The following is a 115,343-nucleotide window of genomic DNA, read 5'->3' as shown; positions in this document are numbered from 1 at the left end:
ATCGGGTATCTTAGCGACGGTCAGCGGGTTCCTGAGGATCTTCGCGTTGCTGATGCGAGTTACTTAGTAAAACAAGCGTTCACGCTGGCTGCCGGACGTCAACGCAAAACTTCAGCAAATTCGTTGGCAGAAAACAGTCGGAAACGGCATATGAGGCTATAAATAGGTAGTATGGAACTGGACCAAGCAACAGGGTTGAGAAATATGAATCGCCGAAAGATGGTGAAAGTCATTGCTGTTACTGGCGGCAAAGGTGGCGTCGGCAAAACTAACGTTTCAATCAATCTGGCCGTGTCACTCGCGGCTCAAGGCCAGCGTGTTGTCGTGCTCGATGCTGACTTAGGGTTGGCGAACGTTGATGTCTTGCTCGGTCTGCGAGTTCACAAGAATATTTCCCACGTATTATCCGGTGAGTGTGATCTTGAAGAAATCATGCTCCAAGGCCCGCAAGGGATCTCAATCGTTCCCGCTTCCTCGGGAATGCGCAGCATGGTTGAATTAACGCCAACGGAACATGCTGGTTTGGTTCGTGCCTTCAGCGAATTGCAGGACGATTATGATGTCCTGATCGTCGATACCGCAGCCGGTATTTCCGACATGGTGCTGAGTTTCTCTCGAGCCTCGCAAGACGTGGTGGTGGTGGTTTGCGATGAACCCACCTCAATTACCGATGCCTATGCACTGATCAAAATATTGAATCGTGAGCATGGCCTATTCAAATTTAAAATTGTTGCCAACATGGTTCGCAGTCTCCGTGAAGGGCAAGAATTGTTCGCCAAACTGACAAAAGTCACCGACCGATTTCTTGATGTTGCACTGGAACTGGTGGCGATTGTGCCATTCGATGAAAATGTGCGTCGCTCTGTCCGCAAGCAAAAAGTTGTGGTGGAAGAGTTTCCAAAGTCCGCCGCTTCAATCGCATACAAAACACTTGCTTCGAAAGTGACAACTTGGCCGATTCCGTCTCAGCCACAAGGGCATTTAACCTTCTTTGTTGAGCAGCTGTTGAACGACGCCGTGAGAGAGCAGGAAGACTCACTCAGTGAATAAAGCTGCCCTGTATCAGGAGCAACAGCGGGACGACTTGGTTCGGCAGCACGCCGATTTAGTGAAGCGAATCGCACATCACTTAAAAGGTAGGCTGCCGGCAAGCGTTCAAGTTGACGATTTAATTCAAGCAGGCATGATTGGCTTGCTAGAAGCGCTTAAAAATTACGATCAAAGCAAAGGAGCTGCGTTTGAAACGTACGCTGGTATTCGCATTCGCGGCGCCATGCTGGATGAGTTAAGACGCGGTGATTGGTCGCCGCGCTCTGTTCATCAACAGAATCGCCGCGTAGCCGATGCGATCAAGGCGGTAGAGCAAGAAACGGGACGAGATGCACATGACGCCGAGGTGGCTGCCAGACTAGAAATGAGTCTGACTGATTATCATCAGTTGCTGGCGAGCCTAAATAGTGGCCGGATCATCGGTATTGAGGATCTGGGGGTATCAGAAGATGCCTTAAGTCCTGAGATTCAACAGAATGAATCAACTCCGTTTCAAGAACTTAGCGAACAGCAATTTCAACGATCTTTGGTCGAGGCGATCAAAACCCTGCCAGAGAGAGAAGCATTAGTGTTGTCATTGTATTACGATGACGAATTAAATTTGAGAGAAATCGGCGATGTGTTGAGTGTCAGTGAGTCTCGGGTTTGCCAAATTCACTCACAAGCAATGCATCGTTTGAAAGCCAGACTTCAGTCTTGGCAAGATTAACCGATACTATTTATAAAATGCGCCTGTAGGAGGGCTAGCTTTGAATACAGACATGAAGATCCTGATTGTGGACGACTTTTCTACAATGAGGCGAATCATTAAAAACCTTCTGCGCGACCTTGGTTTTACTAACACCCAAGAAGCCGACGATGGCAGCACCGCTCTGCCCATGTTGAAAAACGGTGACTTCGATTTTGTTGTCACTGACTGGAACATGCCGGGCATGCAAGGTATCGACTTGCTCAGAAATATTCGTGCTGACGATCAGCTCAAGCACTTACCTGTGTTGATGGTGACTGCAGAAGCAAAACGCGAACAGATTGTGGCGGCAGCTCAGGCTGGCGTGAATGGCTATATTGTTAAACCATTTACCGCAGCCACGTTAAAAGAGAAGCTCGATAAAATTTTTGAGCGCATTGCCTGATATTTCGATGCCGCGGAGTCGGACCCATAATGACTACAACGATAGAGCCGAAGATTTCGCTTGAACAAGCACGCGAGTTGGTCGCCCTTCTCGAACAAGGAGAAAACGGGCAGGCCAACCAAATCGTCGATCAAGCGGTTGACCGCAGTTTTCAGGAAGTCGGATCATTACTGCAACTTGACAGTGATTTGTTTGAACAAATTGGCAAGATGACACGCCAGTTACACACCGCCTTAAACGAGTTTCAACTGGACGATCGGATCACCGAACTGGCCCATACGGACATGCCCGATGCCCAATCTCGGCTAAACTACGTCATTGAAATGACGGAAAAAGCAGCCAACAAAACGATGGACGCCGTTGAATTCAGCCTGCCTGTTGCTGACAAGCTCAACGAATCGTTCTCCAATTTGGCTCCTCGTTGGCAAAACGTCATCGACGGGCGAGTCGCGCTTGAAGATTTCAAAGGCTTGTGCCAAGACACGCACACCTTTTTGACAGAAGCGCATGACGATACGCGGCAGCTTAATGGCAAATTAACCGATGTTCTGATGGCGCAAGACTTTCAGGATTTGACTGGCCAAGTGATTAGCCGAGTGATTAACCTAGTTCGCGAAGTCGAAGACAATTTAATCAGCCTGTTGAAAGTCTTTGGTGATCAGCAAGGTGGCGCTTCGAACGCTCCAGAGGCGAAGAAAGTAACGACAGCAGCGCCAGCGATCGAAGCGGAAGGCCCAGTTATCGATGCGCAAGAGCGCACTGATGTAGTCAGTGGTCAAGACGAAGTTGATGATTTGCTGTCTAGCCTTGGATTCTAGTGGGAGATTGATGTATGTCGTTCGATTTAGATGAAGATATCCTACAGGACTTTTTGGTCGAAGCTGCCGAAATCTTAGAGCAGCTGCAAGAGCAACTCGTCGATCTTGAAAACAACCCCGAAGACAGTGATTTATTAAACGCTATCTTCCGCGGCTTCCATACCGTTAAAGGCGGTGCTGGTTTCTTATCGCTGACCGAACTAGTTGATGCTTGTCACGGCGCCGAAAACGTCTTTGATATTCTTCGCAATGGCCAACGTCAGGTGACCCCTGAACTGATGGATGTCATTTTGCAAGCGCTCGACACCATCAACGAAATGTTTGCTCAAGTACAAGCTCGAGAGCCATTAAGCGCAGCTGATCCTGCTTTGCTCGAAGCGCTTCACAAATTAAGTGATCCTGAAAGCGAATCGGCTCCAGAGCAACCTGAGGTTGTCGTTGAAGCGCCCCCAGTGGCTGAACCCGAGTTAGTGGTTGAGCAAGCTGCGCCAGTCAGTCCTCCGGCAGCTGGAGGTGACTCGCCAACGGAAATTGGCCCCGTCGATGACATCACTGATGACGAATTTGAAGCCTTGTTGGATAACCTGCACGGCTCCGGAGGTACACCAACACCGGTATCGCCTGCGCCAGCTGAGACGCCTGCAGTCGAGTCGGCAGCAAGCAGCGGTGATGATATATCCGATGACGAATTCGAAGCGTTGCTAGACGAGCTGCACGGTAAAGGAAGTTTTGGTGCAGTGGCTGCTACCCAGCCTGCGGCTGATAGCGCGCCATCAGAAACCAGCGACTCGGCCACCGATGAAACTATTTCTGATGATGAATTTGAAGCCCTGTTGGATGAATTGCACGGCAAAGGCGGCTCGCCAACAACTCACGAGGCGCCCGCGGCAGCTCCCGTAACGCCGCCTCCACCACCTCCTGCGGCCAAGCCGGAACCTGTTGCCAAGCCGGAGCCCGCTGCGGCCAAACCACAACCGAAACCAGAATCAAAACCAGCGGCACCGGCTCCAGCTGCGCCTGCCGCGAAAGAGCCGCCGAAAGAAAAAGCACCAATCAAGCCTCCTCAGAGCGAAACTACCGTTCGTGTTGATACCTCACGCCTCGACCAAATCATGAATATGGTTGGTGAGCTGGTGTTGGTTCGTAACCGACTATTGAGCCTGAGCTTGACCCATAATGATGAGGAAATGGGCAAAGCCATTGCTAACCTCGATGTGGTCACCGCCGACCTTCAAGGTGCGGTGATGCAAACTCGAATGCAGCCGATCAAAAAAGTGTTTGGTCGTTTCCCTCGGGTTGTTCGAGATTTGGCGCGGAGTCTGAAAAAAGACATCAAGCTTGAGCTTGAAGGTGAAGACACGGATTTAGACAAGAACTTGGTGGAAGCATTAGCCGATCCACTGGTTCACTTGGTACGAAACTCGGTTGACCACGGTATTGAAATGCCCGATGTACGGGAAGCGGCAGGTAAACCGCGCACGGGTCAGGTGAAATTGTCTGCGAGTCAGGAAGGCGACCATATCCTGCTTACCATTGAAGACGATGGTGCCGGTATGGATGCCGAAAAGCTCAAAGAAATCGCCATTTCTCGAGGCGTACTCGATGTCGATTCGGCTGCTCGCTTGAGTGATGAAGATGCTTACAATCTTATTTTTGCCCCGGGCTTTTCAACCAAAACCGAGATCTCTGATATCTCTGGACGTGGCGTTGGTATGGACGTGGTCAAAACCAAGATCACCCAGCTCAACGGCTCGGTTCATATCAGTTCTGAGCGTGGTGTCGGCACCCGCTTGGAAATTAAAGTACCGCTGACACTTGCCATCATGCCGACCTTGATGGTTGTTGTCGGCTCGCAAACTTTCGCCTTGCCACTCGCTTCGGTGAACGAAATTTTCCACTTGGATTTGAGCAAAACTAACGTTGTTGACGGCCAAGTCACGGTCGTTGTTCGCGAACGAGCGATTCCGTTGTTCTATCTTGAGCAATGGTTGGTCCGGGGGGCGCAAGTCGATACTCGCAACCGTGAAAGCAAAGGCCATGTGGTCATTGTTCAGGTTGGTACCCAACAAATTGGTTTTGTGGTTGACGCCTTAATCGGACAAGAAGAAGTGGTAATTAAACCGCTGGGTACTATGTTACAAGGAACGCCTGGCATGGCTGGCGCCACCATCACCAGTGATGGTGGTATTGCTCTAATCTTAGATGTGCCTAGCCTATTAAAGTTCTACGCTCGCAAAGCGTAAGCGCAGAGAGAACCGAATGCAGTTGAAAGTATTGGTCGTCGATGACTCTAGCTTTTTCCGCCGCCGCGTCAGTGAAATCATTGACGCTGATCCAGGCCTGAAAGTCATTGACGCCGCAGTTAACGGTAAGGAAGCCGTTGAGAAAGTCCGCACATTGAAACCCGATGTGGTGACCATGGACATCGAAATGCCGGTGATGAATGGTATTGATGCTGTTAAGTCGATCATGGCAGCAAACCCTGTTCCCATTTTGATGTTTTCTTCGCTCACCCATGAAGGCGCCAAAGCCACGCTCGAAGCCCTTGAAGCTGGCGCACTCGACTTTCTTCCAAAGAAATTTGAAGACATCGCACGGGATCGCAAAGAAGCGTCCAATCTACTGGTTCAACGCATCAAAGAAATTGCTCGGCGACGGTTTGGCTTGCGACCACAAGCAAGGCCAAGCAACCCTGCACCAAGACCTGCCGCCGCAGCAAGTCCTGCCCTGAGTAAAACTCAGCAATCGATGCGAAGTGCAACCAGTGCGCTGGAAAAGGCCAATGCCGAGCGTCGGCAGAGAGCCGCAGCTGCTGCGCAACCTGAAGTTGCCAGACCGCGTCCGGCAGGGCGGGCTCGGGCAAGTGGTAAGTCGTACAAGTTACTTGCAATTGGCACATCGACCGGTGGCCCAGTTGCTTTGCAAACGGTATTGACTCAATTGCCAGCCAACTATCCGCTACCGATTTTGTTAATTCAGCATATGCCGGCGGCATTTACCGGTGCTTTTGCACAGCGTCTCAATAGCTTGTGCAAAATTAACGTTAAAGAAGCAGAGAATGGTGACGCTATAAAACCAGGATGTGCTTATTTAGCGCCGGGCGGTAAGCAGATGATGATCGAGGGTAGCGCCAGCAATGGCCGCATCAAGATTATCGATGGCGGCGAGCGAATGAACTACAAACCATGCGTTGATGTGACGTTTGGCGCTGCCGCTAAAGTTTATGGCGGCGATGTACTCGCCGTTGTGCTAACCGGTATGGGAGCTGACGGCCGCGATGGTTCGCGGATGTTAAAAACCCACGGCGCAAAAATATGGGCACAAGATGAGGCAAGCTGCGTGGTATACGGCATGCCGCAAGCCGTCGCAAGTGCGGGAATAGCAGAAGACAGTATTGCACTAGGCGACATCGCGGAACGAATCGTCATAGAAACGGCAAATGGATAAATCAACACTTCTGGGTTTGATTATTGGTTTTGGCGCCATTTTATTGGGCCAAGCTTGGGAAGGCGGCAGTCTACTCGCGTTATTGAGTGTTCCCGCTTTCGTGATCGTTGTCGGCGGCACCATCGGTGCCGTGCTATTACAGACGCCGCTGGTGGTCGTTCGTCGCTCAATTGCTCAGCTGTCCTGGTTGTTCACTCCACCCAAACTTGAACTCGAACAAAGCATTCAGAAAATTCTTTCTTGGTCCCACGCCAGTCGTCATGAAGGTTTATTGGGGCTGGAAAATCAGATCCTCGACGAGCCCGACCCATTTGTTCAAAAAGGCTTAACACTCTTGGTTGATGGCGCTGAAGCGTCAAAAATTCGTGAAATGCTCGACATCGAAATGGTGATGCAGCGCGAAGTCCAACTTGATGCTGCCAAGACTTATGAGGCCATGGGAGGCTATTCGCCAACAATCGGCATTATAGGTGCGGTACTGGGCTTGATTCAGGCGATGAACTATTTGAGTGAGCCGGATCTGCTCGGCGTAGGCATTGCGACTGCGTTTGTTGCCACTATTTATGGCGTCGGTTTTGCCAATTTACTGTACCTGCCCATTGCCAACAAAATGCGCTACCACATCTACAGTATCGTCAATTATCAGGAATTGATGGTTGAAGGCTTAGTTGCAGTCGCTCACGGAGAAAATCCAAGGAACATCGAGCTGCGTTTGCGTGCTTTTCTGGAGCAATAATCGTGTACCAGTACAAGCGTCGAAACCGCCAGCGCGACGACCAACACCTCGATCGTTGGCTCATTTCATACGCCGATTACATGACACTGATGTTCGCACTGTTTGTGGTCTTGTATGCCATGGCGTTGGCCCGCGAAGGCTCTCTTGAGCAATTAACCCGACGGCTCGGCGACCTATTCCATGCTCAGCACACCGTCATTGCCGAGCCGAATCCAAGCGATGGCATTATGCAACAGGCCAGCGACGACATGCTTTACGGTCACGGTCTTAAACCCGAAGGTGGGCCCGATCTGGTTGATGGTCGCAGTGAGCTGGTTAACTTCAATAAAAAACACCAAGGCAGCAGCCTGTCGAACCTCGAGCACGAATTTAATGAAGCCCTGCTCGAGCTGGTTAATTCGGGCTTTGCTGATATTCAGCGCGACGAAGATTGGTTAGTACTCACTCTTAGTAGTAGTCTTCTATTTGCCAGTGGCAGCGCTGCACCATCGGCAAACTTGCGCGCCATTATCCCTTCGGTGGCGAAAGTCCTATCGTCGTCTGACAACTATATTCGAGTGCGTGGCTATACCGACTCATCGCCAATCGACAATGAAATCTTCAGCTCCAACTGGGAGCTTTCTTCGGCCCGTGCCGCCGAAGTGCTCGAACAAATGGTACTGCAAGGCGTGCGGCCGGATTTGCTGGCGGTAGAAGCGTTTGGTGCTAATTTTCCGTTGAGCTCAAATGATACCGCCGAGGGCCGAGCGGAGAATCGGCGTGTTGATATTGCCGTGTCCAAGTGGGGTAAGCCGCAAGACGACGAGCAGACTGCTGACGCCGATGAATCGGCAGGCAATGACGGACCAGTTGAGCCTTTGCCTGACTATGATGAAGTGCAGGTGATTGAACTACCAAGCGGTGGGATTCGCATTACCACACGACGCGAGCCACCGGAGCAAGGCGAGCAACAGCCATGATGGTTTGGACGGTAGCCAATCAAAAAGGTGGTGTTGGTAAAACAACCACTGCGGTGTCGCTTGCTGGCTTGCTTGCTGATCGCGGCTACAACGTGCTGCTGGTTGACATGGATCCCCACTGTTCGCTGGGCTACTACCTTGGCTTGGATGTTGAGGAGTTGGAGCATACCGGTTACGACGTGTTCGTTCATGGCCGTGCGGCAACCGCAGAACAAGTGCGCCAGAGCATTCATCCATCGGGAATTGATGGCATTGATATCATGCCGGCGAACATGGCGATGGCGACACTCGACCGTAAGTTTGGCCATACCGAAGGCATGGGACTTATTTTGCGCCATGCGCTGAACCGGGTGAAGTCTGACTATGATGTTGTCTTGGTTGATTGCCCACCGGTGCTTGGCGTATTGATGGTCAATGCGCTGGCAACTAGCGATCGGGTTCTTGTGCCGGTGCAAACTGAATTTCTTGCGCTCAAAGGCTTAGAGCGAATGATTATGTCGCTGGAGTTGATGAAGTCCTCACCGAGCCAGTCAATCAACTACATGATTGTGCCGACCATGTTCGATAAGCGCACTAAGGCCGCCAGCCAGGCCATGGAAAGTTTGATTGAGCAATATGGCGACACGGTGTGGGGTAGTGTTATTCCAGTCGATACGCGCTTTCGGGATGCGTCTTTGCAGCATTTACCACCATCGATGTTTTCTGCTCATTCGCGCGGCGTCGTGGCGTATCGTGAATTGCTCGATGATTTGATAGATCAGCAGGTTGCTGCTCGTAATGGAAGTATGTAAATGAAGTCGAGTGATAAGGCACTGCAAGAGTTTTTTACCGCCTTGCTTGAAGAAAAACAGTCGGTGGAGCCGCAAATTGACTCAGCACCGCTGCAAAAATTGTTGGACGATGTTGGCGTTGCACCGACCAAACCGGCCGAAACTCCTGAGCCGGCGGTAATCACTGCCGTACCAGAGGTGGTGGTGACACCGGAGCCGGTGGTTGTTGAAACCACCGAGCAAGTGGTTGCAAGCGAAGTCTCGACGGAACAAGCTGCCGAGCTGTCGCCTGATAATGTGCTGAGCCAAATGCCGCCAGAGCCAACTGGCGAGTTTCAGGCGTTGTATTTTGAGGTTGCTGGAATGACGTTAGCAGTGCCGTTAGAGCAGCTTGGCGGCATTCATAATCTGGACGAAGAACAGGTCAGTTCATTGTTTGGAAAACCGGATTGGTTTAAAGGCTTGATGCCTCATCGTGAGCGAAAGTTAAACGTTGTCGACACCGCTTTGTGGGTGATGCCAGAAAAATATGATGAGAAACTGGCAGAACAGCTCAATTATCAATATCTTGTTATGTTAAAGGATAGTAATTGGGGCCTCGCCTGCGAGAAACTAATCACCACCAGCCAATTGATGCCCGCAGAGGTCAATTGGCGAGCAACCATGGGCAAGCGGCCTTGGCTTCGCGGCATGGTAAAAGAACACATGTGTGCTTTGCTAAATGTAGACGCATTAGTAGAGCTACTTGAAACTGGTCTGAATAGCCAGCAAGCAAATAACCCGGAGTAACAACATGGCTGACGATAGAACTACTGCCTCCAATACCGAAACTGATGATCAGGTCCTGCAGTGGGTTACTTTCCGACTCGACAATGAAACCTATGGTATCAATGTGATGCAGGTGCAAGAAGTATTGCGTTATACCGAGATTGCGCCGGTTCCTGGTGCGCCGGACTATGTCATGGGCATTATCAACTTGCGTGGTAATGTGGTCACCGTGATCGACACCCGTTCTCGTTTTGGTTTGCAATCAGCAGATGTCACTGAAAATTCCCGTATCGTGATTATCGAGGCGGAAAAACAAGTGATTGGTATTCTGGTCGATAGCGTAGCCGAAGTGGTTTATCTGCGTAGCTCAGAGATTGATAGTGCACCAAATGTCGGTACTGAAGACAGCGCTAAATTCATTCAGGGCGTGTCGAATCGGGATGATGAGCTGCTTATCTTGGTTGATCTCAATAAATTGCTTAATGATGAAGAGTGGGATGAACTCTCAACCCTCTAATAATCTATGCTGACTGAATCGCTACTTCCATGGCTGGCCATTGTGCTGGCCATTTTGTCCTTTGCTGGCATTTTTATGATGTTGAGTGTGTTGCGCAAACAGCAACATCAGCACTCTCAGCTTCAGCAGCAGCTCGTGCAGTTGCAACAGCAAATGCAGCAATCTGCAGAGCCAGATACATTCGGCCTAGATAATGATATTCAGGAAGTTCGGGCTGGCGCGCTGGCGCTTGGCCGCCGGATTCAGGCCATCGAAGCGCGACTCGATGAGTTGGCGGAGCAACAACCAAATCCAGACGACTTGGAGCCGGAACGGCGGTTGTATAGCCGAGCAGTGCGAATGGTCGAACTGGGCGCCGACTTAGACGAGATCATGCGGGAATGCGAATTACCAAGAGCAGAAGCAGAGTTGCTATTTAGTTTGCACCAACAAAAGGCCTCCAGATAATACTTATCCCGATGATTTTTATGGTTTCTCAATTCACCATTGGTTACCAATTCTAGCCACTTGCTGGGTGATTTTTTCAGCGAAGCGGTGTTATCATCGTTAACAGCCATAATTATTGGATCAGAAATATAACAAATGCTTGAAGCGCGCCGATTGAGCTTGGCCCGCCAATCCAGACAATTATTTAGTGACGTTAGCTTTTCCTTAGAGCCGGGACATGCGCTACTACTGCAGGGACGAAATGGTGCCGGTAAAACCAGCATGCTGCGAATCCTTGCTGGGCTTGCACGTCCCGATGAGGGCCAGATTTGTTGGAACGGCACCGCCATTTCTCAGTCCGATAATTACCTCCAGTCGCTGCTTTATCTCGGCCACCACGCAGCAGTAAATACCGAACTCAGCCCAACCGAGAATCTACGCTACTTATCAGCATTGCACGATGACGATAGTGCATCGATCGACGATATTCTCTGCGCCGTCGGATTAGCCGGATATGAAGATGTGCCGGCCGGTCAGTTATCCGCCGGCCAGCAACGCCGAATTGCCTTGAGCCGTTTGTGGTTATCCAATTCGCCGTTGTGGATTTTGGATGAGCCATTGACCGCTCTTGATGTAAAGGCCGTCGCGGGCCTTGAAAGACGTTTTAAGCAGCATTTGGATGATGGCGGAATGTTGATTGTTACGACGCATCAGCCAGCGATATTACCCGAGTCAGTGACTCAACGGTTAGAGCTGGCAGCGCTTGATCCGGAGGCCGATTCATGAGCCCTTGGCTGGAAACGATGCGCCGCGAAACCTTGCTGGTGATGCGCAAGAAATCTGATGTGCTCAATCCGCTGGTGTTTTACTTGCTGGTCATCAGCTTGTTTCCACTGGGCGTTGGGCCGGCACCGGAAACATTAGCGCGGATCGCTCCGGGCGTTATTTGGGTCGCCATTTTGTTAAGCGTGATGCTCTCGCTAGAGCGGCTGTTTCGCGATGACTATCGCGATGGTTCGTTAGAGCAGATGCTGTTATCGCCCCACGCTGGCGCCGGTTTGGTGTTAGCAAAGATTGCCAGCCATTGGTTAATGATCTGCGTTCCGATGTTGGTACTCTCTCCGTTGGCGGCATTGTTGATGGGAGTTAGCCTCAAAGCGTTAGTTGCGATGATGCTGAGTTTATTGGTGGCAACTCCTGCGCTGAGCATGATTGGCGCGGTTGGCGCAGCATTGACCGTTGGGGTAGGCCGCAGTGGTGTATTGCTCAGTTTGTTGATCCTTCCGTTATTTATTCCTGTATTGATATTTGCAACGGCTGCAATTGATGCCGCCGCAATGTCGTTACCTTACCTTGGGCAATTGGCGTTGCTGGCTGCGTTTTCCGTCGCTGCCATTACACTGGCGCCATTTGCGGTTATCGCAGCGTTAAAAATAGGTGTGCAATAACTTATGTTTAAGTGGCTTCATCCCTACGCAAAATCTGAAAACCTTTATCGTTTAAGCGGCAAGTTTTTATTCTGGTTCGGTTGGCTCGGATTCATCGGCGCGACGGTCGGCACTATCTGGGGATTGGCATTCACGCCTGCGGATTATCAGCAAGGCGATAGTTTTCGCATTATTTACCTGCATGTGCCAACGGCGATGATGTCGATGAGTGGCTATTTAGGTATGGCCATTGCTGCATTTATCGGCACCGTTTGGCAGCAACGCCATGCGGATATGACGGTCATCGCGATCGCTCCGGTGGGCGCCGTGTACACCTTTTTGGCGTTATTTACCGGCGCCGTTTGGGGGAAGCCAACTTGGGGCACGTATTGGGTTTGGGATGCGCGCTTGACCTCTGAGTTGATTCTGCTGTTCTTATACCTTGGTGTCATCGCCTTGTATTACGCCTATGAAGACCGTCGCAGTGGCGCACGCGCCGCCGCTATTCTGGCAATGGTTGGGGTAATTAATGTGCCGATTATTCATTACTCGGTTGTCTGGTGGAATTCGCTGCACCAAGGGGCGACGGTTACCGTTTTTGAAAAGCCGAAGATGGATACCAGCATGTTGTGGCCACTGCTCATCAACATTGTTGCTTTTGGCCTGTTGCTAGGGGCCTTTACCCTGATGAGGCTGCGCAATGATCTGCTGATGAAAGAAGGCCATCGGCCTTGGGTGAAACAAGTTCTGGAGGGCAAAAGCTAATGGCCTTTGATAGTTTTGCTGCGTTTTTGCAGATGGGCAAACATGGCTTTTATGTCTGGTTGTCATATGGCGTGGGGCTTGGCTCCTTGATTCTGTTATGGTGGCACTGTTGCTACAGTCGGCGCAAAATAGTCGCTGGCATTAAAGAATTTGAAGCTCGGCGTCAGCGCCGTAAAACCTCAAAAACCACGGAGCGTGTGCTATGAACCCTCGTCGCAAAAAGCGTTTAGCGGCAACCCTTGCGGTATTACTCGGCCTTGGCGTAGCCGTTGGTTTTGTGTTGTTCTCAATGACCCAAAATATTGACTTGTTCTACACCCCGTCTGAAATCATCAACGGCAAAAACGAAACTGGGGTAAAACCGCAGATTGGTCAGCGTTTGCGCATTGGCGGTATGGTGTTACCAGGCAGTGTTAAGCGTGATGAAAATTCATTGAAAGTTCGGTTTGATCTGTTTGATCAAGGCCCATTAGTGACAATTGAGTACGACGGTATTTTGCCGGATCTGTTCCGTGAAGGTCAGGGGATTGTCGCCAACGGGGTGCTGACTGGCCCCTCCACGATTAAAGCGCATGAGGTACTGGCTAAGCACGATGAAGAATACATGCCTCCTGATGTTGCTGAAGCGGTTGGCAAAGTGCATCCAAACGGCGTTGGTAACAAAGCAGAAGGGCAAAATGGAGGCGCTTACTGATGATCGCTGAGTGGGGCCATATCGCCCAGATATTAGCTTTAATCGTCGGCGTATTGCTGGCCATTATTCCCATGGTTGGCAGCTACCGCGGCTGGCTCAACTGGATGCAAATGGCCCGCCCATTAGCACAGTTACAGTTCTTGCTGGTGAGCATTGCATTTGTTGCGCTCTGTTACGCCTTCGTGCAAGACGATTTCACCCTGAGCTACGTTGCCCAGAACTCCAACTCCAAACTGCCTTGGTACTATAAAGTTTCGGCGGTATGGGGAGCCCATGAAGGCTCATTGCTGCTGTGGATCCTCATGCTGTGTGGTTGGCAGGCCGCGGTGTCGGTATTCAGTCGAGCGCTACCGCTAGTGGCGATTGCTCGAGTTGTGGCCGTGATGGGGATGATTTCTGTTGGTTTTTTGGCGTTTATCCAGTTTACGTCCAATCCGTTTGAAACCTTGCTACCGTTCTATCCGGTCGATGGTCGAGATCTCAATCCGCTATTGCAGGACGTCGGTCTGATCATGCACCCGCCGATGCTATACATGGGTTACGTTGGTTTCGCTGTAGCATTTGCGTTTGCGATTGCAGCATTGCTATCGGGACAGCTTGATGCGGCTTGGGCGCGCTGGTCTCGCCCTTGGACCTTAGCGGCTTGGATCAGCCTGACGATTGGTATTGCGCTGGGCAGTTGGTGGGCGTATTACGAGCTAGGCTGGGGCGGCTGGTGGTTCTGGGATCCGGTTGAAAATGCGTCGTTTATGCCGTGGCTTGCTGGTACTGCGTTGATTCATTCATTGGCGGTATGTGAAAAACGCGGCGTGTTTAAACTATGGACGGTGTTGTTGGCGCTATCGGCATTTTCGCTCAGCTTGCTGGGTACCTTCCTAGTCCGCTCTGGTGTCCTTGTTTCTGTGCATGCGTTTGCCAGTGATCCAAGCCGAGGCTTGTTCATTCTGGCCTTCTTGTTCCTCGTTATCGGCGGTTCACTGACCCTATTTGCTTGGAAAGGCGCTGCCATAAGAAGTCGTGGCCAATATGACTTAATGAGCCGCGAAACCTTGTTGCTGGGGAATAACCTGTTGTTGGTGACCGCCACGCTGGTGGTATTGGTTGGCACCATCTGGCCGCTAATCCACAAAGAAATTGGCTGGGGCACAATTTCCGTTGGCCCACCATTTTTTAATCTGATTTTTTCAATTCTAATTGTGCCTTTTGTCTTTGTCCTAGGAATCGGGCCGTTGGCGCGTTGGCGTCGACAGCCGATGGCACAGCTGCGACAGAAAATTCTGTTTGCCCTTGGCTTGAGCATCAGCGCTGGATTGGTCCTCAATGGTGTGTTCGGCGATGTTGAGCATTTCCATGCGGCGCTTGGTGTCGTGATGGGTTTGTGGGTGTTGATTTGTACCATTCAGGAAATTCTCGCTAATCAGCGCGGCAATGATTCCTTAATGACGGCGCTTGGCAAATTATCGCGCAGTCATTGGGGCATGGTATTTGGCCACCTTGGTTTCGCCATCAGTATTATCGGTATTGCCCTGACCAGCACCTACACCACGGAAACCGATGTCCGCATGCAACCGGGCGATACCCAGCCTTTGGCTGGCTATACGGTGCGGTTTGATCGGGTTGGGCCATTGCAAGGGCCAAACTATCGCGGCACTGGCGGTGATTTTTCGGTGTGGGATGGCGACAAGCACGTTGCTCAGTTACACGCTGAAAAGCGGCAATATCTGGCGTCTGGTTCGGTCATGACCGAAGCGGCGATTGATGCTGGGTTGTTCCGTGATTTGTTCGTTGCGCTAGGGGAGCCCTTAGGTGGCGATGCATGGGCAGTGCGGCTGCATTATAAACCATTTGTCCGCTGGATTTGGCTCGGCGCATTGGTGATGTCTTTTGGTGGCGCATTATCGATTTGTGACAGGCGCTATCGCTTGGCTCGCCGTCGTCAGCAAAGTCAATTAAAGGCGCAGGAAGTGGCTGGATGAACAAACGTATATTTCTATTGTTGCCGCTGTTGGCATTTGTCGCCGTTGGGGTGTTTTTCTACTCGGCGCTGTTTTCCGATCCGAGAGAGCTTGAGTCGGCATTGGTTGGTAAACCGGTGCCGGATTTTCAATTGCCGGATCTACTAAACCCACAACAACAGACCGATGTGAGTAGTTTTGGCGAGGGGCCTTACCTGCTCAATGTTTGGGCAACATGGTGCCCAACTTGTAGAGCTGAGCATGAGTTTTTAAACACGCTCGCCGCTCAAGGGGTGAAAATTGTCGGCCTTAATTACAAAGATGAGCCAACTAAAGCGCGCCGATGGTTAGCTCAGCTGGGCGATCCTTACGTTTTGAATGTACTTGATTATGAGGGCACGTTTGCGATTGATTTGGGGGTTTACGGCGCGCCGGAAACCTTTATTGTCGACCGTCAGGGTGTTATTCAGTACCGCCATGTTGGCGACGTCAATGTCCGCGTTTGGCAGGAAAAACTCGCTGATTTGTATCGTCAGGCTGGAGAATAGCGATGTCCACTCTCTATCGATTCTGTGTCGCATTAATTGCAGTTATTTGGGCTGTATCGGCTCAAGCCGCGATTGATGCTTATCCATTTGAGGATGCGGCTAAAGAAGCTCAGTTTCGTGAGCTTATTAACGAGATTCGTTGCCCTAAGTGCCAAAACCAAACCATCTCTGATTCTGATGCCGGCTTGGCCAAAGATCTGAAAGATAAGACCTATGAAATGGTTCAGCAAGGCGCAAGCAAACAACAAGTCATTGATTACATGGTGCAGCGCTACGGTGATTTTGTGCATTATCAGCCGCCCATTAAGCAATCGACTTGGGTGCTCTGGTTTGGCCCGTTTGCGTTTTTGTTGATCGCAGTTGTTGGCGTGATGATTATGATTGCTAAAAAGCGTGCGCCAAAAGCCGCCGCTGGCCAGCTCACCGATGCTGAAAAGGCCCGTTTGCAAGAATTAATGAAGAAGGATGATTCAAACTCATGACCTTGTTTTGGATAGGTGCGGTACTCATCTCGGCGATCGTGGCATTGCCTTTCATTTTCGTTGCAAGCCGACGCTCAGCTGCCTCTGGCGTTTCTCAGTTAGAGCTGAACCGCCATGTTTTCGAGCAGCGCCAGTTGGAAATTAAGCAACAGTTTGAACGCGGTGAAATAACCGAGGACGAGTTTCAGCAGCTGAATTTAGAGTTACAAACCAATCTGCTTGATGATACTGAGCAAATGACCAGCAACGCCAATGGCAATGGTGCGGTATGGCCAATGTGGGGGCTATTTGGACTTGGCGTCATTGCTGCTGTGATCATGTATGTGCTGATGGGAAATCAGAACAAGGTCGAGCAATGGCAACAAAGCTTGGAGCAAATGCCAGCATTGGCCGAGCGCTTAATGCAACCTGGCGATAACCCGCTGAGTAACGAAGAGCTAGAGTTATTCGCCTTGGCTTTGCGCACCAATCTTAATGAGAAAGGTGACGACGCCATGGGATGGTTGCTGTTTGGCCGCATCCAGCTCTCTTTTGGTCGACTTAATGAGGCGACAGAAGCCTTTGTCAATGCTCTGCACCTACAGCCAGATAACAAAGCTGCCAACCTAAGTTACGCCAAGGCGCTAGCAATGTCGGGTGAGCCAGCCAAAATTAATTATGCCAAGAGTATTTATCAGCGTTTATTGGCAACATCACCGAGCGACTTGGATGTACTTTCAGAACAAGCGTTCACGCTGTTTGAGGCCGGTGAGCGCAGTGCCGCATTTGCTGCTTGGCAGCGGATGTTAGAAATTATTCCGGCAGACAGCCCTCGCCACAAGCAGATTGCCCAGACCCTGACTATGTTGAAATCGCAACAGCATGGTATGAACCCTCATGCTCAGCCTGCAGCCGAGCCGGTTAGCGAGCAAGCGGCTGTTGCTGCGGAGACAACGGATGAGGCCACAGATCTGGTGATTGATGTCACTGTCTCAGCCGAGCAGGGAATTGATATTCCAGCCGATAGTTTTTTAGTGGTTTATGCGCGCGCCGTCCAAGGACCACCAATGCCAATGGCGGTCAAACGTATGCCAATGCCAAGTTTGCCGCTGACGCTGCAGTTGACCTCAGCCGATGCCATGATGGAGAACTATGCGCTAGGTGCGGTGGAGCCATTTGAAGTGGTCGCTCGAGTCGTCAAAGGGGCCAATGTTGCCACTGCCGATGCGCTATTTGAGGCGGTCGGTAGCCAATTGCATAAGCAAGATCTGCCGACTCAGGTAAACTTGACGCTGCAAGGGCAGTAATCGAACCATCAAAGGAATACATGATGATGACAAGGCTAGGGTGGGGTAGTGCGCTAGTCGCGTTGTTCGCGACTTTCAGTGCAAGCGCTGGCTATGAGAATGCACAGGTTCAAGAACGTGAAGAGGCTCGCCGAGAAGCCTATTACGCCAATCGGATCTATGATCCACGCGATCCGCTTGAAGACATGAACCGGGCGTTTTATCACCTCAATTTTAATATTATTGATCCCTATATTTTTCGGCCGTTGACCGTGGCTTATGTTGAGTATGTGCCTGAGTTAGCGCGCGAGGGTATTAATAACTTCGTGTTGAACTTCGAAGAGCCCTCATCGGCGGTGAACAACCTGCTACAGGGCAAAGGCGGCGACTCTGCCAAGAATGTCGGCCGTTTTGCAGTTAATTCGACCATCGGTATTTTCGGTATTATTGACGTTGCCCAGTACATGGGAATGGAGCGCAAGCTCGACGAATTTGGTGAAGTGTTGGGCTACTATGGCGTCAGTGACGGTGCCTATTTGATGCTACCGGTGATGGGACCGTCGTCTGTTCGGGAAGAAGTCGGTGATTATGTTGATAATTCCTACTGGCCTTTGTCGAAGATTGGTTTTTGGCCTAAGCTTTTGATGAATACCTTTAAGGGCTTGTACGCAAGAGCGCAGTTGTTAGAACAGGAAAGTTTTCTGGAAACGAGCCTTGACCCTTATGCAGTGGTAAAAGAAGGCTATTTCCAACGTGTTCGTTACCAAGTGTACGATGGCAAACTGCCGGACGTTGAGCCTGAAGATGATGCATTTTTAGAAGACTATCTCGACGAAATCGATTCGATGTAGCCTTCGCCTCAACACTCGGAGAAAGGTTTGAGCGATAGTACAATCAACCTCGGTCGGATATTGGTGGTCGACTCAGACCCAGCATATCGTCTTCAGTGTTTTGAAATCTTTTCAGCCTATGGCTATGAAGTTGAGTTAGCGGAATCGGTCGCCGAAGGCTTGGATTGTTTTTACGATCGTCGGCCGCTGGCCATCTTTTGTGAGCTTGACCTCGCCGATACCAAGGGCGTGGAATTACTCAAGACGATTCGCCAGTCGGACAAAACCACGCCTTTTGTTGTCCTTGCGCAAGAGGCGAACATGGCCGGCGCCCTGTCAGCATTGCGCTACGGCGCGCAAGACTTTATTACCAAACCACTTCCTGACCCTTCGATTCTATTGCATACCTTGCAGGGCTTGCTGATCAATGATGAGCAACAGCAGCAAGATGAACTGGAAATCGCAATCAGCGAGCTACGCTATAACCGCGATGAATTGCGGCGAGACCAAGCCATGGCCAGCTTGTTCCAAGCGAGTTTGTTGCCGCAGCAGCAGTTTGATATTGGCCGCTTCAGAATTTCGTGGCGAATGCCGTTAAAGCCCACTCCCAATCGCTACTTTCTGGATGTGTTTGCACTCTCAGAGCGGCATACATCGTTTTACATTGCCGACTTTGGTGATGATCCGGTCGAAGCCGCATTTGCCAGTGGTGCCCTGAAAGTGGTCTTTAATGAGGCGTTGAGGGAGTTTAATCATCAATCAGCGAATATGCTGCAACACCCTGAGCAAGTGATGTCTTGGGCGCGCTATTATTTAAACTCGCTGAACCTTAAAGAAACGCCATCGCTAGTGTATGGCTTATTGGATGCCAAAAATGGTCGCATGAAGTGGGCTAGTGCCGCCTTTGATAAAGGGCCATACGTTTGGTTTGACGCGGCAACGCAAGCTTTGGCTGATCCTGGCCCTTCATTACATAATTCAATTGCCCAGCCGCCGGTATATAACTGCAATGAGTTTGCTGTCGATGAACAGCGACCTTTGGTGTTTAGTCATCTTCCTGAGCAGCAGTTACTGGCAATTGCCCAGCAGCCCACAAGTGTTAAGTTGCCGGTGCCTGTTAGTGATATGTTGGCCCAGCCTTTGGCCAACAAAGTGGCGGGCGATGTGTTTAGCCTAGTTGTTGGACGGCACTCGTAACTATTCGGCTCTAATCACCATCGGTGTTTGCTTGGCTTTTTTCGTATGCGCTGATGGCTGCTTGCCAATGGCGCGAAGCGAATAAAATATGAATGGGGCGAGCGAGCAGACTAAAAGCAAGCAACACCACAATGACGCCGGCTAACGCCAAAAACGGACCGAGCTGGGCGAGCAAGAAAAATGGTGGAACGAACAACAGCAGCTTGATGATGTTGAGACTGGCTTTTTGCGGTGGAGTGAGACGCTTTAACGCCAAGTTCAGAATGGCAACGCGCTCTAATGGGCGATACTTTTCAAGTTGTTTGACTCGGTTAAGCGATAGCGGCATGACGACCTCTCTGGCCAATGTAATAGTTGAATGAGGCGATAACGTTAAAAAAGGCTGCAAGTGCAGCCCTTTTGCTATCTAAAGAAGTACAAGTCAGGCAATTACTGATGTTGGCCTGCTGTTTCCAGCTCTTCTTCAAGCTTATCGTGGCTTGAGCCTTCGGCACCGTGCATCCAATAAACCAACTTGTTGGCAAACAAGAACAAGATGATGCCTGAAATAGTTGCGGTAATGGCAATGCCAGCGAAAATTGACAGAGCGTTATCTACCATGTTGGCTTCATCACCGTGGCCAATGAATGAGCCAACGAAACCTGCGACATAGTTTGCCAACCCGGTGAAGCCAAACCACACACCCATCAATACCGATGCTAAGCGTAGTGGTGCCAATTTAGTGACCATCGACAAGCCAATAGGTGACAAGCAAAGTTCACCCATGGTGTGGAAGAAGTAAGCGCCAACCAGCCACATCATGCTGGTTTTGACGTTGATGTCGCCCCCTTGCTGAAGAGTCGCGCCAATCATAAAGACGAAGCCGATAGCCAACAGCACTAAGCCGAGGCCAAACTTGACCGGAGACGTTGGCTCTTTATCACCCATACGAGTCCAAATCATCGCGATGATTGGGGCACAGATGACGATGAAGAATGGGTTCAGTGATTGGAACCAAGTGGTCGGTACTTCGAATGAGCCTACCATGCGATCAGTGAAGCGATCGGCATAAATGTTCATCAAACCACCGGCCTGCTCAAAGCCTGCCCAGAAGATAATGGTGAAAACACCAAGAATGAAAATGACCTTAATACGATCAAATTCTTCTTTTGTCAGCGGTGCTTTACGTTCTTCAGTTTGCTGCTGCTTTGACAGCGTGGCAGCTGGAACCGTACCAATATCACCAAGCAGTTTGCGAGCGAAGGTCAACTGAATAATCAGTGACAGCACCATACCCGCACCGGCGCAGGCAAAGCCTGCTTGCCAGCTACCGCCAGCCGCAGCAACAACGCTACCGACAACGATGCCAGACAGGAAGGCGCCGACGTTGATACCCATATAGAAGATGGTAAATGCACCGTCGCGGCGATGATCACCCTCCTCATATAAGTCGCCAACCATGGTTGAAATGTTTGGCTTGAACATACCGTTACCGGCAATTAGCAAGGCGAGGCCAACATAGAATACAGTCACTTCTGCGCCTGGAACCCAAGCATGTGGCGCTGCCAGTGTGAACTGGCCGGCTGCCATAAGTGTACCGCCAATTAAAATCGCTTTGCGCTGGCCTAAAAAGTTGTCGGCCAACCAGCCTCCAATTAGCGGCGTGATGTAAACCAAGCCGGTAAAAGTTGCATAGAGCTTAAGCGCATCGCCTTCTGACCAGCCCAATCCGTGACTTTTGTCAGCAAGATATAAAACAAGAATGGCCCGCATGGCGTAGTAGCTGAATCGCTCCCACAATTCGGTGCCAAACAACAAAAACAAGCCGGCAGGATGGCCGAACATGGTCTTGTTGGTAGGTAATTGACTCATGTTAATAGATTCCCAGTTTTCGGTAGTAGTAAAACAGTTGTTGTAGTTATATGACGTGCGTAAGGCACATTATCGCGAGCATGGTTATACAGAAAGCCGGTTTTTATTGCAAACGCAGTAGCATTGACAACTGGTTGTTTTGGCCAAGAGCGGCGGCTTCTAGGGAGAACACTCCAAATTTTAATAATTCTAATATTGTCGATTCGAGTTGACATAGGCCGAGTAGAGGACCATTATTTGCGGCAATCCTCACAAATTTTAATGTTACTCTAGTTCTAGCGGTTCATTTGGACTGCGATGTTTAACTACTGGTTGTGGTTATAGAGGAGAGTAATGCTTCATTGTGTTTTGTAGGCAATTTAACTTTCAAGCTAGATTTGCTTGTGGTAGAAGGGATTTTCTATGTTGTTGATTTGTGAGCAATTCATAGTGGCGCTCTAGGAAATTGGTATGCAAGTGACTGTGTTCTTGTTGCTGGAAATTCTGGCCTTTACGGCCTTATCGACTTTCGTCATTATTGAATTTGTAACCCCTCTTGCTGTCAAGCTGGGTTTGGTTGATCGACCCAACCAAACTCGTAAACACCATATTGGTGACGTCCCTCTTGCTGGTGGTATCGCGGTATTTATTAGTACTGTCCTTGGTTGTTTGTTTTGGTTTGGGGAATCTATCCAAGACCTTAAGTTTTATTTTCTAGCTTCTTCATTTGTCGTATTTGTTGGCATTCTCGATGATAAGTACGAGTTAAGTGTGCGAGCTAGGCTTGTTGGCCAAGCGATCGTGTCTTTTTTGATCGTTATAGGTGCGCAAACCCATCTGTCTTACCTCGGCGACTTGTTTGGTTTAGGAGGGGTTTTCTTAGACCCTTACAGTGCATTTTTCATGACTGTGTTTGCTGTGTTGGCTGTGATTAATGCCTTTAACATGCTCGATGGAATGGATGGCTTATTGGGGACGGTGAGCATTGTTCCTTTGATGTCCGCTGGATTCTTGATGCTGGAGAGTGGAAGTTACATGCTAGCCATGTTGGCATTCACTCTTTCAAGCGCAATAGTGCCGTTTTTGGTTTACAACATCGGCATTCCTGGCAATAAGCTGACTAAAATTTTTCTAGGTGATGCTGGCAGTATGTTTTTGGGTTTAAGTGTTGTCTTCTTGATGATAGCAGGCTCACAAGGTGCAGAGACCTCTTTTAGCCCCGTCACTGCCTTATGGCTAACGGCCATCCCTCTAATGGATTTAGCTACAGTTACGGCGCGCCGAATTTATAAGCGGAGCCCTATTTTCAGTGCAGACAAAGAGCATTTGCATCACGTGCTGATGCGAGCTGGATTCAGTCGTAAGCAAATCCTTATTGTGGTGCTTTGTTCTTCGCTAGCTTTTGCTATTTTCGGTGTGTTCGGTGAGCAAACTGGTTTGCCTGAACCGTTAATGTTCGCAGCATTTTTGATGTGCTTTGGCTGTTACGCTTTGTTAATTCACGGCCGTATTCGCCAACAAAAATTTCTTGCCTACATCGCACGTTATCTCAACCGGCGCAGACAAACTGAGTTTGGTTAGCGGGCCTTGTCTGAACGCTATCTAACGCGTTATAGTCCATCAACTAAGGCTGCCTTTGCTCTTTGTAAGGCGGCCTTAGTGTTTATTTGTTCCCTATTCCAACGGATTGATTCAAACTGGCCTGTACATGACTAACTTTGTTAAATCGCTTGTGGCTGCAGTTGTATGTTTTAGCTTGCTCGCTTGTGCTTCTCCTCCGCCGGATGTTTCTGCTTCGGTCCCTTTGCTCTCAACGGACATTCAATTTGACGCTAATTATTTGGATGGCTCTAGTAGTCGCAAGTTAGCCAATGCTGTTAGTGGCTCCATTATTGAAGTCGAAGAACGGAAGTTGACTGTTCTCGGGGCGTATGTGTCAGCGCTAGGGTTAAATTGTTTGCGAGTAGTGATATCGTCAAGTTCCCATAAACCTTACACAACAGCTGCCTGTGAGAGTGAAAAGGGATGGTTTATTACGCCAAGCCTCATGCCTGTTGAGACTAACTAAAGCGTTGCGGGATATCATCATGTATAAGTTACTTCTTAAATTATTTTCGAGCGCTATCGTTACATCTGCTTTATTTGCTGGCTTCACCAGTGCTCAAATTTTGACACAAGCGCAGATCGCAGCCAAGCAACAATCCCCTTATACGCCAGGGGCCGCCCTGAGAGGTTCCACGTTTACCAGTGAACAGCAGACCCAAGGTGCGAGCGAACCGGTTTTGACAAATCAAGCGTTGTCTAACGGTCAATACATGTTATCTCATCGAGATGGGGTGCTGCTCCCCGGCGAGCAGCGAGTTGACTTACTTTTACCTCCCTCTGAGTTAGGCGCTCCTGCTCCGTTTGGGGCTAATTTATTTGCGGGAGGATATGAAAGCGAGCGAATCGACGGACTGAATGATGATTATCTCATTGCTCCTGGTGACAAAATTAATATTTGGCTCTGGGGTGCGGTCAATTTTTCTCAAATCGTTACAGTGGATAATCAAGGAAATATTTTTATTCCTAATATTGGCCCCGTCGCCGTCGCTAATACAAAAGCGAGTCAAGTCAACGGGCTGGTGACTCAGCAGATTAAACAGATATATCAGAAAAACGTTCAAGTTTACGTTAATTTGTTAACGGCTACGCCCGTTAGCGTTTATATCGCAGGACCTGTTATCAGACCTGGACAATATGCCGGAATGGCTTCAGATAGCGTTTTGTACTTTCTCAAAAGAGCTGGGGGAATTGATGCCGACAGAGGGAGTTACAGGCATATTAAAGTGTTGAGAGAAGGCCAAATTGAGACTTCGTTTGACTTGTATGACTTCCTCAGAAAAGGTGCATTGCCTGATTTTACCTTCAAAGACAAAGATGTCATTTTAGTGGAGCCACAAGGAGCAACTGTAACGGTTGCAGAAGGGGCTAGAAACCCATTCAGGTTTGAGTTTTCTTCCCAGCAAGCGACAGGAGAGGACTTGGCAGAATTTGCTCGGCCGCTTGCTAAGATTTCGCACGTCGGAGTCATCGGCACTCGAAGTGATGGGCCATTTTCGATTTATATGCCTTTCCAGGAGTTTGCCAACTTCGTGCTTCGAGATGGAGACCGATTAGTATTTAATGATGATTGGGACCCAGAAATCTACGATGTTCAAGTCTCGGGAAGCCATTTAGGGCCCTCTTATTTTACCGTACGAAAGCAAACTCGTTTGTACGATCTATTAAATCAAATAGAAATCGATCCGCTTCTTTCAGATGCGAGTAACGTCTATATATTGCGTGAAAGCGTAGCTAAGCGGCAGAAAGAAATGATTGACCAGTCTCTTGATAGGCTGGAAAGAAGTGTGTACACAGCTCCGGTTCAATCGACAGGAGAAGGCACAATAAGGGCTCAAGAAGCAGGTTTGGTATCCGATTTCGTTCAACGTGCTAAGCAAATTCAGCCGTTGGGCAAAGTAATAGTTTCTGACGGTGGCAAGATAGCTAATATTTTGCTTGAACAAGGTGATGAAATTGTCATTCCACAGAAATCGGATTTAATTCACATTGGGGGGGAAGTGTTAATGCCCCAATCCGTAGTGTTCAACAGTCAAGCGAATGTAGAGGATTACGTTGCTTGGGCTGGAGGGTTTACCGAAAGGGCCAATTACGAGCGAATTCTTATTGTTCACGCCAACGGTTTATCGACCTTCGTTGGAGCAACCAATCAGCATTGGATCACAAGTGAAGCCGGTATCAGCCTAAAACCAGGGGATCAAATCCTAGTGCTGCCTAAAGTCGATGCGAAAGCTTTACAGGCTGTTAAAGACATTACTCAAATAATCTATCAAATTGCCGTAGCAGCAAATGTAGTTTTGGACTAGCACGTGGTTCAGGTTCGACGAAGAAGCAGGCTAAAGATCTGGAGCGATGTCATATTTGCTCTGTTTATCCGGGAAATACGTAGCAAATTCAGTGATAAGTTCGGGGTCAGTTGGGCTGTGCTCGAGCCCCTGACTTTTATACTTATCATGTCTTACGGCCGCAGCCTCATCGCTGGCGGAAAAGACACACACAGTATGCCAACGTTCGTATTCATGATGTATGGTATGTTGCTACTGCAGCTTTTTCTATCAACTTTTTCTAGCAGTGCGTCCGCAGTTAAACGCAATAAACCACTTTACGCTTTTAGACAAGTTCAACCCATCAGTGCCGTATTAGCTGCTTTGTTAATGGAAGTTTTAACGAAGGTACTGATGTTTGGTTTTATTTTGTTTTTTATGTTTTTTGCGCAAATTGAAATTAGAATCGATGATGCGTTGTCGTTAGTAATGCTAACGTCTTTGTTAGCTATATTTGCTTTTTCGTTTGGCTTGCTGTTTGGCTTAGCGGAATTATATGTGCCTGAAATGTTGAAAGTTAGACAAATTCTAACTCGTCCTTTGTTTTTTGTATCAGGTGTATTTTTCAGCCTTCAAGATATGCCACAGCAGTATTGGCATTACTTAAACTGGAATCCGATCCTTCACGCTATTGAACTGGCGAGGCAAGCTGCGTACAGCTCGTTTGGGGCTCAAGGAGTCAGCGCATCTTTTCTAATAATGTCGACGTTGGCTGCATGCATTTTATCGCTCTCTGTTTATCATGCGTTCTGGAAAGGCGCGATAAGTAGATGATTAGCTTACAAGGGATCACGAAATATTACCCTTCGAAACTGGGGAATCAGGTTGTTTTTGACGATTTGTGGTTCGACATACCAGATGATCACAATATTGGCCTGTTGGGGGCCAATGGAGCAGGTAAATCCACTTTATTTCGTATTCTCGCGGGTAGCGAATATGCCAACAAAGGATCGATCAAAACAGATTTAAATCTATCATGGCCTGTCGCTTTAGCAACAGGAATTCATCCTCTAATGACCGGTAGAGAAAACACTCGATTTATCGGCAGGGTGAATGGGATTTCAGATTTAAATGATTTTGAGAGAAAAGTTCAGGAGTTTTCTGAATTGGGTAATCGTTACGATTTGCCTGTTCAAACCTACTCTAGTGGCATGCGTGCTCGATTAGCTTTTGCATGCTGCATATCTATTGAATTTGATGTGTATCTGATCGACGAAGCATTGTCTGTTGGTGATGCCAAGTTTAAAAAGAAAGCGCGTGAAGCCATGATCGACAAAAGCAAAGTCGCAAACCTTATTATGGTGAGTCACGACCTAGAAGAAATTAGATTTTTCTGTGACAGCGCTATTGTCATCGCTGATGGCAGGCTTGAGTTTTTTAATGATTTAGAACACGCCATATCGGTATATAAAGGTGGGGCCAAATGAGCCTAGATGATGTCGCAGCGATCGACGCCAAGTTTCAGCAGTTAAGGTCGCAATTAACAACAGAGCAGTGGGTTGATAGCAGCTATCTAGTTGACAGAGCAAACGAGCTTCGTATTCAAGATATCGCTTTAGCATTTCGAATTGCTCAGCGTGCTAGAAATCTAGCTCCTGAAAATCAAGAAATTCAAGAAGTATTCGCAGAATTAAGAAGAGAGTTTAATTCAGCTTATCCCAGCGCAGCGAGAACCAAGAGCCGTACGTCGTCTGTCAGACGGGCATCGGGAAAGATCAAAGGTCTATTGACTAAGGCGCCAGAGAAAACGGTAGAAAAGTGGCAGGCGATTCCTGATCGTTTCCGAACACCGTTATTTCTAACGGTCGTTTTACCTCTGTTTGTCTTTTCTTTTTATCAGTTGATTTGGGCTTCTAGTCGTTATGAAAGTCAATCCCAAGTCATTGTTAAACAACCCGATGCCGCATCTTTGGTAGATCCCGCCATGGCATTTTTGACTGGCATGGGAGTCTCCTCTTCTGGAACCGATTCTTTACTCGTGGAGAAGTTTGTCTATTCGACAGATCTATTGAACTATCTCGATGAGCAGTTGGCTTTAAGGTCTCATTATAGCGACTCATCGATTGATTTTTTTAGCCGTTTACATAGTTGGAACAGCAAAGAAGATTTTTTGAACTATTACAAGAAACACGTCAGTGTCGAAGTGGATAGCCTATCTTCCATTATTACCATACGGACCCAAGCGTTTTCACCTGAATATTCGAATGCTCTCAATGAGATGATCGTCAAAAGGGCTGAATGGTACATCAATAGTGTTGGCCACTTTATGGCGAAGGAACAGATGGCATTTATGCAAAAGGAGCATGAAGTCGTTGAGGAAAAGCTGCATAAAGCACAATCACGATTGTTAAATTTTCAGGAACAATACAACCTGTTAGACCCAACAGCGGAAGGCATGGCTAGGCAAGAAATTACATATAGTATTGAAGGCCAATTATCTATTAAGCAGGCTGAGCTAAAGGCTCTACAGCTAGTTATGTCTGACTCTGCGCCAGAAGTTCTAGCTGCTCAAAGAGAAATCAATGCGCTCCAAGAGCAATTAAAGATTGAGCGTAATCGGCTATCTCCCAATAAAAAAATAGATGTCGTTACATCAGGAGATGAGCGAGTAACGCAATTGTCGGTTGGGGAAATTCTGGCTAGCTATAGTGATTTAAAGGTGGCGATGGAGCTGGCTTTGCAAGCTTATACTTCTTCATTGGTTTCGTTGGAAAAATCGCGAATCGAAGCTTATCGTCAATTACAATATTTAGTCACGGTCGAAAGCTCAACAACCCCAGATGACGCGAAGTATCCAAGGGTTACATACAACATCGCTCTATTTGCTGTCGTTTTATTAATGTTGTTTGGTATTGGCAGCATCATACGTGCAACAATAAAGGAGCTTGGCTAAAAGCTTCTTTATGTTAGGAACTAAAATCAAATAAGGTTATAAAATGCATCGCAAAGGAATAGTGCTAGCAGGAGGCTCTGGTACACGGCTTTATCCGCTGACTAGGGTGATCAGTAAACAGCTGATGCCCATTTATGATAAGCCAATGATTTTTTATCCAGTCTCTACGCTAATGCTTGCAGGCATTCGCGATATCTTACTCATATCGACGCCTGAAGAGCTACCTCGTTTTGAAGCTCTGCTGGGTGATGGCAGCAATTGGGGAGTCAACTTTAGTTACGTTGCTCAACCCTCTCCGGATGGTCTAGCTCAGGCTTTCTTGTTAGGAGAGCAGTTCATTGGAAATGCTCCGAGTTGCTTGGTGCTTGGAGACAATATCTTCTATGGACATGACCTTTCTAGCAGCCTTAAGCGAGCATCACAGCAAACTGAAGGCGCTACGGTGTTTGGGTATCACGTAAATGACCCTGAGCGTTACGGTGTCGTCGAGTTTGATGACCGTGGCCAGGCAATTTCTATTGAAGAAAAACCGACTGAGCCTAAGTCTAATTATGCCGTCACTGGATTGTATTTTTACGATAACCAAGTTGTAGATATAGCCAAGTCAGTTAGGCCTTCTGAGCGTGGCGAGCTTGAGATTACCGATGTCAATATGCACTACCTTCTCAACGACAAGCTAAATGTTGAAGTGATGGGAAGGGGCTCTGCATGGTTAGATACGGGAACTCACGACTCTTTGCTGGATGCAGCTAACTTTATCGCGGCCATTGAGAAAAGGCAGGGGTTGAAAGTGTGCTGCCCCGAAGAAATCGCCTATCGCGCGGGCTACATTAGTGCAGACCAAGTGGAGAAATTAGCACAGCCACTGATGAAAAATGGCTATGGTCGTTATTTAATGGAGATGTTGAATAGTCGAGTATTCAGTTAATACGTATGAAAATTATTGAAACTGCGATAGCAGATGTAAAGCTTATTGAACCAACCGTGTTTGGCGATGAACGCGGTTTTTTTATGGAAACTTTTCGACAATCACTCTTCGAATCTGAATGTTGTGAAAGAACATTTGTACAAGACAATCATTCGCGATCGGCTCAGGGAATTTTGCGAGGATTGCATTACCAAACAAAGCAAACGCAAGGAAAGCTCGTTCGTGTCACTCAAGGTGAAGTCTTTGATGTGGCAGTTGATATGCGTGCTGATTCTGCAACCTTTGGACAATGGGTAGGTTACTATTTGTCGGCACAAAACAAACGTCAGCTATGGGTTCCGGAGGGATTTGCTCACGGTTTTTATGTGACCAGTGAGACTGCCGAGTTTGTATACAAATGTACCGACTATTATGCTCCACAATTTGATGTCTCAATGAAATGGGATGACCCAAAGATCGGAATTGAGTGGCCGTTGCTCCAAGGACAGGCGCCAATTCTGTCTGAAAAAGACAGCTCTGGTATCAGCTTTGAGTTGGCACCAAAATTTTGAGATTTGCACATGAAGAGAATTAAAGTATTAGTTACTGGCAAGGGAGGGCAACTGGCTTGGGAGCTAGCGCGCACTCAGCCAGAGCACATGGAGTTGGTCGAGCTCGGTATCGAACAACTGGACATCACTAATGCTCAGGCTGTGGAAGAAGCCTTGAAATTACACCGCCCTCAATATGTCATTAATGCTGCGGCTTACACTGCTGTCGACAAGGCCGAATCTGATGCTGAACAGGCTTATTTAGTGAATGAAACTGGGGCAGAAAACCTTTCTCATGCATGTTTGAAAGTTGATGCTCGATTGCTTCATGTGTCAACAGATTTTGTCTTTGCCGGTGACAAAGTTCGGCCTTATCAGCCAGAGGATGAGCCGAGACCCATTAATGTGTATGGCGCTTCTAAACTGGCGGGTGATGAAGCTGTTTCTAAGATAATGAAGGGACACGCACTGATTGTACGAACTGCTTGGGTCTATTCCGCTAACGGCAGCAATTTTGTTAAGACGATGCTGCATTTAATGTCTGAAAGGCCGCAACTTGGTGTTATCTACGATCAAATAGGTACTCCCACTTGGGCTCGAGGTTTGGCTCTTTGGCTTTGGCAAGTTATTGACCAAAAATGGAATTTTGACTCTACCCCCATTTTCCATTGGACTGATGCTGGAGTGGCATCTTGGTATGATTTCGCTATTGCTATTCAAGAGCTGGCAATCGAGAAAGGCTTGCTCAAAATGCCTGTCCCTATTGCCCCTATTGCAACATCGGCATATCCTACGCCCGCGGCTCGCCCCGCATTTAGTGTGATTGATAAAACGTCGGCGGAGTCATTTGCAGAGTTATCGACAGTACATTGGCGTCAACAGCTAAGCAGAATGTTAGACGAGTTAGCGGAACTATAGGAATCTATGAAAGTACAACGATCGTTATTAGTAACCGGTGGAGCAGGGTTTATTGGTGTTAATTTTGTCCACTACTGGCTAAAGCAGCACAGTGAAGACAATGTTGTTGTGCTTGATGCACTGACTTATGCTGGAAACAAGGCAAGTCTCAAATCGATTAGTGATAGCCCTAACTTCAAATTCGTTCATGGTGATATTTGCGATACAGAGTTGGTTGAAAAGCTAATCAAGGAATATGCGATAACGACCTTGGTGCATTTCGCTGCGGAATCTCACGTTGATCGCTCAATCACAGGCCCAGATGCGTTCATCGAAACTAATATCATAGGTACTTATAGTTTGCTCAAAGCCTGTAAGAAAGTCTGGGTTGATGAGCCAAAACAGCAGGGAATTGAGCCGCTTGCACATCGATTTCACCATGTATCAACGGATGAAGTCTATGGTTCACTAGCTCCAAACGATCCACCATTTAAAGAAAGCAACCCTTATGAGCCGAACTCTCCGTATTCGGCAAGTAAAGCAGCTTCTGATCATTTAGTTCGAGCTTACTATCATACTTATGGCTTGCAGGTGACTACGTCAAACTGCTCCAATAACTATGGCCCATATCACTTTCCTGAAAAGCTTATTCCATTGATTATCACCAACATCCTCAATGATAAGCCGCTACCCATTTATGGTGACGGGCAACAAATTCGTGATTGGCTGTATGTGGAAGATCATGCTCGTGGTATCGAACTGGTATTGGATAAGGGAGTTGTTGGCGAGAACTACAATATCGGTGGCCATAATGAGTGGGCAAACATCGATATCGTGAAGCATGTGTGCGGCTTGATGAATCAAGCATTCGCAGATAACAGTGAATTAAGTTCGATATATCCACTTGCCAAATCCGTAGCCGAAGGCAAAGCAGAAAGCCTCATCACCTTTGTCACAGACAGAGCTGGGCACGACCGACGTTATGCAATTGATGCCCACAAAACCAATAAAGAATTAGGGTACCAGCCAGAAGAATCATTTGAGAGTGGCATTGAAAAGACCGTTCTTTGGTACTTGTCTAACCCTAGTTGGTGGCAAAGTATCCTAAATGGAAGTTATCGTGACTAGGCTTCGTTTAGTCATTGAGCTGAGATAACTCAAGTACATTTAAGGTTCCCAAAGTGTCGGCTATTGCCAAGTCAGTTGTGATCCATGTCGGCCCTCCTAAAACGGGTTCCTCGGCGGTACAAAAATGGTTTTGTACCAATGTTGATTGGTTAAAAAAACAGGGTATTTACTACCCCGAACACTGGCTAGACGAGAATGGCATTAGTTGTGGTCATGCTCGTTTATTGTTTGATATCCCAAATAAAAATGAACTAGTTTTTAATGACGACAAGTACAGAGCGTTACTTAAAGAATTTTACGCATCAGGTTGTCATACCCTGTTTCTGTCATCAGAAGCTTACTATTTGCAACTTGGCGTTCTAGCCAACAAGATTCCAAATGCTAGTTTTTTGGGATACATCAGAAACCCACTGGAGCTAATAGAATCCAACTATAATCAAATGATTAAGCGACAGGGGCGCTTAGGACAATTTGTTGTGCCGCAAAAACTTCGAGCGGAGCACTTAGAGATGTTTCTTGGGTTTGCCGAGGAATTTGGTCGCGAACGATTGCTACTCAGGTTTGTAGATAAAAGTAGCTATGTTGGAGGAACGATCGTTTCCGATGTGGCAAGTTTATTGGGGTTCAACGCCACTATCACCGAAGAAGTCATTAATACCTCTTACAGTTTTGAAGCGCTGGAAGTAAAACGTTGGCTAAACCAATACCAACTTGGAGCTTTGGAAGCTCATATCGACAGAGCGCTCCAGCGCTACCAAGGAACAATAGAATACTCACTAGTAAGGCCTGAATATCGCCAAACCTTGATCGTTCAAGCGAAGGAGGGTGTTTACGAGTCGGGGTATAGACTGCCAGTTTGCGACCAACAGTTGCATAACCTCATTAAAAAGATTGAGGAGTACGATTGGGCTCCTTATCATCCTCAAGAGCTGTCAGAAAAAGAATTTGTGTGCATCGCTGACTATTTAGCAAAGGAATTAGAGAGCAAATTTGCACAACTGACATACATTGTTTGTATTAAAAATGCTGCAGCTAGCAAGTCTGTTTGGAAAGAGCTCATTCTGCAACGGTGTCCCAAGGCCAGCCTTATAAAAGTTTTGTTTATGACAACCTTGAGGAGTTGGATAAAACCGAGCAGGCAACTGTTGAGTGCCGTGTTTAATAAACCATCAAAGAATTAGTCAATTAGATATCATCAATGTTTTTTCGAAAAATAGTAAAATCCTTGAGCAAACAACCTGAGTGGCATCTAGGGTTATTTGTTCATCTTCCTAAAACGGCGGGTACAAGCTTCCGCTATGCATTAGAACAGCAGAAGAAAACACTGTCTGATTACGGCCAGTTATCTCCACAAACTGACTCTTTATTACTAGATACTGTCTATGAGGGCGATTTTTGTCAGGCGATCGAACAGATTGAAAAATCTGATGTTGAATGGTTAGCAGGTCATTTTAGTTTGAGGAAGTACTTGAACTTCGTGGATGTTCGCCGAGTAGTTAGTTTTGTTAGAGAGCCGACAGAGCAAGTTATTTCTCATTATTACCACTCCCAAAAGCTTAATGGCTTCGCTGGTTCATTTGAAGAATTTATTCGTACGCCGAAATCGATCAATGTGCAGTCTCGTCACTTAGGAGGCGTTCCGATAGGCCTAATTGGTTACATTGGAATTACCGAGCTGTACGGCGAGTCATTACAGTTGATCAATAGAGGATTGCAACTTCAGTTAAGAAATGTCACCAAAAACGTTTCAGAAGCTCGGACCGACGATCTGCTGCTCTCTGATGGAATTGATCGAGAAGCGATCAAAAAAATCAATCAGCATGATGTGGCATTCTACACAGAAGCTCGCTGGCTGCATCAACAGCGGCTGGCTTTTGCTAAATCGGATAAGCCTTGGACGTATGGAGCCACTCGAATTATCCAAGCTGGACGAGAGAAAGGAACTATTGTTGGCTGCTGTTTTAGCAGTACATCTGAGCAAGCCGTTTCAGTGGATATCTACAAAGACGGTAAACATGAGGCAACGCTCATTGCAAACGAGTTTTATCAGGAATATCCAAAAGCTAATTTTCCTCGTCACCGATACATTGGTTTTCGTTTCAAATCTCCAACTGCTGATTTTGCCGAGAGCCAATATGATGTCTATGTATCAGACACTAAACAGAAATTGAATTTTGAACCCTTGGTCGTGAAATGAGATTAATTTGGCGCACGTTGCTTAAGCTGGCTAAGGCTGTATTGGCTATCACCCCTATTTCGCTTCGAAATACACTCAAAGGCTCTCCCATGCTGGTCCGGCATTACCGGAAAAAGCTTAACCAGCACTACCACGAGTCATTTAAGTTGCATTCCAAATACAAAGAGCAGCTTTATCAAGCTTGGATTAAGCAGCGAGAACCGCAGCTTTGGAGCAAAAAGTCAGTCAGTAGAAAAATCATGCTCGCCGTAGCGATTGATACTTCGGTTGGTGATGCAAGGAAAATCCAGCGAACGGTAGCTTCTCTAGCTAGGGGGCAAACTGAGTGTATAAAGTGTTTCATTTTAACGAACGCAGAGGTGGCTTCTGTGCAACAGGAGCTTAGCGAACTCAATGCTCTAGTGGCTATTGAATACTTAACCAGCTTAAGCGCAGAAAAATTAGAACTGGAAGGTTTTGATTTTGTCACATTGCTTGCCTGTGGTGATGAGCTATCAGAGCGATGCGTATTAGAGCTATCGGTGAAGTCGGCCGTTGAACCTGCTGCGAGCTTGATATACGCGGACGCTGATCGTTTGAATGGTGACAAGCAACGTTGCATGCCATCCTTCTTTCCAGAGTGGAATCCTGATTTTTTCCTATCTGCTAATTACTTCAAACAAAATTGCTTCTGGAACGTTTCAACGCTTAAGCGAGAAGAACATAAAACTTCGATAAATTGGCATAATGCTTTTGCCTTATCTCTGGCTTGTGTGGCTTCTGGGCAGTCAATTAAACACATTGCCAAAGTTTTGTTTCATCGCAATGCTATTGAAGATCCATTGAACGCTAGCCAATACAATGCAGAAATAGAATGGTTGAGGGAGTTCTTAGGCGAACAGATCTCCAAGGTGGAACGCAACGAATTCGCAAATACCTTCAGGGTTTGTTGGTCACTGCCGCAGCAATTGCCGAAAGTTAGCATCATTATTCCTACGCGAAATGCTAAGAGTCTGGTGCAGACCTGTATTGAATCGATTCTAGAAAAAACCGACTACCCCAATTTTGAAATTTTGTTGGTGGATAACCAAAGCGATGAACCGCAATCATTAACTTACTTTGCCGAACTCAATGAGCATCCTTTGATTCGTGTGATCCAGTATCAATATCCATTTAATTATTCAGCAATTAATAACTATGCGGTTAACCATTGTGATGGCGAAGTTATCGCCTTGGTTAACAATGATATTGAGGTTATCAATGACGATTGGCTGACGGAGATGGTATCTCACGCGTTAAGGCCGAATATTGGGGCTGTGGGAGCTAAGTTGTTCTATTCCGACGGAATGATCCAACATGCTGGCGTGATTATTGGTTTCGGAGGCGTCGCAGGGCACGCGCACAAGAACTTTCCTATGAAACATGCGGGCTACCTAGATCGGCTCCAGTCAGTGCAAAACTTTAGCGCGGTCACTGCGGCGTGCCTCGTTGTGAAGCGAACGATTTATGAGCAGGTTGGAGGCCTAAACGAAGACGATTTAACCGTTGCTTTTAATGATGTTGACTTCTGCCTCAAGGTTCAAAAGGCTGGTTATTGGAACCTTTGGACGCCATATGCCCAGTTGTATCATCACGAGAGTGTCTCCCGAGGCACAGATCAAACGGGCGAGAAAAGAAAGCGCTTCATGGCTGAAATTGACTACATGAAGAGTACATGGAAAACGGACAGGTTTAATGATCCAGCCTACAGCCCCCATTTAACACTAAAGCGAGAAGATTTTAGTGTTGCTGAGTCTGAGCCTGTCCGGTAGTTCTACATCGACCATGATCACCAATCGGCACCGTCGGAACTGCCGTATTGGTTAATTCGCTCCCATTGCAATTCATCTGTTAGATTTTCTGCTTCTTCAGGTGAGTTGAGCACGTATGGAATGATCATGATCATTAATTCTGTGCGTCGCGATTCTAATGTGTCATTTCGGAATAGTTTACCGATAGCTGGTAATGTCCCAAGCCCAGGCACTCCGTCTTCGCCATCACTGTTTGTTGACGAGATCAAGCCGCCCAACAGGACCGCTCCACCGTCCCTAAGAGTCACTGTCGTTTCCATCTTACGATTAGTAATGGTTGGTGAATCAATTTCACTAGAGGTCGTGCCAACGGCCTCGCTCAGTTCTTGTCGGACTTCAATGTCAATAAAACCGGAGGCGTGTACTGTCGGTTTAACGTTTAGCAGAACACCTGTATTCCGGTAGCTCACGTTCTGAACAATTGGTGCGTCTGGACTTGTTGTGCTTTGACTGCTGGTGGTAATAATTGGCACCTCGTCACCAACGTCAATAGATGCTTCACCGCCACTTTTGACCATCAATCGCGGGCGAGAACGGATGCTTGAGCGTGTACTGTTGTAGAATAAGTTAATTGCTGCCTTGACATCCGTGCCACTCAGTAGTGAAAAGTTCAGACCGGAGCCTCCTGCGTTAGCGGGCGAGCCAAAACCAAAGTCGAGACCATATTTACCAAGGCTCGCCGAGGCCAACCAGTCGATGCCGCTTTGCTCTGTATCTTTAAGGAGTAACTCAACAAGAATCACCTCAACTAACACCGAGGGAGAGGGTTTGTCCATGCTTTTGATGACAGGCAGCGCTTGCATCCATGATTTGCCACTGCCGCTATAAAGGATGGTATTGAGTTGTTCGTTTACTGCATAACGACCAGCACTGCTTTCCACTTGCACTTGTCTTGATTTATTTTGTGATTCACTGTCTGAATTTTTACCGTCTTTTGACGAGCCGGAATACTGCGCCACGCCTAAGTTGTTTAATATTTCAACGATATGGGTCGCTTGAGTATTCTGAACTTTATAACTGAAAATACCTGACTCGACTCGGTTTTGGTGTTCAGTCTCTAGAGTAGAAGCCCATTCGACGATATGGTCTAGTACATCTGGAGAGCGAGCGAAAATAACTAATTGATCGACAGATTCCAGAGGCAATAAACGTATCGCTGTGGCGCCGTCGCGCTGTCGCACAGAATAACCTTCGGCCTTCAGCACTTTCTCTAAGTTATTCGCCAAGTCGTCAACAGAACTCAAATTCGGTCTGATAATACGGCTATACATGCCTTGCATGCTCGGTTGATCGAGTAGCCGTGTTGCCGCAAGCGCTTGTCGAACTATTCGTGGTAAACCTGAGAATATGAGAGCGTTTCGGTTGACGTCTTCCTTGATCTCTAGCTCTCGCTTCGGGAATAGTTGATTTAACCATCCTCTGACCTGGGGCGTAGATACCGACTTTAACGGATAAAAATGAAAAACCGGTCGGTTCCCTGATGGAATTTCGGGCAGAGTGCTGCCGCTTGCCAACAGAGGAATGCGGCCATCAGCGGCATCTTCGGAGTAGCTGAATGTCAGCACTTCACCTCGCAGAGAGGTCGTTACGCCATATGTCCTGAGCGTTTCTGTCGCGAGTTCGAATAACGAAAGCTGATCAATTTGAGTTGAGATTCGGAGGGTTACAAAATCAGAGGCATTTTTGATATTGGGCTCAACAATAAAATTAAGCCCGAGCTGATTACCATAAACTTCGTTAATAAATGTGCCGATGGGCATGTTGTTGAAAGTTAGGCGACTGACTGATTTTTCTCCAAGCGTTGGAACAATCGCTTCCTTCGCCTGCTCTGCAGCTTCTTCAACGGATAACGTTGGGGTATTAAATACCTGAATAGTGCTTTGCTCTTCCGCCTCCGTACCTTGGATAATGGTGCCTTCCCCTCCGGCTTCATACTTTGGTTCACGCAGCTTTTGGCTGAAGACTTTTTCATCACTTTTGGCCGCCTGAAAAGCCGGCCCCCGAGTTGACTCACAACCAGACAAAAGTGAGGCTGTAGTCGCGATAATTATTGCGGTACGAACGAGCGAATTACCTTTTGCTGCAGAGTTCATTAACATGAAACTATATGCCCTAAATCTAATTACCCGTCGGTCCGGGATGATTGAAATAATGTTTGAGTGATTGATCGTTGCTCCGTAGAGTTATGCCAAACAACTCTATCGGTCTCAATATGTTGTATGCTCCAGCCGTCTAGCCATCCTTCTCCAAGGCCAAGTTGAATCGGAGCAATGGTATCGCTATTAGCCGGAAAAATGAGTATGGATGCAGGCGAGTCTACGACGATTCCTACTAGTTTACCGTCTAAGATACTCACCGATTTGTCCGCTACTGTCACACTGGTCGTTGGTATGGCAGTTTCGCTAACTGGAGGTTGAAACTGAGCTACCGAAGCCAATAAATCTTGCCAGTCTATAGGCTCTGAAGAGGTGCCAATGGTCAAATCATAGTCTTTAGCGTCCGCAGTCTCATTACTCCAGTGAAGATGAGCAGGAATGCTAAGAGCGACTGTTAAGAGTAATAACAATGCCAGCGTAAGCGCCAATTTCTTATTCATCGGGCGCTCCTCCGGTGCTGGTTTCTTTGCGGTATATAATGTCGACGACCAGATTGATCGAATTAGAAGCTTTGGGACTGTACTGCAATGATACCAACCGAGCATCTTTGTGCGTGCGATCAATAAACTTCATAAAATCGATGACGCGTTCATTGGGGAGTTGCCCTGTGACGTTGATTCGCACTTGCCACAGGCTAACGGCTCCGAAAGTCAAAGGTTCAGAGCCGATCAGGTTTAGTCTAGCCCGAGCTAAAAATGGCTTAATATTGGCATCCGCTCTGGTCAAAGCCTGAGCTTCTGCTGTGCTCGATGACGATGCAGAGGGAAGTACTTTTAGCCAATCTTCATGATGGCTTTGCAGTGCACTGATTGTCTCTTCATCAATTTCATTTTGACTAGTCGCTTCAAGTCTTGAGACCAATTTGAGTTGAGTTGCGACTTCTGCCGATTGTGCAGCTGTCGCATCGCCAGCAGCTTTGATTGCCGATATGAGTAAAATTGCTAGCACGGCAAGCGACAACCATTGAAGTCGAATATTCGCAGCAAACTCGATATACGCATTGGATTGTTTAATTCGGTCAACTAGCATTATTTTACTCCGACCTCCACTATCCAAACGCCACTTGTGCTGCCCGGTCGAATTGATGCATTGGCGATGACAGAGCTGTTTTCTAAGTTAGAAACCACTTGTGTAATGTCTAAACTATTTGCTTTAAATTCAATACTCAGTCGCTTGTTTTGCCATTGCACAACATCAACTACCCAGTCGCCTTGTTGATTGATGATTGATGCCACAACGGCAAATGCTTCAGGAAATACACCATATTCCATACGCCAGCGACTTAGTCCGGCAATTGCGCTTTGCTGACTTTGTAACTCCATTTGCTGGGTAAGCTTGTCGCCCAATTCGAGTTCGATTTGGGCGGAGCGCTCGTTAGCCAATATCGATTGAAAACTAAGGGCCGTATAGCCAACTGCTAACCAAAGTAGGCAGATAAAAGCAACAACAGAACAAGTGAGAGCCCAGAAAACTGGTTTGGCAATAAGTTGCTCAAATGGATGGTTAATTGCCCAAGGCGCTTGCGTATTGATCGCGGTAGGTGATGCGCCCAATTCCTGTTGGCTAGCAATAGATAGGCATTCAACCATTGAGCCGTTGAGCCATCGCTGCTTATAGAGTTGTTCATTTCCGTGAAGGACGTGTGTTCCGTCGGGCATAGCTTGCTGGCACGCCGTTTCTGGAATTCCTTGAAATGGCGAAGGCGATACCCAAATGGCAACGCCAGATTTAGCTAAATAGCTATAACTGTGTCCATTATGATAGGGGTTAAGTCGTTGAGCCTGCAAAGCAGCCCACTGTTGTAATGCATCGCCTTTGAGCCCAATTGGGTAAGGTTTGTAACAGTAATAGCAACGGCTCGAACAGTCTGCTTCTTGTTGCTCTGGCCATAACCATAGACTTACACGTTGACTCAATCGCTGCCAGATGCCCGCCAAGTTTTCCTTCGCTGCGAACGACATAATAACAATCAAACAAATTAACCAATGGCGTACTATACCCCAAGTCCCACACAAATTTAATGCCCCATAGAACTTTGCCGTGGCATGGTTTTTTGGGGTCTGGTAATCTTGGGCCGCAGCTTTACAGATGGGGCTATAGAGATTCGATTGACGACAAAATTTTACCTAGAGAGCAAACGATTCGAACAAGAATTGGCCGAGTTATTGGTAGCAGCTGAAGGATTGGATTCTGCTGCAGTGGCGAGTGCACGTTCCTCTGCCGAGGATTTGGACATCACTCTAGCCGCGGCTTTGCTACGACTAGGTCTTTGTGGTGAAGATCGTTTATTCGAGCTGATTGCAAATGTCACCGGCTGGCATCTCATTAATCAAGCAAACAAATGCCCTCAAGCTCATCAGATCCTAGCTGCCTGCAATTGTTTAGGGTTGAGCGTTGACTGGTGTATTGATCATAATGTTTTCCCCGCTTTAGTCGATGAACAATTTGAACTGTACCTTAACGAACCGCTTGCCTCGTTTGCGCTCGAGGCAGTTTACGCACTGGTACCCTTTGATGCGACGGTGCACTTTTTGTTGACGCCAGCGATGGCGGCCATGGTTGCCGACGACATCAGCCGAGAACGGGCGGTTAGCGAACTGTTCGGCCAAGGCAGCAAAGATCTTGCGGCGCTCGCAGAAGAAGCACCTGTGATCAATTTGGTTAATAGTATTGTTGAGCGTGCGGTACAGGCTGATTCTTCCGATATTCACATTGAAAGTAACGAGCACAACATGGTTGTTCGGTTTCGCGTGGATGGCCGTATGCGCGAGTTTATGCAGCAACCATCAGCGAGGTTTGCTGCAGTAGCTTCTCGGATCAAATTGTTATCGCAGTTAGATATTGCAGAGCGGCGGTTACCTCAAGATGGCCGTTTTACAACTCGAGTCGCTGGGAAAGCTTATGATGTTCGAGTTTCTACTGCTCCAAGCGTTCACGGCGAGTCCATTGTTTTGCGTTTGTTGCCGAAACAACGCGATGAGTTGTCGATCGATTCGCTCGGGTTTGAACCTGATCATCTTGCGCTGATGCGAGAGTGGGGCCAGCTGAGTAACGGCATTGTGTTGGTGACTGGTCCGACGGGGTCAGGTAAATCAACTACCTTGTATGGCTTGCTGGCCGATGTTAATTCCGGTGAAGAAAAAATTGTTACGGTGGAAGATCCTGTCGAATTTCAACTTGATGGCATTACTCAAGTGCAAGCTCGGCCTGATATTGGGTACACCTTTGCCAAGGCGTTGCGTACTTTTTTGCGTCAAGATCCAGACATTATTATGGTCGGTGAGATCCGTGACAAAGAAACGGCAGACATTGCGGTTCAATCTTCGCTTACCGGTCACCTAGTTTTGTCCACCTTGCACACCAATGATGCTTGTTCGGTTTTTCCTCGCCTGACAGATATTGGTGTGGAGCCTTTTATGGTTGCCGCAACGATTCAAGGGGTACAGGCTCAGCGTCTCGTGAGAAAATTATGTCCTCATTGCAGCGAGCCAACAGAGCAACCGGAGCTGCCGGAATTGAATGTGCAGTTGCAACACAGTGATTGGCGCAAGCCCGTTGGATGTCATCATTGCCATGGTCGCGGGTATCGAGGCCGAATGGGAATATACGAACTGGTGCCGGTTGACTCAGAACTTCGCCAATGTATTACCAGTGGCGCGACATTGTCTGAAATTCGGCAAAAAGCGCGCCAACAAGGCTATCGAGCTTTACTGGATGATGGCATTGTGAAAGCATCCCGTGGCATTACAACGGTCGAAGAAGTATTGCGTGTATGTGTCGACGAAGACAGTAACTGATGAAATTCTCTTACAAAGGTGTTGAAGAAGCGTCAAACCAAGTGGTTGAGGGTGAACTTGACGCAGTTAGTCAACAAGAAGCGATGCGTGTGCTTGCAGAGAGACGAATTGAAGTTTTTCAGTTGCAGCAAGCGCAACAGTACGCCCAAAAGGGGCGTAAAGTAAAAACCGCAGATTTAGTGTTGCCACTGCAAGAATTGGCAACCCTTACTAGCTCTGGGGTGACTTTAATTGATGCTATTAAAGCACTGAGCAACAATGATGAACACCCACAAATGGCAAAGGGTTTCGCAGTCATAGCAAGCCATATCGAAAGTGGGGAATCTTTTTCTGCTGCTATTGTCGAATCAGGACTGCCTTTTCCGGTTTATGTTGGCCACTTGGTGAGTGCCGGAGAGCTAGGAGGGGAGCTTGCTCAGGCATTACAAAAAGCGGCACAACAGCTGGAATATGAGCAAAGTGTAAAAGGCGATATGCGGAGTGCCTTGACCTATCCGTTGGTCCTTATTGGCTCGGGAATTGCGGCAATGCTCATTATCTTTTTTGCCGTTGTGCCGAAATTCAGCCACATGCTTGATGATGGCAAGGAATTGCCTGCCTTAGCATGGGCGGTGTTATCTGCTGGCAAAACAGTCAATCAATCGCCGTTGTTGGTGGCGACTGTTATCGCCGCGGCTCTGCTTACCATTATCGCCATTTTTTTGAATCAATCCGTTCAACGAAAGTTAATGGATACCGCAATCGAAATGCCGGTAATTGGACCTTGGCTGGCAGAACAAGATGCGGCGCGCTGGGCATCTTTATGTGCAGCGATGTTGTTGGCTAGAGTTAATTTGGTCAGTGCATTGAGACTGGCGGCGCAAAGCTGCGAATTTTCCAAGCGCCGCAAACGTGCCGACACTATGGTGCTGGATGTTGAATCGGGAGTTAGCTTCACAGAGGCATTAACCCGCTCGCAACTCGTTCCAGAAACGTCGTTGAATTTAGTCGCCGTTGGCGATAAAACGGGCCAATTAGCGGATATGTTAAACGCTGTAGCCAAACTTCACGATACCGCTTGTAAGCGCAGAATGAAGCAAGTTCTCACCCTGATGGAGCCGATTGCCATTCTGATTGTGGGGATCATGATCGGCGTGATGATTTTAGGTATTGTCCTGGCGATTACGGCATCTACCGATATCGCCATTTAATCCAGAATATTTGTAATCAATGCTATTGGCAGAGCATGTTACGTCTCTGCGATCAATAGCAGGAACAAGGTAAAAGAAACAATGAATAAACGTAAACAGCATGGTTTTACCATGATCGAATTATTGGTCGTGCTGGTCATCTTAGGCTTGCTCGCCGGATTAGTGGGGCCTCAGTTTTTTGGCAAGGTAGATAGCTCTAAAGTGAGAACAGCGGAAACCCAAGTCAAAATGCTAAAAATGGCATTACAAACCTACCGGCTCGATGTTGGTAGCTATCCGAAATCGCTTGATGCATTGCGCAAAGCGCCTGAAGAAGCTGGAGACTTTTGGGATGGCCCTTATTTGGATGAAAAGTTGCCGCTAGACCCATGGAATAATGAATATCAGTATCGTCGCGACGGTAAGGCTGATCAGGGTTTCTATTTATACAGTTTTGGCGCAGATGGCCTCGAAGGTGGTGAAGGTTTAAACGCTGACGTGGGTTATGTGCCAGCGAGCTAAAGACTGTGGTTTTACCATGATCGAGTTGCTCGTCACATTGGTGTTGCTCGGTCTGATTGCCGCTGTTGTTGCGCCAGGACTTGAATCATGGTTAAAAGCACGAGAGGCCGCAGCTGTTCGCTCTGGGTTGGCAAGTGAATTAGCCATGCTTCCGGTCAAAGCGAGTCAGTTTTCCCAGCCGATTGTCATTGAGTCGGTTGCGCAGTTATCGCTGGATAATGTCAATTTAGTTTTTCATCAGCCGGTCGTGGTGTTGGCCAATGGTTATTGTCTCGGCGGTAAAGCAGAGTTGCAATTCGATGACCGTCGTTACCCCTTTGACGTTACTGAGCCTTTCTGTGAAGTACAGTATGCGCAACCATAACGCCTTTGTGAGCCGTGGCTTTTCGCTGATAGAAGCGATGGTTGCGTTGGTCGTATTGTCACTTGTATTCACCGCCATCTGGAACTGGATGGGCGTTGCTGCCAATAGTACTCAGCGCATCGAACAAACTCTCGCAATGCCGGAACTATTTGAGCAATTCATTGCCCACATGGAATTAGAAAATCTGCAAACTACTAGAGAAGGGGAATTCGACATTGGCGATTACCGGCTTGTGTGGCAGGCAACTGAAGCAAGGCGCTCGGATCAGGAATATTATCGTCGGCAACCATTTTGGTTGGTTGTTTTGTTTGACGTAAACGTTGAAGTTAGCCAAGCCGATCGAGTGGTAGCGCGCTTTGACACTCAAATAGTTCGCTATTGGGAAGACCCGAACTTTTTCGACCCAATGGAAATGTTCAACAAATTCTGACCAATCAAAGGCGCACAATGCTTTTTTCGATGACAAATACGCATTTATACAAAAGTGTTGTCAAAGGCTTTACCTTAATGGAAATGCTGGTAGTGCTGGTAATACTCGGGCTGACAACGACGTTGTTATCTGGAGCATTGAATACAACATGGAAAAGCTTTGAACGGCTAAGTTCAAGGGATTTAACCGTTTCGGCTGGAATGCTTGGTCTTAAATGGTTTCGCCAAAGTGTTAAGGGGGCAACGCTTTATCACCCTGAGGAATCCTTTTTCTCCGGTAATGCAGTGCGTATTGAGTTTATCTCACAGAATGTTCCTAACAACCCGCAGGGGACGCCAATCGGAATTAGCTGGTTTTTTGAACCAGCTCCTATTGGTGGTTGGCAATTGTATTATCAAACTGAGCAATTGACTCAACCAATCGTTGTGGCACATTTTGAGTTTCAGCCAGAATTTTCTTATTTCAGCGGAGGTCAGTGGCATCGCCAATATAACCCAACGAATGGCTCTTTACCCAAAGCCATCCAGATTAAAGAAGGGCAAAAGCAACTATTAGCCGTGATAGGTCGACCAGAAAAGGCTGACGTTCCACCAGAGCTTGCTAGGTTTGGTGTTTATGAGTTCTAGGCATGTTAGATATCAGGCTAACTCAGCTGAGAAAGGTGCTGCATTAGTTGTTGTACTCATCGTAACAACCATTCTTGTGCTAATGATGGGCTACATCAGCAAGATATTAGAGCGCCGGATCGAACTTGCTCAACGAGCCAACACTCAGCTTTATGCTGCCGCAGCCATTCACGCAAAAGCTAATGAATTGACTTATTTATTGGCTACTCAGCGCCGAAGTGCCGCAGGGATAAGTTTGGGCAGCAATCAGGAGAGGCTCATTCGTGACGGTGATGGTCTTTGGCTGTTTCCATATGTTGGAGATGAATTACGATTGGATGGTTTCTACTATCAAGCGGAATACCAACCTAGCTCTGACATTGATGATGGTGAGCGAAAGCTTATGCTCTCATTTGCGCTACAAGACATGGCGGGGTTGCTTCCGCTTAATACTTCAGATCCATTCTGGTTAAAGCGCTGGCTTCAATCGCAATATGTGACGTTAAGCATGCAATCTGCGCTCATAGATCAGCTTGCCGATTATGCTGACCCAGATGACTGGCAGCGGCCTGCTGGTGCTGAGCGCAACACTTATATAAAAGAAGATAAACCACCAGCAAAGAATTTTTTGTTGCAATCCGTTGCTGAGCTTCATCATGTTCCCGCATGGGCTAAGTATTTGAACGAGCAACCTGCTGCGTTAACCCGATTTAGCTTAAGACGCTCGCCAACGCTTAACCTCAATGCTGTTCCGCATGACCTTTGGCTGCAACTCTGGCCTCAAAGTGCGGACAAATTAAAATTATCCCGAGCTGAGCAGCGTTGGTTTTACAGTGATGACCAAGCCTTAACCTTAGAGCCTTCCTTACTGACCATTGCTGATGAATACATGGGGTTACGACCAAGTCGAATGATTCGATTCATCGTTGAAGCCGCGGGGCAGAGCGTACAACAACGAATTCGCATTGGCGTAGCAAGGAATATCCCATATCAAAGCTATATGGAAACAAGTGTGGGCAGGGAGGAAACAACGGTCAACGTGTCTCCTGAGTAGAAAACGCTAAAGCAAGTGGGGAGTTTTGTGATGTAGAGCATGTTTGCATCGTTACAGGCTCGTGTCGAAGTTTTTAGTCGTTATTTTGAATGCGCCTTCTTTTGCCCGTTTCCATGGTTATTTAAAGAAATAGGATGCTTTAAAATAGGCGCCTCAGGTTAACTATTTGTTTTTAAATGTAATATCTTTCGACCTTTGCTAAGTCTGCTGAGTTGTAGAGGTTATTCGACTGGTGACATTTTTTTGACGCAGAGTGAGCGTTTGTCTGTTTTGTAATCAAACTGATGCGTTAATTTTAGTCAAACTAGTTATTTTTTTTAAATCAACTACAAAACGGCGCAATTGAAGGGTAAATAAGTGTTGCTTCATTCAATATGCTGTTGTAGTTTTACCTACGGTTCATGGTGACGATCACTATTAGTGCAGTACAACTGCTACTAGGGGGGATGCACTGCACGAATGGACGAACCAATCAAATTTGAAAATTACTCTTGCAGGAGTTTTACATGTTTAATAAAAAAGTTTTAGCCGCTGCTCTGGCAGTAGCTTTCTCACACAGTGCGATCGCTGTCGACCTAGACGCCGATACAGGTACGCTTGTTATTGCTAACGAAGGTATTCCAGCCGATTACGAAGGCTTAGGTGTTAACGTTGGTAGTGCCGGCTTGGATGGTTTGTTGGATATCGACTTTAAAGCTGGTTTCTCTATTACGGCTGGCACTTCAAAGTACGTTCGCATTGACTTGGCGGGCGGTACATTTGGTCCTTCAAATACGGTTGCCTTGACAAGCACTAACACTGCTTCAGCAGTGGTTTCTACCGGCGGCCTAGACGGTGAGACAAGCGTTGTTATCGAAGTAACTGCGAATGGTACTGGTATCGACCAAATTGAAGTGTTGACTGTTGCTGCTACAGACTTCAATCTGAATACTTCTGGTAATACTACCGTTGTTTATCGACTTTACGACAATGCATCTGATGCTGTTACAGGTGATGATGCTGATGCATTGGCTACATCATCTGGTGTTCTGGCTACTTACGCTTCTGCGGCAAGCGGCGATTTGATGGTAGATCCTATGGACATCACTGCTACCATCGCTTCAGAGTTTTCTCGCTTCGATTATGATGCAGGCACGCCAGCAAATACGCCTAACATGGCTTCTGATTCATTAGGGCAGTTGGGTGCTGTTAATCCTTCTTCGTATGTGTCGACTTCTCCGCAGACTTATTCTGTTAATTTGACTGGTGACTATACTGCACTATCTAATGCATCTGACCTGTTGGGTGCAACTGCCGTTCTGAACATCGAAGGTATTTTCCCTACTGCGAATCCAGATGCTAGTCAAGCTGAGTTTACTTTAAATTCAGCTGCTGATTGTGCAGTTGGTACCACTCTGGGCCCAATTGTTGATGCTGACCAAGATGGTGTTAGCGATGATATCGCTGTAGCAGCGGCCGCTTACGGCGTTACTCATTACCTTTGTGTAGATGCTGCAGATGTTGACCCCAACGATGACGAATCTGTTGCTAAGTCAACGTATAAAGCTACGTTGACCGGTGTTTCTGGTGCCGTTGTTATGGGTGATTTTGGAGCAATCGTTTACGATACAACCAGCGTGAGCGTTCCTTACCTGACAACTTACTCAGAGTACAACCAACGTGTATACCTGATTAACGACAGTAACGCAGAGGTTGCATACTCTACTAGCTTCCAATCTGAAGCTGGGGTAACAGCAACTCCTAAAACTGCATCAGCTGGTACCATTCCAGCTAATACTGTACTTTCTTTGAAAGCATCAGATATGGTTGAGTTAACCGGTAAAACTCGTACTGCTGCTGTCATCGAGCTTGAGGCTGTATCAGAAAGCGTTCGCGTAGTCACACAGAACATTAACTTGTCTGACGGTACTACTGACACAACAGTTTTGCATGACGGTGTCAATAATGCTCTTCTACCTTAATCGATAGGGTACTTTGAGCTTATCAAGCCCCCTCTTGGGGGCTTTTTTATGTGAACAGTTGCGTGGCGACAGAACACCACGGGTAAACCCGTGGATGAATGAGTCCGGCCGACTGTATGCTGCAGATATGGAAATCAGGATCTCATCACATGGTATTTACCTCCTTCAATACCACATAGTTTGGGTAACGAAATACAGACGACGGATACTGAAGCCTTTTGTGGTGGAGTATCTTCGCAAAGTGTTACCGAATCAAATCCGAAGTATGCCCAGCGTCACGATCGAGCAGATGGGCTTCGACGATGATCATATGCATATGTTGATGATCATCCCTCCACGTTATTTGTTATCAGAGTTAATTTGCCAACTAAAAGCCCAATCTGCGTCGCACATGCGCAAGGCGTTTAAATGGCTCTCCATAAAAGTGTATTGGAAAGAGAATGTCATATGGTGGCCGAGCAACTTCTTGAGTAGCGTAGGCTTAGACGAGGTGATGATACTCCGATAAGGTGAGTATCAAGGTCGAAAGGCTTCAAAACAACTCCAAATGGAACTGTGTCAGTAAGTCCCCCCCCACTTTGACTAGGGGAATCTATGGTGCTGCCAAAATCTCTAAATTGATTAGTGCAAGTAAGAACAAAAAGGAGGGAGCATGAACTCAAGAACCTTATTGATAGTATTTTTTGACAGCTTTATACTGGGGAAGCAAAGTCAATTTGGAGCCTTTTTCTTTCCTTAATTCTCATTCCCACAAGTATGCTATCCAGCGGCTAGTGTTGCTAGTACGATCTCAACAGGCAATTGATATCGCGAGTGCATCAGATACTCTAAACATCAAGGCAGGTTTTACTATTTCAAACAATACCCAGTATGCCCGTGTTGATTTTGACAATGCTATTCTAAACAACTCATTAGCAGCTACAGGGTTCACCACTACTCCACCGGTTGTTTCAACGCTCATGACGGGATGGGCTGTAGGAGATAGCTACGCAGTGATTGAAGAACGTGCGTCAACAATCCAGCCTAAAACTAGTGAATTCGTATTACCTGTAACGTCGCTGCGTTGGCTTGATGTAAACCATCCTATCCTCCTGCAGCATAGACTATTTTCTGCTGTTTCCGATGCGATTATTGAAGATGAACTACCCTCTGTGGTCCAAGAAGTTATTTTTGCAGAAAAACTTGACCCATTAAGAGAAAGCTTTGCGCGTTATTTTACCCACCAAGCAGCATTTTCTAATAAGTTTAAGTCATTTAAACCAACAATAAGAGCGCCCCAGTCGTTTGAATTGGGCGATGCAACTGAGTTGCTGGCATCGTTAGGTAAATTTTCTCCTGAGCAATTGTTAGCGCCGGATGTGCGCGAGCCGACGACGTCCGAGGTCATTACTGACTTTCGTGATATCTTCCCTAGTGCAAACTTTACTACAAAAACCGCTGTTATAGCGGGTGATTTTTCTGCACAAGCAACCGTCTTGAATGAGGGTGAAGATTGCCTTGGGGGAAATTTGCATTGGGTAGTGCTGAAAGCAATGCGGTTAATGTGAGTGTCGATACGCTACTCGCTTATCCAGTGCTTTGTGTTGAGCTAGATGGTGAAACAACAGTTATTAAGCGAAGCAGATACGTTCTCGACCTTAATTTGGGCTTGGAGCCACAGGTTTTAGGAGTTATTCAGTATGATGCTGCCTTTGTGAACATTCCTCACTTAACAAATTTTAGCAAATACCGACAGAGGATTTTCATGGTGAACAATAGCGGATTTGACATTCCCTACACGACAACGTTTATCGCAGAAGAAGCTGTAAAAGGCTATTATGAGCCTAGACTGGCTGATTCTGGAGTTATTCCTGCTGGGCAGACCGTCAAGATAACGAGTGATGAACTGCTGAGTATAGCCGATGGAGTGCCGACTAGAATTTCGGCGAGAATGTACTTTGATGCCAAGCTAGATGATGTTTCTGCAGCAGTCCAAATTTTTAGCGTTGATAGCACTGAACCTCCTGTCACCAATATTATTGAGCTAAAAAAACTTTAGTATGGCTAGTTCCAAATTGCTCCTAACCGGTATTCCCCGCTCGGGCACAACCCTGAGTTGCAAGTTGCTCAACGAACGCTCCGATGTGGTTGCTTTGCATGAACCCATTAATCCGCAGTTAATCGCCACAGATGCCTCGGCTCAGCAGGCTGTGGATTACATTCGCTCGCGGATAGATTTTTTCGACCAATCAATCGTGAGTGGCACACCGTTTTCCCATGGCGACAAAGGGGGGCTGGGCGTTGATAATCCCGTTGGCCAAACTGTTCGAGATGGGGTCAGAGCAGTGCGCTCTGTTCGTGGTGAAATTCAGCTGCCAGCAAGACCGAGCAAAAGCTTTAGTCTGGTGGTGAAGCAAAATGCATTGTTTACCGCGTTACTACCGCAATTGCTTAAACACTATCAAGTAGTAACCATCGTCCGAAATCCAATTGATGTCTTGCTGTCATGGATGACTGTAGATCTGCCAGTAAACACAGGCCATATTCCGGCTGGAGAGCGCTTCGCTCCAGAGCTAGCAAGTGAATTAGCTGCAGAGAGTGACGTACTTCAGCGTCAGCTAATAATCTATCAGTGGTTTAGTGAACAATTTGCTACGCATGATGTTCCGACGGTGCGCTATGAAGATTTGATCGAGACATCGGGCACTGCGCTAGACCGCGCTTTGGGGCTACGAGTGATAGAGCGCGCTTCTCTAGCGCCACCACCTCGCAAATATCCTGCCGAAGTAGTCGGGCGCTTGGTAGCCGTCAAACAGCAGCTATTCAAGTCACTTCCCAATGCTAATTACTCACAAGTTGAAATCGAAAATGCGTTAAATCAAGCCCAGCAAAAAATCGCTGAAAAGTAGCTTTTTCCAACCTTTTCAGGGGGCCTTGTTAGCCCTTTAATTAGCGCTGTGATAGCATTGCCAGCTACTAAAATCATTCCCAAAAGTTCACGTTGTGAAGACTGAACAAAAGCCTGACGAATAAACATTGGGGGCCTCTTGTTAAAGCAAGTTTTACGCAAAATTTCTCGGCGTTTTCGAACCAGTAAACCCGTTACAATTGATTCCATTATCGCCACTGCAAGTGGTTTTGAAGTGGCCGGCTGGTACGACACTGCACAAGTGTCGTCTGTGAGCTTAATAGATATCTCTGGCAAGGATGTAGAAGCTGAAATTGAATCGGTCGCACGTCCTGACGTTATCCAAGCGACAGGTAAACATGGACAAGGCTTCCATATATTGTCTGCGGCAGGTAACGATCTCTCTCAGTTCCATTTAAGCATCGAGCTAACCAATGGTAAACGGACGTCTGTCGCATTGTCGGGGGCGACGGCTGCCGTGGCTCAACGACTTGATTTCTCGCCGACAGAAGATGTCCATGACGGCTTGGTCGGTAAGCTTGAGTTTGCAGTCTATACCGATAAACACGTATTTGTGTCGGGTTGGCTGCTCGATAATAACTCGATTGACAGTATTGCCATATCCGACTCAAGCGGCAAAGCGCTCACAGCAAAAGCTACTATTCTTCGCTATGGACGAAAAGACGTTGCAGATGCTTTCAAGGGCACCTTAGGGGTTAGTTCCGCAGGACTTGCTGTGCTGTTTGAGCTGGAACAACCTGGTGAAATTCCCGCTAAATTGTATGTCGACCTCAATGTTGATGATGTCACCCATCGGATAAAAGTTGCAGATGTGTTTAATGGCGTAAGTGACCCCCTTACCAGTATTAAGCGCGTGCTGGGTCCTTGGAAACCGGGGAACCGAAATCACTTGCTAAAAGCGGATGAGTTGATTCTTCCGGTATTGTATGAGTTATTTCCAGCCGATAAATTGGCGAAAGCTCAGTCGATTCAATTTGGTCATATTCCAGCCTCTCCAAAAGCTTCGGTGATTATTCCTTTGTATGGCCGAATCGACTTTATGCGATTTCAGTTGTCGAATTTTAATCGGCACAAGTCGTTAGATGACTATGACATTATTTATGTGTTGGACGATCCGAGTCTTCGTGGCAAAGCACTGAGACTTGCAAAGGAAATGCACAAGATTCTGGGTATCTCCTTTCGCTTGCTGCTGCTCTCCGAAAATATGGGCTTCGGTAAAGCCAATAATATTGGCGTTGCCCATGCAAAATCAGACAACTTAATTTTGCTAAATTCCGACATTTTGCCTAGCGATAGTAGTTGGGCTGATGAGCTTATTACTGTCCTAAATGACAAATCAGATGCAGGCTTAGTCGGTGCTAGATTGCTGTTTGAAGATGGCTCAATGCAGCATGACGGTATGGTGCCGATGCATGTCTCTGAGTATCCGGGGCTCCTATTTAACGATCATCCAGGTAAAGGTTGGCCCGTGACCTTGTCTCCTCACAAAGCAGAATTGGCAGAGTGTCCGCTTGTCACTGCCGCCTGTGTAGCGATTAAGACATCCTTATATAACGAGCTTGGTGGCTTCGATCCGGCCTACGTGTTGGGCGATTTCGAGGATTCTGATCTGTGCCTAAAGGCCATTAAGGCTGGAAAGGTCAATTACATTCGTCGTGATACTGTCCTTTATCACCTTGAACGTCAAAGTCAAAACCTCGTTGAGGCAGGCGATTGGAAGCACAAAGTGACATTGCTCAATGCAATTACATTTAATAACCGCTGGGCCGACAATTTGGCTGAATTGTTTTCTTTGGGAAAGGAAGTTAACCGATGAAAAAAGTATTGTTTATTTCTCACGGTCACCCAGAGCTTAGCAAAGGCGGTGCAGAAGTCGCGAGTTGGAATTTGTTTAAAGCCTTGCAGGAACAAGGCTGTGAGTGTTTGTACGTTGCTCGTACGGGAGATAGTTCTCACGGTGGCTCTACGTTTTCTGCAAGAGCCGATGATCAAGTGATGCTCCATACTCAAATGGGGGATTGGTTTACTCTTTCAGCTGGCAATGTAAAGCACTTGTTTGATGACCTCGGTGCTTTGGTAAAGCAATTTTCGCCGGATGTTATTCATATTCATCACTATGCCCACATGGGGATAGAGATATTGCCGGCATTGCGCCAAGCCGCCCCAGAAGCAAAAATTGTTTTTACATTGCACGAGTTTATGGCGATTTGCATGCACAATGGCCAAATGGTTAAGAAGCGCAGTTTAAAACTATGCTACAAAGCCACTCCTGCCGATTGTCATGATTGTTTTCCTCAGCATTCTCCCGGCGACTTTTTCTTGCGCCACAGTTATTTGTTGGATCAATTCGCGCATGTTGACTGCTTTATTTCTCCCAGTCAGTTCTTGGCCGAGCGCTATATTGAATGGGGTATTGAGCGACATAAAATGAATGTTATCGAAAATGTGCTTCCCGACTTTCATGCTGTTGCTCCGAGGCCTTTAGCGGAGGGTGGCAAGCGCAGTAAATTTGCATTTTTCGGACAAGTTAATCCTTACAAAGGTATTGATGTATTGCTTGAAGCCTTTCTAAGGTTGCCGGATGAGACTCGAGCCCAAGTGAGCCTCGATATTCATGGCGCGAACCTAGATAAGCAGACTGGTGATTTGCAAGAGAAAGTTGCTAGTTTGCTCGAACAACTCAGAGGTACGGTGAGCATGCGTGGTGCTTACGAGCCTCATCAGCTACCGAGCCTCCTTGCTGAGTGTGATTGGGTTATCATTCCGTCAATATGGTGGGAAAACTCCCCTGTAGTGATTCAGGAAGCGATTGCTCATGGGCGGCCATTGATCGGCTCCAATATTGGTGGCATGAAAGAAAAAATAGAGGGTAAAGCTGGACTTACCTTTGATGCTCGAAGCTCATCATCATTGGCTCATGCCATCGAACAAGCAATGGAACCACATTGTTTTGACCATTGGCAAACTCAGTTAGAGCCGCCGTTTGATAGCTTGGCAAAGCAAATCAATGTCCTCGACAGCCTTTTTCTAGATTAATAACATCGATAGGTTTTATGAACGATAGTAAGTGGGTTAAGCAGTTTATTGAACTGCACGGGTTTGAATATTTCAGAGGAAAGCGCTCTCAGCAGCCATTGATTGTTGATGTTTCGGAGAATGCTCGCTTTGTTAAATTCGAATTGATAGGAAAGGAATCCATCAATTTGGACAAAATTCTTATCGAAGATGCTTCTGGCTCAGATCTGAGACAGGGAGCATCGATTATTGTTAGTTCGGCTTATAATGATGAGAGCCGTTTCGACGGCAACCGTTTGATTGTTGGCCCCCCAACAGGAGGGGTCAATTATCATTCAAAAAACGAGGAATCGCCTTGGCTTGTTATCGATCTTGGCGCAGTTAAATCGATCGCGAAGATACGGGTGTATAATCGCGATGATAAATTCTTTTATCGAGCTTTGTACTCCAAGATATCCTTGTCGAACGATTTGAGTCATTGGCAGCCAGTGTTTAATAATATTGCTTTTTTGGAGCATCAAGACTTTAACGAGCTCGATGAGCCATCAAAAGCGCTTGTGGAGTGTGCGACTCTCCGAGTAACAAGAGCAAGAAGGTATATTGATGCCTTAGTGAAGCAGGGACAGCGTGAAGAAGCAGAAAAGTTACTCGCTCAATGCAATGAAATTTTGCGCGAATTTGACAGTTCTTTGGGGCCACATGGATTGACCCAGACCTTTGACGTTCGAACCGATGAGCAAAAAGATCTTGCATACAAAGAGTTGTCTAAGTTTCTTCGTCTGCTCAATGAAGAGTTTGGTGTATCTGCTTTTGCTTCTTCTGGAACGTTACTGGGGTTTGTCCGAGACCAGCAGTTGTTAGGACATGATGATGATCTGGACGTTTGTTACATCAGCAACAAGTCAGATCCGGATAGCATCGTTGCTGAGCGAGCTCAGCTTTGCGAGTTTTTAAAGCAGCACGGCTACCAAGCAAAGCCATCGGACGTAGCGCATCTTTGGGTCTATACCGGTAAAGGGATTATGTTTGACCTGTTTACAGGTTGGCGTGAGGCAGGGACAACGTTGATGAACCCATTACCATTACCTGGCGTTCCCGATGGATGTATTGACCCTATAAGAAAAGTTAATTTCTTTGGGTATGATATATACCTACCGCTGGACCCAGAACCTTTGTTGGTTCTCAACTATGGGGCAGCTTGGAGGACGCCAGATCCTTTCTGGAAGTTCGATTGGTCCCATGCTAAAAATCAATACGGTTTTTTATACTTTGGACGATAGATGAAAACAGTAATTACTTTTGGAACATTTGATGTATTTCATGTCGGCCATGTGAACTTATTACAAAGAGCCGCTGCATTTGGTGACCGGTTATTTGTGGGAGTCTCCACCGATGCTCTGAACTTCAGTAAGAAACAGCGTTATCCTATTTATAACCAAAAAGATCGAATGAAAATCATCAACAGCTTACGCTATGTGAATCTTTGTTTCGAAGAGGAGTCGTTGGAGTTAAAACGTCACTATATCGAATACTACAAGGCTGATGTTTTGGTTATGGGAGATGACTGGGAAGGCAAGTTTGATGAGTTCTCAGATATATGTGAAGTGAAGTATTTGTTGAGAACGCCATCTGTGTCTACAACTCAACTGATTGAGGTGATTTCTTCATCAGAAGATTAAGCCTTCTTATGGCGCACTAACACTTTGTACTGCAGCTTGGACAGTACAAAGTGGTCATCAACAATCACAGCTAGATGATGCTTGAGTTACCGACATTGTTATTGTCGAACTTGAGTTTTATTTAACTCGGCGGCCTGCTCTTTAGGTGGGCGGCAGTATAAAGATAAATTAATCAGAGCGTTAACTAGGCTGTGCACTGAGTGTTGGACCTCGTCAGGAGAGCAGCTTTCAGCTTCATCGACCCGATAGTTGGTTTGTTCGTATGGAAAACCCAATGGTTTAAGTTTTTCATTCGATTCTCTGTAGTTGTCAACTAATTCGCGTCTTTCTTTTTTGTTTAAAATATGTTGGCAGCTATTATTTTTATCGAAAATACCTGATTCAGATATTTGGTTTAATACCGTGTATCGATTGGCTCCAAGAGTTGATGAATACTCCATATTTACAATTCGAGCAAAAGAGAGCATTTCAGGGCCCCAAGACTTGTTTTCTTTGTTGAAGTCCTGTTCTGTTAAATTGAAATTACAATTTATTTCCTTCGAAAATTCTGATACAAATCTTCCTTCTTGCAAATCTAAATCATAAGAACGAACGCTATATTCAGCATTCGGAAACGCTTTGATCCAATTTGAAATGATGTAATGAAAGTCGAGTATTGAACGATTGTTCTTCAACTTATTGAATGAAGCGGTTAGCGACTCTTTACCACCAGCTTTAATGTAGGTGCTATACCAAGACTCAAAAAAGTCATCTTGTCGGCGGACATAGTAGAGTATTTTTATAGAATAATCGGTTAGCGCGGAAAGTAACGATTGCAACTTGTATAGCGCATTGGGGCCTAGGCGAGAAGAAAAGTGCTCAGCACTGAGTACCACAGTGTGGTAATCAGTTTGTCGCGTCAGCATCTCTAGAAGCGGTAGCCATTCACTCTCAATTGTGCATTTAACGCCAGGAGGAACAAACTCCAGTGATTGACTGTGATCTAGGTCGTGTAAAGCCGCTACCAATGAAAAGTGCGCTTGCTCATTGAATCCTATCTTTGGGTAAAGGACGCCCTGGTTTTCGATGTTTTGTCTTTGGCTAGACAGCAAACGCTGGAGATATGTTGTGGCTGTTTTTTCAGAGCCTATGTGCAGGACTAATTGTTTCTTCATGCTTGTTCGAGACCACTTTAAGCCGTATTTTAGTTATCAACTTTAAGTTAATTAGATTTCAAATTTATTTCATCAATTTCTCTCGTTTGAATTCTCTTTTTTATCTAGTCGGGGACTGGTCGATTCACGTAGGAATTTCAGTTATCATCTTTTTTATCTTCACATTTACTAAAAATTTCCAATTCGCTTGCCCGATTAGGCTTTTTTATGAACCCTCGACTGTTTTATTTATGCACTGGTTTCCATAGAAGTGGTACTTCTCTTGTTGCACAATCTTTGATGCGGGCGGGCGTGTCCATGGGCAAAGACCTTATGGGACCTACGATAGGTAATGCTTTGGGGCATATTGAAGATATTCCCGTGGTACGTCTACACGATAAGGCGCTGGCGGCAAATGGCTGTGATTGGCGTTACGCTGGCCAAGCGGAGCTTTATTCTCCAGAATGGCTCCAAAGTGAAATAAAACAGTATCTTCAAACACGAGAATGTGGTTCAGGTCTGCAGGGGGTTAAAGACCCGCGAGCTTTACTTTTTTTGAATGATTGGGAACAGGCAGCCGGTGACGCGATTCGTTATGTTTTTACTTATCGGCATTGGGCTACGGCAGCTAATTCCATTTTTAATCGTCATAGCAGAGAATTGCTTTATTCTCGACAACAGATGAGCCAAAGACCTGGCGACATGGACTTCTGGTCTAAACCATACTTGGCTTTTGATATGTGGGCGCATAATGCTCGTAAATTGATCGATTTCCACCGGAACTGTAAAGAAAGGTCGTTATTGATTGCTCAAGAGGCTTTGGTTGACCCAAGTAGGAGTCTCGCGCAACTAGCAAAAAAAATTGCGTTGCCCAGTAGTACCTTTGATTCTTCTGTTATTCAATCTGATTTAACAGCAGGAACCTATGCGGAGTCGTTACTCGGCATGCTCTCAAGCGAGAAAATACAGGTATTGAATTCTCTATGGGAGCAGCTTGAAAGTGCTGCTGATGCACCAGGGGAACGGAGCCCTTCTCGTTGTGCGCTATCGATACCCTCGTCAATAAAGTCTCAGCTTGAATCTCAGTTGGTAAAGAGAAGGTCATTAGGCAACTCTTTTGGTATCTCGCATGGCATGCCGAATGAGTCAATTGATGAAAATGAAGTTAAGCTTCTGAATTGGAAGCAAGTACTTGAAAAAATCAAAAGCTATCCGCCAACAAAAGCTCCAGAGCAATTGTTTGAAGAGTTGTTGAGCCGCACATTTGGTAAAGCTCAAGACTATATGGATGTTGGGATACTGGCGGTAAGACATCAACACTATTTATTAGCTGAAGTCAGTTATCTTAGGGCTATTAATTTAAATCCTATCTTTTGGCAATACATGCACCTAGGGGATCTCTACGGCCGATTGAAGGAATATCAGCAAGCCGAACGTTGCTATCAAAAAGGCTTAGAACTCAACCCGCAAGGCCTCGATCTGAGAGCGAGGTTGGCCAATGAAAAGGCAAGAAAAGGAGAGTTTGAAGAAGCATCTAAATTACTTACTGAAGTATTTGAGCATAAGCCTGAACATGGCCTTGCTTTGCGCGTATTGCAGCGAATCGAAAAACATCAAACTGAAGCATCTGAAGAGGATAGAACTGGAACAATCAAAAAACTCATTACCAATCATTTGCCGCAAATAGACAGTTATGATCGAGTAGCCAGCGCTCTAGCTACAAGTCTGACAAGAGGCGCAGCTCTGGATCGATATATGCAGCAGAGTATTTTTCTTCAGAGAGACAATTTGATCTGGCTTCTAAATGGGATTGCTCAGCTCGAAAATAGTGCTGAGGTTGATTTAACTGCTAGGATATTCAACCACTGGCGTAGGCTATGGCCACACAATACTTTATTAGTCGAGCTTTTTGGCGTTGATACGGTTTTTGATTTAGTGTTTGCAACCCCAGAGAAGAAGGACAAGCTTAACTCAGGGTTGAAAATTGCTGTAAGCCTCACTGTGGCAGATGAAGCTTTTGTTCCTCAGGTTGTCGATTTCTTGGCTTGGTTGCCCTATGAGTTCGATTTACTTGTGACATGTGAGCCTAATTTAACAAAAGTGGTAGAGGACTATTTACATCATTCAGGCGCTAAAAATCTGCATATTTGTCGAAAAGAAAATATTGATGGGCAGCGGAGGGCTAGGGTAGCTATCGATGAACGTCATCTAAATTATGATCTTGTCTGTAACGTTCACACTGGGCCAGTAAACACTTCTTTCGTTAAAGGCGAGCGGTTGACATCTCTTTTAACTTTGTTGGGAAGTACATCAATTGTTGCGGATGTCGTACGAGCTTTCGAAAGCGACTCAAAGTTAGGTGTACTAATGCCACCATACCATCCCCATTCGGTCGCTAAAATTGGCTGGGGAGATTGTTTTGAAAAAGCGGCGCAACTAGCTGATGAATTTGGATTGAAGATGCCTCAGACAGTGGCTGCCTACCCTGCTTCCATGATGTTCTGGTATCGGCCTCAAGCATTGACGGATTTCTATCTTCGCGCTTCTGATGATATACACGAGAGTCTTTCCGCTGCCCCCGATTGTGAAGCTCGGTTGATTCCTCTGCTCGCTAGTAAAGCTGGCTACCAATGCCGGTTCTGCCACCATGTTTTGGAAATGTTTAGGGAATAATGGTTGCTGTGTAGCACGCCTGATTGCTTGCACGATAGTCCAGGGCAAATGGAAAACACTGATATCAAGAATCGTCCTCAATGATTTTTTTCCAAGTGCTTGGTTTCTCGTCTTTCAGGAAAAAATAAGCTTTTGCATACAGCTCAGCGAGTCGCTCATTCAAACTCTTGGGAGGTCGATTCGGAGAAAAAACTGTTTCAGCATTAACCTCTACTTGTGTAACACTCAGGAAATTAAAAATTCTACTCAAGGTCTCTTCGTGTTTGATTTTGAGATCGTGTTGAAAAATGATCAGAACTTGCTGGCGTGGAACTATGTTGAAAAGCTCTCTCAATTGGCGGCTATATAAGCCTCTGCTTAAGTATGAGTGTTCTCTCCACGCTGAATCGTAGCTCCATACGTCTTTATGTGAGAGAGTAGGTAGTTTATAGCGTTCACAGATAAAAGCGCTCAGCGCAGTTCGTTTCTCTGTCCCCCTTTTGAAGGACATGTGGTAGTGAGAAAGGGCCCGTTCTACTGGATCTCTTAACGATACGATGAATTTCGCATTAGGGTTGTAATGGTAACATTCTTCTAAAAAGTGAGTATTAAATATCGTTATAGGTGTTGCGTCGCATATGATCTGCTCGCCATTGTAGTGTTGGAATACTGAATCGTATTTATCTTTGGCATATTGATGCGGCTTAGGGTGTTCCAAGTACGATGGATCATCGAAAACGTGAGCTTCTTTGTTTTTCGCTAAACAAATATTGGGGTGCTGGCTAAGAAAGTGTGCCAAAGCTGTAGTTCCCGATTTTTGAACACCGATAATCTGTAAGTTAGGCTTCATTATTAAGCTTTCAATAACTACTAAAGCAATGAGTAAAAAATTTTACCCCAAGCGTATTTCGTTTTTCAGAGATTACCAAGGCTACACTGGAGGGCATCAAAAGGTCCACGATTATATAGAGCATACTTTGTCAGCATCAGTCATTGAGGTTGACTTGTATTTGTCAGCCAAATCTAGGACTAGGCCCGATTTATTTTCCAATTTTTCTCCGAGTGTTTATCAATCAATATATGATCCCACAAAAGCGGAACTGGTCTTTTTGGCAGGTATGGACTGGCATAGCTATCTACCTTTTTATGATGAGGCGCAATCACGTATAAATTTGATACAACACGTTCGGCACGCCGATCCCTCTCAGCCTTTATTTGAGTTTCTACAGTACCCAGCAACGAGAATATGTGTCTCTGAAGCGGTTCGACAAGCTATTCTGCCATACGCAAATGGACGCTGCATTACTATTAAAATGGGGCATGTAATACCGAAACTGAAGAGAAAAAAATGCTATGATCTATACATTTTGGCAAATAAGCGGCCAGCGTTGGGCCAACGGCTATTTGAATGGGCACAGAAGCAAAATTGGAAGGTTAAATTGCACGCAAGCAATGTTGCTCCTTTGGACGTGTATCAGGCAATGGCATCTTCTCGAATTTCGTTACCATTACCAAACAAGACGGAGGGTTTTTACCTTCCAGGCATTGAGGCCATGTCTCTTTCGGATTGGGCTGTCGTTCCTGATTGCGTGGCGAATAGAGAATATGAATCTATTTGGGCCAATATCACTTTGTGCGAGCCTGATTTTGAGTCTTGCTGCCATGCCATTACTAAGGCAGCTCAACGTGTTGGTTCACCTTTGTTACAGCTAAATAAATGGATAGGTAAACAAAAAGCCTACTCGTACTCCCTCGCCAAAGAAAGAGCCCACTATTTGAATGTGCTGAAAGGTGCGCGCGAAACTAATAGTCGCTAAAAGGCTGTATGTCGTTTACTCTTGCTCGGCTTGCGGGTAGCATCCTTTCCCCGTCGCTAAATTTCGAATGGTGGTGGGTATCGCTGTAGTTGGGTGATGGGTTGATCTTGTTCAGGATTAAGTAATTAGTAGCCAACTGTCTTTGCAAGTTGGCTTTGAGCCTCCGCTTTTCCACTTGGTATTACTTCTGTGAATGTTTTGATTTCAGCTAACACAAGCTGGTATGTGTACAACTTTAGAAAAAACACCATCTTGTCGCTAATAGGAAGGGGTTACTCAGTCACCGTTTTATCTCCAGCGGATAACTATGTCGCTAAACTCGAGGCATTAGGAGTTGAGCACCGCGATATTTATATGGATCGTGGAGGAAAGAACCCGCTCAACGATCTCGTGACACTGGCTAGTCTGGTAAAGTTTTTTTTCACCAATCAGTTTGATTTGTTGTTGAACTTCACTCCCAAGAACAACATATACGGTACATTGGTGGCCAAGGCATTCGGCTTGAAAATCATCAATAACATCTCTGGGCTTGGCTCGGTGTTTGTTCGAAACTCACTTGTTGCGAAATTAACGGTCCTTTTGTACAAGCTATCACAACGCCGTGCGGATGTTGTTTTCTTTCAGAATATCGAAGATAAGAAGCTGTTTCTCAAACACAAAATCATCCTTAACGGCAGTAATGTAGTACTGCCTGGATCAGGGGTTGATTTGCAGCGATTCAAGGCGACTCCATCTACCAATGACGGAGTCTTGAAGCTTGTGTTGGTTGCACGAATGCTGGTAGAGAAAGGCGTTTGTATATACGCTGAAGCGGCGAGAATTCTAAAACAAAAATATGGCGATAAGATCGAGTTCCGCCTACTTGGTATTATCGATTCGAAGAACAAGTCAGCGATAAAAGAGTGTCAAATTCGCTCTTGGGTCGACGAAGGACTGTTAACCTACTTGGGGGAATCAGAACGCGTTGAAATCCAGGTGGCTGAGGCTGACTGCGTTGTTTTGCCATCTTATTATCGAGAAGGCATTCCTCGCTCATTGCTTGAAGCTGCCGCAATGGCAAAGCCCATTATTACAACCGATAACGTCGGTTGCAGAGAAACAGTCGTAAACGGCGTAAATGGCTTGTTATGTCGACCAAATGATGTTGATAGCTTGGTATCAGTCATTGAGAAAATGTATGCAATGAGCCACGAGGAGCGTTTGACTTTCGGCCGAAAAAGCCGTCAATTAGCTGAGCAGAAATTTGATGAACATATTGTTATATCTAGCTATTTGAGCGCTATCGACCAGTTAGCTTAGACGTATTTGTTCATTTGCTACTTGGGTATCGTCCAAGTTTTCCAATCAAACCATGCCAAACACCCTTCGCAATGTACTTCAGCCGCTGTCGTCTCGGTGACTCAAAGCAAATAAAATAGGTGGCTTTTAATGGCATTCGAAGCAGTGTTCTGGTTTTGAATTGATAGGGTACATGTTTCTGCTTGCACAGGTGAATCCAATTTCTAAACACATAGTAATGTCGAATAGGGGCTGGCACATTAACAGTTACGAAGGTGTTGTCCCTTCGTTTTTCACCGAGCATATGGGGTAACTTTAACTCTTCATCAATAAGGACTTTATAGCCGCAGGTGCTGAGTCGCCAACAAAATTCATGATCGACTGAGTCAATAAACAGAGGGGCGTGAAATAAGCCAACCTCTTCGAATACATCAAGTTTTACAAAACTGCCGGATGACAAGGTGTATTCGACTTCGCTATAGCGGTTAATAATGCTGCGAATGTTTTTTAAGTTACTTTTATCTCTGTGCCGATAAGTTGTCCCTGTGTATTTGTTAAAAGCTCTCGCTGCGATTAGGCCAACGTTGACATCTAGGCTTCGAAGTTTGTCGTAAGAATTCACCATTTGGGGGACATACTCTTCTGGTACATCGCTATCTTGGTCGAAAAATACAACGTAATCGGCGCCCAACGCTTTCGCCTTGTCTAAGCCGTAATTCTGAGCATATGCGACGCCGTAATTTTCGCCCAAGTGCACGGAATGGATGTTGTTCTGTTGCTGCCAAGAGGTAGCTTCAGCATTCGGTGTGTTGTCGACGAGTAAACAAAAGTCTACCTGAGCAGAGATAGTCCCAATAGTGGTGTCGACGCCTACGGGGTTGAAAAGAACGACAATAGCAGCTGTTTTATTCATATGTTCGCGTTGGTGAGATTGAGTCTCATAACCTGAATTGAAGACTTCTATGCTCTGTAAAGATTGTTTCACAAAGGAAAGCTGATTAGCCGAAGCATGATACCGATTTGCACCACAATAAAACACCTTTTAGCTATTTGAGGGGATTGGCAGAGTTTCTTATATTCTGTGAGGCTATAAAAATTCTATTTCATATAACTATTCCAAACTGTTCTTTTGGTGACAGTGTATTTCCTTTATATTGTCACCATCTCGAGACTCGCCGGTAAGGCGCAGGCTTTTGTCGATGAACCTGAAGCGATTGTTTGTCAGTAACTTAATGGTTAACTGCGGTAACTTTCGTTAGACTCCTACTGTAGATATACAGGACACAGAAAGGCATATGGACGCTCATACCCTTACCCACCTCAAGGCGCTTGAAGCCGAAAGTATTCACATTATCCGCGAAGTAGCTGCCGAGTTTGATAACCCGGTGATGCTTTACTCCATTGGTAAAGATTCGGCAGTGATGCTGCACTTGGCCCGCAAGGCGTTTGCGCCGGGGAATCTGCCATTTCCACTGCTTCACGTCGATACTGACTGGAAATTCCGCGAAATGATCGAATTTCGCGACAATTTAGCCAAGAAGTATGGCTTCGAGTTGTTGGTGCACAAAAATCCCGAAGGCATCGCTATGGGGATGAACCCATTTGACTTTGGTAGTGCTAAACACACTGACGTGATGAAAACCCAAGGTTTGAAGCAGGCGCTGGACAAGTATCAGTTTGATGCAGCGTTTGGCGGCGCTCGTCGTGACGAAGAGAAGTCGCGGGCGAAAGAGCGGGTTTACTCATTCCGCGACAAAAACCACCGCTGGGATCCAAAGAATCAGCGTCCGGAGTTGTGGAACATCTACAACGGTAAAGTGAACAAGGGCGAGAGCATTCGCGTGTTCCCATTATCGAACTGGACTGAGCTCGATATCTGGCAATACATCTACCTCGAAAACATCGAGATTGTGCCGCTGTACAAATCAGCGATGCGCCCAGTTGTTGAGCGCGATGGTACCCTGATTATGGTTGATGACGACCGCATGCCACTCGAAGAGGGCGAAGTACCAATGCAGAAAATGGTTCGCTTCCGCACCTTGGGTTGTTACCCACTGACCGGTGCCGTTGAATCTGAAGCGACAACCTTGCCAGAAATTATTCAGGAAATGCTGCTGACCAAAACGTCAGAGCGTCAGGGCCGGGTCATTGACCACGATCAGGCTGGCTCCATGGAGCAGAAGAAGAAGGAGGGCTACTTCTAATGAGTCACGCATCTGATTTAATCGCCGAAGATATTCAGGCCTACCTGAAACAACACGAACAAAAAGAGCTGCTGCGTTTTTTGACCTGCGGCAGTGTGGATGATGGCAAGAGCACTTTGATTGGTCGTTTGCTCCACGACTCTAAAATGATCTATGAAGATCAGCTGTCGGCCATCAAAAAAGACTCGCAGAAATTCAATACCACCGATGAAGAATTTGATTTGGCGTTGTTGGTGGATGGCCTGCAATCCGAGCGCGAGCAGGGCATTACCATTGATGTTGCGTACCGCTATTTCTCGACGGATAAGCGTAAGTTCATCATTGCTGACACCCCGGGCCACGAGCAATACACCCGCAACATGGCGACCGGTGCATCAACCTGTGATTTGGCCATTTTGATGATTGACGCGCGCCATGGTGTGCAGGTGCAAACCAAGCGCCACAGCTTCATTGTTTCGCTGCTCGGTATTCGTCAGGTGGTGGTTGCCATCAACAAGATGGATTTGATGGACTTCTCCGAAGAGGTCTACAACAAGATCAAAGCCGACTACGAGAAGTTTGCCGAGAAACTCAATATTCCAAGTATCAAGTTTGTGCCGATCTCTGCGCTTAAAGGCGATAACGTGGTTGAGCGCAGCGAGCAAAGCCCGTGGTATCACGGCGAAACGCTGATGTCGATGCTTGAGAACGCCGAAATTGCCGCAGCTCGTAATCTGTCTGATTTCCGTTTGCCGGTGCAGTATGTCAATCGCCCGAACCTCAACTTCCGTGGCTTCTGCGGCACCATTGCTGCCGGTATTGTTCGCGTTGGTGACGAAATTACCGCATTGCCATCGGGTAAAAGCTCCAAGGTGAAGTCGATTGTTACCTTTGAAGGCGAGTTGCAAGAAGCTTATGCGCCAATGGCAATTACCCTCACGCTGGAAGATGAAATCGACATCAGCCGTGGCGATATGATTGTTCATAGCAATAATCAGCCAGAAGTGGCTGGTGCATTGGATGTTCACATTGTTTGGATGTCGGAAGATGCGTTGGTTGCCAATAAGCAATATGACTTCAAGTTGGCCACTAAGACGGCTAGCGGCTCGATTGCTGACATTCAGTATGCGATTGATGTCAACACGCTGGAGCATGACGATTCTGCGGTTCGTTTGAGTCTCAATGAAATTGGCCGTTGTCAGCTACACTTGAATCAGCCGGTGGCGTTTGACCCTTATGACAAAATTCCAGGTACCGGTGCCTTTGTCATTATCGACCGCCTGACCAATGTGACCGTTGGTGCGGGTATGGTGGTCGGTAAAGGCTCTGGCGATAAGTCAGGTGCGCAAACGACCTTCAGTGAGTTTGAGTGGGAGCTTAATGCGCTGATCCGTAAACACTTCCCACATTGGGATGCGAAAGATCTACGCGAGTTATTGAAGTAATGACGACGCAAAGCTGGCTGGTGGTAGCAATTTTTGTTGCTACCCTGGCCGGTTTAATTCGCTTTCAAAAACGCCCCGCCAAGGTGTTCGGTTGCACCTTGTTGGCGGTGTTTGGCTTCGGCTTGGTATCCACTGAGCAGATGCTGTCCAGTCTAGTCAACCCTGGTCTCATCACCCTAATCCTGCTGATCATTTGCTCGTTTGCATTAGAAAAAACCCGTTTTCTGCGGTTAGTCGCATCGACTGTGATCAAACCGGGTTTCAAGCTGACATGGCTGCGGCTATTTGGCTCCACCGTCATTTCATCAGCCTTGCTCAATAACACTGCGGTGGTTGCAACCCTGATTGCGCCGATTCGAAGTAATCCTCACCATCCTGCGGGCAAACTACTCCTGCCTTTGTCTTATGCCGCGATTTTGGGTGGCACCCTGACCTTGATTGGTACTTCTACCAACCTCATCGTCGACAGTATGTTGTATGAAACCAGCAATGAGCGGCTGGATTTCTTTGCCTTCACTAGCGTCGGCACCTTGCTTGTGATCGCCGGTGGTGTGACGCTGTTTTTGTCATCGCGTTGGCTGCCCGATACTCGAGTAACCGAAGCCGACAGCGTGGGCTATTTTCTTGATGCCAAGGTACAACCTGATTCGACCATGATCGGCAAGTCGGTTGAGGAAAATGGCTTACGCCATCTTGAATCACTGTTCTTGGTGGAAATTGCTCGCGCCGATCGGCTGATTTCCCCTGTGACGCCTGCCGAAATTATTTTGCCCGGCGATCGTTTGGTGTTTTCCGGTGATATTTCGAAAGTGATGCAATTAAGCCAGTTTGATGGCTTAAAAACCTTTGCCGATGAAAGCGGCATGCTCGCGTCGAATTTAACCGAAGTGGTGGTCCGGCCCGACAGCTCATTGATTGGCTTGTCATTGAAAAACGCCGGTTTCCGAGCCCGGTTTGATGCTGCAGTAGTGGCGATGCGGCGCGATGGTCAGCGTCTGTCCGGCAAGCTAGGTGAAGTAAAAATTCAAGCCGGTGATTTTTTGGTGTTGGCCGTAGGCCCAGACTTCTCGTCTCGCAACAACTTAACCAAAAACTTCATTGTGATCTCCGGTGTGGAGCCAGAGACACGGCTGTCTGGCCAACGTGAATGGATTGCCGGTTTAGGTTTTCTTGCTGTTGTGGCCCTAGCGGCTACCGGAACTTTGAGCTTACTCAAAGGTTTAATGCTATTTTTGGCTGTCCTCTACTTCACCGATTGCCTAAGCTTAAATGAAGTGCAGCGGCGCTTGCCGCTCGATATTTGGCTGGTGGTGGCATCGGCATTAACGCTGGCTCATGCCTTGACGAACTCCGGCATGGTCGCTGAATTTGCCAATTTATTTGCCCAGTCGTTTGATACCAGCCAGATTTATTTGGCATTTATTGGGGTCTATATCATGACCTTGGTATTAACCGAATTGGTCACCAATAATGCTGCCGCAGCGCTAGTATTTCCGATGGCTTATGGCATGGCGCTTGGCTTTAATGTTGACCCAATGCCATTTGTAATGGCGGTGGCGTTTGGCGCTAGTGCCAGTTTTGTTAGCCCCTATGGCTACCAAACCAACTTGATGGTGTATAACGCCGGACAGTATCAATTGAAAGATTTTTTACGCGCCGGACTACCGGTGTCACTGGTGTACAGTGTGGTGGTGCTGCTCGCAGTACCTTACTTCTTCCCTTTTTAATGGTGGGACAAGAGCATGGCTGAGAATATTGTTTGGCATGAGCACAAAATTACCCGTGAGCAACGTAATGCGCTTTGTGGACACAAATCTTGCGTACTTTGGTACACAGGGTTAAGCGGCTCGGGCAAATCGACCGTAGCTAATGCAGTGGATGAATTACTGCACAAGCGTGGTGTTCATACATACGTGCTCGATGGCGATAACATTCGTCACGGCTTGAACGGCGACTTGGGTTTTTCAGATAAAGAGCGGGTTGAGAATATTCGCCGCGTTGGCGAGGTATCGAAGTTGTTTGTTGATGCCGGTTTGATCGTGAGTACCGCATTTATCTCGCCATTCCGCGCCGATCGCAAGCTGGCTCGCAAGTTATTCCCCGAAGGCGAGTTTGTCGAAGTGTTTATTGATACACCGCTGGAAGTGTGTGAAAGCCGCGATCCAAAAGGTTTGTACAAGAAAGCGCGGGCCGGCAAGATCCCTCAATTTACCGGTATCGACTCGGCTTATGAAGAGCCAGAAGCGGCTGAAGTTCGAGTGAAAACCGATGGTCGCAGCGTGATTGACTGCGCTCATCAGGTGGTGGCTTTCTTATCTGACAACGGCTATCTGGCAAGCGAATAGTCGATTAGTAAAAATTATTAATAACAACTGATTACGAAAACAAGGACGACTTGATGTCTGAACTTATTAACCAAGGCTTGGTCGATGCGGTTATCGCCACTGCAAAAAAAGCAGGTGCGGAAATCATGGCGATATACGATCGGGATTTCTCCATCTACGAAAAAGACGACAAGAGTCCATTGACTGAAGCTGATTTAGCAGCGCATAAAGTGATTGTTGCTGGGTTGCAGCAGTTACCGGTGTTTTATCCGATCCTGTCAGAAGAAAATGCCGATATTGACTGGGCTGAGCGTCAGCAATGGGACACCTACTGGCTGGTTGATCCGCTGGATGGCACCAAAGAGTTCATCAAGAAAAATGGCGAGTTTACCGTCAATATTGCCCTAGTCAGCAATGGTGTGCCGGTGATGGGCGTGGTTTATGCGCCAGCCATTGATACCTTATATTGGGGGGCGGAGGGACTTGGTGCCTACAAGCAAGTCGCAGACGCAGCTGCTACAACAATTAAAGCTGCCGCCGCCGCAGCCGGTGAAACGGTCAAAGTGGTCGGTAGTCGCTCCCATCCAAGTCCAGATATGGCCGCTTACTTAGAGCAGTTCGACAGCCATGAAATGGTTGCCATGGGCAGTTCATTAAAACTATGTTTGGTCGCCGAAGGCGCCGCTCATGTTTATCCTCGTTTAGGGCCAACATCCGAATGGGATACCGGTGCCGCTCATGGCGTTGCTTTGCAAGCAGGCGCTCGGGTGGTCACAGTGGAGGGGGAGCCACTGACTTACAATCAAAAAGAATCGGTACTTAACCCTTATTTTATTGTTGAGCCGGTTTAACCTAGCCTCACTCAACATAACATGACTAAAAAAACCGGATTATTTCCGGTTTTTTTATATCTGAAGGGTTTTAGCTGACATCAAATCGTGGCGGGTTTCGGACTCTGGCGAGTTGGCATTAAGCTCAAGGCTTTGTCAAAGCCAGTCAAAATTACCGGAAATGTCATTTGCTGATTGGCTTGATTGACATAAGCGACCGCCAGTATTTTGCCCGTGGTCAGCTCGTTTAGTAGTTTGTTATCGACAGCCACATTCACTTCGCATACTTTGCCATCACAACCCGTGATGGGAAGGTGCAGCGGTGAATGACCATCAACCTTTAGCCCCACGCCTTTGCTTTTCAATGCATCGGGCGTAAAGCGCACTTTCAAAATTGGCTGGTTGGCTGAGTGAAAGTAAGTTACGCCGCCGACAACGCCGCTTTTCCCCGCTTTTTCTGCCATTACCAACTGAGTAATAGTGCATGGCGAATCCTCCGCGCATGCCAATGTCCAAGCTTCAATGTCTTGCTCAGTGGCGATTGTACTGAATGCAAAAAATGCCGTGCCAATGCAGGCTATTAGTCCCTTAATCATAACCATCTACCTTTGTTAGATTCGGCGGGAGCAGCTTGCTCCCACCGCGATCAATTAAGCCGCTGACAGGCTCAATTTTTGTTTCCGTAACCACATTACTAAAACAAAAGGTAACACCAGAAGCAATGGCGCAGGCTCAGGAACAGGAGAGGGGCCTGGAACATATTGCGTAATTGGGATTTGCCGCATTGAGACATCGCCACTGCTGACAAATGATAGACCGGTGACAAACGCATTGGTGTCACTAGGGTCAATCATATTGGCAATGTCGATTCCGGTGACTCGGAATTCGCTGACGCCATCAGCGCCGAAGAAGAATTCCTGACCAGCGTTTACGGTGGCCATTTGACCATCGAAGATGACTTGGAAAATGTCATCATCAAAGCCGGCGGGCAAGGTGACCGAACGGAAATTTGGACCAGAATCGACGACATAGTCATAGCCAATCGCAACATCAGGGTCAATAAAGATGGTTTCATTTTCCTGAACGTTAAAATCGAATTCCCAGTTGCCACCTTCTGTGACTGGCATCAACGGGTTTTCCGGTGTGGCGCCAGGTAATTCACCTTCGCGGATGGCGAACCGCCAAACCCCATCTTCGCCGGTATTAGATGTTGTCGCTAGATCAATCACATCTTCGGTAAATGAGCCGGGTAAAGCGAAGTAGTTAATGCCATCGCCAGCGTCATAACCTGCTTGAGCAGGGGTGGCGAACTCATCGGTCGGATCTCCAAAACCGCCGACGCCGCCAGACGCATCACCTGTGGTCCAGCTCAGGTTGTCATAGCGAAATTCGACATCAAAGTTACCATTGCCGGTATCAGAGCGGTCAATCAACACGAGTTGGAAGCTATTGGTTAAATCGGAATGTTGGTCGTAGTAGCCAACCTTATCCCAAGTGACGGTGACAATGCCTTGGGCTTGGTCACCAGCAACATAGACACCACCGCAGGTGTCGCATCGGGTATCAACATCAGCCCAATAAGGAGCGATCATGGGCTGAGAGGCGACAGGAAAGGGTTGAGGCGTCCAGGTCGAGACACCGCCATTAAAGGTAATGTTGCCGTTATTGTTAACGATGAATTCTGAGTAGGTGGTACCAAAGTAGTTGATTTCAAAGGGCAGTTGATGGCTACCAGAGGAACCGTCATCATTTCGTTCGTTTCCTGCTGAAAAAGCCGACTCGCCATAACCTGTGGGGCCGCCTAAACCATCAAGCATCACCGAAGCAGATGAGAAAGTGGGAAGAGTAATGGCAACCGAGGCTAGCATCGCCAAATGCTTTTTGTTCATCGACAAATCCTTATCTAAATTTGCAATTATTGTTGAGGGTCTTTCTCGCTATACTCCATGCAAGAAACGGCAAAACATAAAGCAAATATAAAGCCAAATTAAAAAATCAAATTAAAACAATTGGATAAGCGGTGCTCTCACAATAACCCTACATTTTGTGTTAATTTATCTGACAATCTATCTCGCTGAATGATAATGATTTTCCTCTCCAATAGGGGGATGCAATCGAGCATTGATTCATGTTCAGCTGACTTGGCTATTTAGCAAATCTATAGGAGAGATTCGTGAGCCATAAACTCAACATTGGGATTGATCTCGGCGGCACTAAAATCGAGTGCATTGCTTTGTCAGCAAGTAACGGACAAGAATTATGGCGTCGCCGAGTCGCCACTCCGCGAGGGGATTACGCAGCCACACTTGGAGCCATTGCTGAGCTAGTCGCCGAGGCAGAGTCCACACTTGGCCTCAGCGGCACGGTTGGCCTCGGTATTCCGGGGACGATTTCCGGTCAAACAGGGCGGGTGAAAAATGCTAATTCTACCTGGCTGAACGGCCAGGATTTACAGGCCGATCTCGAACAACGATTGCAGCGCCCAGTTCGTATCAGCAACGACGCCAACTGCTTTGCCGTGTCTGAATCTGTTGATGGCGCTGGCGCTGGTTATGGTGCGGTGTTTGGCGTCATTTTAGGAACCGGTGTTGGTGCTGGCGTTGCTATCAATCAACAAGCGTGGAGCGGCAGCAATGGCGTAGCCGGTGAGTGGGGGCACAACCCGTTGCCTTGGCTCACTGAGCAAGAGCAGCAGCTGCAACAAGCCTGCTACTGTGGCCGTAGCGGCTGTATCGAGACTTGGCTGGCTGGACCATCTTTTGCCCGAGTCTATCAACAAATGGGCGGAGATCTGCTTAACGCGCCGGATGTGATGCAGCGAGTGGCAGCAGGAGAGGCGCTCGCAACGCAGGCCTTCAACGATTACTGTCAAAGACTGGCACGGGCTTTGGCTCATGTGGTTAACGTGCTTGACCCTGGAATCATTGTGCTCGGCGGTGGCATGTCCAATGTCGATGCCATTTATCCCAAGGTTAATGAACAGCTTTCAGACTGGGTATTTGGCAATGAGTGTGTCACGCCTGTGGTGAAGAATCTACACGGCGATTCAAGCGGCGTACGCGGCGCTGCTTGGCTATGGAATAACGGTTCAACACCACAATGACAGCGGCGGATCTTTCGCAAGACACGACAAAATATCGCGCTTGGTCACTATGCCTAGGACGCCACCATTGGGTTCGACAACTGGTAATGACGGCGTTTGTCGTTCGATCATGATTTGTGCTGCGCGGCGGACATCGGTGACTGGAGCCGTTGAAATGACTTCTGGCTCGAGCAGTTCGGGCGTGTCGTTCAGGGTCAGGCGGTGAAATTTAGGCGATGGCAAATCCAATAAATATTCGGTGAATTTGTGTCGTTGTATCAAGGAGTGAAGCTGCTGGTTAGCATTGACCACCGGGAACGCGCTGAATTGATATTGCTTAAAGGCTTGATGGATGGAGTCTAAGCTGGCTGACAACTCCAACACTTTGACCGGCTTGGTCATGACCTGATAGACGTGGTAGATCAGCTCTCGCTGGTTTTTCTCCGGCAACGTTGCTTTGTAGCGGTCAATGGCGCTATGACTGACTAACTCGTCAGTATCATTACCCTGAGACAAGTGAATCGATGAGTTGGCAAAGTCGCTGGCGAGCGCAGCGGTTGTCTCGTCGGTTTTATTAATTTGGTAGAGCTTTTCTAATGGGCCGCCGAATAGCTTGCCATTGGTACTAAACACATAAAACATCCGCTTTCTCCTATCATTGCGAACATTGATGCCGCCTCAGCGAGGACGCGGACTGGTTTTGCTCTCCCATATAATCATTGTTGTTCTTGGCAGTTTGTTGGTTGCAGTGCTGAAAGTGCAATGCTCTTATTCGGCTTACGTGTCAACATGAGAACAGATCACTGTCATCGTTTCTTTATATTGTCCTTTCGTTTGGCTTTCACATAAAAAAGCCAGTCACAACGGACTGGCTTGAAATTGAGTTGGTCAGTGGTTACTTCACTTCTTCGCCAGCTGCTTGCTTATCAGCGTGGTAGCTGGAGCGAACCAGCGGGCCGCACGCGGCGTGTTCAAAGCCCATTTCATAGGCTCGCTCACGGAACATGTCGAATTCGGTTGGGTGGACGTAACGGGTCACTGGCAGGTGATGCAAGCTTGGCTGCAAATACTGGCCAATGGTTAACATGGTGGCATTGTGAGCGCGCAAATCTTCCATCACCTCAAGGATCTGTTCGTTGGTTTCACCCAAACCAACCATCAAGCCTGATTTAGTTGGGATATCTGGGAACATTTCACCAAAGCGGCGGATCAACTCCAACGACCACTTGTAGTTGGCGCCTGGACGAGCCATTTTGTAAAGCGCAGGTGCAGTTTCGAGGTTGTGGTTGAAGACATCAGGTGGATGCTTCGCCAGTGCTTCCAGTGCCACATCCATCCGACCACGGAAGTCCGGCACCAGAATCTCAATTTGAATGTCTGGGCTGTGACGGCGAATGGCTTCAACACACGCGGCGAAATGAGCGGCTCCGCCGTCACGTAAATCATCGCGGTCGACTGAGGTGATCACCACGTAACGTAAACCCATGTCAGCAATAGTGCGCCCCAGTTTCTCTGGTTCATTTTCATCAAGAGGCAGCGGCTTGCCATTGGCAACGTCGCAGAATGGGCATTTGCGAGTGCAAATGTCGCCCATGATCATAAAGGTCGCAGTGCCTTTGTGGAAACACTCGGCCAGATTCGGGCAGGATGCTTCTTCGCACACCGAGTGCAGGCCGTGTTTTCGCATACCGTCTTTAACGCGTTGAATATTCGCGTTATTAGCAGGCAGCTTTACTTTCATCCATTCAGGCTTACGGAGCAACTGCTCCTTTTCACTTGGGATCACCGTAATCGGGATATGTTGGACTTTATCAGCATCGCGCTTTTTTACGCCTGCTTCATTTCTTACAGACTTAGTCATTCACTACACTCGGCAATTGGTCAGTATCTTGGGTTGCTGCGTACCCTAAGCGCTCAGCCAATAGTTTGGCGAGTTTGGGCGCGGCTTCGGAGGTGGTGTTGGGGCCGCCCAGAGCTGAACTCTGAGTCATTGCCATGCCGGCGTAGCCGCATGGGTTTATTGTTAGAAATGGTGATAGATCCATGTCGACATTTAACGCCAACCCATGGAACGTACAGCCTTTGCGCACGCGTAAGCCCAATGATGCAATTTTTGCATCATCAACGTAAACACCTGGGGCATCGCATTTGGCGTAGGCTTCGATACCATATTCGTTGAGCAAGCTAATAATGGCTTGCTCCATGTGGGTGACCAGATCGCGAACGGAAATTTTCAGACGTCGCAAATCCAGCAATAAGTAAATAATCTGTTGTCCTGGGCCGTGATAAGTCACTTGGCCGCCACGATCGGCTTTGACGATGGGAATATCAGTCTGGCTCAGAATATGCTCTTCTTTACCTGCTTGGCCGAGGGTAAACACAGGATTGTGCTCAAGCAGCCACAACTCATCGGCGGTGCTGCTATCGCGGCTATTGGTAAAGTCTTGCATCCATTGCCAGCATTGTTGGTAAGGCTGCTGGCCCATGGTGCGAATAATCAGCTTGCTCAAGGTGGTTGGTCTTATAACACGTAACGAACCAAGTCGATGTCGCCCAAGGCTTTGTAGAGCGTTTCTACATGCTCTTTGCTCGTGACGGTAACGTCGATGGTGACGCTGTGGTAGTTACCTTTTGAGCTTGGCTTTACTTTGGGGGCGTAGTCGCCAGGAGCATGCTGTTGAACCACAGCAACAATTTTATCTGGCAATGACTCGTCAGCAACGCCCAGTACTTTGAAAGGGAAATTGCAGGGAAAGTCGAGTAATTCACCAAATTTGGTATCCATCTTGTTGCTCCAAAAGCTAGCGGTTAAACAGGTAAAGCGGATAAATGGGGATTCTATCACGATCTTTCAACGGCGCATTGAAGATCTTTACCTCAGTTGTTAACGCAGCATTTGATATGAAGGTCCTTAAAAAACAAACCCCAGGCCTTTGGCGCTGGGGTTTTGATAGTAACTAAGATTAGTTATAGGCACCGCTAGAGTAATGTAACTCATAGCTATGGCTGTAAATTTCTAGAATGTTACCAAACGGGTCTTCCATGTAGATCATCCGGTATGGTTTTTCGCCTGGGTAGTAATAACGTGGCGCTTTCATGCGCTTTTTACCGCCCGCTGCGACGATTTTTTCTGCCAGCCCTTCTACATCTGGATCTTGAACACAGAAGTGGAACACGCCAGTTTTCCAATATTCAAAGTTGTTTTCTGGATTTTCCTGATTATCGAACTGAAACAGCTCGACGCCGATACGGTCGCCAGTCGACATGTGGGCGATGCGAAAATGCTTCCAGCCGGCGCCAAATACGTCGGTACACATTTCACCAATGGCAGAGTCATCTTCGTTGACGTCTGTTGGCGGCATGATCAGATACCAGCCCAGTACTTCGGTGTAAAATTTTACCGCGGCTTCGAGGTCAGGCACCGAAATACCGATATGGGAAAAGGTGCGAGGATACGTTGTGTGTTGTTCGGTCATTGGGTTCACCTGTTGTGGTCGATGTCAACTGGGATGAAGTTTAGTCGGACAACATGAAAATTTTAAATTATCATTAATCATTATTTTGATAAGTTATATTTATTATCTATCATGCTGAATCCGCTTTATTTGCGTACGTTTTGCCAGTTGGTTGAGACCAAAAATTTTACGCGTACAGCAGAAGCTCTATTTATGACCCAGCCTGGGGTGACACAGCACATCAAACGCCTCGAGGAGGCAGTCGGTCAACCCTTGCTAAACCGCTTTGGCAAGCAGTTTGAATTGACCATTGCCGGTGAACAGCTGCACCGCTACGCCTTGCAACAACAAGTTGCGGAGCAAGAGCTGATGAGTGCAATGCAACACGATCGCGATGATGCCGGTGAGTGCCGATTGGCTTGTTCTGGTGCCGTCGCTTTGCGCTTGTATCCGGCACTACTGGCGTTACAGCAGCGGCAGCCCAAGTTGAGTTTCTATCTGGAAGCGGCTCCGGCTGGGCGTATTATTGAGCGCCTTAAGTTCGGCGATATTGCGGTTGGCATTTGCTCAGAGCAGGTGAATGATGCCACCATCAAACAACAAAGTTTTGCCAACGATGAGTTGTGTTTGGTTCTGCCACAAGCCACCCAGCTCAGTTGGCAAGCACTGATTGAGCTGGGTTTTATCAACCACCCCGATGGCCATCACTTTGCCGCTTCAGTCTTGCAAGCTAATTTCGCCGATCAGTTTGCTGGCATGGCCGCTATTCCGGAACGAGGTTATGTCAACCAAATCGGCCAGATCTTAACGCCAGTGGCTCTAGGGCTGGGATTCACCGTGTTGCCACGATCAGCAGTTGCAAGTGCGACAGCGGGGGGCCAATTGAAGGTCGCGGCATTGCAACAACCGGTTTATCAAACCTTGTACTGGACAGAAAAAAGACACAAACCACTGGCCAAGCGTTATGGCCGAGTGTTTGATACCGTCAAGCAGCTGCTCAATTGAGCAGCTGCGTATTGTTAGTCGCCAAGCCAATCAATGAGTAGCTCAAAGATTCCGGCAGCATTACCGGCAAAGACGCTATCTTGATTGTTCAATGGATGTGCGTTGTCGTTAGGCAGTGCGATGAGACCTGCTGATATCCCCGCGGAAGTAATATATCCCTCACTACTGTCCGGCATATTGCTGGCCGCATAGACACCGACAAAAACACTATCAACGAGCAGCTCAATGTCCTCGATGGGAAATTGAAGTTTTGATTGTCGCAGCACTTTCGGATCCATGCTGATAAAGGCATAGGTTTGCGTGGCGCTGTCATCGAAGATGATGCCAGAGATGATTTTCGGCTTAGCCAAGCCATTGTCACTCCATTCGATAGAAATGGGATCTAGGCTGATATCTCTGATGTCAATTTGTTGCAGTTCAAAAGCTATTTCCTCAGCGCTGGCGGCGAACTCGCGATTGTGAAGCGCGGAAGATTCTGCAGACCAAACCACGCGGTCAAAACCGATGGCATCAAATGCTGGCAGTAAGCCTGAAGTGATCGGAGCGGGCAGCGACTCAGCTTCTTCCTCGTCCAGCGGTGGGGTGTAGAGCTTGATGATGGTGTCCCAGTCTTGGTGTTTACCCGCGACGGTGTAGTAGTAATTGACCGGTACGTTTGAGGTCCACGGCACCATCCGTGCAGCGTGCTCGATGGTTAGTTCTAGCACGTCGTTGTCGCTGAGTTGCCGGTAGAACTCAAAGCCATAGTTAATGTCGCCATCAATGTCTTGCGTAACAACTAGTAAGTAGCTATCAGTGTCTTGAAGCGGGCATAGGTTAACGGAATCTATCCAAGCTTTTGCACCTTCAGCGATGTCGACTTTGGTTTCCTCGCCGTTTAACAACAAACGTCTATTGGCGGCAGTGGTAAGGGCATTAATACGAACCGACACGTCTCGACAACCTGAATCAGTGGATTGCGCTGGAGCATCGAAGTCGCTGGAGTCAAACGTCATGTAATCGCCGGCGGGTACACCGTAGAACAAATGCACGCGTTCTGCGCCATTGGCTTTGGTATTGATCACTCGAAAATATGCCAGATCATTATCTTGCAATTCGATGCGATAGCTACCATCGTCACTGGCATCAACCGGTTCATATAAACCCAGTGAGGTTAGCTGTTCTACTTCGCCATTGGGGCTAAGCGCTGAGTCGGAACGATCACCGGCGAGAAAAGCATCGCGATAGATATGGGTAAGGCGAGCGTAACTTAAGGCTGGGACGTGTTGCTCAGGGGATACGTTGGGCCTGCCTGAGGAGGGCACTGCAATAGTGGTCGGGATAGCAGATTTGGATTGAGATGCGGCGCTCGAACCGCCAGAGCCACCGCCACAACCACTGAACATAGCGGCAAAAATAACAACGAGAGAAAAGCGAGCTAAGCGACTTACTTGCGTAACCACGTGCGTAAACATAGTGGAATCCTTTCCAAACTAATTTTGGGGTTGCTAAATTGAGCCAAGCGCTGACGCACTGAGCATTCATTCAAGTCTGCAAATAAGTATAAAAGAAAAAGCCGCCAGCGGCGGCTTTTTTCGATTTAGTTGGTGAGGTTATGGATGAACAACAGGATATGGTCAATGAGCTTGCTGAACCAGCCGGCTTCCTCGACATCATGGAGCGCGACCAGCGGGTAGGTCGCAATATCTTCACCATCTAGGGTAACGTGAACAACACCAAACTGATCGCCTTTAGCAATCGGCGCTTCTGGGCGTGAAGTGAGTTCGAAATCGGCTTTCAAGTTCTTCCGTTGGCCTTTCGGCAGGGTGGTGGCTACCGTTTCCAAAACACCCAGCTCAATTTTTTCTTGGGTACCAAACCAGACGCGTTCTTCGGCGAACACAGTGCCCGGCTCATATGGCACTACGGTTTCAAAGAAACGGAAGCCATATTGCAGCAGTTTGCGGCTTTCGGCATTACGAGCGCGGGTGCTATCCGTGCCCATGACCACCGCGACTAGACGCATATCATCTTTCACTGCAGACGATACCAAGCTATAGCCCGCTTCATTGGTGTGGCCAGTTTTAATGCCATCTGCGCCTAGATCTTTATCCCACAACAAGGCGTTGCGGTTGAACTGTTCGCGGCCATCCCAAGTGTAACTTTTGTCGGCGTAAATGGCGTATTCTTCTGGTAAATCACGGATTAAAGCGGCACCCAAGGTCGCCATGTCGTGAGCCGTGGTGTAGTGCTCTGGATGGTCAAGGCCGTGACTATTCATAAAGTGAGAGCCGGTCATGCCGAGGTGGTCGGCGTAGGCATTCATCATATCGGCGAAGGCGTCTTCGGTACCGGCCAAGTGCTCGGCCACCGCAATACAGGCGTCATTGCCCGATACCACAATAATGCCGCGATTTAATTCGCCAAGCGGTACTTCGGTATCGACTTGAACAAACATCAGCGATGAGCCGCGTAGCTCTGCATTGGTGTACAAGGAAGCATTGGGGCCAATTTTGACCATGTCCTGCTCGGTGACATTGCCGTTTTTGATTTCAGTGCCCAGCACGTAGCTGGTCATCATTTTGGTCAGGCTGGCTGGTGCTAAGCGCTCATCGGCGTTGTGCTGAACCAGAGTGCGGCCAGTGAGATAGTCAACAAGCACATATCCTTTGGCATTAACCTTGGGTGGATCAGGCGTCACAACCGGCGCAGCAAAAGCGATACATGAAGTTGCCAGAGCAACCAAACCTGCGGTGAGAGAACGTAATGTTGTGTGCTGAAGCATAATTTATTTTAGGAGTAGTTGGGGTTAAGACTTGTGAGTGTGGCGCTAGCATAACATGCTCTGCGCTCGAATCTCACCGTTTCAATGATAGACCTTAAAGGCTGAAGAAAATTCACCTTTTTTTAATATTTCCAGCAATTTGTTGGCATCTTGCTCATCAGCAAACGGGCCCAGCTGGATTTTGTGTAATTTTTGCTCAGATACCGTTCGGCCCTGTGCATCAAACAAAGAGGCTAATTGTTGGATCAGGTGATCGGCTCTGGCCTTATCTTGCGTTGCCGCAACTTGCACAAACCAATTGCGATGGCTGATGTTTGTGTCGCTGGTTTGGTTCGCTGGCGTCGCCACTGTCGGTTGTGAACTGGCGGCAACTTGAATGGGTAACTTGGGACCTTCGGATTGTTGCTGCTGGACTAGCGCCATAATTGGATCGGGCTGCTGCCACGGCGGCTCAACCGCAATTGCTTCGATTTTTACCGCCGCGGTTCCGGTTTTCAACATTCCGAGTTTATGGGCAGCGGCATAAGACAAGTCGATGATGCGGCCGCGATGAAACGGGCCGCGATCATTGACTCGGACAATGACCTGTTTGCCGTTATCAAGTCGGGTCACTTTGACAAACGACGGCAACGGCAAGTGTTTGTGCGCCGCTGACATGGCGTACATGTTGTAGATTTCGCCATTGCTGGTTTTGTGGCCATGAAACTTGTTGCCATACCAACTGGCTTTGCCGGTTTCGCTAAATCCCTCGGCTGAATCCATCACTTGATAATGCTTGCCGCGAACCGTGTAGTGACGGTTGCCACCGCGTGATTTCGGCTCATATTTCGGTACCGCATCTGGCACTTGTGAGACATCGACCGGATCGACCGGTGCCGAGTCGTCGGCTTGATGATAACGCTGAGCTTGGTAGCGATCTGATTTGCTCATGCCAGAGCTGGCACAGCCTGAGAGCAGCGCCAGCGCGGTCAATAACCCAGCGACCTTAGAAAGCTCAGACATCGGTTAGCTGGCAGTTTGCTTCGCTTGCCAGGCCGCTTCAATTTGCTGGCTCAGACGGTAAACCGCCATGGCATAGAGTCGGCTGTGGTTGTAGCGAGTGATGACATAAAAGTTGTTGCAGCCCAAATAGTGGTGCGTTAACTGCTCACTTTCAGCTAACGGAAACAACATGATCTTGTCATCATCGGCCAGCTGTTGACTGGTTTTAATCCCGGCTTTGCGGGCATCCGCCCAGGCGTGTTTAATTTTGGTATTGGTCTGCACCAGCGATTCTGCCGCTGGCGTCAGTGTGACCTGCTCAACCATGCAAGTGCCCGGCGTCCAGCCGTGTTTGGCAAAGTAATTGGCAACACTGCCAATGGCATCTTGCGGCGAGTCCAGTAAGTCACGTTGACCGTCGTCGTTAAAGTCGACCGCGTAGGCGCGGTAACTTGAGCTGATAAACTGCGGAAAGCCCATGGCGCCAGCGTAAGAGCCATTAATTGATGCCGGATCCCAACCTTGCTCGTGGCTCAGCGCCAGAAAATGACCTAACTCGGAGCGAAAGAACTTGGCCCGTTTAGGGTAATGAAAGCCCAATGTATAGAGCGAATCGAGCACCCCTTTGTCACCTTTAAAGCGGCCAAAATAGGTTTCGACGCCAATAATGGCGACGATCAATTGTGCCGGCACGCCATAGGTTTGCTCAGCACGAGCGAGGGTTTGTTGATGGCTTTGCCAAAATTCAACCGCTTGCTCGACGCGCTCGGGCTTAAGGAAGATGGTCTGATATTGATACCAAGGCTTAGCTTCCCAAGGGGTGGTGATGCGCTCGATGATGTCTTGTTTAAAGCTGGCGCTTTTGACCTGATCCGCCACCCAGCTTGGATCGAGGTTGTAGCTGGCGGACACTTCGTCAATAAAAGTCTGATCAATGGTATTGCTTGCTAACGCGACAGAGCTGGCGGATAGCGCGGCAACTGTCAGGGCTGCTGACATGCCGAGGGCCTGCGCACGTTGGCGCAATCGGCCGAGGAAAAAATTCATATAATCATCCGTCGGTGGGTATGAATGCCCATTAAGATGCCAAAGCCAGCCAACAATGTCACCATGGATGTGCCACCGTAACTGACCAATGGCAGAGGAACTCCAACCACAGGCAAAATGCCTGACACCATGCCGATGTTGACGAATACATAAACAAAGAAGGTCAGGGTAATGCTGCCAGCGAGCAAACTGCCAAAGGTGGTTTGAGCATTCGCCGCAATATAAAGGCCACGAAAGACAATGAGCAGGTAGAGCAGTAACAGCAAAATGACGCCAGTAAGGCCAAACTCTTCGCTAAATACGGCAAAGATAAAATCGGTATGGCGTTCGGGCAAAAACTCCAACTGCGACTGGGTGCCCTGCAACCAGCCTTTACCGCTGATCCCGCCGGAGCCGATGGCAATGGTCGATTGAATAATATGGTAGCCGCTGCCGAGCGGATCACGCTCGGGGTCAAATAGGGTTAACACCCGCTGGCGCTGATAGTCGCGCATCAGATAAAACCACAATACCGGAATGAAACCAGCAAGGGCGACTGCGCCCGCGGCAATCAGTTTCCAGCTGACGCCGGCAAGGAAAATGACAAAAACGCCCGATGCGGCAATCAATAATGAGGTACCCAGATCCGGTTGGCGAGCAATCAGTAGGGTTGGAATGAGGATCAGTACAAAGGCTAGAATTACCTTACCAACACGCGCGGGCAACGCATCACTGGCTAAGAAATGGGCCGCGGCGATGGGCACAATCAACTTCATGATTTCCGATGGCTGAAAGCGCATAAAGCCAAGGTCAATCCAGCGTTGAGCACCTTTACCAACTACGCCGACTAACAGCACGGCCACTAACATCAAGGTGCCAATGACATAAATGGGATAAGCCCAGCGGCGATAGTTTTCGGGGTTGATTTGAGCCAGCGCCAACATCACAAACACGGCCACGCTGAGGCGGATGATTTGGCGGGTACCTAGATCCATACTTTGGCCACCGGCGCTATAGATCACCATCAGGCCAACGGCCATCAACACCAGCAGCAGCATCAACAGATAGGCATCAATGTGCAACTTAAACCAGATGCTGGGCTTGCGCATTTGCGCTTCGAGCCGTTCGACTGAGCCAAAAATCATGGCGTAGGGATCCCGATTGGCAGAATGGATTCAAAACCAGTGGTTTCAACATAATGGTCGATCACCGCTCTGGCAATAGGCGCGGCGTTGGATGAGCCACCGCCTTGGTTTTCAATGGCAACGGCTACCACGATTTGCGGATTATTGAGCGGCGCAAAGGCGACAAACATGGCGTTGTCGTGTTTGCGCTTGTTGAGCTTTTCGGCATCGTATTCTTCGTCTTGCTTGAGACTGAATACCTGTGCGGTGCCGGATTTGCCGGCAGACACATAACTGGTGTCGGCAAAGGCTTTGCGCGCGGTGCCGTGCTCCGAGTGATTGACTCGGCGCATGCCTTCAATGGCTTCATCCCAGTACGTGTCTTTTTTCAATTGCACTGGCGGTCGCTGATCCGGTGGCAGCTGAATGTTGCCCGAATCGGTTTGAATCGATTGCACCATCCGTGGGGTAAAGTTGTCGCCATGGCGCGCCATAATACCAATGGCATGGGCCAGTTGTAGCGGAGTTGCGGTCCAATAGCCTTGACCAATGCCGATGTTGACGGTGTCGCCCAGATACCAAGGTTGACCATGGCGAGCGCGTTTCCAAGATCGCGATGGCTGCACTCCGGCACTTTCTTCGCGAATATCAATACCTGTGTATTCGCCAAAACCGAACTGGCTGGCAAATTCATCAATTTTATCGATACCGAGTTTGGTCGCCGCATCAAAGAAGTAAATATTGCATGACTGCTCAATGGCGGAATACAAATCGACCCAGCCATGACCCCATTTCTTCCAGTCGCGATACTTACGTTTGACTCCTTCAATTCTAAACCAGCCCGGATCCCAGACTCTGGTTTCGGGAGTCACCACGCCTTCGTTTAATGCCAGCAATGCCAACAGCGGTTTTACCGTTGACGCGGGCGGGTATTGGCCCTGGGTGGTACGGTTGATCAGCGGACGGTCGTCTGAATTGAGCAGGGCGCGGTAGGCCTTACCACTGATCCCTTGAACAAACGGGTTGGGGTCGTAACTGGGCGCAGAGACCAGAGCCAGTACACTGCCATCGCGCGGATCGAGTGCGACAACCGCACCGCGCATACCGGTAAGTAGCTCTTGTGCTTTTAATTGCAGTTGAATGTCCAAGCTCAGGCGCAAATCACTACCGGGCACTGGTGGTTCAAATGCAACGGTGCGGGTAATGCGACCGCGGTTATTGACCTCAACTTCCTGATAACCAACGGTGCCGTGCAAGACATCTTCGTAATAACGCTCAAGACCTTGTTTGCCAATGTCGCGGGTGGCCTTGTAATTGGCCAGCTTGCCGGCTTTATCGAGGTTTTCGAGGTCTCGTTTATTAATCTTGGCGACATAGCCAACGGCATGAGTTAGGGCGTCGCCAAAGGGGTAATAGCGCTTTAAGCGGGCTTCAACGTAAATCCCTGGATATTGGTGCTGACTGACGCTGATCAGCGCCACCTCTTGCTCGGTCAGGTTTTCGAGCAGAGGGATCTTTTTAAAACGGCGGCTCACCCGGCTTTGTTCGAGAAATTTTTGTTGGCGCTCTTCGGAAATGGCCAGCATCTCCGCCAGACTGGTAACGGTTGCCGTCAAATCATCGATTTCTTCGGGGACCAGTTCTAACGAATAAACTGGCCGATTATCAGCCAATAGGATGCCATTGCGATCATAGATTAAGCCCCGGTTCGGAGCGACAGGAAGGACCCGAATGCGATTGTCGTTGGAGCGCGTATTAAAGTCTTCGTGGCGGGTAACTTGGAGCTTGTAAAGGTTGGAAACGAGCAGCGCCAGCATGGCGAATACAGCCAACAAAGCCACCACAGCACGGCGGTAAAACAGTGCTGCTTCGGCTTGTCTGTCGCGAATGGTGATCCGTTTACGCGCTGCCATTGAGCTACCCGCTACTCCCTGTGGTACGGATGATTATTTAACAGGCTCCAGGCCCGATATAGACTTTCGGCAATGATCACTCGCACCATTGGGTGCGGCAGAGTCAGTGGTGATAATGACCAGCGTTGATCGGCCGCAGCGATACATTCGGGCGCCAGACCTTCAGGACCACCAACTAGCAAACTGACGTTGCGGCCATCCATTTGCCAATTGGCTAATTGTTTTGACAGCTGGGGGGTATCCCAAGGTTTGCCGGTTACTTCCAGCGTGACGATTCGGTTGCCTTTACCAACCGCACTGAGCATGCGCTCGCCTTCTTGCGCCAGAATGCGCGGGATATCGGCATTTTTACTGCGTTTACCGGCGGCGATCTCGACTAGCTCAAAGGCACAGTCGCGCGGAAAGCGACTCTGATAGTCGTTAAATGCGGTGGTTACCCAGGCGGGCATTCGTTGACCCACCGCGATTAACTGTAAGCGCACTGCTTAGCCCCAGAGTTTTTCCAGTTGGTAGAATTCGCGGGCATTTTCCTGCATCACGTGCAGAATGACATCACCCAAGTCCACCAATACCCATTCGCCTTCGTCTTGCCCTTCCATACCTAAAGCAGGCAAGCCTGCATGTTTGGCTTCCGTTGCCACGTGTTCTGCGATGGACTGGACATGACGCTTCGAGTTGCCTGAACAAATAATCAGGGTATCTGTAATGCTACTGCGTTCAGCTACATCCAAGGTCATAATGTCCCGACCTTTCATGTCGTCAATTTTATCAACGATGAAATCAATCAGCTCTTTACCGTGCAACTTGCTCTCCTGCTCTTGAATAGGTTCAACATATAACCGAGTAAGGGTAACAAATTTCCCTCGTCGGCGTCAGCGCTATTGCCGATAAAGTTGATGGTCGGCGATATATTGCGCAACGGCTGGTGGCAGCCACTGGTTGGCATGCTCACCACACTGCAATTGCTGGCGGATCTCAGTTGATGAAACCGGCCACAGTGGGTTGTGTAAGCAGATGATATGACCGACCAGTGGCAGCTGCTGTAACTGGTTATTGGCAATGCCAAATTGCTGCCACAGCTGAGCTTCTGGGCCTTGTTCTGGCATTTGATCACCGGGCCGTTGGCACACCACAAGATGGCATAAATTGAGTAACTGCTGCCATTGATACCAACTGCTGAGATTAATGAACGAATCCATCCCCATGGTGAAGAAAATGGCATCTTGTGGATGCTGTTGTCGCAATCTGCGTAAGGTTTCAACCGAATAGGAAGGTTCGTCGCGATTCAACTCGATGGGATTGATCTGTAATTGCGGCTCGTCGTTGATGGCGGCTTGGGCCATGGCAAGACGATGGGCGGAGGTCACCAGCGGCTGCTCTTTGTGGGGGGGCAGGTGGTTGGGCAGTAACTGCATTTCATCGAGTTGCAATTGTTGACGGACAAAGCCAGCCAACTGCAAATGGCCGTTGTGAATTGGATTGAACGTACCACCCAGTAAGCCGATGCGTTTGGTCATGCGGTTACCTAGCCCTAAATACTCAAACTTGCTCGGCGGCCAATAGCCAATTGGCCGATGCCGATGGATTCATCAGTAACTGGCAGCACTGGCTGATCAACGGCCAGCTTGCCTGTGGATCGGCCTCGGCTCCTTTGACATTGCGCTCGAGCTTGGCACAGAGCAGCAAGGCTTGTTGCAATTGTGACGCTGAGAATTGATTTAATGCCTGTTTAATTGCCGGCTGTCGCGAAGGCCAGATACGAAATTGTTTAAACAGCTGTGCTTGATTGGACGGATGCAATTTGAGCTGTAGTAATTGGCCAATTTCTCTGCTCAGCGCCCAACAGACCACAACAGGCTCTGCGCCTTCGTCACGCAATTGGCTGAGCATGTGCGTCAATGCCGCTTGCTTGCCAGCGAGTAAGGTATCGGTGAGCTGAAACACATCGAACCGAGATTGATCGATTAACGATTGATGCAACTGCTCCACGGAAATTGGCTGATTAGGATGGAGCAGGGCCAGTTTTTCCAACTCCTGGCTGAGCGCCATCAGGTTACCTTCATGATGATCTTGCAGATATTGCAAGGCATCTGGTGGTAATTGCACGCCGTTTTCCCGAGCGCGTTGCTGTAACCAGCGGGTCAGTCGCTCGCCGCTGGGCACGTTGATGGCTACTGTTACCGCGAATTGAGTCAGCGCTTTAAACCATTTGCTGTTCTGTTGGGCTTTTTCCAACTTGCTACCGTGGCAAATCAGTAATAAATCGGGGCTAGGCTGCTGCGCATAATGCTCAAAAATTTGACCGGCTTCTTTGCCGATTTTGCCATTGCCTACATCCACTACGATGATTCGGCGGCTGGCAAACAAGCTCATACCCTGCAGAGCTTCGGCTAACTGCATGGCATCGTCTGTGGTATCAAGATAGAGTCGCTCGGTTTCATCAAACCCTTGCAATTTACCGGCATCAACAATGGCGCTGACTGACTCAAAACGTTGCAAGGGCTCATCGCCAAATATCAGATAGGCCGGTTGCACAGACTGTTGTAAAGCCTGTGGCAACTGATTGGGATAAAGTCTGGCAGTAGCCATGATATGCGCTCAGTAGCTTGCTGGCGATTTACAAGGATGACAGCTGAGCAAGCAACTGAAACGAAATTTGCTCTCGCATTTCTTGTAACAGGATCTCACGCTCACGGCGCTTGGCGAGAGCTTGGCGTGGATCATCGAGGTAATCGCGCTGGACCTGCAAGGCCAGCTTTTGTGGTTTCTGGTCGGGTTGAATGACATTGACATTGAGCTTGTAGACCAGCCGATATTCGGCTACCTGACCATCTGGATATACCGACAAATTGGTCCGCTCGAGCTTGTCTTTACCAAGGATCACAATCGGAGCTTGGTCGCTGGCGACATCAAGCAAGACAATGCCACTGGCTTTAAAGCGTTTACTGACTTCGCGAGAAATGGCCGCGTATGGATCTTGCACTTGTAAATGCAGTTGCTGGAACTGATCGGGAAGGGTGTAGCTGCCACGAAGCTGGAAACCGCAAGCACTTAACAAGGTGCATAGCACGAGAGGGAAAAGCCAGCGTTTTAACATTTATTGCTCCTGCAAATGCGGTCGCTACCAGTGTAATTGAAGCTGGCGAGCAGTGCTATGACTGCTCGCCTGATGCGTTAATTTGCAACGATATTCAGAAGTTTACCCGGTACATAAATAATTTTACGAACGGTTTTTCCTTCGGTGAACTTGCTCACATTGGCATCGTTCAAACCGGCTTCTTCAACGGCTTCTTTGCTGGCATCTGCGGCAACGGTGATTTTGCCACGGACCTTGCCGTTGACCTGGACAACGATGAGTTTTTCATCTTCGACCATGGCGCTTTCGTCGGCTTGTGGCCACTCCGCATCTTCCACCTTGTCGTTACCTAGCGCACGCCACAATTCATCACAAACGTGTGGTGCAATCGGGTTCAACAACAACACAATGGCTTCTGCCGCTTCTGCGAGTACCGCGCGATCTTGCTCGGTTTCTGCCGAAGCTTTGGTCAAGCTGTTCATCAGCTCCATGACCGCAGCGATCGCCGTGTTGAAGGTTTGGCGACGCCCCAAGTCATCGGAGACTTTGGCAATGGTTTTATGAACGCTGCGACGCAGGTCTTTTTGTGCTTTGTTGAGCGCGGCCACATCCAGTACAGGCGCTTGTTCGAAAGCGGCAACATCCTGCACGAATTTCCATACTCGCTTGACGAAGCGATGGGCGCCTTCAACACCGGACTCTTGCCACTCAAGCGTCAGCTCTGGTGGCGCGGCAAACATCATGAAGAGACGCACGGTGTCGGCACCGTACTTGTCGACCATCAGCTGCGGGTCAATGCCGTTGTTTTTCGACTTCGACATTTTGCTCATGCCGGCATAGTTCAGCTCTTTGCCGTCTGCGCCGGTTGCTTTAATGATGCGGCCTTTGTCGTCTTTTTCTAATTCGACTTCGGTTGGCGATACCCAAACCTGACCACCTTTTTCATCGGTGTAGTAGAACGCATCGGCCAGCACCATGCCCTGACACAACAACTTTTTAAATGGCTCGTCAGATTTGACCAGACCAGTGTCGCGCAGCAATTTGTGGAAGAAGCGCGAATACAACAGGTGCATTACCGCGTGCTCAATACCGCCAACATACTGATCGACAGGGAGCCAGTAGTTAGCGGCTTCCGGATCAAGCATGCCTTGGTCAAAGTTCGGGCAGCAATAACGGGCGTAATACCAGCTCGATTCCATGAAGGTATCGAAGGTGTCGGTTTCGCGGGTCATTGGCTGGCCGTTGATTTCTGCCTTGGCCCACTCCGGGTTAGCTTTGATTGGGCTGGTGACGCCATCCATCACCACATCTTCTGGCAGGATCACCGGCAGTTGATCTTCTGGGGCTGGCACGGTGTTGCCATCGGCATCGGTCAGCATTGGAATCGGAGCGCCCCAATAACGCTGGCGGCTAACGCCCCAGTCGCGCAGGCGATAGTTGACCTTACGCTCGCCTTTGTTGTCGGCTTCAAGCTTGCTAGCAATGGCATCAAATGCTGCTTGGAAATCCAAACCGTCAAATTCGCCCGAGTTAAACAGCACGCCTTTTTCGGTATAAGCCACTTCGGAAATATCAACCTCGCCATCGGCAGGTTTAATCACCGCTTCAATAGGCAGGCCATATGCTTGGGCAAACTCGTAGTCACGCTGGTCATGACCCGGTACTGACATGACAGCGCCGGTGCCGTAGTCCATCAACACGAAGTTAGCGACCCAGATAGGCACTTGCTTGCCGGTCAGCGGGTGAACCGCAAACAGGCCAGTGGCGATGCCTTTTTTCTCCATGGTTGCCATGTCGGCTTCGGCGACTTTGTTGTTTTTGCACTCGTCCACAAATGCGGCCAGCTCAGCATTGCCTTGAGCGGCTTTGGCTGCCAACGGGTGACCGGCAGCAATCGCTACGTAAGTCACACCCATCACGGTATCGGGGCGGGTGGTGTAAATGTGTAGAGGCTCGTCTTGGCCTGCAACATCAAAGGCCATTTCAATGCCTTCAGAGCGGCCAATCCAGTTGCGCTGCATGGTTTTAACGGTATCTGGCCAACCTTCAAGTTGGTCGATGTCGTTCAACAGTTCTTCGGCGTAATCGGTGATCTTGATGAACCATTGAGGAATTTCTTTTTGCTCAACCAATGCACCTGAGCGCCATCCGCGGCCATCAACGACTTGCTCGTTAGCGAGAACGGTTTGATCGACTGGATCCCAGTTTACGGTGGCCATCTTTTTGTAAACCAAGCCTTTTTCATAAAGCTTGGTGAAGAACCATTGCTCCCAGCGATAGTATTCTGGGGTACAGGTGGCCAGTTCACGATCCCAGTCGTAGCCAAAACCCAGCATTTTCAGCTGGTTTTTCATGTAATCGATGTTTTCGTAAGTCCAAGGCGCTGGCGCAGTTTTGTTTTTGATTGCGGCGTTTTCCGCTGGCAGGCCAAAGGCATCCCAACCAATTGGTTGTAATACGTTTTTACCTTGCATACGTTGAAAGCGAGCAATCACATCACCGAGTGTATAGTTGCGAACGTGACCCATGTGCAGACGGCCGCTGGGATACGGGAACATCGACAGGCAGTAGTATTTTTCTTTGTCGTTGTCTTCTTGAACAGAGAAGGTTTTTGCTTGCTGCCAAGCAGACTGAACTTGCGATTCAATCTCGCGGTGGTTGTATGGCACGTCCATTGAAGGTTCCGTTAATTACACTGTGAGCGTCGAGCCGAAATGTCTGGTGGCACCAGAGTCCGACTGACTTTGAAAATTTAAGGCCGCATAGGATACCGCATCCGTGATCAAGCCAACAAGACTAAACCGCCGGTTTATCTAAACTGTTTGTATGGAAAGCCGAAGTACGATGCCGATCCCGAGGGGAAAGCTATGAGTAAAGACAACAATAAAGACTATGAAACGCTCATTGATAAGGTGGTGGAACGTCTCAAACACGAGCAGCATTTAACCGCCGAGGCGTTAGATCACTGGTTGGAGCGCGCTGCTGAATATGTTGGTGCGGCGAGTGATTTAACCAAGGACGAGTTGACCTTGATGCGCGAATATCTGAAGCGTGACTTTCAGGCCTTTGCCGATTCAATGGATCCGGACTCGAAGACGCATCCGCCATCCGTTTGGTTAACGGGGATCAGCCAAGGGATTTGGCATAACCTGATGGAAATCACTGACAAAACGCAATGTGAGTGGCGAGAACTGTCGGATGATTTAAAGCATGACGGTGTCTATCGGCAGGGGGAATATGTTGGTTTTGGCGTGGTGCGGTGTACTAAGTGCGACCATGTGTTTGAGGTTTACCACCCAACGCTGCTGAGCGGTTGCGCGAACTGTGGTCATGATGAGTTTGTCAGAGAGCCGTTTGAGCCTTGATTCAGCCCAGTGCGATTGCGATGTTTGCCGAGAATAACCTCAGAGCATTTCGGAGGCAGGCAACAACACGCATCGGTGACGCTCAAGCCCATCCGTGGAGCGCTCTACACCCAGCATCCATGCCGGCTGAAGCACCTCTCGCGTTGCAGCCTACCTCCTTGGGAGCCTCGGGGGCTTCTGAAGAGCGAACCAAATGTTTCATCAACAAGCTTCTGCTGCAGGACGCAGCAGTAGAGTCATCAGGGAAGATTTTACGGCGTCTTGTTGAGGGAATCTTTGGTTCGGTCTTTTACTCATACCAGCTTTCTCAAAGCAGCTGCGATGTTTGCCGAGAATAACACCAGTGCATTGCGGAGGCAGGCAACAACACGTATCGGTGACGCTCAAGCACATCCATGTGTCGCTCTACATCCGGCATCCATGCCGGCTGAAGCACCTCTCGCGTTGCAGCCTACCTCCTTGGGAGCCTTGGCTACTTGTAACGCCAGCGGCGCCAAACCGCAATCAGTATGATCAAGCCCGATAGCGCTAAAACTGGCACGTGGCCAACGCGGGCGAAAAAGGTTTGGCCTCGGTGCTGGGCCACTTCGGCGGTTAATACAGCTTCGGTGAACTGTGGAGCCTTGGCCATAATCGAACCATCGGCGTCGATGACTGCGGTCACGCCGTTATTGGTAGCGCGCAGCACGGGGCGAGCTAGCTCTTTGGCGCGCATTTGAGCGATTTGCAAATGCTGGTGCGGGCCGATTGAGTCACCAAACCACGCATCGTTGCTTACTGTCAGAATAAAATCGGTATCTTGTTGAACATTCTGGCGCACTTGCTCGGCAAACAAAATTTCGTAGCAAATCGCTGGTGCTAACTTCCAGCCATTGGCTTCTAAATTATGCTGCACATAGCCGCCGCGGCTAAACGAACTCATCGGCAAGTTAAATAGCGGCGCCAATGGTCGGAGGATATCGCCAAACGGCACGAACTCGCCGATGGGTAACAAGTGATGCTTGCTATAGCGGTTGTTATGGCCGTAGATATAGCTACTTTTATCCAGCTCAGGGTCGCGACGCCCAACCACAATCAGGTTGTTGAAAAACACTTGGCTGTATGGCTGATAGTCGATGATCCCCGTGACCAGCGCGCTGCCCTTCCAAGCTAGCGTGGCATCGAGATTTTGTAAGTAACTCTGGGCTTGAATTTCAATCGCAGGAATGGCCGCTTCCGGCCAAATCAGCAGATCATGGTCATAGTAGGGCCGGCTCATGTCCTGATATTTGCTCATGGTCGGCCATTGCTGATCGGGCTCCCATTTCAGGCTCTGCTTAATATTGCCTTGCACCAATGCCACCTGAGCAAACTTGTCAGTTGGCTGGGATACCGTCTGCAGATTCGCCCAATAGGTCGCTAATGCAACGGCGGCGAATGCAGGAGTTAGCCAATACAGATTTCTCTTGGTTGTGACATAACTCAGCATGACCGCTAGACAAGCGACTAACCAGCCGATCCCCATTACGCCAATAAAGGGCGCAAAGGCAAATAGCCAACTGCTGGTTTGACTGTAGCCTAATGCCAGCCACGGAAAGCCGGTTAATAACTCGCCACGAAGTATTTCGCCGAATAACCACAACGACGGCAACAGCAATAAATTAAATGCCCGCCACCTTGGGTTATTTAAGCGATACCAAAGCCAGCCTGTTAATGCCGGAAATAGTGCCAGGTAAGCGCATAGCAATGACATTAACAACAGCGAGATGGCCAACGGCAAGCCGCCAAAGGAATCAATTGAAACGTGAACCCAACTAATGCCTACCGTGAATTGGCCAAAACCAAAGGCAAACCCTGTTGCCGCTGCTTGGCGCCAAGAGCTGGCCATTTTAAGCAAATTGAAAAAGCCCGCCATCGCCAAAATGGCAACGACAGCATGTTCAAATGGCGCGTAGGCTAGCGGATAGGTGGCACCAAATAGGAACGCCGCCAGCATCAGTAGCCAGCGGCGGTGGTTGGTCGTTGTCGGTTTGTTCATCAGTCAGCGGCAAACATCAGTGATTTAGCACCTTGGGCTGGCTATTCCGTAATCGTCTCTTCAGCTTGCTCTTTGAGCACTTTAACCTGCAGTTGCGACACTCTTCGCTTGTCAGTCGCCATGACTTTAAACTGGAAGCCGCTTAGCTTAATCGACTCACCGCGCTCTGGCATATGGCCAAAGGCGTGAACGACCATGCCACCGACGGTGTCGAACTCTTCGTCACTGAAATCAGTTTCAAAATACTGATTGAATTGATCAATCGCAGTCAGTGCTTGAACCGAATACAGGCGTTTGCTGACCTGGCGAATTGGATCGCCTTCGCTTTCAACATCATCGGTTTCATCTTCAATTTCGCCGACAATGACTTCGAGAATGTCTTCAATGGTGACCAAACCAGAAACGCCGCCATATTCATCAATGACGATCGCCATATGATAGCGATTGGCGCGGAACTCTCGGAGCATGACATCGACCCGCTTGCTTTCGGGCACAACCACTGCCGGACGCAACACGTCTTCAAGGCTAAATGGATTGTCGTTGCGGCCAAACGCATAGGGCAGCAAGTCTTTTGCCAGTAGCATGCCTTCGATGTGGTCTTTGTCTTCCGAGATCACCGGAAAGCGGGAATGGGCGGAATCCAGCAAGGTAGGCATGAATTCGTCGACCGTCTGGGTGAGCTCGACGGTGACCATTTGCGAGCGCGGGATCATAATGTCTCGAACTCGTAAGTCATCAACCTCCAACACGCCCTCAATCATTTGAGCAATGTCAGTATCAAATAGGCCGTTGGATTGGGCGTCTTTGATAATTTCGATAAGTTCTTGCTGATTTTTCGGCTCTGCGTGGAATAGTTGGCCCAATTTTTCTAGCCAGCCTTTCGGCGCAGAGCCGCTGCTAGAGTGGGGGTTATCGTCGCTCATGATGTCCTGTTTCGTTGTGCTCTCAGCGTTCGATGTAAGGATCTGGAATCGAAAGTTGCGCGAGTATGTCGCGCTCTTTTTGTTCCATTACCTCAGCCTCATCGTCTTGTATATGATCATAGCCGAGTAAATGCAAGAGGCCATGGATGACCATGTGGGCCCAATGATGTTCTAGTGGCTTTTGCTGCTGTTGTGCCTCAATCGCGACAACTTCGGCGCAAATCACTAAATCACCGAGCAATGGCAAGACAATTCCGGGCGGTGCTTCAAACGGAAATGACAGCACATTGGTTGGTTTTTCTTTACCGCGATAAGTGCTATTAAGCTGCTGACTTTCATCGCTATCAACCACTCGAATCGTGATTTCCTGCGGTGAAGTTGGAGCATTCGGTTGTACCGCAACCAAGGCAGTAGCAAGCCACGTTTCAAACATGGCTTGATTGGGAACACCTGAGTGCTGCGTTGCTAGCTGTAAATCAAGCTCAATCAACATTAAGCATTTGAATCCGTGGTTTTGGCGGCTGCTTTTTCAGCATCAGCAGCACGTTTAGCATCGGCCTTCATTTTAGCCTGCTTTTGATCAAAGGCATCGTAAGCCTGAACAATACGCTGAACCACTGGGTGACGGACGACATCCTCGGCCATAAACATATTGAAGCTAATGCCATCGACGCCTTCGAGTACTTCAATCGCATGGCGCAAGCCAGACTTCTGATTTTTCGGTAAGTCGATTTGGGTGATGTCACCGGTGATCACCGCTTTGGAGTTAAAGCCAATCCGAGTCAGGAACATCTTCATTTGCTCGACGGTGGTGTTTTGGCTTTCATCAAGAATGATAAAGGCGTCATTTAAGGTACGGCCACGCATGTAAGCGAGCGGTGCGACTTCAATGACGTTGCGCTCAATCAGGCGCTCAACCTTCTCAAAGCCCATCATTTCAAATAGGGCATCGTAGAGAGGACGCAAATAAGGATCGACCTTTTGGCTTAAATCGCCGGGTAAAAAGCCGAGCTTTTCGCCTGCTTCCACCGCTGGGCGAGTGAGCAGGATGCGACGAATTTCTTGGCGCTCTAAGGCATCCACAGCTGCTGCCACGGCCAGATAGGTCTTACCGGTACCAGCCGGACCAATGCCATAGGCAATGTCGTGGTTCAAAATATTCGCTACATATTGCGCTTGATTTGGGCCACGAGGGCGGATCACGCCGCGCTTGGTTTTGATAAAGGTTTCTTTGCCTTGCCAAGCGTGCTCTGCTGCTTTATCGCGCTGTTGCTCTAGCGCATTGCTTTCTTGAATTTCAAGGTGCACTTGCTCAGGTTCGATATCGCTATAAATGCCTTTTACCGGTGCTGTTTCCAAATAGAGGCGACGCAATACGTCAGCTGCGGCTTGTGCTGGAATATCGGTACCGATGGCTTTGAAGTTGTTGCCGTTGTAGGCAATCTCAACGCCGAGGCGACGTTCGATTTGTTTGATATTGTCATCAAACGGGCCACAGAGGGCAGAAAGCCGGCGACTTTCGGCCGGCTCGAGGGAAAACTCAACAGTCGTTAGTGTTTGGCTCAATGTGTTTTGCCTTGTCTCTCTTAGAGTTAAGTAATGTGTGATTAAGCGTTCGGATCGAACATCACGGCGCCGTTGCTTTCTTGTGCAACTTGGCGGCGGGCCAGAATTTCTGCCGGAGCCGTTTCGACCCGTAAGCCCATTTCGTCTTCTGAACGAATGAATTCGCCGCGCAGTGAGTTGGGGAACACATCAACAATTTTCACGTCAACGAATTTGCCGATCAAGCGATGGTCACCTTCAAAATTCACTACCCGATTGTTCTCGGTACGTCCACGAAGCTCCATTGGATTTTTCTTCGAAGGCCCCTCAACCAAAATGCGCTGCTCGGTGCCATGCATGTCGCGAGCAATTTTTTGCGCTTGCTGATTGATGCGCGCTTGCAAGATGTGCAGACGCTGCTTCTTTTCTTCTTCGGTGACATCATCCGGTAAATCAGCCGCCGGCGTGCCCGGACGGGCGCTGTAAATGAAACTAAAGCTAATGTCGTAATCCACCGCTTTAATCAGATTCATGGTGGCTTCAAAGTCTTCCGCGGTTTCGCCTGGGTAGCCAACAATGAAGTCGCTGCTCATGCAGATATTCGGCCGAATTTTCTTCAATCGACGAATCTTGGATTTGTACTCAATGGCGGTGTGGCCGCGCTTCATCAAGTTTAGAATTCGATCAGAGCCGGACTGAACTGGCAAGTGCAGGTGATCGACCAACTCAGGCACATCGGCATAAGCTTCAATGATGTCATCAGTGAATTCGACGGGATGAGAGGTGGTGTAGCGAATGCGGTCAATACCATCGATACTGGCGACTAAACGCAGCAATTCAGAGAAATGACAGATCTCACCATCGTGAGTTTCGCCACGGTAGGCGTTCACGTTTTGCCCCAGCAGATTTACTTCACGAACGCCTTGGTCGGCGAGCTGGGCAATCTCATACAGCACGTCATCAAGTGGCCGACTGACTTCTTCCCCACGGGTGTATGGCACCACGCAGAAGGTACAGTATTTAGAACAGCCTTCCATGATGGAGACGAAGGCCGTTGGACCTTCCGCGCGAGGCTCCGGCAAACGGTCGAATTTCTCGATTTCAGGGAACGAGACGTCAACTACGGGCTCACCGGCTTGGGCGGCGGCAATCATCTCAGGCAAGCGGTGCAAAGTTTGCGGCCCGAAGATCACGTCAATAATTGGCGCGCGTTGACGTAAATCAGCCCCTTCTTGAGAGGCAACACAACCACCCACGCCAATGACTAAGTCAGGCTTATTCGCTTTCAAATCTTTCCAGCGGCCCAGTTGGTGAAACACCTTTTCCTGCGCTTTCTCACGAATTGAGCAGGTGTTAAGCAGCAACACATCGGCTTCTTCCGGCTCTTCTGTGTATTCGTAACCGGAATTTGAATTGAGGAGATCGGCCATTTTTGATGAATCGTATTCGTTCATCTGGCAGCCCCAAGTTTTGATATGAAGTTTTTTGCTCATTCGTGTGTTGGCCTTTAATACCGCTGGCTGAAAAATAAGGAGGCGTATTTTAGCGCCTGTTTTCGCTGCTGACCATAGTTGCGGTGAATGATTTTTATACAGATGGCACGGAGAGTGAATATTGGCGCGGTTGCGGCAGGTGATTCGCTCGTTAAATCAGGACATAATGAGGCGCATGAGTAGCACCAAGCGCTGCATGGTTATCAAGCAACCTTACCTCGGTGATAAAAAGGACAACAATGAACGCCAGTAATCAATCTTTCGCGACACAAGGCGCAGCCTCTGAACAGGCCGATATCATCATTGTGGGCGGCGGCATGGTGGGGTGCACCACTGCCTTGTTGCTTGCCGAGCAGGGCAAACGAGTGATTGTGCTGGAGCGATTTGAGCCAAAGTCGATTGATGCTGACTCGCCAATGGGGCTGCGAGTGTCTGCATTGAATCTCGCCAGCGAGCAGTTACTTGCTGAAGTGGGCTGCTGGTCGGATATTGCTGCGGTTCGGGTTTGCCCTTACCGTCGTTTGGCGGTCTGGGAAGATCAATTGGAGCCGGTGGAGTTCCGAGCTAGCGATATTGAACAGTCCCATTTGGGCCACATTGTTGAAAATGACGTGGTGCAAATGGTGTTGTGGCAACGCTGTTTACAACATGAATTAATCGATTGCCGATTGATTCAAGCTATCGAATCGCTGTCACAGACCGACGACCGAGCAACGTTAACGGTTGACGGTCAGTTGTATCAGGCGCAACTTGTTTTGGCCTGCGATGGCGGTTTATCGCGCCTCCGGCAGCTGGCTGGCATTGGCGTTGAGGGTTGGCAGTATCAGCAACATGCGCTGGTGGTTGGCATTGATACCCATGTTGAGTCGCAAGATATCACTTGGCAGCAGATGGCAGCGACAGGCCCAAAGGCGTTTTTACCGCTGGCGCAAGGCAAAGGCTCATTGGTGTGGTATCACCATGCTGATGAAGTGGCTCGATTAAAGCAATTGCCAGCAGCTCAGCTTAAGAGTGAGTTGCTGCAAGCGTTTCCGGCTGCGGTGGGCGATTTTACCATTGAGCAGGTGGCTTCGTTTCCGCTTACTCGCCAGCATGCCCAAGTTTATGCCAAGGGCCGAGTGGTGTTATTGGGGGACTCCGCTCATTTGATCAATCCGCTGGCAGGTCAAGGTGTCAATCTTGGTTTTCGGGATGTACGGGCGTTTGCTGACGTTATTGCTGAGCGCCCAGACTGGGCGAGCGATGCGGTGTTGCAGAGCTACGAGCGCCGACGAAAAGCCGACAACCTCGCTATGATGTCGGCGATGGATGCGATTTATGCCACTTTTAGCAATGACTTACCGCCCCTCAAGTTAGCCCGTCAGTTAGGTTTAAGTCTGGTCAACAAACTTCCCGCAGCACGCACTCTGGCAACCAAATATGCTTGTGGTGTGACCGGAAGTCGGTCGATTTGAATCTAGGCATTTGCCTGCTAATAAATCTAACGATCAAAAAAGCCCGCTACGAGAGCGGGCTTTTCTATATATGGCTGGGGTACCTGGATTTGAACCAGGGAATGGCGGCATCAAAAGCCGCTGCCTTACCGCTTGGCGATACCCCAACAAAACTGGGTCATTAAAAAAGCCTGCACAAGCAAGCTTTTTATGGCAACAACTCTAAGTGGCTGAGCTGTTACCAGAATCAAGATTATTACTGAAAGCAATTATCTCAACTCTAGAATAATGGCTGGGGTACCTGGATTTGAACCAGGGAATGGCGGCATCAAAAGCCGCTGCCTTACCGCTTGGCGATACCCCAACAAAATGGTGCGGAAGGAGAGACTTGAACTCTCACACCTTGCGGCGCCAGAACCTAAATCTGGTGCGTCTACCAATTCCGCCACTTCCGCACATAAGAAGACATGGTGGCTATGGCGGGACTTGAACCTGCGACCCCAGCATTATGAGTGCTGTGCTCTAACCAGCTGAGCTACATAGCCATCTTCTTTTACCTTCGGTTTGGGACTCACCCTTGCCGTTGGTGGCGCGTATTATGCGAATCGGAGGGGGGCTCGTCAAGCCCCTTTTTCAGCAATTTTTTTGCTTGTTCATGATTTGAACTATTTTCGCTGAAACTGGCGTTATTTTCGGCAAAAAATCAACAACTGTGCTTTGCAGGCTGACTAATCGAGACTAATTCATACACCAAAGATCAACAGGCTCTAATGATTGCGCCGCGGTAATTTGAGGATGTCGGTCCGATTTATTTGTCCTAATCGCTCAAGTTGTGTCAGTTGCTCGGTGATTAATGGCACCAGATCTTGATGTTTTTTATGCAAGTAGTGATAAAGAAATAAGTCTCGATCAAGTGAACGCACAATGGTTAAGTGACTGCCTTCTTCTTTTTTGATGAGCTGCTGTGCTTCGTTTTCTGTTAAGAAAATTGCATCAACACGATCTTTTAACAGCATATCAATGAGTACATCGTGCTCCGTTACGCGCACTACATTCAACTTGTATTGTTGGGCGACATGTTCATGGTCGACAAAACCAAGGGTGATGCCTAAGCGATAATTTCGCATCTGCTCAAAAGAAGTCGCGCTGACGTTGCCATTGGCGATGACTACCGAGGTGAGTTGACAAATAGGAACGGGTATTTGAATCAAGTTGGGGTACTGCAGGTTCGCTCCGGCGACCCGCAGCATTTCGCCGTCGGCTTTACCTGCATTGGCGATGGTCAATGCTCGCTTACTGGGAAATATCTTGTATTCAACTGCAATGCCGAGTTGTCGGTAAGCTTTAGCGAGGGCGTCTTGGGCGCATATGAAATTTTTACCCAGACTGTTTTGCGTCAACACCAGTGCCCGTGGCGCTGCTATTTTCTCCGCCGCTATAGTGGAAGCGGATAGCGCCAGTGCGGCAGCAACAGCAACAGCAACTAATTTCGCAATCACTGATAAGGGATAATTGGTGGCATTCGGCATATCGGTATCGTCCTCGTTCTGCAGCATAAGACACTTCCGCAAGTATCCTATTCCTGCTGTTGAGTTATTCTATCGGCTCGCTTCAGCCGGACTGCTTGTTCGATATCCCTTCTTACAACAACTGGCTAATGAATTATGAGTTCAGTCTTACGCAGTCGTCATTATTCTGACATAAACGTAATATGTTTGATATCATCATAACAATTATTGTGATGTCAGTAGTTCGCTGCCGTGTCATTCCGCAGATGTTTAGTGGCTGATAACTCCGTAACAAACTGGTGCAAAAATAGACACTAAAGATCAACAGGCTCGAGGCTTTTCGCTATAGTAGCTTTTTCAGAGTCAGCTCATCGCCTCTGCCATTCACTGCTGCGGATGAATATGATGTGAAGCGGACATATATCAAAGCGCTATTGGCAATCGTTTATTGTTGCACTGCATGGCTGAGTCATGCGGAAGACGTTGTTTATTTGCCAACAATACACAGAGCCGCCAATCATCATGTGTATGCGCAAGAGTTGTTAGTGCTGGCGCTAGACAACTCGGTTGATAAATATGGTGCCTACAAATTGCAACGAAAGGACGTTGCCGCCACCATCAAGCGGCAACTGCGAGAGCTGGAGAAAGGCACACAATCGCTAGCAATCTCGATGCCGACCCCCGACTGGCGAGCCAAAGCTCTAATGGTGCCGTTCCCATTGCTCAAGGGGTTAGCAAGCTATCGCCTGTTCATCACCACGAAATCTAATCAACAACGCTTGGCCGATATCGATACTGCAGCAGACTTAAAGCAGGTACTTATCGGTCAGGGCGAAGGTTGGTCAACAGCCAATATTCTGCAGTCTCACGGTTATAAAGTGGTGTATGGCAGCGATTATGCGGGACTATTTAAAATGCTCGAAGCACAGCGCTTTCAGTTATTGATGCGAGGTGTGTATGAGGCTGAGCGTGAGATTGCGGTGTATCGCTCGCAGATCCCCGATTTAGAAATTTATGACCGCTTTGCCGTGTATACCTATTTGCCAATGTACTTTTGGGTTTCCAAACAGCAACCGGAATTGGCTGATCGTCTGCACTATGGGCTAATGAAGGCGCATGACAACGGTGAGTTGGATTTGTTATTTCAGCGCTATTTCAGCGGTGCAATTGCTTTACTCGGTATTGCCGATCTCAACATTATTGAGCTGGAAAATACCAATATTGATCCCTCTTTTTATCGTCGAGATCGCCCCTTCCTATTAAGCGATATTCACTAGGGCTGCCCTGCGGCAGCCCCTTGCACAACGCTTTAGATGGCGCCGTGAGTTTCTTTTTTAGCGCTGGTGGCATTGGCGACCATTTCAGTCAATGGAATGAACGGAAATGATGGTTCATAGCATTTGAGCTCGTCATAAGCTGTCGCCACTTTATCGGCGGCAGAAAGACCTTTAAAGTCGCTTTTCTCTAAACGCAGCTCTTCGGTGAGTTGTGCCCAAACCATAGCCTCCCACGGCAGCATGAAGCCGCTGACACCGGCGACTTCAATTTTTGCTTCGGTGTGTGCATTGGGCGCCAGTAAGAAGATTGATGCATTGGGCGCGAGATCGGCGCCGTAACGCTCGATAAACAATTCAATTTCTGCAACTGAATCTAGTCCGCCAACGACCATCTGCAATTTAGCATCGTCAGCCAGTAACACGACATCGCGAACCAATGAGGTGGGTGGTTTGCGTCGGCCTGAGGCATCGGCCACTTCACCGTCGATCAGTACCAGTTCGCCGCGGTAGGCTTGCAGGCCATCACTGGTCATTGCTTTAAAGTTGGTGTTGAACAGTACGCCTGATTCTTCATAGGAATCTAACAACATGATTTACTCCGGAATAAATGAATATCGAGACTTCTGAAGCAAAATGCCAACCAAAACTATTATTAATAAAATCAGTTAGTTGTTTTTTTGTTGTGAGGGATTTTTGTTGTTGCCACGACAGCCTGTCATGTTTACGACCATTGAAGAGTTGCCTTGCACGCATGAAAAAGGTCGCCAATAGGGCGACCTTAGCAAGCTAAATGAGCCGTTGAACGATTAGACGTTGAAGCGGAAGTGAATCACGTCGCCATCTTTGACGATGTATTCTTTACCCTCAAGGCGCCACTTACCGGCATCTTTGGCGCCACTTTCACCCTTGTTGTCGATGTAGTCATCAAAGCCAACGACTTCGGCGCGAATAAAGCCTTTCTCAAAGTCGGTGTGGATTTTACCTGCCGCTTGCGGCGCAGTAGCACCAACCGGTACCGTCCATGCACGCACTTCCTTAACGCCCGCAGTGAAGTATGTGTGTAAATGCAGCAGTTCATAACCACCGCGAATGACGCGGTTCAAGCCTGGCTCTTCTAAGCCCATATCGGCCATGAATTCTTCGAGTTCTTCGTCTTCTAGTTCGGCCAGCTCAGATTCGATTTCGGCACAAACCGGCACCACCACAGCATTTTCTTTTTCGGCAATCTCACGCACTACATCCAAGTACGGGTTGTTTTCAAAGCCGTCGTCATTGACGTTGGCAATGTACATGGTTGGCTTGATGGTGAGGAAGTTAAGGTAGTTGATGGCCGCCTTTTCTTCTTTGGTTAGCTCTAAGGTTCGAATCATGTCGCCTTCTTCCAGCACCGCTTGAATGCGCTCTAGAATTGGCAATTCGAACTTGGCATCTTTATCGCCGCCTTTGGCTTTTTTCAGGTTGCGCTGAATAGCACGTTCACAGGCTTCTAAGTCAGATAACGCCAGCTCAGTGTTGATCACTTCAATATCTGAGGCCGGATCAACCTTACCATCAACGTGAACGATGTTTTCATTTTCGAAACAGCGCACAACGTGGCCTATGGCATCTGTTTCACGGATGTTGCCTAGGAATTTGTTACCTAAACCTTCACCGGTTGATGCGCCTTTTACCAAGCCGGCAATGTCGACGAATTCCATAGTGGTCGGCAGAATTTTTTGCGGATTGACGATGTCCGCTAGTTGCTGCAAACGCGGATCGGGAACCGGAACCACGCCTGTATTTGGCTCGATGGTACAAAACGGGAAGTTAGCTGCTTCGATGCCAGCTTTAGTCAAGGCGTTGAACAGGGTTGATTTACCAACATTTGGCAAACCGACGATGCCACATTTAAATCCCATAACAGGTTCCTTAGATATTGATGGCCAACTCGTTTGTTGAGCTGGCTGGAAATCTTGTGGTTATGCTTTAAAGCTATGCAGGCGGTTCATGGCTTTGGCCAAACCGTCTTTGCCGATAATATCGAAGCAGCGGGCAGCTTCGTCAATGGCAGCATCAATTGCTTGTTGCTCTGCTTGCGGTGCTTTTCCTAAGACATAACCGCTCACGCGATTTTTGTCGCCAGGATGGTCAATGCCAATACGCAAGCGAAGGAAATTCTTGTTGTTGCCCATTTTGCTGATGATGTCACGCAAACCATTATGACCGCCATGGCCACCACCGCGTTTGAACTTAGCGACGCCCGGAGGCATGTCGAGTTCGTCGTGTGCCACCAGAATTTCTTCCGCTTCAATCTGGTAGAAGCGTGCTAGGGCGGCAACAGCCTGACCACTGCGATTCATAAAGGTGGTTGGAACGAGTAATCGAAAGTCGGTACCGTTTTGCTGGATGCGAGCGGTATAGCCATGGAATTTGGCTTCGGGTTTGAGCGTGACGTGGTGGATGCGGGCAAGCTCCTCCACAAACCAAACACCCGCGTTATGGCGGGTGTTGGTATATTCGGGGCCTGGATTTCCCAGACCCACGACGAGTTTGATTGGATGGTCCATATTAGGGGACTATCTATCTTACTCAGCGTCGCCTTCAGCGGCTTCGCCTTCTGCTTCGTCAGCAGCAGCGCCGCCTTTAGCAGCAGAGATGCTAACAACAGCCAAGTCGTGAGACTCACCTTTTGCTAGTTCTACAGACTCAACGCCTTTTGGCAGCTTGATTTCTGACAAGTGAATTGTTTGACCAATTTCAACGTCAGCCAAATCAACTTCGATGTACTCAGGCAGATCAGCTGGCAAGCAAGAGATAGCAATCTCGTTCGCCAAGTGATTTACCACACCGCCGTTCTTAACTGCAGCAGCAGTTTCTTCGTTTAAGAAGTGAACTGGAACAGTAGTAACCAGAGCGTGAGTCGCGTCAACGCGCAAGAAGTCCAAGTGAGTAACTTTTGGTTTGAACGGGTGACGTTGCATATCTTTAACGATTGCTTGTACTTTCGTACCGTCGATGTTCAAGTCGATTACAGAGCTGTAGAAAGACTCAGCTTCTTGAGCTTTCAGTACTTTGCTGTGATCCAAAGTCAGTGCTTGTGGCTCTTGCTCGGCACCGTAAAGGATTGCAGGAACTTTGTCAGCGTGACGCAGGCGGCGGCTCGCACCTTTCCCTAGGTCAGTACGGACTACTGCATCCAGAGTAATTTGATCAGACATGTGTCGTCTCCAATAAGTTAAAGAGTTGGTTTTTGCGACCAAAACCAACAAGAATTAAGAACCCTGATTTCAGGGGCGCGGTATTCTATCTTGTGGGGATAAGCGCCGCAAGCTGTTTGTTAGGAAATAGACCGCAAGCTGTTTGTTAGCGGCGCAATTGCCAGCTAACGAGCGGTAACCGGTGAGCGCAATAAAAAAGCGAGCTAAACAGCTCGCTTTTTTGGCTTATTTACCAGCAGGTTACCGGAACATTGCCGAAATAGACTCTTCGTTGCTAACCCGGCGAATGGCTTCCGCCAACAAACCAGACATGGTCAACTGGCTAACAACCGGCAGTGCAGCCATTTCTGGGTGCAGTGGAATGGTGTCAGTGATCACCACTTCGTCCAGTACAGAGTTTTTGATGTTTTCAATGGCATTGCCAGAGAAAACAGGGTGAGTGGCGTAAGCAAACACTCGCTTGGCACCTTGATCTTTCAGTGCTTTCGCCGCTTGGCACAGAGTACCGCCAGTGTCGATCATGTCGTCCACTAGGATACAGTCGCGGTCTTTGACATCACCGATGATGTTCATCACCTGAGAGATGTTGGCGCGTGGACGACGCTTATCGATAATGGCCAAATCGCAGTCGTTCATCATCTTCGCCACAGCACGAGCACGCACAACACCACCAATATCTGGTGACACGATGACCGGATCATTGAAGTCTTTTGACAACATGTCTTCGAGCAAAATTGGCGAACCGAAACAGTTATCCACCGGTACGTCGAAGAAACCTTGGATTTGCTCGGCATGCAAATCAACGGTGAGGACGCGGTCAACGCCAACACTTGATAAGAAGTCGGCCACTACTTTTGCGGTAATTGGCACCCGTGCAGAACGTACACGACGGTCCTGACGAGAATAACCAAAGTAAGGGATCACGGCGGTGATACGGCCCGCTGAGGCGCGGCGCATGGCATCAACCATAACAATCAACTCCATGAGGTTGTCGTTGGTTGGTGCACAAGTACTTTGGATGATGAAAACATCCAAACCACGCACATTTTCTTTAATTTCAACGGCAATTTCGCCATCGCTAAAACGGCCTACTGACGCTTGGCCAAGGCGGACGTACAAACGGTCTGCAATTTTTTGAGCGAGTTCTGGCGTTGCGTTGCCAGCGAAGAGCTTCATATCGGGCACGGTGTTAACCTCGTCGGGGTCGTGGCTGCCTGTGTATTGATTATGGCTGGGGTACCTGGATTTGAACCAGGGAATGGCGGCATCAAAAGCCGCTGCCTTACCGCTTGGCGATACCCCAATCGTTATTGTTGCTGCTGCAATGCCGTGTGCAAAGGCGAGGTGTTACAGCCTTTGGCGACAAATCCTGTCATTGGCTCCGGTAAGTCTAGCAGCGCCTGATGAGCTTGCTGTTGGGTTTCAAAAGAAGCAAACACACAACTGCCAGTGCCCGTCAGTTTGGACGGCGCGTATTCTAGCAACCAGCGTAAGGCTTTTTCAACTTGCGGATAGGTTTTAGCCACTAATTGTTGACAATCATTGCCGAGTTCATTTGGCTTGATGTTGGTGCTTACTAACTTGGCAGTCGAGCGGGGTAAGTCAGGGTGATTGAATATGGTACCAGTGTTAACGTGAACATCAGGGTAAACGACTAAATACCAAGGTTGTTCTGGATTGACGTCGGTAAATTTTTCGCCCACGCCTTCGGCAAAAGTTGCTTTGCCATGAACAAATACAGGGACGTCGGCGCCGAGTTGCAGTCCCAATTGAGCGAGCTCTTCAAGTGGCAACTTGGTGTTCCAAATGTAATTACAGGCTAACAGTACCGTAGCGGCATTGGAGCTGCCGCCGCCAATACCGCCGCCCATTGGCAATATTTTATCGATGCTGATCTGAATCCCTTGCTGACAGCCGGTATGTTGCTGCAGCAGACGAGCGGCTCGGACAATTAGGTTGTCATCATGATCAACACCGTCGAACTCGGTGATTAATAAAACCTCGCCGTCGTCGCGTGGCTCAAAGGTCATGGTGTCGCCGTAGTCAACAAACTGAAAAACGGTTTGTAGCTCGTGGTAACCGTTTGGCAGTCGGCCGTTAATATGAAGAAACAGATTGAGCTTTGCCGGTGACGGCAGCGTTAATGGAAATTTCATTGTGATTGCCAACGGCTAATAGCAAGTTTAAGCGTTAAATTGGGGTGTTTTAGAGTGATTCGAGATGGCAGAGCCGGTTGTTCATCAGTTGCTGGATAGTAGCCATTGTATTCCACATGCCAAACGCCCCAGTTTGGTAAATACTGAGAAAAGCCAAGCAAATAGCCGTTACTATCAAGTGACACATCATTGATGGTTTTCAGATCGGCATAGCCGGTCAGCCATCGGTTCATGGCATCAAAGGGGGCTCGATAACCACTCAGTTGGGCAATCAAATCTGCTAGTGATTGGCCCTGGTAGTGCTCGCCGTCGACTGTCATGCTGGCACCATCTGCATTTTGACTGGCTTCCAGTAAGGTGACGCCTAAGGTGTTGGTCAGCAATATGTGGGTTTCGGCAGTTGAATGCTGCCAGTTTACTCGGCTACTTTGACGCTGCTCTGGGCTGATAAAGGCTAATTTACCGCTGGCTCGCCAGCTATCGAATTGACCCAGCTGTTCGCTGTGAGCTTGATAGGCTTGCAGTAGTTCTGCTGTTAAATCAGCATGTTGAGAGTCTGGCGGTAAGCTGACACAGCCACTAAGCCAAATCACAAGTAGTAAGCCAATCCAGTTTTTCACTGCCAAACGCCCTGTTACTCCAATCTAGGAGCGCCAGTATATCAGCGAGTCGGTGGAATGTTCAGTTGTGTTTTGCAAGTCGATTTGGCTGAGGCTGCTTCTTTGATTCATCGAAGTACGGACTGTTTGGGAGTAGCTTGGGAGTTGGATAGTCGAGCTTCTGCCGCAGGGAAGCGGCAGCAGAGCCTACATGGAAGTATTGACGGCGTCTCGACTAGACAATTCGCAAGCTGCGAGGACTACGCGGGTCTGTTGACTTGACGGAGAGGGCGATAGCAAACCTCCCCCCATGCTGACGCTCAAGCACATCCCTGTGTCGCTCTGCATGCGGCATCCATGCCGCCTGAAGCAGCAAGTCGCGAGTTTTACTATCGCCCTAGAAGCTCCGGTGCGCTGCTGGAAGCCGTTTTATTGCGTCACAAACTCCGCAACTCCCTAGAGCAGGTTTTCGATTGCTGACGAAGACCTTCCGCAGCAGAGAAGCTGCGGTAGAGGCTATAGGGACATATTTACGCCGTGTCTGAGTTAGAAAGCGAAAACTTGCTCTTTAGCGCTAATATCTGAGCAGCCGCTTTCTGATTCAGCTGCACACGGGCGGTTTGGGAGTAGCTTGGGAGTTGGGTAGTCGAGCTTCTGCCGCAGGGAAGCGGCAGCAGAGCCATCAGGGGACAACTTTATAAAGTTGTCGCGCAGGCAGGAAGCCGGAGCGGGGCTTTGCAGAGGGCAGGAGCCCGTCAGCAAAGTATTCACGGCGTCTCGACTAGACAATTCGCAAGCTGCGAAGATTACGCGGGCCTGTTGAATCGGCAGTTAAGGCGATAGAAAACCTCACCCCATGCTGACGCTCAAGCACGTCCTTGTGTCGCTCTGCATGCGGCATCCATGCCGCCTGAAGCAGCAAGTTGCGAGGTTTACTAACGCCCTAGATGCTCCGATGCGCTGCTAGCAGCCTCTTCGGCGGACAACGACTCAAATTGTTCATGCTATTCTTTACCATCAATTTCCAGCAGGCCTTAGCCTCCTCATCTAGCAGTAATTGGAGCTATCAACATGATCAAAGCCATCGTTTCCGACTTAGATGGAACCTTGCTTAATGCCGACCACACCGTTGGCGAGTACACCCAACGGGTACTGAAAGAGCTCACTCAGCAAGGGATGAAGCTGATTCTGGCATCGGGCCGGCCTTGGGCTGATGTCGAAGTGATCCGTCAAAAGCTGGCGATGGAAATTTTCTTGATCACCTGTAACGGCGCTCGTGTTCATGACCGCCAAGGGCACTGCATTTTTCGTCATGACATTCCTCAGCACTTAGTGCAAGAGTTGCTGGCGTTTGGTTCACCAGCGGGAGCCAAAATCAATGTCTATCAAGATGATTTATGGTGGGTGACCGAAGACAATCCATCGTTGCTGAAGTTTCATGCAGACTCTGGCTTTAGCTACCAAGTCACCCCACATGAGCAGTTGCCAACAGAGCACATTGCTAAAGTGTTTTGGATTGGTGATAACGCCGCGTTAAAGGCGCTAGAGAAACAGTTAAATGAACACTTTGGCGATGCTCTGAGTATTGCCTTCTCGTTGCCGATTTGTCTTGAAGTGATGGCTGGCGGCGTGTCTAAAGCGCAAGCATTAGATGTCGTGCTGCAGGCCAAAGGGCTAGAGTTCGAGCAAGTCATAGGCTTTGGTGATGGCCTCAACGATCGGCTCATGTTGTCGGCGGTGGGACAAGCGGCAATCATGGCCAACGGTGCCGACGAGTTGAAACAAGCGCTACCCGATTTGCCGGTTATTGGCTCGAATACCGAAGAAGCGGTCGCTCAGCATCTCGAGCAATTGTTTTTATCGCCCTAGCGATTTTATCACTTAGGTTGCTGAACAGATGATTTATCCAACGCCGAAGGCTGTTGATAATGTTTTAACAGACTGCGAATTGGCGTAGAATGGCCGGTCAAAATAGAAATTATTATTCGCTCGGAATCGCGCTTGTGCTTGATTCTAGGCTTCAGCCAGCTGGATAACACCGCTCAGTTACACGAAGACGATGGCGTTAATCGCATTAGGAATTAACCACCAGACCGCGCCGGTGGCATTGCGTGAACGGGTTGCATTTGACCCCGAAACCTTGCCGCAAGCATTGCAGCAACTGCACAACCGAGAAGGGTGTAGGGGCGCAGTGATCCTGTCGACTTGTAACCGCACTGAAGTTTATGTTCAGGATGAAGCGGAGCCACAAGCCTTGCTGCAATGGTTGGCTGATTTCCATCAAGTTACCCTGAACGACCTTGCCGAGCATACCTATCAGCTCAATCAACTCGAAGCGATTACACACCTAATGCGCGTCTCAAGTGGGCTCGATTCGTTGATCTTAGGCGAGCCGCAAATTCTTGGTCAGGTTAAACAAGCTTATGCGCAGGCCAAAGCTGTTGGCACATTGAGCTATCGCTTGGAGCGCTTGTTTGACCGTGCCTTTACGGTCGCTAAACAAGTCCGCACTCACACTGACATCGGTGCCAGCGCTGTATCAGTGGCATATGCCGCGGTGAATTTAGCCAAACATATTTTCGGCGAACTCGGTAAAGCCAAAGTGTTGTTAGTTGGTGCCGGTGAAACCATTGAGCTGGTCGCTAAACATATGCGTGACCAAGGTGTTGAAGCGCCGGTGGTGGCCAACCGCACTCTGCACCGAGCCGAGCTGTTGGCCAATGAATTTGGTGGCCGCCCGATCACCTTGCATCAATTGGGTGATGCCCTAGGTCATGCTGATATCGTGATTTGTTCCACCGCCAGCCCCATGCCGATTGTCGGCGCAGGTGCTGTTAGTCGCGCACTCAAAGCCCGTCGCCATCGGCCAATGTTGCTGGTGGATTTAGCGGTGCCACGTGATGTCGAGCCGGAAGTTGGCGATTTACGTGACGCTTACTTGTATACCGTTGATGATCTGCAAAACATCATCGCCGACAACATGAGCTCGCGAGAAAAAGCCGCGCAACAAGCCGAAGGCATGATTGCAGAACACGCTGAATTGTTTAGTCAATGGCTGCAATCTCAACAGTCCGTGTCCGCGATTAAACAGTATCGTCAGCAAGGTGCCGAAGTACGCGATGAGCTGGTGGAGAAAGCGCTGCAGTCGCTGGACAACGGCTTACCGCCTGAGCAAGTTGTACGCGAACTCGCGTATAAGCTCACCAACACCCTGTTACACCCAACAACCAAAGCGTTGCAACAAGCCGGCTCTGAGCAGCAGTCGCAACGCCTCTCGCATTTAGCCGACAGCCTCGGCCTTGCCCTTAAAAACGACGAGCGTTAGCGCGCTCGCAGACACATATTTGGATCTATGAAACCGTCGATTATTGCCAAACTTGAAAGTTTGATTGAACGCTATGAAGAGCTGCAGGCGCTGCTCGGTGATGCCGAAACCATTGCCGATCAAGAAAAATTTCGCGCTTTGTCAAAGGAATACTCGCAGCTTGAGAGTGTAGTGAATTGCTATCAGTCATTGCAGCAGGCGCAAGAAGATCTGGCGTCAGCAAAGGAAATGCTGGCTGAAGATGATGAAGATATGAGGGAAATGGCACAAGAAGAAATTGCTGAAGCCAATGAGCGCATTGAAACCTTAGATCGTGAATTAGAGATCTTGCTACTGCCAAAAGATCCCAACGATGATAACAACTGCTACGTTGAGATCCGTGCCGGTGCCGGCGGCGATGAAGCGGCGATTTTCGCCGGTGACCTGTTCCGCATGTACAGCCGCTACGCCGAAACTCGTGGCTGGAAAGTTTCGGTAGTGAACGCCAACGAAAGCGAGCAGGGCGGTTTCAAAGAAGTGATTGCTTACGTCGTTGGTGACGGTGCTTATGGGGTGATGAAGTTTGAGTCCGGTGGTCATCGGGTGCAGCGAGTGCCAGAAACAGAAAGCCAAGGCCGCATTCATACCTCGGCTTGCACCGTGGTGGTGATGCCGGAAGTGCCAGAAGCCGAAGCGATTGAAATTAACCCTGCCGATTTGAAAGTGGATACCTTCCGGGCCTCCGGAGCTGGTGGTCAGCACGTTAACAAAACCGACTCGGCGATTCGGATCACTCACTTGCCAACGGGGACTGTGGTGGAGTGTCAGGATGAGCGGTCGCAGCATAAAAACCGTGCCAAAGCGATGGCGGTTTTGAGTGCCCGTTTGCAGGCCGCTGAAGATGAAAAACGTCGCTCAGAAGAGACTAGCATGCGCCGTTCACTGGTGGCGTCGGGCGACCGTTCCGAGCGAATCCGCACCTATAACTATCCGCAAGGACGGGTGAGCGAGCATCGCATTAACCTGACTTTGTACCGTTTGGATGAAATCATCAATGGTGATTTGGATGCGGTACTAACGCCATTGATGCAAGAGCATCAGGCTGATTTGTTGGCGGCATTGGCTGAGGGTAGCGCCTAATCATGCGCATTGATGAGGCGCAGCGTTGGGCAACTGAGCAGTTACAGCAGCAAGAAGGCGCGACCGATGCGGTCGCGCTGCTCACTCATGTATTGCAAAAGCCCCGCAGTTTTCTCTACACCTGGCCAGAACAAATTCTATCTGCCGAGCAGGAAGTTAAATTCCGCCAGTTGGTGACTCAGCGTCGAGATGGCCTGCCAGTTGCTCATTTGACCGGTGAAAAGGAGTTTTGGTCGCTACCGCTGCAAGTGAACTCTAGTACCTTAATCCCTCGGCCCGATACCGAGTGCTTGGTGGAATGGGCGTTGGAGTTGCAGCTGCCTGAACCTTTATTGCATGCCAGCCAACCGCAGCCTCAACATCGCGTGTTGGATCTTGGTACGGGAACCGGCGCGATTGCATTGGCGCTAGCGAGTGAGCGGCCAGACTGGCTGTTACTGGCTGTCGATCAACAGGCGCAAGCGGTTGCGCTGGCCAGAGCCAATGCCAGAAGTCTAGAGCTGGCGAACGTCTCTGTGCTGCAGAGCGATTGGTTTGGTGCAGTGCCCGATGACTTTGGCTTTGATCTCATTGTCAGCAACCCACCTTATATAGCAGAAGATGACGAACACCTATCCCAAGGTGATGTCCGCTTTGAGCCGAATTCAGCGCTTACCTCTGGCATTGATGGACTCGACGATATTCGGCTGATCATTGACCAAGCCCCACAATATCTGAATGATGGTGGCTGGCTGTTGCTCGAACATGGTTACGATCAGGCGCAAGCCGTATGCGACTTATTGAATCAGCGCGGCTTTTCAGCGGTAAGCTGGCGCAGTGATTTGGCTGGACAACCGCGCGTTAGCGGTGGTCAGTGGCTGGAGCAATCGCAACCCAAAACGATAAAAACCATTGCATCACACAAGGAAGCATAATCATGTACACCGGAATCAAACACCTGCACGTTTTGCTGGCCGTTCTCTCTGTGGTTTTCCTCATTACCCGCGCTGTTTGGTTGCTACGAGGTAGTGACTTACTGCAACGCAAGTGGGTCAAAATTGTTCCCCATGTCATTGATACCTTGTTGCTGATTGCTGCTATTACCATGGTAAGTATGATGCCTTGGCTGGGGCAGCCTTGGCTGTGGGAAAAGCTGGTGATGGTGGTGTTGTACATCGGCTTTGGTTTTTACATCTTCAAATTTGCTCAATCGGCAGCGACTCGAGTTGCCGGTTTAGTGGGCGCAATCGGTTGTATTGCGCTGATCGCTCATCTGGCACGAACCAAAGTGCCATTTATTCTTGGTTAAACCTTAGGAGTTGTTAATGTCGCACGATATGCACCAAGCATTAATCACGAACGATGCCGTTGTGCTTGGGCTGCTTGCCATTATTCTGGGGGCAATCTTTGTAACCCACGCCAGCCCTCACCCGTTCTGGCGTAAGTTCTATACCGTTATTCCAGCGGTATTGCTGTGTTATTTTTTGCCATCGTTGCTGAATACCTTTGGCATTGTCGATGGTCATGGCTCAAGCATGTATCACGTCTCAACTCGGTATTTGCTGCCAGCGTGTTTGGTGTTACTGACCATTAGCATTGATCTAAAGGCAATCATCGCTTTGGGACCAAAGGCCTTGATCATGTTCCTCACCGGTACCTTTGGTATTGTCATCGGCGGTCCAATTGCCATCTTACTGATGTCGATGGTTTACCCCGATGCAGTCGGTGGCGCTGGGCCAGATGCCGTTTGGCGCGGCATGACTACTGTTGCTGGTAGCTGGATTGGTGGTGGCGCCAACCAAGCGGCGATGAAAGAGGTGTACGAAGTTGGCGATAAGATCTTCTCATCCATGGTCACGGTTGATGTCATTGTCGCCAACATCTGGATGGCTTGTTTGCTGATGATGGCGGGTCGAGCGAAAGAAATTGATGCCAAAGTGGGCGCGGACAGCTCTGCGATTGAAGATCTGAAAAATAAGGTTGAAGCTTACCACGCTGAACACGCTCGTATTCCAAGCGGTACCGATTTGATGAAGATCGTCGCTTGGGGGTTTGGTATCACCGGCTTGGCGCACTTTGGCGCCGACTTCCTCGGTCCTTGGTTCGCCGAAAACTATCCTGCACTGAAACCTTACAGCGTGCATAGCAAGTTCTTCTGGCTGGTGGTGATTGCCACTACCGTGGGCTTGTCGCTATCGTTTACCCGTGTCCGTCATATCGAAGCGGCTGGCGCTTCGAAAGTCGCCTCCGTGATGATTTACATTCTGGTTGCGTCTATTGGTTTGCACATGGACATTACAGCCATTGCTGAGTCGCCGCAGTACTTTGTGGTTGGCATGATTTGGATGAGCATTCATGCCAGCTTGATGTTGATTGTCGCTCGGGTCATCAAAGCGCCACTATTCTTTATGGCAGTGGGCAGTCAGGCCAATGTCGGCGGTGCTGCATCGGCCCCAGTCGTCGCTTCAGCATTCCATCCGTCGCTGGCTCCAGTTGGGGTATTGCTGGCCGTATTAGGCTACGCGCTTGGCACTTATGCCGCTTGGCTCTGTGGTCAATTAATGCAAATCGTGGCGCCTTAATTGCGGCGTCACGAACAATAAAAATTAGGACAACACCATGCAACATAAAACCGTAAAGGTTCAATCTATTGAAGTTGCCAACGACAAACCTTTTGTTCTGTTTGGCGGCATGAATGTATTAGAGTCGCGCGATTTAGCGATGGCGATGGCAGAGCAGTACGTTAAGGTCACGGAAAAGCTTGGCGTTCCGTTGGTCTTCAAAGCATCGTTTGATAAAGCCAATCGCTCTTCGGTGTTCTCGTACCGCGGCCCAGGATTGGAAGAAGGCATGAAGATCTTTCAAGAGATCAAACAAACCTTCAATGTTCCAGTTATCACAGATGTCCATGAACCTGAGCAAGCGGCGCCAGTGGCAGAAGTGGTTGATGTAATTCAGCTACCAGCTTTCTTGGCTCGTCAAACCGACTTGGTTGAAGCGATGGCGAAGACCGGTGCGGTGATCAACATTAAGAAGCCACAATTCTTAAGCCCAGGGCAGATGAAAAATATTGCCGATAAGTTCAAAGAGTGTGGCAACGAGAACCTGATTTTGTGTGAGCGCGGCACGAACTTCGGTTACGACAATCTAGTGGTGGATATGCTCGGCTTTAGCCAAATGTTCAATGCCACAGATGGCTTGCCAGTGATCTTTGATGTGACTCACTCGCTGCAGTGTCGCGATCCACTGGGCGCTGCTTCTGGTGGTCGTCGTTCGCAAGTGACTGAATTGGCTCGCGCCGGTATGGCGGTTGGTTTGGCCGGCTTATTTTTGGAATCTCATCCGGATCCGGATAATGCTAAATGTGATGGCCCATCGGCATTGCCATTAAGCAAACTGGAGCCGTTCTTGGCGCAAATGAAAGCCGTTGATGAAGTGGTCAAAGGCTTTGCCGCGTTGGATACGCAGAATCCTTAATTTCTGCTCCTTCCGCAACCGTTGAATTCCAAAGCGGCTTCCAGCAGCGCTCCGGAGCGCCTAGGGCGATAGTAAAACTCGCAACTTGCTGCTTCAGGCGGCATGGATGCCGCATTTAGAGCGACACAAGGATGTGCTTGAGCATCAGCATGGGGTGAGGTTTGCTATCGCGGCTAGCCACTTGCATTGAATCGTTCACAGCAACCTTCGCAGCTTGCGAATTGCCTAGTCGAGACA

The 115,343-nt window shown here is 48.4% G+C and carries 113 protein-coding genes and 5 tRNA genes (1 of these 118 running past the window's edge); 72 read left to right on the top strand and 46 right to left on the bottom strand.

The window, feature by feature from the left end:
- The 24 genes from flhF to IC617_RS10345 all read left to right on the top strand — a co-directional run.
- Positions 1-162, top strand: partial view of a flagellar biosynthesis GTPase FlhF gene (gene flhF / locus IC617_RS10460; protein WP_224745940.1) — the 3' end only. It extends 1,239 nt beyond the left edge of the window; only the last 162 of its 1,401 coding nucleotides appear in the window; its start codon lies off the left edge, out of view; its stop codon occupies positions 160-162.
- A 9-nt stretch (positions 163-171) separates the two neighbouring features.
- Entirely contained in the window at positions 172-1,050 is an 879-nt protein-coding gene (locus tag IC617_RS10455; RefSeq protein ID WP_191144941.1) for a MinD/ParA family protein, read from the top strand.
- Positions 1,043-1,759, top strand: coding sequence for an RNA polymerase sigma factor FliA (locus IC617_RS10450; protein ID WP_191144940.1), 717 nt, complete (start codon positions 1,043-1,045; stop codon positions 1,757-1,759). Before IC617_RS10455 ends, IC617_RS10450 begins: the two co-directional genes overlap by 8 nt.
- Positions 1,760-1,799: 40 nt before the next feature.
- Complete coding sequence (gene cheY, locus IC617_RS10445) at positions 1,800-2,183, top strand: chemotaxis response regulator CheY (protein ID WP_087505687.1); 384 nt, start codon at positions 1,800-1,802, stop codon at positions 2,181-2,183.
- 29 nt (positions 2,184-2,212) lie between these two features.
- A complete protein-coding gene (locus IC617_RS10440) occupies positions 2,213-3,001 on the top strand; it encodes a protein phosphatase CheZ (protein WP_191144939.1) in 789 nt (262 codons plus the stop codon).
- Between the two features lie 14 nt (positions 3,002-3,015).
- Positions 3,016-5,244, top strand: a complete 2,229-nt coding sequence (locus IC617_RS10435) for a chemotaxis protein CheA (RefSeq protein WP_191144938.1) — start codon at positions 3,016-3,018, stop codon at positions 5,242-5,244.
- A 16-nt stretch (positions 5,245-5,260) separates the two neighbouring features.
- The gene (locus IC617_RS10430) at positions 5,261-6,448 is read left to right on the top strand and encodes a protein-glutamate methylesterase/protein-glutamine glutaminase (protein ID WP_191144937.1); all 1,188 of its coding nucleotides are present in this window, start codon (positions 5,261-5,263) and stop codon (positions 6,446-6,448) included.
- Positions 6,441-7,184: a flagellar motor protein gene (locus IC617_RS10425; protein ID WP_191144936.1), complete on the top strand. Its 744-nt coding sequence runs from the start codon at positions 6,441-6,443 to the stop codon at positions 7,182-7,184. Before IC617_RS10430 ends, IC617_RS10425 begins: the two co-directional genes overlap by 8 nt.
- Before the next feature lie 2 nt (positions 7,185-7,186).
- The gene (locus IC617_RS10420) at positions 7,187-8,143 is read left to right on the top strand and encodes an OmpA family protein (protein ID WP_191144935.1); all 957 of its coding nucleotides are present in this window, start codon (positions 7,187-7,189) and stop codon (positions 8,141-8,143) included.
- Positions 8,140-8,934 (top strand): ParA family protein, encoded by a 795-nt coding sequence (locus IC617_RS10415; RefSeq protein WP_191144934.1) that lies wholly within the window; start codon positions 8,140-8,142, stop codon positions 8,932-8,934. Before IC617_RS10420 ends, IC617_RS10415 begins: the two co-directional genes overlap by 4 nt.
- A complete protein-coding gene (locus IC617_RS10410; protein WP_191144933.1) occupies positions 8,935-9,702 on the top strand; it encodes a chemotaxis protein CheW in 768 nt (255 codons plus the stop codon).
- A 4-nt stretch (positions 9,703-9,706) separates the two neighbouring features.
- Positions 9,707-10,198, top strand: coding sequence for a chemotaxis protein CheW (locus IC617_RS10405; protein WP_191144932.1), 492 nt, complete (start codon positions 9,707-9,709; stop codon positions 10,196-10,198).
- Positions 10,199-10,204: 6 nt separating this feature from the next.
- Positions 10,205-10,645: a DUF2802 domain-containing protein gene (locus IC617_RS10400; RefSeq protein WP_224745929.1), complete on the top strand. Its 441-nt coding sequence runs from the start codon at positions 10,205-10,207 to the stop codon at positions 10,643-10,645.
- 135 nt (positions 10,646-10,780) lie between these two features.
- Positions 10,781-11,410 (top strand): cytochrome c biogenesis heme-transporting ATPase CcmA, encoded by a 630-nt coding sequence (gene ccmA, locus IC617_RS10395; RefSeq protein WP_191144931.1) that lies wholly within the window; start codon positions 10,781-10,783, stop codon positions 11,408-11,410.
- The gene (gene ccmB / locus IC617_RS10390) at positions 11,407-12,072 is read left to right on the top strand and encodes a heme exporter protein CcmB (protein WP_191144930.1); all 666 of its coding nucleotides are present in this window, start codon (positions 11,407-11,409) and stop codon (positions 12,070-12,072) included. The genes ccmA and ccmB overlap by 4 nt, the downstream gene beginning before the upstream one ends.
- A gap of 3 nt (positions 12,073-12,075) precedes the next feature.
- A complete protein-coding gene (locus IC617_RS10385; RefSeq protein WP_191144929.1) occupies positions 12,076-12,816 on the top strand; it encodes a heme ABC transporter permease in 741 nt (246 codons plus the stop codon).
- Entirely contained in the window at positions 12,816-13,022 is a 207-nt protein-coding gene (ccmD, locus tag IC617_RS10380) for a heme exporter protein CcmD (RefSeq protein WP_191144928.1), read from the top strand. Before IC617_RS10385 ends, ccmD begins: the two co-directional genes overlap by 1 nt.
- A complete protein-coding gene (ccmE, locus tag IC617_RS10375; RefSeq protein ID WP_191144927.1) occupies positions 13,019-13,510 on the top strand; it encodes a cytochrome c maturation protein CcmE in 492 nt (163 codons plus the stop codon). Before ccmD ends, ccmE begins: the two co-directional genes overlap by 4 nt.
- Positions 13,510-15,486 carry a heme lyase CcmF/NrfE family subunit gene (locus tag IC617_RS10370; protein WP_191144926.1) on the top strand — a complete coding sequence of 659 codons (1,977 nt, stop codon included), beginning with the start codon at positions 13,510-13,512 and terminating at the stop codon, positions 15,484-15,486. The genes ccmE and IC617_RS10370 overlap by 1 nt, the downstream gene beginning before the upstream one ends.
- Entirely contained in the window at positions 15,483-16,013 is a 531-nt protein-coding gene (locus IC617_RS10365; protein ID WP_191144925.1) for a DsbE family thiol:disulfide interchange protein, read from the top strand. The genes IC617_RS10370 and IC617_RS10365 overlap by 4 nt, the downstream gene beginning before the upstream one ends.
- 2 nt (positions 16,014-16,015) lie before the next feature.
- Entirely contained in the window at positions 16,016-16,495 is a 480-nt protein-coding gene (locus tag IC617_RS10360) for a cytochrome c-type biogenesis protein (RefSeq protein WP_191144924.1), read from the top strand.
- Positions 16,492-17,781, top strand: a complete 1,290-nt coding sequence (gene ccmI, locus IC617_RS10355; protein WP_191144923.1) for a c-type cytochrome biogenesis protein CcmI — start codon at positions 16,492-16,494, stop codon at positions 17,779-17,781. The genes IC617_RS10360 and ccmI overlap by 4 nt, the downstream gene beginning before the upstream one ends.
- A 20-nt stretch (positions 17,782-17,801) precedes the next feature.
- A complete protein-coding gene (locus tag IC617_RS10350; protein ID WP_191144922.1) occupies positions 17,802-18,611 on the top strand; it encodes an MlaA family lipoprotein in 810 nt (269 codons plus the stop codon).
- 27 nt (positions 18,612-18,638) lie between these two features.
- Complete coding sequence (locus IC617_RS10345) at positions 18,639-19,787, top strand: response regulator (protein ID WP_191144921.1); 1,149 nt, start codon at positions 18,639-18,641, stop codon at positions 19,785-19,787.
- Positions 19,788-19,797: 10 nt separating this feature from the next.
- Here IC617_RS10345 and IC617_RS10340 read toward each other — a convergent pair whose 3' ends face one another.
- A complete protein-coding gene (locus IC617_RS10340; protein ID WP_191144920.1) occupies positions 19,798-20,115 on the bottom strand; it encodes a DUF6170 family protein in 318 nt (105 codons plus the stop codon).
- Between the two features lie 101 nt (positions 20,116-20,216).
- Positions 20,217-21,638: a peptide MFS transporter gene (locus IC617_RS10335; protein WP_191144919.1), complete on the bottom strand. Its 1,422-nt coding sequence runs from the start codon at positions 21,636-21,638 to the stop codon at positions 20,217-20,219.
- A gap of 450 nt (positions 21,639-22,088) precedes the next feature.
- Here IC617_RS10335 and IC617_RS10330 point away from each other — a divergent pair, with 450 nt between their 5' ends.
- The 12 genes from IC617_RS10330 (at position 22,089) to IC617_RS10275 (ending at position 35,906) form a co-directional block, all read left to right on the top strand.
- Complete coding sequence (locus IC617_RS10330) at positions 22,089-23,198, top strand: undecaprenyl-phosphate alpha-N-acetylglucosaminyl 1-phosphate transferase (RefSeq protein ID WP_191144918.1); 1,110 nt, start codon at positions 22,089-22,091, stop codon at positions 23,196-23,198.
- Positions 23,199-23,704: 506 nt separating this feature from the next.
- Positions 23,705-25,525: a polysaccharide biosynthesis/export family protein gene (locus tag IC617_RS10325; protein WP_191144917.1), complete on the top strand. Its 1,821-nt coding sequence runs from the start codon at positions 23,705-23,707 to the stop codon at positions 25,523-25,525.
- Between the two features lie 3 nt (positions 25,526-25,528).
- Entirely contained in the window at positions 25,529-26,317 is a 789-nt protein-coding gene (locus IC617_RS10320; RefSeq protein ID WP_191144916.1) for an ABC transporter permease, read from the top strand.
- Positions 26,314-26,970, top strand: coding sequence for an ABC transporter ATP-binding protein (locus IC617_RS10315; RefSeq protein WP_191144915.1), 657 nt, complete (start codon positions 26,314-26,316; stop codon positions 26,968-26,970). The genes IC617_RS10320 and IC617_RS10315 overlap by 4 nt, the downstream gene beginning before the upstream one ends.
- Positions 26,967-28,436, top strand: coding sequence for a KpsE/RkpR family capsule polysaccharide export protein (locus tag IC617_RS10310; protein WP_191144914.1), 1,470 nt, complete (start codon positions 26,967-26,969; stop codon positions 28,434-28,436). The genes IC617_RS10315 and IC617_RS10310 overlap by 4 nt, the downstream gene beginning before the upstream one ends.
- Before the next feature lie 43 nt (positions 28,437-28,479).
- Complete coding sequence (rfbA, locus tag IC617_RS10305; protein WP_191144913.1) at positions 28,480-29,364, top strand: glucose-1-phosphate thymidylyltransferase RfbA; 885 nt, start codon at positions 28,480-28,482, stop codon at positions 29,362-29,364.
- Positions 29,365-29,369: 5 nt separating this feature from the next.
- Entirely contained in the window at positions 29,370-29,915 is a 546-nt protein-coding gene (gene rfbC, locus IC617_RS10300; RefSeq protein ID WP_191144912.1) for a dTDP-4-dehydrorhamnose 3,5-epimerase, read from the top strand.
- A gap of 18 nt (positions 29,916-29,933) precedes the next feature.
- Complete coding sequence (gene rfbD, locus IC617_RS10295) at positions 29,934-30,812, top strand: dTDP-4-dehydrorhamnose reductase (protein ID WP_191144963.1); 879 nt, start codon at positions 29,934-29,936, stop codon at positions 30,810-30,812.
- Between the two features lie 6 nt (positions 30,813-30,818).
- Positions 30,819-31,919 carry a dTDP-glucose 4,6-dehydratase gene (rfbB, locus tag IC617_RS10290; RefSeq protein WP_191144911.1) on the top strand — a complete coding sequence of 367 codons (1,101 nt, stop codon included), beginning with the start codon at positions 30,819-30,821 and terminating at the stop codon, positions 31,917-31,919.
- A 53-nt stretch (positions 31,920-31,972) separates the two neighbouring features.
- Positions 31,973-33,100, top strand: coding sequence for a hypothetical protein (locus IC617_RS10285; protein WP_191144910.1), 1,128 nt, complete (start codon positions 31,973-31,975; stop codon positions 33,098-33,100).
- Between the two features lie 44 nt (positions 33,101-33,144).
- Positions 33,145-34,116 carry a hypothetical protein gene (locus IC617_RS10280; protein WP_191144909.1) on the top strand — a complete coding sequence of 324 codons (972 nt, stop codon included), beginning with the start codon at positions 33,145-33,147 and terminating at the stop codon, positions 34,114-34,116.
- Complete coding sequence (locus IC617_RS10275; protein ID WP_224745927.1) at positions 34,113-35,906, top strand: glycosyltransferase family 2 protein; 1,794 nt, start codon at positions 34,113-34,115, stop codon at positions 35,904-35,906. Before IC617_RS10280 ends, IC617_RS10275 begins: the two co-directional genes overlap by 4 nt.
- 17 nt (positions 35,907-35,923) lie before the next feature.
- On the opposite strand, the gene IC617_RS10270 is transcribed toward IC617_RS10275, so the two are convergent.
- Genes IC617_RS10270 through IC617_RS10255 form a run of 4 tightly spaced genes read right to left on the bottom strand, consistent with a single transcriptional unit; the run spans position 35,924 to position 40,062 of the window.
- On the bottom strand, positions 35,924-38,044 hold the full coding sequence (locus IC617_RS10270; protein WP_224745926.1) for a secretin GspD/PilQ domain-containing protein: 2,121 nt from the start codon (positions 38,042-38,044) through the stop codon (positions 35,924-35,926).
- A 23-nt stretch (positions 38,045-38,067) separates the two neighbouring features.
- Complete coding sequence (locus tag IC617_RS10265; RefSeq protein WP_191144908.1) at positions 38,068-38,541, bottom strand: hypothetical protein; 474 nt, start codon at positions 38,539-38,541, stop codon at positions 38,068-38,070.
- A complete protein-coding gene (locus IC617_RS10260; protein WP_191144907.1) occupies positions 38,534-39,130 on the bottom strand; it encodes a hypothetical protein in 597 nt (198 codons plus the stop codon). The genes IC617_RS10265 and IC617_RS10260 overlap by 8 nt, the downstream gene beginning before the upstream one ends.
- On the bottom strand, positions 39,130-40,062 hold the full coding sequence (locus tag IC617_RS10255; RefSeq protein WP_191144906.1) for a hypothetical protein: 933 nt from the start codon (positions 40,060-40,062) through the stop codon (positions 39,130-39,132). Before IC617_RS10255 ends, IC617_RS10260 begins: the two co-directional genes overlap by 1 nt.
- A gap of 147 nt (positions 40,063-40,209) precedes the next feature.
- Between IC617_RS10255 and IC617_RS10250 the strand changes: the two genes are divergently transcribed.
- The 16 genes from IC617_RS10250 to IC617_RS10175 all read left to right on the top strand — a co-directional run bounded on the left by IC617_RS10250 (position 40,210) and on the right by IC617_RS10175 (position 55,605).
- A complete protein-coding gene (locus tag IC617_RS10250) occupies positions 40,210-41,898 on the top strand; it encodes a GspE/PulE family protein (RefSeq protein ID WP_224745925.1) in 1,689 nt (562 codons plus the stop codon).
- A complete protein-coding gene (locus IC617_RS10245) occupies positions 41,898-43,088 on the top strand; it encodes a type II secretion system F family protein (protein ID WP_191144904.1) in 1,191 nt (396 codons plus the stop codon). The genes IC617_RS10250 and IC617_RS10245 overlap by 1 nt, the downstream gene beginning before the upstream one ends.
- 81 nt (positions 43,089-43,169) lie before the next feature.
- Entirely contained in the window at positions 43,170-43,589 is a 420-nt protein-coding gene (gene gspG / locus IC617_RS10240; RefSeq protein ID WP_191144903.1) for a type II secretion system major pseudopilin GspG, read from the top strand.
- Positions 43,573-43,953 carry a prepilin-type N-terminal cleavage/methylation domain-containing protein gene (locus IC617_RS10235; protein WP_224745924.1) on the top strand — a complete coding sequence of 127 codons (381 nt, stop codon included), beginning with the start codon at positions 43,573-43,575 and terminating at the stop codon, positions 43,951-43,953. Before gspG ends, IC617_RS10235 begins: the two co-directional genes overlap by 17 nt.
- A complete protein-coding gene (locus IC617_RS10230; RefSeq protein ID WP_191144901.1) occupies positions 43,928-44,383 on the top strand; it encodes a PulJ/GspJ family protein in 456 nt (151 codons plus the stop codon). Before IC617_RS10235 ends, IC617_RS10230 begins: the two co-directional genes overlap by 26 nt.
- A 17-nt stretch (positions 44,384-44,400) precedes the next feature.
- Positions 44,401-45,009 (top strand): PulJ/GspJ family protein, encoded by a 609-nt coding sequence (locus IC617_RS10225; RefSeq protein ID WP_191144900.1) that lies wholly within the window; start codon positions 44,401-44,403, stop codon positions 45,007-45,009.
- Positions 44,999-46,042 (top strand): type II secretion system protein GspK, encoded by a 1,044-nt coding sequence (locus tag IC617_RS10220; protein ID WP_191144899.1) that lies wholly within the window; start codon positions 44,999-45,001, stop codon positions 46,040-46,042. Before IC617_RS10225 ends, IC617_RS10220 begins: the two co-directional genes overlap by 11 nt.
- 506 nt (positions 46,043-46,548) lie before the next feature.
- Complete coding sequence (locus tag IC617_RS10215) at positions 46,549-48,003, top strand: hypothetical protein (protein ID WP_191144898.1); 1,455 nt, start codon at positions 46,549-46,551, stop codon at positions 48,001-48,003.
- A gap of 94 nt (positions 48,004-48,097) precedes the next feature.
- Positions 48,098-48,511 carry an IS200/IS605 family transposase gene (gene tnpA, locus IC617_RS19070; RefSeq protein ID WP_369410391.1) on the top strand — a complete coding sequence of 138 codons (414 nt, stop codon included), beginning with the start codon at positions 48,098-48,100 and terminating at the stop codon, positions 48,509-48,511.
- A 175-nt stretch (positions 48,512-48,686) separates the two neighbouring features.
- Entirely contained in the window at positions 48,687-49,550 is an 864-nt protein-coding gene (locus IC617_RS10205; protein WP_191144896.1) for a hypothetical protein, read from the top strand.
- Positions 49,517-50,041: a hypothetical protein gene (locus IC617_RS10200; protein WP_191144895.1), complete on the top strand. Its 525-nt coding sequence runs from the start codon at positions 49,517-49,519 to the stop codon at positions 50,039-50,041. The genes IC617_RS10205 and IC617_RS10200 overlap by 34 nt, the downstream gene beginning before the upstream one ends.
- Before the next feature lies 1 nt (position 50,042).
- Positions 50,043-50,891 (top strand): sulfotransferase, encoded by an 849-nt coding sequence (locus IC617_RS10195; RefSeq protein ID WP_191144894.1) that lies wholly within the window; start codon positions 50,043-50,045, stop codon positions 50,889-50,891.
- Between the two features lie 138 nt (positions 50,892-51,029).
- Positions 51,030-52,727 (top strand): glycosyltransferase family 2 protein, encoded by a 1,698-nt coding sequence (locus IC617_RS10190; protein ID WP_191144893.1) that lies wholly within the window; start codon positions 51,030-51,032, stop codon positions 52,725-52,727.
- Positions 52,724-53,947, top strand: a complete 1,224-nt coding sequence (locus IC617_RS10185) for a glycosyltransferase family 4 protein (RefSeq protein ID WP_191144892.1) — start codon at positions 52,724-52,726, stop codon at positions 53,945-53,947. The genes IC617_RS10190 and IC617_RS10185 overlap by 4 nt, the downstream gene beginning before the upstream one ends.
- A 17-nt stretch (positions 53,948-53,964) precedes the next feature.
- On the top strand, positions 53,965-55,206 hold the full coding sequence (locus IC617_RS10180; RefSeq protein WP_191144891.1) for a discoidin domain-containing protein: 1,242 nt from the start codon (positions 53,965-53,967) through the stop codon (positions 55,204-55,206).
- A complete protein-coding gene (locus IC617_RS10175) occupies positions 55,207-55,605 on the top strand; it encodes an FAD synthase family protein (protein ID WP_191144890.1) in 399 nt (132 codons plus the stop codon).
- Between the two features lie 98 nt (positions 55,606-55,703).
- On the opposite strand, the gene IC617_RS10170 is transcribed toward IC617_RS10175, so the two are convergent.
- Positions 55,704-56,759, bottom strand: a complete 1,056-nt coding sequence (locus IC617_RS10170; protein ID WP_191144889.1) for a hypothetical protein — start codon at positions 56,757-56,759, stop codon at positions 55,704-55,706.
- 207 nt (positions 56,760-56,966) lie between these two features.
- Here IC617_RS10170 and IC617_RS10165 point away from each other — a divergent pair, with 207 nt between their 5' ends.
- Entirely contained in the window at positions 56,967-59,411 is a 2,445-nt protein-coding gene (locus tag IC617_RS10165) for a rhamnan synthesis F family protein (protein ID WP_191144888.1), read from the top strand.
- Between the two features lie 64 nt (positions 59,412-59,475).
- Here the strand turns inward: IC617_RS10165 and IC617_RS10160 are convergent, their stop codons facing one another.
- Positions 59,476-60,240 (bottom strand): sulfotransferase family protein, encoded by a 765-nt coding sequence (locus tag IC617_RS10160; protein WP_191144887.1) that lies wholly within the window; start codon positions 60,238-60,240, stop codon positions 59,476-59,478.
- Between the two features lie 28 nt (positions 60,241-60,268).
- Between IC617_RS10160 and IC617_RS10155 the strand changes: the two genes are divergently transcribed.
- Complete coding sequence (locus tag IC617_RS10155; protein ID WP_191144886.1) at positions 60,269-61,207, top strand: hypothetical protein; 939 nt, start codon at positions 60,269-60,271, stop codon at positions 61,205-61,207.
- 189 nt (positions 61,208-61,396) lie between these two features.
- Positions 61,397-62,506 (top strand): glycosyltransferase family 4 protein, encoded by a 1,110-nt coding sequence (locus IC617_RS10150; protein ID WP_191144885.1) that lies wholly within the window; start codon positions 61,397-61,399, stop codon positions 62,504-62,506.
- Between the two features lie 10 nt (positions 62,507-62,516).
- Here the strand turns inward: IC617_RS10150 and IC617_RS10145 are convergent, their stop codons facing one another.
- Positions 62,517-63,470 carry a glycosyltransferase family 2 protein gene (locus IC617_RS10145; protein ID WP_191144884.1) on the bottom strand — a complete coding sequence of 318 codons (954 nt, stop codon included), beginning with the start codon at positions 63,468-63,470 and terminating at the stop codon, positions 62,517-62,519.
- A 310-nt stretch (positions 63,471-63,780) separates the two neighbouring features.
- Here IC617_RS10145 and cysD point away from each other — a divergent pair, with 310 nt between their 5' ends.
- From cysD to cysQ, 5 genes are read left to right on the top strand one after another with little or no spacing between them, the layout of a single operon-like run.
- Complete coding sequence (gene cysD, locus IC617_RS10140; protein ID WP_191144883.1) at positions 63,781-64,689, top strand: sulfate adenylyltransferase subunit CysD; 909 nt, start codon at positions 63,781-63,783, stop codon at positions 64,687-64,689.
- Entirely contained in the window at positions 64,689-66,113 is a 1,425-nt protein-coding gene (cysN, locus tag IC617_RS10135) for a sulfate adenylyltransferase subunit CysN (RefSeq protein ID WP_191144882.1), read from the top strand. Before cysD ends, cysN begins: the two co-directional genes overlap by 1 nt.
- Positions 66,113-67,840, top strand: coding sequence for an SLC13 family permease (locus IC617_RS10130; protein WP_191144881.1), 1,728 nt, complete (start codon positions 66,113-66,115; stop codon positions 67,838-67,840). The genes cysN and IC617_RS10130 overlap by 1 nt, the downstream gene beginning before the upstream one ends.
- Positions 67,841-67,855: 15 nt before the next feature.
- Positions 67,856-68,458: an adenylyl-sulfate kinase gene (gene cysC / locus IC617_RS10125; protein WP_191144880.1), complete on the top strand. Its 603-nt coding sequence runs from the start codon at positions 67,856-67,858 to the stop codon at positions 68,456-68,458.
- A 53-nt stretch (positions 68,459-68,511) separates the two neighbouring features.
- Positions 68,512-69,288 carry a 3'(2'),5'-bisphosphate nucleotidase CysQ gene (cysQ, locus tag IC617_RS10120; RefSeq protein ID WP_224745923.1) on the top strand — a complete coding sequence of 259 codons (777 nt, stop codon included), beginning with the start codon at positions 68,512-68,514 and terminating at the stop codon, positions 69,286-69,288.
- 80 nt (positions 69,289-69,368) lie between these two features.
- Here the strand turns inward: cysQ and IC617_RS10115 are convergent, their stop codons facing one another.
- On the bottom strand, positions 69,369-69,863 hold the full coding sequence (locus tag IC617_RS10115; protein WP_191144879.1) for an invasion associated locus B family protein: 495 nt from the start codon (positions 69,861-69,863) through the stop codon (positions 69,369-69,371).
- A gap of 54 nt (positions 69,864-69,917) precedes the next feature.
- Positions 69,918-71,156 (bottom strand): nidogen-like domain-containing protein, encoded by a 1,239-nt coding sequence (locus IC617_RS10110; protein WP_191144878.1) that lies wholly within the window; start codon positions 71,154-71,156, stop codon positions 69,918-69,920.
- Between the two features lie 284 nt (positions 71,157-71,440).
- On the opposite strand from IC617_RS10110, the gene mak reads away from it, so the two are divergent.
- Positions 71,441-72,370, top strand: a complete 930-nt coding sequence (mak, locus tag IC617_RS10105; protein WP_191144877.1) for a fructokinase — start codon at positions 71,441-71,443, stop codon at positions 72,368-72,370.
- Here the strand turns inward: mak and IC617_RS10100 are convergent.
- The 5 genes from IC617_RS10100 to IC617_RS10080 form a co-directional block, all read right to left on the bottom strand.
- On the bottom strand, positions 72,356-72,991 hold the full coding sequence (locus IC617_RS10100) for a CBS domain-containing protein (RefSeq protein ID WP_191144876.1): 636 nt from the start codon (positions 72,989-72,991) through the stop codon (positions 72,356-72,358). The genes mak and IC617_RS10100 overlap by 15 nt on opposite strands.
- Before the next feature lie 253 nt (positions 72,992-73,244).
- Entirely contained in the window at positions 73,245-74,210 is a 966-nt protein-coding gene (gene lipA / locus IC617_RS10095; RefSeq protein ID WP_087505737.1) for a lipoyl synthase, read from the bottom strand.
- Positions 74,203-74,859 carry a lipoyl(octanoyl) transferase LipB gene (lipB, locus tag IC617_RS10090; protein WP_191144875.1) on the bottom strand — a complete coding sequence of 219 codons (657 nt, stop codon included), beginning with the start codon at positions 74,857-74,859 and terminating at the stop codon, positions 74,203-74,205. Before lipB ends, lipA begins: the two co-directional genes overlap by 8 nt.
- Positions 74,860-74,870: 11 nt before the next feature.
- Complete coding sequence (gene ybeD, locus IC617_RS10085; protein ID WP_087505739.1) at positions 74,871-75,134, bottom strand: DUF493 family protein YbeD; 264 nt, start codon at positions 75,132-75,134, stop codon at positions 74,871-74,873.
- Between the two features lie 178 nt (positions 75,135-75,312).
- The gene (locus IC617_RS10080) at positions 75,313-75,825 is read right to left on the bottom strand and encodes a lactoylglutathione lyase family protein (protein WP_191144874.1); all 513 of its coding nucleotides are present in this window, start codon (positions 75,823-75,825) and stop codon (positions 75,313-75,315) included.
- Between the two features lie 111 nt (positions 75,826-75,936).
- Here IC617_RS10080 and IC617_RS10075 point away from each other — a divergent pair, with 111 nt between their 5' ends.
- Positions 75,937-76,809 carry a LysR family transcriptional regulator gene (locus IC617_RS10075; RefSeq protein ID WP_191144873.1) on the top strand — a complete coding sequence of 291 codons (873 nt, stop codon included), beginning with the start codon at positions 75,937-75,939 and terminating at the stop codon, positions 76,807-76,809.
- A 14-nt stretch (positions 76,810-76,823) separates the two neighbouring features.
- Here IC617_RS10075 and IC617_RS10070 read toward each other — a convergent pair whose 3' ends face one another.
- The 12 genes from IC617_RS10070 to leuS form a co-directional block, all read right to left on the bottom strand.
- Positions 76,824-78,263 carry a hypothetical protein gene (locus tag IC617_RS10070; RefSeq protein WP_191144872.1) on the bottom strand — a complete coding sequence of 480 codons (1,440 nt, stop codon included), beginning with the start codon at positions 78,261-78,263 and terminating at the stop codon, positions 76,824-76,826.
- Positions 78,264-78,388: 125 nt separating this feature from the next.
- Positions 78,389-79,573, bottom strand: coding sequence for a D-alanyl-D-alanine carboxypeptidase family protein (locus IC617_RS10065; protein WP_191144871.1), 1,185 nt, complete (start codon positions 79,571-79,573; stop codon positions 78,389-78,391).
- A gap of 81 nt (positions 79,574-79,654) precedes the next feature.
- A complete protein-coding gene (locus tag IC617_RS10060) occupies positions 79,655-80,575 on the bottom strand; it encodes a septal ring lytic transglycosylase RlpA family protein (RefSeq protein WP_191144870.1) in 921 nt (306 codons plus the stop codon).
- Positions 80,576-80,578: 3 nt separating this feature from the next.
- A complete protein-coding gene (gene mltB, locus IC617_RS10055) occupies positions 80,579-81,601 on the bottom strand; it encodes a lytic murein transglycosylase B (protein ID WP_224745922.1) in 1,023 nt (340 codons plus the stop codon).
- Positions 81,598-82,725 carry a rod shape-determining protein RodA gene (gene rodA, locus IC617_RS10050; protein WP_224745921.1) on the bottom strand — a complete coding sequence of 376 codons (1,128 nt, stop codon included), beginning with the start codon at positions 82,723-82,725 and terminating at the stop codon, positions 81,598-81,600. The genes mltB and rodA overlap by 4 nt, the downstream gene beginning before the upstream one ends.
- Complete coding sequence (mrdA, locus tag IC617_RS10045) at positions 82,722-84,617, bottom strand: penicillin-binding protein 2 (RefSeq protein WP_191144869.1); 1,896 nt, start codon at positions 84,615-84,617, stop codon at positions 82,722-82,724. Before mrdA ends, rodA begins: the two co-directional genes overlap by 4 nt.
- Positions 84,618-84,628: 11 nt before the next feature.
- Positions 84,629-85,099 (bottom strand): 23S rRNA (pseudouridine(1915)-N(3))-methyltransferase RlmH, encoded by a 471-nt coding sequence (rlmH, locus tag IC617_RS10040; RefSeq protein ID WP_191144868.1) that lies wholly within the window; start codon positions 85,097-85,099, stop codon positions 84,629-84,631.
- A 3-nt stretch (positions 85,100-85,102) separates the two neighbouring features.
- Entirely contained in the window at positions 85,103-85,420 is a 318-nt protein-coding gene (rsfS, locus tag IC617_RS10035; protein ID WP_191144867.1) for a ribosome silencing factor, read from the bottom strand.
- A 75-nt stretch (positions 85,421-85,495) separates the two neighbouring features.
- Positions 85,496-86,134 (bottom strand): nicotinate-nucleotide adenylyltransferase, encoded by a 639-nt coding sequence (nadD, locus tag IC617_RS10030; protein WP_191144866.1) that lies wholly within the window; start codon positions 86,132-86,134, stop codon positions 85,496-85,498.
- A gap of 22 nt (positions 86,135-86,156) precedes the next feature.
- Positions 86,157-87,206 (bottom strand): DNA polymerase III subunit delta, encoded by a 1,050-nt coding sequence (gene holA / locus IC617_RS10025; RefSeq protein ID WP_191144865.1) that lies wholly within the window; start codon positions 87,204-87,206, stop codon positions 86,157-86,159.
- Between the two features lie 28 nt (positions 87,207-87,234).
- On the bottom strand, positions 87,235-87,714 hold the full coding sequence (locus IC617_RS10020; RefSeq protein WP_191144864.1) for an LPS-assembly lipoprotein LptE: 480 nt from the start codon (positions 87,712-87,714) through the stop codon (positions 87,235-87,237).
- A gap of 77 nt (positions 87,715-87,791) precedes the next feature.
- A complete protein-coding gene (leuS, locus tag IC617_RS10015) occupies positions 87,792-90,368 on the bottom strand; it encodes a leucine--tRNA ligase (RefSeq protein ID WP_191144863.1) in 2,577 nt (858 codons plus the stop codon).
- Between the two features lie 192 nt (positions 90,369-90,560).
- Here leuS and IC617_RS10010 point away from each other — a divergent pair, with 192 nt between their 5' ends.
- A complete protein-coding gene (locus IC617_RS10010) occupies positions 90,561-91,058 on the top strand; it encodes an OapC/ArvC family zinc-ribbon domain-containing protein (RefSeq protein ID WP_191144862.1) in 498 nt (165 codons plus the stop codon).
- Positions 91,059-91,530: 472 nt separating this feature from the next.
- On the opposite strand, the gene lnt is transcribed toward IC617_RS10010, so the two are convergent.
- Genes lnt through miaB form a run of 5 tightly spaced genes read right to left on the bottom strand, consistent with a single transcriptional unit; the run spans position 91,531 to position 97,036 of the window.
- Positions 91,531-93,075 (bottom strand): apolipoprotein N-acyltransferase, encoded by a 1,545-nt coding sequence (gene lnt / locus IC617_RS10005; RefSeq protein ID WP_191144861.1) that lies wholly within the window; start codon positions 93,073-93,075, stop codon positions 91,531-91,533.
- A gap of 41 nt (positions 93,076-93,116) precedes the next feature.
- A complete protein-coding gene (corC, locus tag IC617_RS10000; RefSeq protein WP_191144860.1) occupies positions 93,117-93,998 on the bottom strand; it encodes a CNNM family magnesium/cobalt transport protein CorC in 882 nt (293 codons plus the stop codon).
- Positions 93,999-94,020: 22 nt separating this feature from the next.
- On the bottom strand, positions 94,021-94,491 hold the full coding sequence (gene ybeY, locus IC617_RS09995; protein ID WP_191144859.1) for an rRNA maturation RNase YbeY: 471 nt from the start codon (positions 94,489-94,491) through the stop codon (positions 94,021-94,023).
- A complete protein-coding gene (locus IC617_RS09990; protein ID WP_191144858.1) occupies positions 94,491-95,564 on the bottom strand; it encodes a PhoH family protein in 1,074 nt (357 codons plus the stop codon). The genes ybeY and IC617_RS09990 overlap by 1 nt, the downstream gene beginning before the upstream one ends.
- A 41-nt stretch (positions 95,565-95,605) precedes the next feature.
- Entirely contained in the window at positions 95,606-97,036 is a 1,431-nt protein-coding gene (gene miaB, locus IC617_RS09985; protein WP_191144857.1) for a tRNA (N6-isopentenyl adenosine(37)-C2)-methylthiotransferase MiaB, read from the bottom strand.
- Positions 97,037-97,275: 239 nt separating this feature from the next.
- Between miaB and IC617_RS09980 the strand changes: the two genes are divergently transcribed.
- Entirely contained in the window at positions 97,276-98,490 is a 1,215-nt protein-coding gene (locus tag IC617_RS09980; RefSeq protein ID WP_191144856.1) for an FAD-dependent oxidoreductase, read from the top strand.
- A 71-nt stretch (positions 98,491-98,561) separates the two neighbouring features.
- Here the strand turns inward: IC617_RS09980 and IC617_RS09975 are convergent.
- The 5 genes from IC617_RS09975 to IC617_RS09955 form a co-directional block, all read right to left on the bottom strand.
- Positions 98,562-98,636 (bottom strand) — tRNA-Gln (locus IC617_RS09975).
- A 122-nt stretch (positions 98,637-98,758) separates the two neighbouring features.
- A tRNA-Gln gene (locus IC617_RS09970) sits at positions 98,759-98,833 on the bottom strand.
- Positions 98,834-98,839: 6 nt separating this feature from the next.
- A tRNA-Leu gene (locus IC617_RS09965) sits at positions 98,840-98,924 on the bottom strand.
- A 13-nt stretch (positions 98,925-98,937) separates the two neighbouring features.
- Positions 98,938-99,014, bottom strand: a tRNA-Met gene (locus IC617_RS09960).
- 222 nt (positions 99,015-99,236) lie between these two features.
- Positions 99,237-100,025, bottom strand: coding sequence for a substrate-binding periplasmic protein (locus IC617_RS09955; RefSeq protein WP_191144855.1), 789 nt, complete (start codon positions 100,023-100,025; stop codon positions 99,237-99,239).
- 359 nt (positions 100,026-100,384) lie between these two features.
- On the opposite strand from IC617_RS09955, the gene IC617_RS09950 reads away from it, so the two are divergent.
- A complete protein-coding gene (locus tag IC617_RS09950) occupies positions 100,385-101,254 on the top strand; it encodes a transporter substrate-binding domain-containing protein (protein WP_191144854.1) in 870 nt (289 codons plus the stop codon).
- Between the two features lie 32 nt (positions 101,255-101,286).
- On the opposite strand, the gene IC617_RS09945 is transcribed toward IC617_RS09950, so the two are convergent.
- From IC617_RS09945 to lolB, 8 genes are all read right to left on the bottom strand, one after another.
- Positions 101,287-101,844, bottom strand: coding sequence for a hypothetical protein (locus IC617_RS09945; RefSeq protein WP_191144853.1), 558 nt, complete (start codon positions 101,842-101,844; stop codon positions 101,287-101,289).
- 216 nt (positions 101,845-102,060) lie between these two features.
- Positions 102,061-103,152, bottom strand: a complete 1,092-nt coding sequence (gene ychF, locus IC617_RS09940) for a redox-regulated ATPase YchF (protein ID WP_191144852.1) — start codon at positions 103,150-103,152, stop codon at positions 102,061-102,063.
- Positions 103,153-103,212: 60 nt separating this feature from the next.
- Positions 103,213-103,800, bottom strand: coding sequence for an aminoacyl-tRNA hydrolase (gene pth / locus IC617_RS09935; RefSeq protein ID WP_087505763.1), 588 nt, complete (start codon positions 103,798-103,800; stop codon positions 103,213-103,215).
- Positions 103,801-103,818: 18 nt separating this feature from the next.
- A complete protein-coding gene (locus IC617_RS09930; protein WP_191144851.1) occupies positions 103,819-104,451 on the bottom strand; it encodes a 50S ribosomal protein L25/general stress protein Ctc in 633 nt (210 codons plus the stop codon).
- Between the two features lie 240 nt (positions 104,452-104,691).
- Positions 104,692-105,636, bottom strand: a complete 945-nt coding sequence (locus tag IC617_RS09925) for a ribose-phosphate pyrophosphokinase (protein WP_191144850.1) — start codon at positions 105,634-105,636, stop codon at positions 104,692-104,694.
- A gap of 43 nt (positions 105,637-105,679) precedes the next feature.
- Positions 105,680-105,754 (bottom strand) — tRNA-Gln (locus IC617_RS09920).
- Between the two features lie 4 nt (positions 105,755-105,758).
- Positions 105,759-106,607 (bottom strand): 4-(cytidine 5'-diphospho)-2-C-methyl-D-erythritol kinase, encoded by an 849-nt coding sequence (ispE, locus tag IC617_RS09915; RefSeq protein ID WP_191144849.1) that lies wholly within the window; start codon positions 106,605-106,607, stop codon positions 105,759-105,761.
- The gene (gene lolB, locus IC617_RS09910; RefSeq protein ID WP_191144848.1) at positions 106,604-107,227 is read right to left on the bottom strand and encodes a lipoprotein insertase outer membrane protein LolB; all 624 of its coding nucleotides are present in this window, start codon (positions 107,225-107,227) and stop codon (positions 106,604-106,606) included. Before lolB ends, ispE begins: the two co-directional genes overlap by 4 nt.
- Positions 107,228-108,277: 1,050 nt before the next feature.
- On the opposite strand from lolB, the gene IC617_RS09905 reads away from it, so the two are divergent.
- The 7 genes from IC617_RS09905 to kdsA all read left to right on the top strand — a co-directional run bounded on the left by IC617_RS09905 (position 108,278) and on the right by kdsA (position 115,106).
- Positions 108,278-109,075 carry a Cof-type HAD-IIB family hydrolase gene (locus IC617_RS09905; protein ID WP_191144847.1) on the top strand — a complete coding sequence of 266 codons (798 nt, stop codon included), beginning with the start codon at positions 108,278-108,280 and terminating at the stop codon, positions 109,073-109,075.
- Positions 109,076-109,265: 190 nt separating this feature from the next.
- Entirely contained in the window at positions 109,266-110,531 is a 1,266-nt protein-coding gene (gene hemA, locus IC617_RS09900; protein ID WP_191144846.1) for a glutamyl-tRNA reductase, read from the top strand.
- A 27-nt stretch (positions 110,532-110,558) separates the two neighbouring features.
- Complete coding sequence (gene prfA, locus IC617_RS09895) at positions 110,559-111,650, top strand: peptide chain release factor 1 (protein ID WP_191144845.1); 1,092 nt, start codon at positions 110,559-110,561, stop codon at positions 111,648-111,650.
- Positions 111,651-111,652: 2 nt separating this feature from the next.
- Complete coding sequence (prmC, locus tag IC617_RS09890; protein ID WP_191144844.1) at positions 111,653-112,564, top strand: peptide chain release factor N(5)-glutamine methyltransferase; 912 nt, start codon at positions 111,653-111,655, stop codon at positions 112,562-112,564.
- A 2-nt stretch (positions 112,565-112,566) separates the two neighbouring features.
- Positions 112,567-112,938 (top strand): SirB2 family protein, encoded by a 372-nt coding sequence (locus IC617_RS09885; RefSeq protein WP_191144843.1) that lies wholly within the window; start codon positions 112,567-112,569, stop codon positions 112,936-112,938.
- Positions 112,939-112,954: 16 nt separating this feature from the next.
- On the top strand, positions 112,955-114,211 hold the full coding sequence (locus IC617_RS09880) for a DUF819 family protein (protein ID WP_224745917.1): 1,257 nt from the start codon (positions 112,955-112,957) through the stop codon (positions 114,209-114,211).
- 37 nt (positions 114,212-114,248) lie between these two features.
- The gene (gene kdsA / locus IC617_RS09875) at positions 114,249-115,106 is read left to right on the top strand and encodes a 3-deoxy-8-phosphooctulonate synthase (protein ID WP_191144842.1); all 858 of its coding nucleotides are present in this window, start codon (positions 114,249-114,251) and stop codon (positions 115,104-115,106) included.
- Positions 115,107-115,343: the final 237 nt, after the last annotated feature.

The organism is Neiella litorisoli (genome assembly GCF_014773395.1).
Taxonomy (GTDB): domain Bacteria; phylum Pseudomonadota; class Gammaproteobacteria; order Enterobacterales; family Neiellaceae; genus Neiella; species Neiella litorisoli.
This window is presented reverse-complemented; position numbering and strand designations above follow the sequence as displayed.

Excerpts from the sequence above, each read along its gene's own strand:
- ispE (WP_191144849.1), bottom strand. The coding sequence starts at position 106,607 with ATGAAATTTCCATTAACGCTGCCGTCACCGGCAAAGCTCAATCTGTTT.
- lnt (WP_191144861.1), bottom strand. The coding sequence starts at position 93,075 with ATGAACAAACCGACAACGACCAACCACCGCCGCTGGCTACTGATGCTG.
- IC617_RS10385 (WP_191144929.1), top strand. The coding sequence starts at position 12,076 with ATGTTTAAGTGGCTTCATCCCTACGCAAAATCTGAAAACCTTTATCGT.
- kdsA (WP_191144842.1), top strand. The coding sequence starts at position 114,249 with ATGCAACATAAAACCGTAAAGGTTCAATCTATTGAAGTTGCCAACGAC.
- IC617_RS10260 (WP_191144907.1), bottom strand. The coding sequence starts at position 39,130 with ATGCTAGTTGACCGAATTAAACAATCCAATGCGTATATCGAGTTTGCT.
- ccmA (WP_191144931.1), top strand. The coding sequence starts at position 10,781 with ATGCTTGAAGCGCGCCGATTGAGCTTGGCCCGCCAATCCAGACAATTA.
- IC617_RS10110 (WP_191144878.1), bottom strand. The coding sequence starts at position 71,156 with ATGAACAAAAAGCATTTGGCGATGCTAGCCTCGGTTGCCATTACTCTT.
- IC617_RS10340 (WP_191144920.1), bottom strand. The coding sequence starts at position 20,115 with ATGCCGCTATCGCTTAACCGAGTCAAACAACTTGAAAAGTATCGCCCA.
- IC617_RS10435 (WP_191144938.1), top strand. The coding sequence starts at position 3,016 with ATGTCGTTCGATTTAGATGAAGATATCCTACAGGACTTTTTGGTCGAA.
- IC617_RS09945 (WP_191144853.1), bottom strand. The coding sequence starts at position 101,844 with ATGTTGTTAGATTCCTATGAAGAATCAGGCGTACTGTTCAACACCAAC.
- IC617_RS09930 (WP_191144851.1), bottom strand. The coding sequence starts at position 104,451 with ATGTCTGATCAAATTACTCTGGATGCAGTAGTCCGTACTGACCTAGGG.
- IC617_RS10415 (WP_191144934.1), top strand. The coding sequence starts at position 8,140 with ATGATGGTTTGGACGGTAGCCAATCAAAAAGGTGGTGTTGGTAAAACA.
- IC617_RS10170 (WP_191144889.1), bottom strand. The coding sequence starts at position 56,759 with ATGAAGAAACAATTAGTCCTGCACATAGGCTCTGAAAAAACAGCCACA.
- IC617_RS10220 (WP_191144899.1), top strand. The coding sequence starts at position 44,999 with ATGAGTTCTAGGCATGTTAGATATCAGGCTAACTCAGCTGAGAAAGGT.
- IC617_RS10360 (WP_191144924.1), top strand. The coding sequence starts at position 16,016 with ATGTCCACTCTCTATCGATTCTGTGTCGCATTAATTGCAGTTATTTGG.
- lipA (WP_087505737.1), bottom strand. The coding sequence starts at position 74,210 with ATGACTAAGTCTGTAAGAAATGAAGCAGGCGTAAAAAAGCGCGATGCT.
- ccmI (WP_191144923.1), top strand. The coding sequence starts at position 16,492 with ATGACCTTGTTTTGGATAGGTGCGGTACTCATCTCGGCGATCGTGGCA.
- IC617_RS10065 (WP_191144871.1), bottom strand. The coding sequence starts at position 79,573 with ATGCTTCAGCACACAACATTACGTTCTCTCACCGCAGGTTTGGTTGCT.
- miaB (WP_191144857.1), bottom strand. The coding sequence starts at position 97,036 with ATGAGCAAAAAACTTCATATCAAAACTTGGGGCTGCCAGATGAACGAA.
- IC617_RS10175 (WP_191144890.1), top strand. The coding sequence starts at position 55,207 with ATGAAAACAGTAATTACTTTTGGAACATTTGATGTATTTCATGTCGGC.
- IC617_RS10265 (WP_191144908.1), bottom strand. The coding sequence starts at position 38,541 with ATGAATAAGAAATTGGCGCTTACGCTGGCATTGTTATTACTCTTAACA.
- IC617_RS10245 (WP_191144904.1), top strand. The coding sequence starts at position 41,898 with ATGAAATTCTCTTACAAAGGTGTTGAAGAAGCGTCAAACCAAGTGGTT.
- mltB (WP_224745922.1), bottom strand. The coding sequence starts at position 81,601 with ATGAATTTTTTCCTCGGCCGATTGCGCCAACGTGCGCAGGCCCTCGGC.
- IC617_RS10165 (WP_191144888.1), top strand. The coding sequence starts at position 56,967 with ATGAACCCTCGACTGTTTTATTTATGCACTGGTTTCCATAGAAGTGGT.
- IC617_RS10180 (WP_191144891.1), top strand. The coding sequence starts at position 53,965 with ATGAACGATAGTAAGTGGGTTAAGCAGTTTATTGAACTGCACGGGTTT.
- IC617_RS10130 (WP_191144881.1), top strand. The coding sequence starts at position 66,113 with ATGACGACGCAAAGCTGGCTGGTGGTAGCAATTTTTGTTGCTACCCTG.
- prfA (WP_191144845.1), top strand. The coding sequence starts at position 110,559 with ATGAAACCGTCGATTATTGCCAAACTTGAAAGTTTGATTGAACGCTAT.
- IC617_RS10080 (WP_191144874.1), bottom strand. The coding sequence starts at position 75,825 with ATGACCGAACAACACACAACGTATCCTCGCACCTTTTCCCATATCGGT.
- mrdA (WP_191144869.1), bottom strand. The coding sequence starts at position 84,617 with ATGGCAGCGCGTAAACGGATCACCATTCGCGACAGACAAGCCGAAGCA.
- IC617_RS10020 (WP_191144864.1), bottom strand. The coding sequence starts at position 87,714 with ATGTTAAAACGCTGGCTTTTCCCTCTCGTGCTATGCACCTTGTTAAGT.
- IC617_RS10100 (WP_191144876.1), bottom strand. The coding sequence starts at position 72,991 with ATGTTTTATGTGTTTAGTACCAATGGCAAGCTATTCGGCGGCCCATTA.
- IC617_RS09905 (WP_191144847.1), top strand. The coding sequence starts at position 108,278 with ATGATCAAAGCCATCGTTTCCGACTTAGATGGAACCTTGCTTAATGCC.
- IC617_RS09955 (WP_191144855.1), bottom strand. The coding sequence starts at position 100,025 with ATGCTGCAGAACGAGGACGATACCGATATGCCGAATGCCACCAATTAT.
- ybeD (WP_087505739.1), bottom strand. The coding sequence starts at position 75,134 with ATGGATACCAAATTTGGTGAATTACTCGACTTTCCCTGCAATTTCCCT.
- IC617_RS10335 (WP_191144919.1), bottom strand. The coding sequence starts at position 21,638 with ATGAGTCAATTACCTACCAACAAGACCATGTTCGGCCATCCTGCCGGC.
- rodA (WP_224745921.1), bottom strand. The coding sequence starts at position 82,725 with ATGATTTTTGGCTCAGTCGAACGGCTCGAAGCGCAAATGCGCAAGCCC.
- ccmB (WP_191144930.1), top strand. The coding sequence starts at position 11,407 with ATGAGCCCTTGGCTGGAAACGATGCGCCGCGAAACCTTGCTGGTGATG.
- IC617_RS09880 (WP_224745917.1), top strand. The coding sequence starts at position 112,955 with ATGTCGCACGATATGCACCAAGCATTAATCACGAACGATGCCGTTGTG.
- holA (WP_191144865.1), bottom strand. The coding sequence starts at position 87,206 with ATGGCTACTGCCAGACTTTATCCCAATCAGTTGCCACAGGCTTTACAA.
- IC617_RS10070 (WP_191144872.1), bottom strand. The coding sequence starts at position 78,263 with ATGTTTACGCACGTGGTTACGCAAGTAAGTCGCTTAGCTCGCTTTTCT.
- cysC (WP_191144880.1), top strand. The coding sequence starts at position 67,856 with ATGGCTGAGAATATTGTTTGGCATGAGCACAAAATTACCCGTGAGCAA.
- IC617_RS10405 (WP_191144932.1), top strand. The coding sequence starts at position 9,707 with ATGGCTGACGATAGAACTACTGCCTCCAATACCGAAACTGATGATCAG.
- IC617_RS10330 (WP_191144918.1), top strand. The coding sequence starts at position 22,089 with ATGCAAGTGACTGTGTTCTTGTTGCTGGAAATTCTGGCCTTTACGGCC.
- IC617_RS10425 (WP_191144936.1), top strand. The coding sequence starts at position 6,441 with ATGGATAAATCAACACTTCTGGGTTTGATTATTGGTTTTGGCGCCATT.
- IC617_RS10350 (WP_191144922.1), top strand. The coding sequence starts at position 17,802 with ATGATGATGACAAGGCTAGGGTGGGGTAGTGCGCTAGTCGCGTTGTTC.
- IC617_RS10365 (WP_191144925.1), top strand. The coding sequence starts at position 15,483 with ATGAACAAACGTATATTTCTATTGTTGCCGCTGTTGGCATTTGTCGCC.
- IC617_RS10115 (WP_191144879.1), bottom strand. The coding sequence starts at position 69,863 with ATGATTAAGGGACTAATAGCCTGCATTGGCACGGCATTTTTTGCATTC.
- IC617_RS10255 (WP_191144906.1), bottom strand. The coding sequence starts at position 40,062 with ATGTCGTTCGCAGCGAAGGAAAACTTGGCGGGCATCTGGCAGCGATTG.
- nadD (WP_191144866.1), bottom strand. The coding sequence starts at position 86,134 with ATGACCAAACGCATCGGCTTACTGGGTGGTACGTTCAATCCAATTCAC.
- IC617_RS10225 (WP_191144900.1), top strand. The coding sequence starts at position 44,401 with ATGCTTTTTTCGATGACAAATACGCATTTATACAAAAGTGTTGTCAAA.
- rfbC (WP_191144912.1), top strand. The coding sequence starts at position 29,370 with ATGAAAATTATTGAAACTGCGATAGCAGATGTAAAGCTTATTGAACCA.
- IC617_RS10160 (WP_191144887.1), bottom strand. The coding sequence starts at position 60,240 with ATGAAGCCTAACTTACAGATTATCGGTGTTCAAAAATCGGGAACTACA.
- IC617_RS09885 (WP_191144843.1), top strand. The coding sequence starts at position 112,567 with ATGTACACCGGAATCAAACACCTGCACGTTTTGCTGGCCGTTCTCTCT.
- IC617_RS10315 (WP_191144915.1), top strand. The coding sequence starts at position 26,314 with ATGATTAGCTTACAAGGGATCACGAAATATTACCCTTCGAAACTGGGG.
- ychF (WP_191144852.1), bottom strand. The coding sequence starts at position 103,152 with ATGGGATTTAAATGTGGCATCGTCGGTTTGCCAAATGTTGGTAAATCA.
- pth (WP_087505763.1), bottom strand. The coding sequence starts at position 103,800 with ATGGACCATCCAATCAAACTCGTCGTGGGTCTGGGAAATCCAGGCCCC.
- gspG (WP_191144903.1), top strand. The coding sequence starts at position 43,170 with ATGAATAAACGTAAACAGCATGGTTTTACCATGATCGAATTATTGGTC.
- IC617_RS10370 (WP_191144926.1), top strand. The coding sequence starts at position 13,510 with ATGATCGCTGAGTGGGGCCATATCGCCCAGATATTAGCTTTAATCGTC.
- IC617_RS10235 (WP_224745924.1), top strand. The coding sequence starts at position 43,573 with ATGTGCCAGCGAGCTAAAGACTGTGGTTTTACCATGATCGAGTTGCTC.
- IC617_RS10455 (WP_191144941.1), top strand. The coding sequence starts at position 172 with ATGGAACTGGACCAAGCAACAGGGTTGAGAAATATGAATCGCCGAAAG.
- rfbA (WP_191144913.1), top strand. The coding sequence starts at position 28,480 with ATGCATCGCAAAGGAATAGTGCTAGCAGGAGGCTCTGGTACACGGCTT.
- IC617_RS10185 (WP_191144892.1), top strand. The coding sequence starts at position 52,724 with ATGAAAAAAGTATTGTTTATTTCTCACGGTCACCCAGAGCTTAGCAAA.
- IC617_RS10430 (WP_191144937.1), top strand. The coding sequence starts at position 5,261 with ATGCAGTTGAAAGTATTGGTCGTCGATGACTCTAGCTTTTTCCGCCGC.
- ccmD (WP_191144928.1), top strand. The coding sequence starts at position 12,816 with ATGGCCTTTGATAGTTTTGCTGCGTTTTTGCAGATGGGCAAACATGGC.
- cysD (WP_191144883.1), top strand. The coding sequence starts at position 63,781 with ATGGACGCTCATACCCTTACCCACCTCAAGGCGCTTGAAGCCGAAAGT.
- corC (WP_191144860.1), bottom strand. The coding sequence starts at position 93,998 with ATGAGCGACGATAACCCCCACTCTAGCAGCGGCTCTGCGCCGAAAGGC.
- IC617_RS10310 (WP_191144914.1), top strand. The coding sequence starts at position 26,967 with ATGAGCCTAGATGATGTCGCAGCGATCGACGCCAAGTTTCAGCAGTTA.
- IC617_RS10270 (WP_224745926.1), bottom strand. The coding sequence starts at position 38,044 with ATGTTAATGAACTCTGCAGCAAAAGGTAATTCGCTCGTTCGTACCGCA.
- tnpA (WP_369410391.1), top strand. The coding sequence starts at position 48,098 with ATGAATGAGTCCGGCCGACTGTATGCTGCAGATATGGAAATCAGGATC.
- IC617_RS10325 (WP_191144917.1), top strand. The coding sequence starts at position 23,705 with ATGTATAAGTTACTTCTTAAATTATTTTCGAGCGCTATCGTTACATCT.
- prmC (WP_191144844.1), top strand. The coding sequence starts at position 111,653 with ATGCGCATTGATGAGGCGCAGCGTTGGGCAACTGAGCAGTTACAGCAG.
- ccmE (WP_191144927.1), top strand. The coding sequence starts at position 13,019 with ATGAACCCTCGTCGCAAAAAGCGTTTAGCGGCAACCCTTGCGGTATTA.
- IC617_RS10215 (WP_191144898.1), top strand. The coding sequence starts at position 46,549 with ATGTTTAATAAAAAAGTTTTAGCCGCTGCTCTGGCAGTAGCTTTCTCA.
- rfbB (WP_191144911.1), top strand. The coding sequence starts at position 30,819 with ATGAAAGTACAACGATCGTTATTAGTAACCGGTGGAGCAGGGTTTATT.
- IC617_RS10275 (WP_224745927.1), top strand. The coding sequence starts at position 34,113 with ATGAGATTAATTTGGCGCACGTTGCTTAAGCTGGCTAAGGCTGTATTG.
- IC617_RS10195 (WP_191144894.1), top strand. The coding sequence starts at position 50,043 with ATGGCTAGTTCCAAATTGCTCCTAACCGGTATTCCCCGCTCGGGCACA.
- IC617_RS10155 (WP_191144886.1), top strand. The coding sequence starts at position 60,269 with ATGAGTAAAAAATTTTACCCCAAGCGTATTTCGTTTTTCAGAGATTAC.
- IC617_RS09980 (WP_191144856.1), top strand. The coding sequence starts at position 97,276 with ATGAACGCCAGTAATCAATCTTTCGCGACACAAGGCGCAGCCTCTGAA.
- IC617_RS10410 (WP_191144933.1), top strand. The coding sequence starts at position 8,935 with ATGAAGTCGAGTGATAAGGCACTGCAAGAGTTTTTTACCGCCTTGCTT.
- cysN (WP_191144882.1), top strand. The coding sequence starts at position 64,689 with ATGAGTCACGCATCTGATTTAATCGCCGAAGATATTCAGGCCTACCTG.
- cysQ (WP_224745923.1), top strand. The coding sequence starts at position 68,512 with ATGTCTGAACTTATTAACCAAGGCTTGGTCGATGCGGTTATCGCCACT.
- leuS (WP_191144863.1), bottom strand. The coding sequence starts at position 90,368 with ATGGACGTGCCATACAACCACCGCGAGATTGAATCGCAAGTTCAGTCT.
- hemA (WP_191144846.1), top strand. The coding sequence starts at position 109,266 with ATGGCGTTAATCGCATTAGGAATTAACCACCAGACCGCGCCGGTGGCA.
- IC617_RS10060 (WP_191144870.1), bottom strand. The coding sequence starts at position 80,575 with ATGTCTGAGCTTTCTAAGGTCGCTGGGTTATTGACCGCGCTGGCGCTG.
- IC617_RS10400 (WP_224745929.1), top strand. The coding sequence starts at position 10,205 with ATGCTGACTGAATCGCTACTTCCATGGCTGGCCATTGTGCTGGCCATT.
- ybeY (WP_191144859.1), bottom strand. The coding sequence starts at position 94,491 with ATGTTGATTGAGCTTGATTTACAGCTAGCAACGCAGCACTCAGGTGTT.
- IC617_RS10440 (WP_191144939.1), top strand. The coding sequence starts at position 2,213 with ATGACTACAACGATAGAGCCGAAGATTTCGCTTGAACAAGCACGCGAG.
- IC617_RS10075 (WP_191144873.1), top strand. The coding sequence starts at position 75,937 with ATGCTGAATCCGCTTTATTTGCGTACGTTTTGCCAGTTGGTTGAGACC.
- IC617_RS10010 (WP_191144862.1), top strand. The coding sequence starts at position 90,561 with ATGAGTAAAGACAACAATAAAGACTATGAAACGCTCATTGATAAGGTG.